General features: G+C 34.3%; 107 protein-coding genes, 10 tRNA genes and 1 other RNA gene (2 of these 118 only partly in view). 71 read left to right on the top strand and 47 right to left on the bottom strand.

All coding sequences use genetic code 11. The features are described 5' to 3' along the window. The 9 genes from NZ698_RS14170 to pdxA all read right to left on the bottom strand — a co-directional run. Positions 1–145: the beginning of a hypothetical protein gene (locus NZ698_RS14170; protein WP_263003854.1), read on the bottom strand. Its footprint begins 842 nt before the window's first position; 145 of the gene's 987 nt are visible here — the first part of the coding sequence; the start codon lies at positions 143–145; the stop codon falls past the left edge of the window. A gap of 84 nt (positions 146–229) precedes the next feature. Continuing rightward, positions 230–1,186, bottom strand: a complete 957-nt coding sequence (locus NZ698_RS14165) for a WaaS/CpsH family glycosyltransferase (RefSeq protein WP_263003853.1) — start codon at positions 1,184–1,186, stop codon at positions 230–232. Positions 1,187–1,202: 16 nt separating this feature from the next. After that, positions 1,203–2,207 carry a glycosyltransferase family 9 protein gene (locus tag NZ698_RS14160; protein WP_263003852.1) on the bottom strand — a complete coding sequence of 335 codons (1,005 nt, stop codon included), beginning with the start codon at positions 2,205–2,207 and terminating at the stop codon, positions 1,203–1,205. 1 nt (position 2,208) lies between these two features. Further along, positions 2,209–3,459, bottom strand: coding sequence for an ornithine--oxo-acid transaminase (gene rocD / locus NZ698_RS14155; protein ID WP_263003851.1), 1,251 nt, complete (start codon positions 3,457–3,459; stop codon positions 2,209–2,211). Between the two features lie 105 nt (positions 3,460–3,564). Next, on the bottom strand, positions 3,565–4,920 hold the full coding sequence (gene accC, locus NZ698_RS14150) for an acetyl-CoA carboxylase biotin carboxylase subunit (RefSeq protein WP_263003850.1): 1,356 nt from the start codon (positions 4,918–4,920) through the stop codon (positions 3,565–3,567). Between the two features lie 94 nt (positions 4,921–5,014). Then, the gene (accB, locus tag NZ698_RS14145; protein WP_263003849.1) at positions 5,015–5,497 is read right to left on the bottom strand and encodes an acetyl-CoA carboxylase biotin carboxyl carrier protein; all 483 of its coding nucleotides are present in this window, start codon (positions 5,495–5,497) and stop codon (positions 5,015–5,017) included. Positions 5,498–5,621: 124 nt separating this feature from the next. Then, the gene (gene rpmF, locus NZ698_RS14140) at positions 5,622–5,828 is read right to left on the bottom strand and encodes a 50S ribosomal protein L32 (protein WP_263003848.1); all 207 of its coding nucleotides are present in this window, start codon (positions 5,826–5,828) and stop codon (positions 5,622–5,624) included. A gap of 69 nt (positions 5,829–5,897) precedes the next feature. Next, positions 5,898–6,419, bottom strand: coding sequence for a YceD family protein (locus tag NZ698_RS14135; protein ID WP_263003847.1), 522 nt, complete (start codon positions 6,417–6,419; stop codon positions 5,898–5,900). Between the two features lie 83 nt (positions 6,420–6,502). Next, entirely contained in the window at positions 6,503–7,594 is a 1,092-nt protein-coding gene (pdxA, locus tag NZ698_RS14130) for a 4-hydroxythreonine-4-phosphate dehydrogenase PdxA (protein WP_263003846.1), read from the bottom strand. Between the two features lie 49 nt (positions 7,595–7,643). Here pdxA and NZ698_RS14125 point away from each other — a divergent pair, with 49 nt between their 5' ends. The 3 genes from NZ698_RS14125 to NZ698_RS14115 are packed head-to-tail and all read left to right on the top strand — an operon-like array spanning position 7,644 to position 10,379. Continuing rightward, positions 7,644–8,243, top strand: a complete 600-nt coding sequence (locus tag NZ698_RS14125; RefSeq protein ID WP_263003845.1) for a riboflavin synthase — start codon at positions 7,644–7,646, stop codon at positions 8,241–8,243. Then, positions 8,230–9,684, top strand: coding sequence for a sensor histidine kinase (locus NZ698_RS14120; RefSeq protein ID WP_263003844.1), 1,455 nt, complete (start codon positions 8,230–8,232; stop codon positions 9,682–9,684). Before NZ698_RS14125 ends, NZ698_RS14120 begins: the two co-directional genes overlap by 14 nt. Next, positions 9,684–10,379, top strand: a complete 696-nt coding sequence (locus NZ698_RS14115) for a tRNA1(Val) (adenine(37)-N6)-methyltransferase (protein ID WP_263003843.1) — start codon at positions 9,684–9,686, stop codon at positions 10,377–10,379. The genes NZ698_RS14120 and NZ698_RS14115 overlap by 1 nt, the downstream gene beginning before the upstream one ends. A gap of 108 nt (positions 10,380–10,487) precedes the next feature. Here NZ698_RS14115 and NZ698_RS14110 read toward each other — a convergent pair whose 3' ends face one another. Next, entirely contained in the window at positions 10,488–11,198 is a 711-nt protein-coding gene (locus NZ698_RS14110; protein ID WP_263003842.1) for a cell division ATP-binding protein FtsE, read from the bottom strand. Positions 11,199–11,355: 157 nt separating this feature from the next. Further along, a complete protein-coding gene (rpmH, locus tag NZ698_RS14105; protein ID WP_034679005.1) occupies positions 11,356–11,514 on the bottom strand; it encodes a 50S ribosomal protein L34 in 159 nt (52 codons plus the stop codon). Positions 11,515–11,712: 198 nt separating this feature from the next. Here rpmH and NZ698_RS14100 point away from each other — a divergent pair, with 198 nt between their 5' ends. Beyond that, complete coding sequence (locus NZ698_RS14100; RefSeq protein WP_263003841.1) at positions 11,713–12,717, top strand: DHH family phosphoesterase; 1,005 nt, start codon at positions 11,713–11,715, stop codon at positions 12,715–12,717. A 58-nt stretch (positions 12,718–12,775) separates the two neighbouring features. Here NZ698_RS14100 and NZ698_RS14095 read toward each other — a convergent pair whose 3' ends face one another. The 7 genes from NZ698_RS14095 to tilS form a co-directional block, all read right to left on the bottom strand. Continuing rightward, positions 12,776–13,567 (bottom strand): patatin-like phospholipase family protein, encoded by a 792-nt coding sequence (locus NZ698_RS14095; RefSeq protein ID WP_263003840.1) that lies wholly within the window; start codon positions 13,565–13,567, stop codon positions 12,776–12,778. A gap of 48 nt (positions 13,568–13,615) precedes the next feature. Continuing rightward, complete coding sequence (locus tag NZ698_RS14090) at positions 13,616–14,437, bottom strand: hypothetical protein (protein ID WP_263003839.1); 822 nt, start codon at positions 14,435–14,437, stop codon at positions 13,616–13,618. A 7-nt stretch (positions 14,438–14,444) separates the two neighbouring features. After that, entirely contained in the window at positions 14,445–15,227 is a 783-nt protein-coding gene (locus NZ698_RS14085; RefSeq protein ID WP_263003838.1) for an alpha/beta fold hydrolase, read from the bottom strand. A gap of 9 nt (positions 15,228–15,236) precedes the next feature. After that, positions 15,237–15,764 carry a hypothetical protein gene (locus tag NZ698_RS14080; RefSeq protein WP_263003837.1) on the bottom strand — a complete coding sequence of 176 codons (528 nt, stop codon included), beginning with the start codon at positions 15,762–15,764 and terminating at the stop codon, positions 15,237–15,239. Positions 15,765–15,827: 63 nt separating this feature from the next. Beyond that, entirely contained in the window at positions 15,828–16,343 is a 516-nt protein-coding gene (locus NZ698_RS14075; protein ID WP_263003836.1) for a biopolymer transporter ExbD, read from the bottom strand. A gap of 209 nt (positions 16,344–16,552) precedes the next feature. Continuing rightward, on the bottom strand, positions 16,553–18,616 hold the full coding sequence (locus tag NZ698_RS14070; RefSeq protein ID WP_263003835.1) for a protein-disulfide reductase DsbD family protein: 2,064 nt from the start codon (positions 18,614–18,616) through the stop codon (positions 16,553–16,555). Between the two features lies 1 nt (position 18,617). Then, positions 18,618–19,934 (bottom strand): tRNA lysidine(34) synthetase TilS, encoded by a 1,317-nt coding sequence (gene tilS, locus NZ698_RS14065; protein ID WP_263003834.1) that lies wholly within the window; start codon positions 19,932–19,934, stop codon positions 18,618–18,620. An 86-nt stretch (positions 19,935–20,020) separates the two neighbouring features. Between tilS and NZ698_RS14060 the strand changes: the two genes are divergently transcribed. Next, the gene (locus NZ698_RS14060) at positions 20,021–20,854 is read left to right on the top strand and encodes an OmpA family protein (protein WP_263003833.1); all 834 of its coding nucleotides are present in this window, start codon (positions 20,021–20,023) and stop codon (positions 20,852–20,854) included. A 53-nt stretch (positions 20,855–20,907) separates the two neighbouring features. On the opposite strand, the gene NZ698_RS14055 is transcribed toward NZ698_RS14060, so the two are convergent. After that, positions 20,908–21,078 carry a hypothetical protein gene (locus NZ698_RS14055; RefSeq protein WP_263003832.1) on the bottom strand — a complete coding sequence of 57 codons (171 nt, stop codon included), beginning with the start codon at positions 21,076–21,078 and terminating at the stop codon, positions 20,908–20,910. Positions 21,079–21,209: 131 nt separating this feature from the next. Between NZ698_RS14055 and NZ698_RS14050 the strand changes: the two genes are divergently transcribed. The 4 genes from NZ698_RS14050 (at position 21,210) to NZ698_RS14035 (ending at position 24,356) form a co-directional block, all read left to right on the top strand. After that, positions 21,210–21,857 (top strand): O-methyltransferase, encoded by a 648-nt coding sequence (locus NZ698_RS14050; RefSeq protein ID WP_263003831.1) that lies wholly within the window; start codon positions 21,210–21,212, stop codon positions 21,855–21,857. Positions 21,858–21,926: 69 nt separating this feature from the next. Then, positions 21,927–22,643 (top strand): C40 family peptidase, encoded by a 717-nt coding sequence (locus NZ698_RS14045; protein WP_263003830.1) that lies wholly within the window; start codon positions 21,927–21,929, stop codon positions 22,641–22,643. 1 nt (position 22,644) lies between these two features. Further along, positions 22,645–23,115: a DUF1648 domain-containing protein gene (locus tag NZ698_RS14040; RefSeq protein WP_263003829.1), complete on the top strand. Its 471-nt coding sequence runs from the start codon at positions 22,645–22,647 to the stop codon at positions 23,113–23,115. Between the two features lie 2 nt (positions 23,116–23,117). After that, positions 23,118–24,356: a 3-deoxy-D-manno-octulosonic acid transferase gene (locus NZ698_RS14035; RefSeq protein WP_263003828.1), complete on the top strand. Its 1,239-nt coding sequence runs from the start codon at positions 23,118–23,120 to the stop codon at positions 24,354–24,356. Here the strand turns inward: NZ698_RS14035 and NZ698_RS14030 are convergent. Further along, positions 24,348–24,974 carry a deoxyuridine 5'-triphosphate nucleotidohydrolase gene (locus tag NZ698_RS14030; RefSeq protein WP_263003827.1) on the bottom strand — a complete coding sequence of 209 codons (627 nt, stop codon included), beginning with the start codon at positions 24,972–24,974 and terminating at the stop codon, positions 24,348–24,350. The two genes, NZ698_RS14035 and NZ698_RS14030, sit on opposite strands and share 9 nt — an antisense overlap. Then, positions 24,974–25,726, bottom strand: coding sequence for a glycosyltransferase family 2 protein (locus NZ698_RS14025; RefSeq protein WP_263003826.1), 753 nt, complete (start codon positions 25,724–25,726; stop codon positions 24,974–24,976). Before NZ698_RS14025 ends, NZ698_RS14030 begins: the two co-directional genes overlap by 1 nt. Before the next feature lie 146 nt (positions 25,727–25,872). Here NZ698_RS14025 and NZ698_RS14020 point away from each other — a divergent pair, with 146 nt between their 5' ends. From NZ698_RS14020 to NZ698_RS13965, 12 genes are all read left to right on the top strand, one after another. Next, entirely contained in the window at positions 25,873–26,346 is a 474-nt protein-coding gene (locus NZ698_RS14020; protein ID WP_263003825.1) for a lipocalin family protein, read from the top strand. A gap of 224 nt (positions 26,347–26,570) precedes the next feature. Beyond that, on the top strand, positions 26,571–28,202 hold the full coding sequence (locus NZ698_RS14015; protein ID WP_263003824.1) for a DUF1800 family protein: 1,632 nt from the start codon (positions 26,571–26,573) through the stop codon (positions 28,200–28,202). Between the two features lie 2 nt (positions 28,203–28,204). Continuing rightward, on the top strand, positions 28,205–29,818 hold the full coding sequence (locus NZ698_RS14010) for a DUF1501 domain-containing protein (RefSeq protein WP_263003823.1): 1,614 nt from the start codon (positions 28,205–28,207) through the stop codon (positions 29,816–29,818). A 156-nt stretch (positions 29,819–29,974) separates the two neighbouring features. Then, the gene (locus tag NZ698_RS14005; RefSeq protein ID WP_263003822.1) at positions 29,975–33,013 is read left to right on the top strand and encodes a leucine--tRNA ligase; all 3,039 of its coding nucleotides are present in this window, start codon (positions 29,975–29,977) and stop codon (positions 33,011–33,013) included. 239 nt (positions 33,014–33,252) lie between these two features. Next, positions 33,253–34,116: a MotA/TolQ/ExbB proton channel family protein gene (locus tag NZ698_RS14000; RefSeq protein ID WP_263003821.1), complete on the top strand. Its 864-nt coding sequence runs from the start codon at positions 33,253–33,255 to the stop codon at positions 34,114–34,116. A gap of 60 nt (positions 34,117–34,176) precedes the next feature. Then, entirely contained in the window at positions 34,177–34,785 is a 609-nt protein-coding gene (locus NZ698_RS13995) for an ExbD/TolR family protein (protein WP_263003820.1), read from the top strand. Positions 34,786–34,797: 12 nt separating this feature from the next. After that, complete coding sequence (locus NZ698_RS13990) at positions 34,798–35,367, top strand: ExbD/TolR family protein (protein WP_263003819.1); 570 nt, start codon at positions 34,798–34,800, stop codon at positions 35,365–35,367. Between the two features lie 24 nt (positions 35,368–35,391). After that, positions 35,392–36,234, top strand: coding sequence for an energy transducer TonB (locus tag NZ698_RS13985; protein ID WP_263003818.1), 843 nt, complete (start codon positions 35,392–35,394; stop codon positions 36,232–36,234). A 262-nt stretch (positions 36,235–36,496) separates the two neighbouring features. Then, positions 36,497–37,366: a PstS family phosphate ABC transporter substrate-binding protein gene (locus NZ698_RS13980; RefSeq protein WP_263003817.1), complete on the top strand. Its 870-nt coding sequence runs from the start codon at positions 36,497–36,499 to the stop codon at positions 37,364–37,366. Between the two features lie 91 nt (positions 37,367–37,457). Further along, positions 37,458–39,107 (top strand): tetratricopeptide repeat protein, encoded by a 1,650-nt coding sequence (locus tag NZ698_RS13975; protein ID WP_263003816.1) that lies wholly within the window; start codon positions 37,458–37,460, stop codon positions 39,105–39,107. A gap of 161 nt (positions 39,108–39,268) precedes the next feature. Continuing rightward, positions 39,269–39,988 (top strand): bacillithiol biosynthesis deacetylase BshB1, encoded by a 720-nt coding sequence (bshB1, locus tag NZ698_RS13970; protein ID WP_263003815.1) that lies wholly within the window; start codon positions 39,269–39,271, stop codon positions 39,986–39,988. Between the two features lie 37 nt (positions 39,989–40,025). Continuing rightward, positions 40,026–40,102: transfer RNA gene (locus NZ698_RS13965), tRNA-His, on the top strand. A gap of 101 nt (positions 40,103–40,203) precedes the next feature. Here the strand turns inward: NZ698_RS13965 and NZ698_RS13960 are convergent. Both NZ698_RS13960 and NZ698_RS13955 read right to left on the bottom strand, forming a co-directional pair. Then, positions 40,204–40,539 carry a DUF3276 family protein gene (locus NZ698_RS13960; RefSeq protein ID WP_219970319.1) on the bottom strand — a complete coding sequence of 112 codons (336 nt, stop codon included), beginning with the start codon at positions 40,537–40,539 and terminating at the stop codon, positions 40,204–40,206. Between the two features lie 99 nt (positions 40,540–40,638). Then, on the bottom strand, positions 40,639–42,300 hold the full coding sequence (locus NZ698_RS13955; protein WP_263003814.1) for an ABC transporter ATP-binding protein: 1,662 nt from the start codon (positions 42,298–42,300) through the stop codon (positions 40,639–40,641). Positions 42,301–42,390: 90 nt separating this feature from the next. Here NZ698_RS13955 and NZ698_RS13950 point away from each other — a divergent pair, with 90 nt between their 5' ends. The 4 genes from NZ698_RS13950 (at position 42,391) to NZ698_RS13935 (ending at position 45,089) form a co-directional block, all read left to right on the top strand. Beyond that, the gene (locus NZ698_RS13950; RefSeq protein WP_263003813.1) at positions 42,391–43,296 is read left to right on the top strand and encodes a transcription antitermination protein NusB; all 906 of its coding nucleotides are present in this window, start codon (positions 42,391–42,393) and stop codon (positions 43,294–43,296) included. A 10-nt stretch (positions 43,297–43,306) separates the two neighbouring features. Further along, the gene (locus NZ698_RS13945; RefSeq protein ID WP_263003812.1) at positions 43,307–43,825 is read left to right on the top strand and encodes a DUF1573 domain-containing protein; all 519 of its coding nucleotides are present in this window, start codon (positions 43,307–43,309) and stop codon (positions 43,823–43,825) included. Between the two features lie 2 nt (positions 43,826–43,827). Then, on the top strand, positions 43,828–44,187 hold the full coding sequence (yajC, locus tag NZ698_RS13940; protein WP_263003811.1) for a preprotein translocase subunit YajC: 360 nt from the start codon (positions 43,828–43,830) through the stop codon (positions 44,185–44,187). 167 nt (positions 44,188–44,354) lie between these two features. Further along, the gene (locus NZ698_RS13935) at positions 44,355–45,089 is read left to right on the top strand and encodes an SDR family NAD(P)-dependent oxidoreductase (protein ID WP_263003810.1); all 735 of its coding nucleotides are present in this window, start codon (positions 44,355–44,357) and stop codon (positions 45,087–45,089) included. A 154-nt stretch (positions 45,090–45,243) separates the two neighbouring features. Here NZ698_RS13935 and ligD read toward each other — a convergent pair whose 3' ends face one another. The 9 genes from ligD to NZ698_RS13890 all read right to left on the bottom strand — a co-directional run bounded on the left by ligD (position 45,244) and on the right by NZ698_RS13890 (position 55,155). Then, positions 45,244–47,802 carry a DNA ligase D gene (gene ligD / locus NZ698_RS13930; protein WP_263003809.1) on the bottom strand — a complete coding sequence of 853 codons (2,559 nt, stop codon included), beginning with the start codon at positions 47,800–47,802 and terminating at the stop codon, positions 45,244–45,246. A 2-nt stretch (positions 47,803–47,804) separates the two neighbouring features. Further along, complete coding sequence (gene ku, locus NZ698_RS13925; RefSeq protein WP_263003808.1) at positions 47,805–48,590, bottom strand: non-homologous end joining protein Ku; 786 nt, start codon at positions 48,588–48,590, stop codon at positions 47,805–47,807. A gap of 51 nt (positions 48,591–48,641) precedes the next feature. Then, positions 48,642–50,807: a hypothetical protein gene (locus tag NZ698_RS13920; protein ID WP_263003807.1), complete on the bottom strand. Its 2,166-nt coding sequence runs from the start codon at positions 50,805–50,807 to the stop codon at positions 48,642–48,644. Between the two features lie 41 nt (positions 50,808–50,848). Beyond that, positions 50,849–52,603 carry an aspartate--tRNA ligase gene (gene aspS, locus NZ698_RS13915; RefSeq protein ID WP_263003806.1) on the bottom strand — a complete coding sequence of 585 codons (1,755 nt, stop codon included), beginning with the start codon at positions 52,601–52,603 and terminating at the stop codon, positions 50,849–50,851. A gap of 150 nt (positions 52,604–52,753) precedes the next feature. After that, positions 52,754–53,191: an ankyrin repeat domain-containing protein gene (locus tag NZ698_RS13910; RefSeq protein WP_263003805.1), complete on the bottom strand. Its 438-nt coding sequence runs from the start codon at positions 53,189–53,191 to the stop codon at positions 52,754–52,756. 131 nt (positions 53,192–53,322) lie between these two features. Further along, positions 53,323–53,748, bottom strand: a complete 426-nt coding sequence (locus NZ698_RS13905) for an ankyrin repeat domain-containing protein (RefSeq protein ID WP_263003804.1) — start codon at positions 53,746–53,748, stop codon at positions 53,323–53,325. Positions 53,749–53,763: 15 nt separating this feature from the next. Beyond that, the gene (locus NZ698_RS13900; RefSeq protein WP_056035798.1) at positions 53,764–53,967 is read right to left on the bottom strand and encodes a helix-turn-helix domain-containing protein; all 204 of its coding nucleotides are present in this window, start codon (positions 53,965–53,967) and stop codon (positions 53,764–53,766) included. A 3-nt stretch (positions 53,968–53,970) separates the two neighbouring features. Beyond that, a complete protein-coding gene (locus tag NZ698_RS13895; RefSeq protein WP_263003803.1) occupies positions 53,971–54,561 on the bottom strand; it encodes a DUF2975 domain-containing protein in 591 nt (196 codons plus the stop codon). A gap of 30 nt (positions 54,562–54,591) precedes the next feature. Then, a complete protein-coding gene (locus NZ698_RS13890) occupies positions 54,592–55,155 on the bottom strand; it encodes a DUF2975 domain-containing protein (protein WP_263003802.1) in 564 nt (187 codons plus the stop codon). 124 nt (positions 55,156–55,279) lie between these two features. Here NZ698_RS13890 and NZ698_RS13885 point away from each other — a divergent pair, with 124 nt between their 5' ends. Then, entirely contained in the window at positions 55,280–56,674 is a 1,395-nt protein-coding gene (locus tag NZ698_RS13885; RefSeq protein WP_263003801.1) for an MATE family efflux transporter, read from the top strand. A gap of 86 nt (positions 56,675–56,760) precedes the next feature. Beyond that, the gene (locus tag NZ698_RS13880; protein WP_263003800.1) at positions 56,761–56,874 is read left to right on the top strand and encodes a 30S ribosomal protein THX; all 114 of its coding nucleotides are present in this window, start codon (positions 56,761–56,763) and stop codon (positions 56,872–56,874) included. Positions 56,875–56,937: 63 nt separating this feature from the next. Here NZ698_RS13880 and NZ698_RS13875 read toward each other — a convergent pair whose 3' ends face one another. From NZ698_RS13875 to NZ698_RS13865, 3 genes are all read right to left on the bottom strand, one after another. After that, entirely contained in the window at positions 56,938–57,594 is a 657-nt protein-coding gene (locus tag NZ698_RS13875) for a DUF937 domain-containing protein (RefSeq protein WP_263003799.1), read from the bottom strand. A gap of 78 nt (positions 57,595–57,672) precedes the next feature. Next, on the bottom strand, positions 57,673–58,926 hold the full coding sequence (locus tag NZ698_RS13870) for a protein O-mannosyl-transferase family (protein WP_263003798.1): 1,254 nt from the start codon (positions 58,924–58,926) through the stop codon (positions 57,673–57,675). After that, a complete protein-coding gene (locus tag NZ698_RS13865; RefSeq protein ID WP_263003797.1) occupies positions 58,926–59,435 on the bottom strand; it encodes a DUF2480 family protein in 510 nt (169 codons plus the stop codon). Before NZ698_RS13865 ends, NZ698_RS13870 begins: the two co-directional genes overlap by 1 nt. A 149-nt stretch (positions 59,436–59,584) precedes the next feature. On the opposite strand from NZ698_RS13865, the gene lpxB reads away from it, so the two are divergent. From lpxB to NZ698_RS13810, 11 genes are all read left to right on the top strand, one after another. Continuing rightward, complete coding sequence (gene lpxB / locus NZ698_RS13860) at positions 59,585–60,691, top strand: lipid-A-disaccharide synthase (protein WP_263003796.1); 1,107 nt, start codon at positions 59,585–59,587, stop codon at positions 60,689–60,691. A gap of 57 nt (positions 60,692–60,748) precedes the next feature. Then, positions 60,749–62,518, top strand: a complete 1,770-nt coding sequence (locus NZ698_RS13855; RefSeq protein ID WP_263003795.1) for a ComEC/Rec2 family competence protein — start codon at positions 60,749–60,751, stop codon at positions 62,516–62,518. 145 nt (positions 62,519–62,663) lie between these two features. Further along, positions 62,664–63,326, top strand: coding sequence for a succinate dehydrogenase cytochrome b subunit (locus NZ698_RS13850; protein ID WP_263003794.1), 663 nt, complete (start codon positions 62,664–62,666; stop codon positions 63,324–63,326). A gap of 15 nt (positions 63,327–63,341) precedes the next feature. Continuing rightward, positions 63,342–65,354 (top strand): fumarate reductase/succinate dehydrogenase flavoprotein subunit, encoded by a 2,013-nt coding sequence (locus tag NZ698_RS13845; RefSeq protein ID WP_263003793.1) that lies wholly within the window; start codon positions 63,342–63,344, stop codon positions 65,352–65,354. Position 65,355: 1 nt separating this feature from the next. Continuing rightward, a complete protein-coding gene (locus NZ698_RS13840; RefSeq protein WP_263003792.1) occupies positions 65,356–65,931 on the top strand; it encodes a hypothetical protein in 576 nt (191 codons plus the stop codon). Positions 65,932–65,955: 24 nt separating this feature from the next. Next, positions 65,956–66,723 carry a succinate dehydrogenase/fumarate reductase iron-sulfur subunit gene (locus NZ698_RS13835; protein ID WP_263003791.1) on the top strand — a complete coding sequence of 256 codons (768 nt, stop codon included), beginning with the start codon at positions 65,956–65,958 and terminating at the stop codon, positions 66,721–66,723. Positions 66,724–66,871: 148 nt separating this feature from the next. Next, positions 66,872–68,443, top strand: a complete 1,572-nt coding sequence (locus NZ698_RS13830; protein ID WP_263003790.1) for a TlpA family protein disulfide reductase — start codon at positions 66,872–66,874, stop codon at positions 68,441–68,443. A gap of 155 nt (positions 68,444–68,598) precedes the next feature. Next, positions 68,599–70,005, top strand: a complete 1,407-nt coding sequence (gene rlmD / locus NZ698_RS13825) for a 23S rRNA (uracil(1939)-C(5))-methyltransferase RlmD (protein WP_263003789.1) — start codon at positions 68,599–68,601, stop codon at positions 70,003–70,005. A 41-nt stretch (positions 70,006–70,046) separates the two neighbouring features. Continuing rightward, positions 70,047–72,521 (top strand): zinc-dependent metalloprotease, encoded by a 2,475-nt coding sequence (locus tag NZ698_RS13820; RefSeq protein WP_263003788.1) that lies wholly within the window; start codon positions 70,047–70,049, stop codon positions 72,519–72,521. 7 nt (positions 72,522–72,528) lie between these two features. Further along, positions 72,529–72,993, top strand: a complete 465-nt coding sequence (locus tag NZ698_RS13815; RefSeq protein ID WP_263003787.1) for a DUF6452 family protein — start codon at positions 72,529–72,531, stop codon at positions 72,991–72,993. Continuing rightward, a complete protein-coding gene (locus NZ698_RS13810) occupies positions 72,959–73,618 on the top strand; it encodes a DUF6048 family protein (protein ID WP_263003786.1) in 660 nt (219 codons plus the stop codon). Before NZ698_RS13815 ends, NZ698_RS13810 begins: the two co-directional genes overlap by 35 nt. Before the next feature lie 13 nt (positions 73,619–73,631). Here NZ698_RS13810 and NZ698_RS13805 read toward each other — a convergent pair whose 3' ends face one another. Beyond that, positions 73,632–74,096, bottom strand: coding sequence for a hypothetical protein (locus tag NZ698_RS13805; protein WP_263003784.1), 465 nt, complete (start codon positions 74,094–74,096; stop codon positions 73,632–73,634). Positions 74,097–74,186: 90 nt separating this feature from the next. Here NZ698_RS13805 and NZ698_RS13800 point away from each other — a divergent pair, with 90 nt between their 5' ends. Both NZ698_RS13800 and NZ698_RS13795 read left to right on the top strand, forming a co-directional pair. Then, positions 74,187–76,205, top strand: a complete 2,019-nt coding sequence (locus NZ698_RS13800) for a M43 family zinc metalloprotease (protein WP_263003782.1) — start codon at positions 74,187–74,189, stop codon at positions 76,203–76,205. A gap of 319 nt (positions 76,206–76,524) precedes the next feature. Continuing rightward, a complete protein-coding gene (locus NZ698_RS13795) occupies positions 76,525–81,198 on the top strand; it encodes a fibronectin type III domain-containing protein (protein ID WP_263003780.1) in 4,674 nt (1,557 codons plus the stop codon). 122 nt (positions 81,199–81,320) lie between these two features. Here the strand turns inward: NZ698_RS13795 and coaE are convergent, their stop codons facing one another. The 3 genes from coaE to ruvB are packed head-to-tail and all read right to left on the bottom strand — an operon-like array spanning position 81,321 to position 83,900. After that, entirely contained in the window at positions 81,321–81,950 is a 630-nt protein-coding gene (gene coaE, locus NZ698_RS13790; protein WP_263003778.1) for a dephospho-CoA kinase, read from the bottom strand. A 3-nt stretch (positions 81,951–81,953) separates the two neighbouring features. Next, positions 81,954–82,820 carry an MBL fold metallo-hydrolase gene (locus tag NZ698_RS13785; protein WP_263003776.1) on the bottom strand — a complete coding sequence of 289 codons (867 nt, stop codon included), beginning with the start codon at positions 82,818–82,820 and terminating at the stop codon, positions 81,954–81,956. 57 nt (positions 82,821–82,877) lie between these two features. Beyond that, positions 82,878–83,900, bottom strand: a complete 1,023-nt coding sequence (gene ruvB / locus NZ698_RS13780; RefSeq protein WP_263003774.1) for a Holliday junction branch migration DNA helicase RuvB — start codon at positions 83,898–83,900, stop codon at positions 82,878–82,880. Between the two features lie 195 nt (positions 83,901–84,095). On the opposite strand from ruvB, the gene hutI reads away from it, so the two are divergent. From hutI to NZ698_RS13760, 4 genes are all read left to right on the top strand, one after another. After that, positions 84,096–85,337, top strand: a complete 1,242-nt coding sequence (hutI, locus tag NZ698_RS13775) for an imidazolonepropionase (RefSeq protein ID WP_263003771.1) — start codon at positions 84,096–84,098, stop codon at positions 85,335–85,337. Next, positions 85,324–86,433: a DUF695 domain-containing protein gene (locus tag NZ698_RS13770; RefSeq protein WP_263003769.1), complete on the top strand. Its 1,110-nt coding sequence runs from the start codon at positions 85,324–85,326 to the stop codon at positions 86,431–86,433. Before hutI ends, NZ698_RS13770 begins: the two co-directional genes overlap by 14 nt. A 5-nt stretch (positions 86,434–86,438) precedes the next feature. Further along, positions 86,439–87,353: a formimidoylglutamase gene (gene hutG / locus NZ698_RS13765; protein ID WP_263003768.1), complete on the top strand. Its 915-nt coding sequence runs from the start codon at positions 86,439–86,441 to the stop codon at positions 87,351–87,353. A 131-nt stretch (positions 87,354–87,484) separates the two neighbouring features. Then, positions 87,485–88,777, top strand: a complete 1,293-nt coding sequence (locus tag NZ698_RS13760) for an aldehyde dehydrogenase family protein (RefSeq protein ID WP_263003766.1) — start codon at positions 87,485–87,487, stop codon at positions 88,775–88,777. 59 nt (positions 88,778–88,836) lie between these two features. Here the strand turns inward: NZ698_RS13760 and pyk are convergent, their stop codons facing one another. The 7 genes from pyk to ssrA form a co-directional block, all read right to left on the bottom strand. Then, positions 88,837–90,282 (bottom strand): pyruvate kinase, encoded by a 1,446-nt coding sequence (gene pyk / locus NZ698_RS13755; protein WP_263003764.1) that lies wholly within the window; start codon positions 90,280–90,282, stop codon positions 88,837–88,839. Further along, on the bottom strand, positions 90,275–90,748 hold the full coding sequence (locus NZ698_RS13750) for an IPExxxVDY family protein (protein ID WP_263003762.1): 474 nt from the start codon (positions 90,746–90,748) through the stop codon (positions 90,275–90,277). Before NZ698_RS13750 ends, pyk begins: the two co-directional genes overlap by 8 nt. Beyond that, positions 90,726–91,490: a ribonuclease III gene (gene rnc / locus NZ698_RS13745; RefSeq protein ID WP_263003760.1), complete on the bottom strand. Its 765-nt coding sequence runs from the start codon at positions 91,488–91,490 to the stop codon at positions 90,726–90,728. The genes NZ698_RS13750 and rnc overlap by 23 nt, the downstream gene beginning before the upstream one ends. Positions 91,491–91,500: 10 nt before the next feature. Next, positions 91,501–92,745, bottom strand: coding sequence for a beta-ketoacyl-ACP synthase II (gene fabF, locus NZ698_RS13740; RefSeq protein WP_263003758.1), 1,245 nt, complete (start codon positions 92,743–92,745; stop codon positions 91,501–91,503). A gap of 32 nt (positions 92,746–92,777) precedes the next feature. Then, positions 92,778–93,017, bottom strand: coding sequence for an acyl carrier protein (locus tag NZ698_RS13735; RefSeq protein ID WP_002976354.1), 240 nt, complete (start codon positions 93,015–93,017; stop codon positions 92,778–92,780). 899 nt (positions 93,018–93,916) lie between these two features. Continuing rightward, the gene (locus tag NZ698_RS13730) at positions 93,917–94,087 is read right to left on the bottom strand and encodes a lmo0937 family membrane protein (RefSeq protein WP_117584646.1); all 171 of its coding nucleotides are present in this window, start codon (positions 94,085–94,087) and stop codon (positions 93,917–93,919) included. Between the two features lie 127 nt (positions 94,088–94,214). Continuing rightward, positions 94,215–94,614: a transfer-messenger RNA gene (ssrA, locus tag NZ698_RS13725) on the bottom strand. Between the two features lie 157 nt (positions 94,615–94,771). On the opposite strand from ssrA, the gene rpsU reads away from it, so the two are divergent. From rpsU to NZ698_RS13645, 16 genes are all read left to right on the top strand, one after another. Further along, positions 94,772–94,969, top strand: a complete 198-nt coding sequence (rpsU, locus tag NZ698_RS13720) for a 30S ribosomal protein S21 (protein WP_034723363.1) — start codon at positions 94,772–94,774, stop codon at positions 94,967–94,969. A gap of 81 nt (positions 94,970–95,050) precedes the next feature. Next, on the top strand, positions 95,051–95,935 hold the full coding sequence (locus tag NZ698_RS13715) for a tyrosine-type recombinase/integrase (RefSeq protein ID WP_263003756.1): 885 nt from the start codon (positions 95,051–95,053) through the stop codon (positions 95,933–95,935). Continuing rightward, positions 95,932–96,222: an HPF/RaiA family ribosome-associated protein gene (locus NZ698_RS13710; RefSeq protein WP_263003755.1), complete on the top strand. Its 291-nt coding sequence runs from the start codon at positions 95,932–95,934 to the stop codon at positions 96,220–96,222. Before NZ698_RS13715 ends, NZ698_RS13710 begins: the two co-directional genes overlap by 4 nt. Positions 96,223–96,329: 107 nt before the next feature. Further along, positions 96,330–96,403: transfer RNA gene (locus NZ698_RS13705), tRNA-Thr, on the top strand. A gap of 19 nt (positions 96,404–96,422) precedes the next feature. Next, a tRNA-Tyr gene (locus NZ698_RS13700) sits at positions 96,423–96,503 on the top strand. Between the two features lie 85 nt (positions 96,504–96,588). After that, a tRNA-Gly gene (locus NZ698_RS13695) sits at positions 96,589–96,661 on the top strand. Between the two features lie 90 nt (positions 96,662–96,751). Continuing rightward, a tRNA-Thr gene (locus tag NZ698_RS13690) sits at positions 96,752–96,825 on the top strand. A 20-nt stretch (positions 96,826–96,845) separates the two neighbouring features. After that, positions 96,846–96,926: transfer RNA gene (locus NZ698_RS13685), tRNA-Tyr, on the top strand. A gap of 86 nt (positions 96,927–97,012) precedes the next feature. Beyond that, a tRNA-Gly gene (locus NZ698_RS13680) sits at positions 97,013–97,085 on the top strand. A gap of 42 nt (positions 97,086–97,127) precedes the next feature. Continuing rightward, positions 97,128–97,199 (top strand) — tRNA-Thr (locus NZ698_RS13675). Positions 97,200–97,373: 174 nt separating this feature from the next. Then, a tRNA-Ser gene (locus NZ698_RS13670) sits at positions 97,374–97,458 on the top strand. A gap of 354 nt (positions 97,459–97,812) precedes the next feature. Then, on the top strand, positions 97,813–98,493 hold the full coding sequence (locus tag NZ698_RS13665) for a response regulator transcription factor (RefSeq protein WP_263003753.1): 681 nt from the start codon (positions 97,813–97,815) through the stop codon (positions 98,491–98,493). Beyond that, positions 98,494–99,858 (top strand): ATP-binding protein, encoded by a 1,365-nt coding sequence (locus NZ698_RS13660; protein ID WP_263003751.1) that lies wholly within the window; start codon positions 98,494–98,496, stop codon positions 99,856–99,858. 253 nt (positions 99,859–100,111) lie between these two features. Then, a complete protein-coding gene (locus NZ698_RS13655) occupies positions 100,112–101,353 on the top strand; it encodes a TolC family protein (RefSeq protein ID WP_263003749.1) in 1,242 nt (413 codons plus the stop codon). A gap of 2 nt (positions 101,354–101,355) precedes the next feature. After that, positions 101,356–102,438, top strand: coding sequence for an efflux RND transporter periplasmic adaptor subunit (locus NZ698_RS13650; protein WP_263003748.1), 1,083 nt, complete (start codon positions 101,356–101,358; stop codon positions 102,436–102,438). 233 nt (positions 102,439–102,671) lie between these two features. Beyond that, positions 102,672–105,770 carry an efflux RND transporter permease subunit gene (locus tag NZ698_RS13645; protein ID WP_263003746.1) on the top strand — a complete coding sequence of 1,033 codons (3,099 nt, stop codon included), beginning with the start codon at positions 102,672–102,674 and terminating at the stop codon, positions 105,768–105,770. Between the two features lie 91 nt (positions 105,771–105,861). Here NZ698_RS13645 and NZ698_RS13640 read toward each other — a convergent pair whose 3' ends face one another. Next, the gene (locus NZ698_RS13640) at positions 105,862–107,370 is read right to left on the bottom strand and encodes a DUF4394 domain-containing protein (RefSeq protein ID WP_263003744.1); all 1,509 of its coding nucleotides are present in this window, start codon (positions 107,368–107,370) and stop codon (positions 105,862–105,864) included. Positions 107,371–107,617: 247 nt separating this feature from the next. On the opposite strand from NZ698_RS13640, the gene tuf reads away from it, so the two are divergent. The 11 genes from tuf to NZ698_RS13585 form a co-directional block, all read left to right on the top strand. Beyond that, positions 107,618–108,832, top strand: coding sequence for an elongation factor Tu (gene tuf, locus NZ698_RS13635; RefSeq protein WP_263003742.1), 1,215 nt, complete (start codon positions 107,618–107,620; stop codon positions 108,830–108,832). A 53-nt stretch (positions 108,833–108,885) separates the two neighbouring features. Then, positions 108,886–108,956: transfer RNA gene (locus NZ698_RS13630), tRNA-Trp, on the top strand. Between the two features lie 13 nt (positions 108,957–108,969). Beyond that, on the top strand, positions 108,970–109,173 hold the full coding sequence (secE, locus tag NZ698_RS13625) for a preprotein translocase subunit SecE (protein WP_052187936.1): 204 nt from the start codon (positions 108,970–108,972) through the stop codon (positions 109,171–109,173). 17 nt (positions 109,174–109,190) lie between these two features. Then, the gene (nusG, locus tag NZ698_RS13620) at positions 109,191–109,733 is read left to right on the top strand and encodes a transcription termination/antitermination protein NusG (RefSeq protein WP_162088340.1); all 543 of its coding nucleotides are present in this window, start codon (positions 109,191–109,193) and stop codon (positions 109,731–109,733) included. A gap of 150 nt (positions 109,734–109,883) precedes the next feature. Continuing rightward, positions 109,884–110,756: a hypothetical protein gene (locus NZ698_RS13615; protein ID WP_263003740.1), complete on the top strand. Its 873-nt coding sequence runs from the start codon at positions 109,884–109,886 to the stop codon at positions 110,754–110,756. 196 nt (positions 110,757–110,952) lie between these two features. Next, positions 110,953–111,396, top strand: coding sequence for a 50S ribosomal protein L11 (gene rplK, locus NZ698_RS13610; RefSeq protein WP_047444876.1), 444 nt, complete (start codon positions 110,953–110,955; stop codon positions 111,394–111,396). 11 nt (positions 111,397–111,407) lie between these two features. Next, entirely contained in the window at positions 111,408–112,100 is a 693-nt protein-coding gene (gene rplA, locus NZ698_RS13605) for a 50S ribosomal protein L1 (protein WP_047444874.1), read from the top strand. 17 nt (positions 112,101–112,117) lie between these two features. Next, the gene (rplJ, locus tag NZ698_RS13600) at positions 112,118–112,711 is read left to right on the top strand and encodes a 50S ribosomal protein L10 (protein WP_263003739.1); all 594 of its coding nucleotides are present in this window, start codon (positions 112,118–112,120) and stop codon (positions 112,709–112,711) included. Between the two features lie 46 nt (positions 112,712–112,757). Further along, positions 112,758–113,126, top strand: coding sequence for a 50S ribosomal protein L7/L12 (gene rplL / locus NZ698_RS13595; protein ID WP_263003737.1), 369 nt, complete (start codon positions 112,758–112,760; stop codon positions 113,124–113,126). A 268-nt stretch (positions 113,127–113,394) separates the two neighbouring features. Next, on the top strand, positions 113,395–114,006 hold the full coding sequence (locus tag NZ698_RS13590; RefSeq protein WP_263003735.1) for a hypothetical protein: 612 nt from the start codon (positions 113,395–113,397) through the stop codon (positions 114,004–114,006). An 82-nt stretch (positions 114,007–114,088) separates the two neighbouring features. Further along, a protein-coding gene (locus tag NZ698_RS13585; RefSeq protein ID WP_263003734.1) for a hypothetical protein crosses the window boundary here: on the top strand, positions 114,089–115,343 show its 5' portion. Its footprint extends 263 nt past the window's final position; the window shows 1,255 of its 1,518 coding nt (coding positions 1–1,255); it begins with the start codon at positions 114,089–114,091; the stop codon falls past the right edge of the window.

The raw sequence follows: 115,343 nt of genomic DNA, 5'->3' as shown, positions 1-115,343 counted from the left end.
TTTGAGGAACATAATGCATAAAAACGTTGTCATAATGTAGTTCATACAACTTGTTGGAAAGCTGATGCAATGCTTCCGGACCACCAGTAACTTTTCTCGGAGGACAGAATATAATGATTTTGGAAGTGCTTTTATAAGAAATCATAAAGAAAATCAGTTAATAATTTTGAGGTATTGTAGCGCATTTATGATAGCTTGAATACTCTTGATTTTGTAAAATTACAACATATTACTCAACCAGTTCGTCAACCCAGTTTTGGATGAAATATTTATTTAAAATATTTTCCGGAATATCAACATAAGATGTTTCAAAAAAGGCTATTGGAATTGTTATATCGTCTACATTTTCAATCACAAATATATTTTCGGGGTTGTAAAAATCATAGTTGACAATATCTTTATTCGTAGTGATCAGTTTTTTCTTTAAACCCAAACTTTCGAAAACTCTGAAACTCAATCCTTCCTGTCCGTTTCTGCTTACGTCGAGCATGATTTCAGATTCTTCCAAAAATTGATTGTTTTCTTCAATGGAAAGGGTATTTTTGGAAAATTCTAAATAAGGTTCTTCATTTTCTTTTGATGTGAAAATAATAATTTTACTTTTTATTTTCATATCATATATAGATTTTGCAATTTTTTTAATTACAGGGAATCTATTGTCAAATGAACTGATATTGAAAACTTTATACTTGTAATTTTCAGGTAAGTTATCAATCGTTTTATAAATGAAATTGGTCTTAAATCTGAGATTGTATTTTTTACAGTCCTTTTTTTCGAAAGAAAAAACTTTATCAAAAAGAGAAAGAATATTTTTTGTTTTTGGATATCTGTTAATAGAATCACTGATAACCAATACCGATTGACGAGATTTTTTGTTAATGGCTTTTATCGTTTTTTTAGATAAAAAATCAGCCTTTATATAAATGCTCGTATCGATCGATTTGATGTTTTTAATCTGACCTAATATAACTTTATTATAATGAATGTGTTTTAGATTTGATATTCCTAAATTTTTCGTGAAAAAATTAAGAGCTTTATGATAAAAACTTGGGTATTTATACCTGAAACTGTGGAAATTAATATGCTTTACGTCATAATTTTTTCCTTCTAAAGCATCGGCAATATATTGGTTGAATCCCCAATTGTCGTAAGTGATCAGTAATATAATTTTTTTTTCTTCTTGCATTCTATCATTTAAGTTGTTACACAATGGTATGATCCAGAAACTCTTCCAGATCGGTCTTTAAAAAAGAAGGTTTAAAATCCGAATAACTTTTAGAATCTTTTACGAAATCATTGATATGCAAAAATTTATCCACTTCCGGTTTGCTTGTCCAAGCCCAGTCTGATTTTCGGATATGTGGTGAAAAAATTGTAAAAGTAGGGATGCTCGAAGATTTACTGACATTGGTTGCTCCTCCTTCATTACCAATCAGACATTTACATAAGCTTGTAACCGCAGCAAATTCACGAAGGTTTTTAGTGTCAAAATTCTTTATAATTGAAGTTTTTGTTCCTTCAGAAAGTTGGGAATATAAGTTTTCAAAAAGTTCTTTCTGAGAAGGGAGATAATTGCATAATATTTTTGCGTTGGGTTTGTAACCAGAAATATATTCGAGCAATTCTGCCATATATTCAATAGGATAAGTCTTCTCTTCAGAGCTTCCAAAAGTGCTTATCATAATCAGATTATCAGTTGTAGATAATCTATTTTCGCTTAAAATTTGATGTGCATTTTTCAGCTCATCATCTTGTATATAAACTTTTGGGAAAACTTCTTGAAAAGGAATTCCTAACGGTTCCAACATCTGCAAACGATGCTCAATTCCGAAAGTAGTATTTTTCGATTTTACTTTCGTTGATCTTTTTACCGGGTGATTGTAGAAAAACTGAGTGTATTTTTTGAAAAAACCAATTCTTGTTTTAGCTCCCGAAAAAAAAGTGATAATTGCAGTTTCTATTTTTGAATAAAGGTCGATTACTAAATCAAATTTGTATTGCTTTATCTCAGACAGAGTTTTTGTACCATCATTACTAAAAAACAAAAAATGATCGATATATGGATTACCGATCAGGATTTGAGAATGTTTTTCTTCCAAAAGAAAACTGATTTCAGATTTTGGATATTTTTTTTTCAGTAAAGGCAGTATTGTACTCGTCACGAGTACATCACCCATGAATTTTTTCTGAATGATTAAAATCTTCATATTATCCGCCAAATTCCAAAACTGTTTTTTCGATGATTTTTACACAATCTAATAATTGCTCTTCTGTGATTACCAAAGGTGGTGCCAATCTGATGATGTTTCCGTGGGTTGGTTTTGCGAGAAGTCCGTTTTCTTTTAATTGTAGACAAAGATTCCATGCAGTTGAACTTTCCGGAGTATCGTTGATCAGAATTGCATTCAACAAACCTTTTCCTCTTACTTTTGTAATCAGATCAGATTTCTGTATCAGTTTTTGAATTTCAGATCTGAAAAGCTGACCTAATTCTTCTGCTCTTTCTGATAATTTTTCGTTTTCTACAACATCTAATGCCGCAATAGCAACTGCACAAGCAATGGGATTTCCACCGAAAGTAGAACCGTGCTGTCCAGGTTTGATCACATTCATTATCTCATCATTTGCCAAAACTGCCGATACAGGATACATTCCGCCGGAAATAGCTTTTCCTAAAATTAAAATATCAGGTTGCACATTTTCGTGATGACATGCGATCAATTTTCCTGTTCTTGCAATTCCTGTCTGCACTTCGTCAGCAATAAAAAGAACGTTGTGTTTTTTACATAATTCGGAAGCATTTTGAAGGAAATTGTCGTCCGGAACATAAACTCCGGCTTCACCTTGAATAGGCTCCACTAAAAATGCCGCAATATTTTGAGCGTCATTTTTTAAAACTTCTTCTAAAGCTGTAAGATCATTATATGGAATTTTCACAAATCCTGGAGTGAAAGGTCCGTAATTTTTATTCGCATCAGGATCGTTTGAGAAAGAAACAATCGTTGTCGTTCTTCCATGGAAGTTATTTTCACAAACTACTATTTTTGCTGCGTTTTCTGAAATTCCTTTTACTTCATAACTCCATTTTCTGGCTAATTTTACAGCAGTTTCCACAGCTTCAGCACCTGAATTCATGGGTAAAACTTTATCAAAACCAAAAAGTGTAGTAATTTTTTTCTCGTACTCTCCTAAGCTTGAATTGTAAAATGCTCTTGAAGTTAAAGCTAATTTTTTAGCCTGATTAACTAATGCTTCCACAATTTTTGGATGAGAATGGCCTTGATTTACAGCAGAATAAGCTGAAAGAAAATCGTAATATTTTTTACCTTCAACATCCCAAACGAAAACACCTTCACCTTTATCTAAAACCACAGGAAGCGGGTGATAATTGTGAGCACCGTATTTTTCTTCGAGTTCAATAAAATATTGTGAATGTTTTGTTTGTTCTACTGTTGACATATTCTTTTTGCTTTTTTACAAAGTTAATAATTTAAAATTAGAAAGTAGAATCCATAAAAAAAACCGCTCCAAATGAAGCGGTTTAAAATTTATCTAAAAATAATCTTAGTGATTATCATATTTCTTATCCATTACAAAACTCTCCATGAATTTTGTAGTGTAATTTCCTGAAAGATAAGCTTCATCTTCCATCAACTGTCTGTGAAAAGGAATAGTTGTTTTTACACCTTCAACATAGAATTCTTCTAAAGCGCGTTTCATTTTTGCAATTGCTTCTTCACGGGTTTGTGCCGTTGTGATCAATTTAGCGATCATTGAATCATAGTTAGAAGGAATGGTATATCCCGAATAAACGTGAGTGTCAACTCTTATTCCATGTCCACCAGGAATGTTTAATCCCGTAATTTTTCCCGGAGAAGGTCTGAAATCAGCATAAGGATCTTCAGCGTTGATTCTGCATTCGATGGAGTGTAATTTTGGATAGTGGTTGATTCCCGAAATTGGAGTTCCTGCAGCCAAAAGAATTTGTTCTCTGATTAAGTCATAATCAATAACCTGTTCTGTAATCGGGTGCTCCACCTGAATTCTTGTATTCATTTCCATGAAATAGAAATTTCTGTGCTTATCAACTAAGAATTCAATCGTTCCTACCCCTTCATAGCCGATAAATTCTGCTGCTTTTACTGCTGCTTCACCCATTTTCTCACGAAGTTCGTCAGTCATGAATGGGGAAGGCGTTTCTTCAGTTAATTTCTGGTTTCTTCTCTGTACAGAACAGTCTCTTTCAGAAAGGTGACAAGCTTTACCAAATTGGTCACCTGCAACCTGAATCTCGATATGTCTTGGCTCTTCAATCAGTTTTTCCATATACATTCCTCCGTTTCCGAAGGCTGCAACTGCTTCCTGAATGGCAGATTCCCAGTGTTCTTTTAAATCTTCAGCTTTCCATACCGCTCTCATTCCTTTTCCACCACCACCGGCAGTAGCTTTAATCATTACGGGATATCCTGTTTCTTCTGCTGTTTTTACTGCGTGTTCGTAAGATTCAATCAAACCTTCAGAACCCGGTACACAAGGTACGTTTGCAGCTTTCATGGTCGCTTTAGCATTCGCTTTGTCTCCCATTCTTTCAATTTGCTCAGGACTAGCACCAATAAATTTGATGCCGTTTTTCTGACAGATTCTTGAGAAGTTGGCGTTTTCAGATAAGAAACCGTAACCCGGATGAATTGCATCTGCATTAGTGATTTCTGCTGCTGCAATAATATTTGAAATCTTTAGGTATGAGTCTTTACTCATTGCAGGACCAATACAAACAGCCTCATCAGCAAATCTTACATGAAGACTGTCTTTGTCGGCAGTAGAATATACCGCAACAGTTTTGATTCCCATTTCTTTACAAGTACGTAAGATACGCATTGCAATTTCGCCACGATTGGCAATTAATATTTTTTTGAACATCTCTCTGAAATTTTAAATTTTAAATTTTGAATTTTAAATTATTTTAAATGAAACAATTTTCATCTAAAATTTATAATCTTTCATCTAAAATTCCTTAAGATGGATCTACTAAGAATAATGGTTGATCATATTCTACAGGTGTTGAGTCGTCAACTAAGATTTTAACGATTTTACCGCTTACTTCAGACTCGATTTGGTTAAATAACTTCATTGCTTCGATTACACAAACTACTTTTCCGTTTGATACTTCATCTCCTACATTTACAAAAACGTCTTTATCCGGAGATGGTTTTCTGTAGAAAGTTCCGATCATTGGAGATTTAATAGTTATATATTTACTATCGTCAGAAGCTGCTTCAGTTTTTTCCGCAGATGGAGAAATCGCTGCAGGAGCATGACCAGGAGCTGATTGCTGAGGAGCCTGCTGATACATTGCCGGTTGAGCAACATAGCTTGCTTCATTGCCTCCAAGTGGTGTTTTAATAGTAATTTCGAAATCTTTAGTCTTATATTTTACTTCTGAAACTTCAGCTTTAGATACAAACTTGATAAGATTCTGTATGTCTTTAATGTCCATAAAATTGATATTTGATTTGCCGTCAAAGATACCAAAAAAAGACAAAAAGCAACAAAAAACCACTCATTTTTATTAAAATTGAGTGGTTTTTGTATTAAATAGAGATTTTTAAGATAAAAAGCTCTTAATTTTCTTCTGAAGTAGTTTCTACTGTTTTTTCCAATACTACTTTTCCTCTGTAGTATAATTTTCCTTCATGCCAATGTGCTCTGTGGTATAAGTGCATTTCTCCGGTAGTTGCATCTTTTGCCAATTGAGGAACTACTGCTTTGTAATGAGTTCTTCTCTTATCTCTTCTTGTAGACGACTGTCTTCTCTTTGGATGTGCCATTTTGTAATAACTTTTTTAATTTGATGAGCGATGAGATCTTTGCATCATCTCATCATATTATTATTATTTTTAATTTTTATCTTTTAATTTCTTCAAAGCTTCCCATCTTGGGTCAACTTCATGTTCTTCCTCCTCAATTTCTTTCGGACTGAATTTTTCAAGAATTGCCAAATCTTCATCACTTATATTGGGTGATATCTTCTTCATGGGTATTGATAACGCTACATTTTCATAAATCAAATGTGCTACATTGAAGGCATGATCATTGGTGAGAATTGTTACTACATCTTCCTCACTGTCATCATATTCTTCTCCGAATTTTACTAAAATACCGATTTGGTTTTCAATAGGGTAGTCGAAGTTGTCGTTTGTAATATCACAAACTAATTCTACTGTACCATTGACTTTTACTTCAAATTCTAAAAACGTAGTGTGTTTATTTAAAAATACTTCTACATCGATCTTAGGATTTGTAAATTCCTGTTCAGTTTCGAATAATTGAAAGAACTCTTTATCTATCTCAAACCTGAACTCGTGCTTACCGATTTTCAGTCCGGAAAAGCTTATATCGTAGTTTCTTAACTTGTCCATAAAATGAGTGTGCAAAAATATGCATTTATTTTAATATTACAAATAAAATAGGTAACAAAATTAATTTTAATTGATTCAGCGATTTACATTTCGCTTTCTACAGGAAGATCTTCGTCTATTCCGTTGTCTGAAGGTATTCTCCGCAGCTGAAGTCTATTGGCCATCATTTCTTTATAATCGCTTCTGTTTTTAAAAATCTTAATCGCCATGAAAATTGCTTCCATAAAACTCTGTTCATCTGCAATATTTTTCCCTGCAATATCGTAGGCAACACCATGATCCGGTGAAGTTCTGATAAAAGGTAGTCCGGCTGTATAATTGACGCCTTCTTCATACGCCAAAGTTTTAAACGGAGCCAAACCTTGATCGTGATACATCGCTAAAACTGCATCAAAACTCTGGTATTTGCTCGGCTGGAAAAAACTGTCTGCAGGAAATGGACCGAAAGCCAGGATTCCCTGATCTGAAAGTTCTTTTATAGCTGGTGAAATGATTTCGATTTCTTCATTTCCGATCACACCGCCGTCTCCTGAATGTGGATTTAAACCTAAAACCGCAATCTTTGGTTTAGAAATAGAAAGATCTTCAATCAAAGTCTGGTTTAAAGCTTTGATCTGTTTTTTGATTTTTTCCTTAGAAATACTTTCAGCAACCTGAGAAATTGGAATGTGATGGGTAGAAACAGCAACCTTTAATCCATCTGTTACCAAAAACATCAATCCTTTTTTATTGAATTTTTCTTCAAAATAACCCGTGTGTCCTGCGTGCTTGAAACCCATCTTCATCATTTCGTCTTTGTTGATTGGTGCAGTCACCAAAACGTCAATTTCTCCTTTCATTAAAGCTTCGGTTGCTGCTTCCAAGGAGTCAATTGCCATTTTGGTAGATTCTTCTGTTGGTTTTCCTAACTCTACATTAGAATTATCTTTCACCAAATTAAGCATATTCAGCTTTCCGTTTTGAGCCTGTGAAGTTTCTGTAATGTAGTTGAAATTCAGATTTAGCTTAAAAATATTCTTCTGGTACGTGAATAATTTTCCTGAGCCGAAAATAATGGGAGTAAAAAAGTCGGTAATAGTTTTGTCTTTCAGAGATTTCATGATGATTTCCGGACCGATGCCGTTGAAGTCGCCAATTGAAATTCCTACTCGTACTTTATGGTTTTTTGGGCTCATTTTGATTATCTTTGAAGATTATAATTTTACAAATTTAGCAAAAAATAATATGTTCACAGGAATTATTGAAGCGGTAGGAGTTATTGAAAAAATTGAAGAAAAAGGCAGTAATATTAATTTTACTTTAAGCTGTCCATTTACTCACGAATTAAAGATCGATCAAAGTCTTGCTCATAACGGTTGTTGTCTTACTGTGGTTGAAATTACAGGGAGTCAATACGTTGTTACTGCGATCAATGAGACTTTAATTAAAACCAATTTAGGAAAATGGGAAGTGGGAAGTGTTGTCAATCTTGAGCGTTGCATGATGATGAATGGAAGACTTGATGGTCATATTGTTCAGGGGCATGTAGATCATACCGGTGAAATAATTGACGTTGAGAACAAAGATGGCAGCTATTTTGTTACTGTACAGTATAATTCAGAGGGAGGTTTCGTAACGGTTCCGCAAGGTTCAATTACTGTAAACGGAATTAGTCTTACCGTAGCCAAAAGTGGCAATTTTCAGTTTTCTGTTGCTATAATCCCTTATACTTGGGAATTTACCAATATGAAAAATGTTAAAATAGGAGATAAAGTCAACCTTGAATTTGATATCGTTGGTAAATACATTGCTAAATTAATTAACAGGCAGAATGGCGTTGAATAAATATAAAGGATATAGTTTAAGAAACCGGGTTTTTTTCGGTTTCTTATTTATATGTCTTTTAAGTGTTGCTGCATCTTCTCTGGTACCTTATTTTGTTTTGCGCAATAAAGCGCTTGAGCAGAGTAAGATTGATATGCAGGAAAAGACCAATGCAGTGATGAGATTTTTGGATTATGCAGTCAGTCAGTCGACGGTACGCACCGAAGATCTTCCGTCAGTTTTGAAAAATAAAATTTTTGAAATTGCGGATGTCAACCAACACGATATTATTATTTATGACCTTAAAGGAAACTATTTACTTTCCAATAAAGACAAGACCTTAGTAAAACAGAAGAAAATTCCTCTGAAAATCGTCAATAAACTTCTTTCTACTGAAGCCAGATATGATTTTAGAGAAGTTGATGATTCGAAAGATGCTGTTTTTACCTCATCTTATTTGTTGTTGAAAAACAATATGCTGGAACCTGTCGGAATTATCTATATTCCTTTGTATCATGATGAATCTGCTTATCTTGATGTCCTTCATAAATACGTGATGTACATTTTAATCGTAGATATTTTATTGATTGTTTTTAGTGTCTGGTTGAGTTGGGTCACTTCTAATAACCTTGCAAAAAATATTACGAAGTTTTCTGAGATGATTACAAGGATTACGCTTTTCGAGAATGAAATGCGTCCTATCAAATATTATAAAAATGACGAGCTGAATGCTTTGGCAAGAGCTTACAACAGGATGATTTTACAGATTCAGGACCAGAGAGAGAGGCTTCGTTTCAAAGCATCTGAAGAAGCATGGCGCGAAATGGCAAAACAGGTTGCTCACGAAGTGAAAAATCCTTTGACACCGATGAAATTGACCATTCAGAATTTTGAAAGAAAATTTGATCCTCAAGATCCGAATGTCAACGAAAAAGTGAAGCAATTAAGCAAAACAATGGTCGATCAGATCGATTTGATTGCAACCGTAGCTTCAGCATTCTCTGAGTTTGCAAAACTGCCCGAAAAAAATAACGAGATTATCAATCTAAATACTGAAATTGATGATATTCTTAGAGTTTTTAATGATGATCTGATATTTGTGCACTCTAATAAGGGTAATATTATGATCAATATGGACAGAATTTATCTTTCCAGAATCATCACCAATCTTGTTACGAATGCACAACAGGCGCAAAGCGATGATCGGAAGCTCTTGGTAAATGTCGATATTGAACAACACCAAAGAAAAGTGATTATTTCAGTTCAGGACAATGGAATAGGTATTGCCGAGAATATGTTTGAAAGAATTTTTGAACCTAATTTCACCTCAAAAAATAGCGGAATGGGCTTAGGTTTATCCATGGTTAGAAAAATGGTGGAAGATTACAAAGGTCAAATCACAGTAAAATCTGAAATAGGAAAAGGCTCTACATTTATCATTACACTCCCTACGAATCTTTAGTGAAATCTTTTAAGTTTAAACAGTTTGAAATTCAGCAGTCAGCCGATGTTTTCCGTGTGGGAACTGACGGTGTTTTGTTGGGTGCATTAGCCAATATTGATGCTGCTGAAAATGTTTTGGAAGTCGGAACTGGAACAGGTTTAATTTCTTTAATGCTTTCTCAAAGGAATTTAAATGCAAATTTTTTAGGTATTGATATTAATGAAGAAGCTGTAAATCTCACCAAACTCAATTTTGAAAACTCTCCTTTTGATTTAAGATTAAAAAATATTCTTCATGATTTTAAAACTTTTAAATCTGAAGAAAAGTTTGATTTAATTGTATCAAATCCGCCTTATTTCGAAGAAAATCCTTCAGTAAAAGATATTCTAGCAAGACAAACTGTGGAATTGAATTTCAAACAATTGATCTCAAAATCTTCACAATTACTCTCTGAAAAAGGAATTTTTTCTGTAATTATTCCGTTAGAAGTAGGAGAGGGTTTTATAGAAATGTCAAAAGAAAATCAATTGTTTCTACACCGAAAAGTCAATATTTACGGAATCGAAAATTCAAAAATAAAAAGACTGATTTTAGAATTTTCTTTAAATGAAATGGTTCTAAATGAATCTGATTTTATCATAGAAAAAAGTCCGAGAAAATACTCGGACCAATATCTTGAACTCACCAAAGAGTTTCATGTTTTCGAAAAATAGATTTTAGCAAAACAATATATTTTTTGAACCATTAAGAGCATTTAAGGAGTTAAGTAATTAAGAAATCAATGTTCATAACTCCTTAAATATTTCCTTAATGGTTTAATTTTATTCGAATAATTCCGCAGTATCAAGCACGGAAACTTTACCGTCTTCACATCTGATCGCTTCTCCCGGGAAATTTTGGATCATATGATAATCATGGGTCGCCATTACCACGGCAGCTCCATTATCGGCAGCGACCTGCTTTAGTAAAGTCATAATTTCGTTAGAAGTTTCAGGGTCTAAATTTCCTGTCGGCTCATCGGCTAAGATCAAATCTGGATGATTCAGTAATGCTCTTGCAATTGCGATACGTTGTTGTTCGCCTCCTGAAAGTTCGTGCGGCATTTTGTGCTTTTTACCTTTCATATTTACGCTGGAAAGAACTTCGTTGATGCGTTCATCCATTTTTGCCTTGTCTTTCCATCCTGTAGCTTCCAAAACGAATTTCAGGTTCTTCTCAACAGTTCTGTCAGAAAGCAATTGGAAGTCCTGAAATACAATTCCCAGTTTTCTTCTCAAATTTGGAACATCTGAAGCTTTTAATTTAGCTAAATCAAATCCTACCACTTCGCCAACTCCGGCAACTAAAGGAATGTGTCCGTATAAAGTTTTCAAGAGTGAGCTTTTTCCGGAACCGGTTTTCCCGATAAGGTAGCAGAATCTGCCTTTCTTAATGTTTAAATTAACATCGGTAAGCACAGTGAAATTTTTCTGAGTAATTTTCGCATGCTGCAGATTGATGATGTTATCTCCGGATATATGTGTGTGTGGCATAAATTCAATTTTTAGAGGCTTTTCCCAAAATATTATTTCAGATTTTAAAAATAGAAAAAAGAAGCTTTATAAACCTAAAATTTAGGAAAATTTAACAACAAAAAATGCTTGAAAAAACTTATTTTCAAGCATAATCTGTATATTGTAAAGTTAAGAATTATCTCTTAGCTCTTGCAGAACTAACAGTAAGGCTTTTTCTACCTTTAGCTCTTCTCGCTGCCAAAACTCTTCTTCCGTTTGGCGTAGACATTCTTTCTCTGAAACCGTGTTTGTTTCTTTTCTTTCTTTCTGATGGCTGGAACGTTCTTTTACTCATTACTATATATTTTAGTCGTAATTATCTATTAATTTTCAGGTTGCAAATATATGTATATTTTTATTAAGTGCAAATATAATCTTAAATTATTTTATTGAAATATGTACCGTTTAAATATTACATGAGGATAGGTATTTATACTTTTTAAAGATTCATCTGCATAAAAACTTTATCTTTGGAGATTCAAAATTTAAAAAGATGTTTACACCTGCCGAACTTTTAGAAATCAATCAGCTTCTTATTCCGGAAAATAAAATCGTAATTCTTACCCATTACAATCCGGATGGTGATGCTATTGGTTCAAGTTTAGGGCTTAAACATTATTTGCGTGCGAAAGGAATTGAAGCCGAAATCGTTACTCCAAATGATTTCCCAAAGTTCCTGAAATGGATGCCCGAAGCAAAGAAAAACATCATCGGAGAATACAAAAGAAAGGTAGCTTTTGATCTCATCGACAATGCAGATGTGATTTTCTGTTTAGATTTTAATTCTCCTGCAAGAATCGGACTTTTGGGTGATTGGTTAATGAGAGCAAAGGCGAAAAAAATCCTTATCGATCACCACCAGCAACCGGAAGATTTTGATTATGTATATTCAGATACCATTATTCCTGCAACGTGTCAGATGATTTACCATTTCATTGAAGCAATGAATGATGAAGATTTGGTGAATAAAGAAATTGCAGAATGTCTATATACAGGAATTATGACGGATACAGGCGGTTTCCGTTTCCGTTCTACAAGTGCAGCTACGCATAGAATTGTTGCTAATTTAATTGAAAAAGGAGCAGATCCGTCGGTGATTACTTCAAATACGTGGGACACGAATACAGTTTCACGTCTACATTTATTGGCTTTAGTTTTAGGGAGAATTGAAGTGGTAAATGATGGTACGGTAGCTGTTTTATCCTTAACAAGAAAAGAACTTCAGGAATACGGTTTCCAGAAAGGAGATACTGAAGGTTTTGTAAACTACGGATTGAGTATCGTCGGCGTAAAAATGTCTGCGTTTTTCATGGAAGATTTGTATGAAGATTTCATTAAAATTTCTTTCAGAAGTAAAGATGATGTAGATGTAAATCAGTTCTCCAGAAAATATTTCAGCGGTGGAGGTCACATCAATGCAGCCGGAGGAAAATCTATGGAATCTTTGCCTGATACGATTGAGACATTCAAGGCGAGAGTTGCTGAGGAGAATTTATAGTTAGTTAGTTAGTTAGTTAGTTAGTTAGTTAGTTAACTTATCACTTATAGCTAAAAACTCATAGCTTACGATACCCTTTTTCTTCAAGTTCTTTACAAGTGTAATCATAAACTTCTGAAAACATATCATCAAAAAATCTTTTATTAAAAAGACTGAACTTGGTCATTTTCGGTGGATCTAAAAATATATCGCACGATTGAGCTTTAGAATAAACAGATTTTGCAATGGCTAAATGTAAAATACGGTCAAATTCTTTCATTAAACTCATGTTTTCAAGGCTGTCGTAGCTTATTGAATTAACGTGTGAGCCAATCAAAAAATCACATTTATCAATAATCGGTTCAATTGGCAAATTATCTAAAACTCCACCATCTACATAAATTTTTTCACCCATTCTTACCGGAGGCAACACAAAAGGAACGCTTGACGAAGCCAAAAGCGGTCTAAATAATTCACCTTCTGAAAAGAAATCCACAATTCCGTGCGTCATTTCTGTAGCGGCAACGTAAACAGGAATTTTTAAAACCTTGAAATCATCTTCAGGAAAGTAATCCATCAATAATTTCAGAATAAATTTTGAACTGAAAATTCCGTTTTTTGAAAGTTTTAAATATGAGCGTGAGAAAAAAGTTGTTTTTTTGACGATTTCCATCATTTCATCGGGAGAAGTTCCGATAGAATAGAATGCAGCAACAATAGAACCTGCGCTGGTTCCAGAAATAATCTGAGGCTTCAGATCATATTCTTCCAAAGCTTTAAGAACGGCAATATGTGCAATTCCGCGCATTCCGCCGCCGGATAAAGTCAGACCAATTACTGGTTTCTTTTTATTGAAAGAGAATAATCCCATTGAGAATTTTAAACGTTACTAAAGTACAGATTTTTTGATAAAAGAAAATTAAGGTTCATCACATTCAGAATCAATTTTAATAAACAAAGCATTAAACTCATTATACATTTTTTCGTCATGTAAAGGTCTTTCAATTTCATCATTCGCACAGTTTCCCCATCCGAAAGTAATTAAATCAATCAATGCGTAATCCTTCCAGTTTGAGGAACTGAGATGACTTTCGAATTCTGTGAGAATTCTCTGCGGATTACCATTTCTTTTACTCATTTCCTTACGAAGTTTTCGCCATTCAGCAATTATTTCGTCTTCATTTGCATTGACAGCCTTCGCAAAGTTTGCGCATTTTCCGGTGAATTTGTTATTAATCAAAACTGATGGATCAGAGTAACTTGTAATCTGAAGTTTTTCAAATTCGTATTCCTGGTGTAAGGATTTGTATTGTATTTTTTTGATATTTTGCCAATAAGGAACATTGACAACTCGTAGATTTTCGATTACTTTTTTCTTTTCTGCAAAATCTTTGTCGAGTTTCGCTAAAATCAAATCTTTATCACGTCGGATTTCTTCCAGATCATTTAGTTTGAAAACAGAAGGTGTGCTTAATGTTGTTCCGCCCATCTGAAACCATAATTTGTAAGTTCCTTCTATTTCATCACGGGAATATTTTGCAGGATCAAAATATCCTTTATTATCACAAAGTTCTGTAACAAAAGCAAAGATTTGCGGTTGAGTCGGTTTTTGGACTACAGAATCTTCAGTTGTATTTTGTGTAACTGAAACCGTATCTCTTTTATGAGTAGTGGAAGATTTTGCTTCTTTTTTGCAACCCAATAACGAAACCAACAGCAATGAAAATATCCAAATTCTCATAATTGATTTATAAAATAAATTTTTTCGGAAGATGGTGAAGAAGTTCGGTGTTGATGATTTCTGCACAAATGCTCGGTTTTTCCCAATGTCCGTTGTGCCCGCAATCGAGAACATAAGATTTTATGTTTGTTCTGTCCGGAAGATTTTTAATGGTATATTCAGTTTTTACAGCATTATCGTGTTTTCCGGAAAGGACTAAAATTTTTGCTTCTAAATTCTCTAGTATATGCTTTTTATCAGTTCTTGCAACCATACCTTTCACGCAGGCTAAAGCGCCAAGATTATTGGTCGAAAGTGCAGTTTCCAAGGCAATTTCTATTTTTCCTTCCAAAACATCTCTTTCGTTCTGATTAAATAAATTCGGAACTCCCGCTCTTGCATAGTGAGCAAATGCATCTTTGATGATTCTGTAGCTTTTTATTCTTTGCTCTTTTTTCTCTTCATCATCTGCAAAATAAGTTGAAAAAAATAAGGTTAAACTTTTCAGATTTTGAGGATATTTTTCTGCGAAAGCTAAAGATGTGTAACCTCCCATAGAATGACCGAGAAGGTGAATTTTGTCTAAATTTTCATGATCAACTACTTTTTTCACTTCTTCAGCCATCAATTCCATCGTGTGAACTTCAGCTAAAATATCAGATTTACCATGACCGGGAAGATCGATTTTTAATAAGGTGAAATCTTTGGAAAGATGATTTTCCATATCATTCCAGATGCTGAGATTTTCCATAAAGCCGTGAAGCAGAACTAGAGTTTCTTTTCCGTTTCCTTTTTTATCGAAGTTGAGCATAGTTTAGATTTAAAAATGAATATCAATGTAATCTACAAAACCTGAACCGTTTACCATATCCTGAAGTCTGTATGTTTTTCCACCATCTTTTGACATGAACGTCTTTGTTCCTTTTCTTGTGTAAGATTTTCCGTTGTCGTTTTCAGAAATACTTTGAGTAATTTCCCCGGTGAAATTCATGCTTTTAGGTGAAAGCACCTGTACAAATCCTTTTAAAATAACAGAATTTTTACCAGATTTAATATCTCCTGAAAGTGTGTAATTATCTCTTTCACCCTCAATTTTAGTGAAATTAATCGATCCTGAATATTTAGGCGAACTGTCATTCTGATAAACAAATTTGTGACTGCCACTGAAATCTCTGAAACGGTTCTTGCTGTTTAGAGCTTTTATGCTGTCGTTGATTTTCGTTCTGGCTTCGTTGATAGAATCTACTGTTTTTGTACTATCAGAATTATTATCTGTTTTTTGAGATTCTTTTTTAGAACATGAGAATGTGAGAATTCCTGCAATAGCTATGATTAAAGTTTTTTTCATCAATGAATAAATAATATTCTCAAATTTAAATAAAAAAAGAGCATTATAAAAATGCTCTTCAGTTTATTTTGTTACGTTTTCGTAAACTTTCTTCTCCCAAGGTTTGATGTCTGTGATTCCGTATCGTTCTTTTTTGGAGATGGCAATGTTATCTAAAACATCAACAAAATTTTTATAGTTTGCATCATCAGTTGGTTTTACGATAATTGTGAAATTTTCAGGAATCGGTGCTTTTTTATAAGCTTCAGAAATAATGTTTGAAATTTTCACACCGCTGAAATCTGTTTCTTTCAAATTGTTTTCAGTCAGTTCTTTCGCATTGCTTTGATGATAAAAAACTCTGTTGTCTTTTCCAAGAATGAATGTCACCTGATTTTTGTCGTCTACAACATTTTTCGTTGGAATGTCACTTTTTGCAGGTAAACCAAGATCCATCACATTGGGTTTTGTAAAATTGGTGGTAAACATGAAAAAGGTAATTAATAAAAATCCCAAATCCACCATTGGAGTCATATCAACTCTTAATGGGGTTTTCTTTTGTTTTCCTCCTTTTTTTTCTTGTACGATCACTTCAGCCATGGTAGTATTTTTTTTGTTAAACAAAATTTGATAAAGATTAGTGTATTGTTTCTTAATTATGAAAATCAATGCAAAGTTTATACCTAAATTTAAGAATTGTTAACTATTATTTATTTTAATGAAATGTTTCGCATAATTGTGAGTTGAAAAATTCAGGCACCAAAAAACTCACACCTTTCGATGTGAGTTCTGTTATTTTAAATATGAAATTATTTATTCTTTTTATAAAAATTTACTCCGCATTCTAAGAATTTTTTGAAATCTTCTTTCGGCATATATCCTGAAACCGGAGTGTTGATCACTTTTCCGTCAGGAGTTATCAAAACATAATGCGGTTGAGAATTATTATTAAAATTGACCTGTTGGAACAAACTCCATCTATCCCCGATTGTTTTTACTCTTTTTACCTGACCTTCACCCAAATCAATTTTAGTTTTTTGATCTTCAGGAAGTTCTTCTTTGTCGTCAACATAAAGAGAAGCAAGAACAATGTCGTTCTGCAAAATCGGTAAAATGTCCGGTTCGCTCCAGACAAATTCTTCCATCTTTCTACAGTTTTCACAACCATAACCTGTAAAGTCAATTAAAATCGGTTTATTTTCTTTTTTGGCTAATTCAATGGCGTTAAAGAAATCATGTTCGGGTTTCATTCCAAGAATTCCGTCTTTTTCATCATGGAAATAACTTACATTCAATGGAGGCAAAATTCCACTTAATAATTGCATTTTTGGTCTGTCTGCCGGAATTAACCCCTGAATTAAATAAATCACAAAACCAATTCCTAAAACTCCCAAAATTTTTCTTGTTAAAGAAATTTTCGGTTTTTTATCATCGTGCGGAAATCTGATTAATCCGAATAAATATAAAGCCAAACCAATCCCGACAACGATCCAGATCCCAATGAAAAGTTCTCTTTTGATTAAGAAAGTTTTCGAAACTAAATCTGCTTTTGAAAGGAATTTTAAAGCCAACGCCAATTCTATGAAACCTAAAACAACCTTCACCGTATTCATCCATCCTCCTGATTTCGGAAGACTTTGTAAAGCCTGTGGAAATAATGCTAAAAGTCCGAAAATGATTGCCCAAGCCAAACCAAAACCTGTTAAAGCCAAAGTCAAAAGCGTTGGAATATGAGAAGAACCAGATAAAGATCCGCCCAACAAACTTCCCAAAATAGGACCTGTACAAGAGAAAGATACAATTACTAAAGTCAAAGCCATAAAGAAAATGCCAATAATTCCTCCTGCTTCTTCTGCTTTTGAAGATTTGTTGGCAATCGAACTTGGTAATGAAATATCATAATATCCGAAGAAACTTCCTGCAAAGAAAATAAAGATGATGAAGAAAACGACATTCAGCCAAACACTGGTAGAAATTTCGTTGAAAATATTTCCTGCAATTCCGTCAATCAAATGGAAAGGAACACTTAATAAAACAAAAATCACCAAGATGAAAAATCCGTAGATCAATGCATCTCTTTTTCCTTTTGCTTTGTTCTGACTTCCTTTTGTAAAGAACGAAACCGTCAAAGGAATCATCGGAAAAACGCATGGAGTCAGCAAAGCGATCAATCCGCCAATGAATCCTAAGAATAAATACATCCAGTAATTTTCAGATGCTACAACCGCCTCATTTCCGCAATCTGTCAAAGGTTTTTTGAAATCTATAGATGCGATTTTTAATTGTTTAGGATCAAGTTTTGACGTTTCCGTTGCAGTGACATCACTTTTTGCCGGATTTTCAACGACAGTTTCTGTAGTTTTCACAGAATCTTTTATCGCGTCAATTGGCGCAACGGCATCTTCCGCAACTCCTTTTGGCGTAATTTTCTGAGTAAATTCTAAAGTATTCGGAGCAAGACAAACTCTGTCATCACAAGTTTGGTAAGTAATTTCAGCAACAACTTCTCCCGGTTTTGTTCCGTCTTTTAATTTAAATTTCTGTTTGAAACCTGCAGCGTTAGAATAATAAATAATCGTTCCGCCGAAAGCTTCAGAAAATTCTTCATGCTTTTTTCCAACTTCCTGAAATTTCCCAATCAGTTCGATATTTTTTCCCGAAACGATGTATTCGGTTGGAATTCCCGTATCTTCTGGAATATCTCTTGAGTAAATATGCCAACCACTTTCCAAAGTCGCATTCAGAACGGCTTCGTATTGATTATTACCAAGTTCGTTGACGGTGAATTTAAATTTTACAGGATTTTTTATTTGTGCATTAATTCCCGTGAATAAGAACAGGAGAATGAGTAAAAACCAGTTTTTGAATTTCATTTTACTTTTCATTAAAAATTGTGAGAATGTTTTTCGTTCTCTCATCTTTTGCGTAGCGCCGATCTTGTCTGAAAGGAAGAATGCCTAAAACACTGTTGTTTCCGTCTGTCAGAAGCCAGATTTTTTGCTTGGCTAAAATAGACAATTTTTCGTCCTTAAAAAACTTCGAAACTTTCTTTTTTCCCGAAAAACCAATGGGATAAAAAACGTCACCTTGCTGTTTTCTGCGCAGTTGTAAGGGAAACGTAAGTTTTTCAGCATCAAAATCCCAACTTACCGTTTTATTGATTCCTTCAATCTTTTCAATTGTATCTTCGAGATTAATGGTTGTTTGGTTTTTGAAAAGGTCTATTTTTTCAATTAAAATGATCTCTTCCTGATTTTCTTTTTTTTGATTTAATTTGTTTAAAATCAATTCGTTTCTGTTGATCATCAATTGAAAGTCTTTAGAGAAAAACGAACTTCCGGTTTCGGCTTTGAAGATTTTTTTAATTTCTTCTTCCTTTTCAAAACCGTATTTTTTTAAAATTTCAAATTTCACAAAATTGCTTTCCAAATTGAGTTTTTCTTTATCTAAAATTTTATTTTCCCTATTTGAAATTGTAATTCTGTTTTCAATCTCTTCAATTTGCTGCTGGACAAAATCTTTTGTTTGATTTAAATAAGACAAAGATTTCTTAAAATTATCCAGAAAATGATCATTCGTTTCCAAAAGTTTAGGAACAATTTGGTTTCGGATTTTATTCCTTAAATAATCATTTTTTTTATTGGAAAGATCTTCGCGGTAAGTAATGTTGTTTTCGTCGGCGAAATCATAAATTTCATCTTTAGAAAAATATAAAAGCGGACGCAAAATTTTATTGTCGCTTGCAGGAATTCCACTTAAACCTTTTATTCCTGAAGCTTTAGATAAATTAATGATAAAAGTTTCGAGTTGGTCATTCAAATGATGTGCGGTAACCAAAAACTCTAAATTTTCTTTTTCCTGAATTTGTTTAAAAAAAGCATATCGCAGTTCTCTCGCCCAAAGCTGAATAGAATTTTCAGGCTTATTGTCTTTTTCTGAAACTTTATATAAATGAAATTTAATGTTATGGTAAATACAGAAATCTTCAACCACTTTTTTATCTAAATCAGAATCTTTTCCCCGGAGTTGGTAATTCACATGAGCAACCTGGAAATTTAAACCTAAAGCCTTAAAAATGAAAGCCAAAACCATAGAATCTGCACCTCCGCTTACTGCTAAAAGATACGACTGGTTTTCAGGGAATTCAATAAGATTCGTAAGTTGTTTTTTGACGGTTGATCTTTCAAGCATAAGGCTCAGAATTTCTTTTGCACAAAGATAAACGATATAATTAAAATGAATTTTCCTAAATTTGGCTCGTCTAAAAAAGATTATTTATGAAGATTTTTAAAATTTTAGCAGTTTCTGCAATGGTGTTGGGCGTAACATCTTGCGTAAGTAAAAAGCAGTATGACGCATTGAGCGGCAACTACAAACAGTGTATCGAAAATATCGGCGAAAGACAAAGAGAAATTCAGGATCTGAAAGGTCAGAATTCTACATTGACCGCTGAAAATAATTTATTGAAAAGCCAACATGACGCTTTGAAATCCTCTTTGGACGCCTGTCTTTCTAATACAGGAAAAAGCTCTGCAAACATTGATAAATTGGTAGGAGAGATCAATTCTTCAAACATGTATATCAAGCAGCTTATTTCTTCTAATGCGAAAAATGACAGCTTAAATTTAGCATTGTCAAACAAATTGAAGAGATCTTTGGATAATATGACTGATCAGGATGTACAGATCAAAGTATTGAAAGGTGTGGTAATGATTTCACTTTCCGATAAAATGTTATATAAAGTAGGAGATTACAATGTGCTTCCTGCAGCTCAGGAAGTTCTTGGGAAAGTAGCTAAAGTGATCAACGATTACGACAAATATTCTGTATTGATCGAAGGAAACACAGATAACTCTCCTTTAAGTTCTGCAAATCTACCGAGAGATAACTGGGATCTTTCTGCATTAAGAGGAACTTCAGTAGCGAAAGTATTGCAAAGTCAGTTTGGTGTTGATCCGGCTAGAATTACAGCAGGTGGACGTTCAGAATACAATCCAAAGGCAACCAACATGAGTGTTACCGGAAGAAGTGAAAACAGAAGAACGGAAATCATCATTATGCCTAAGCTTGATGAATTTATGAAATTGATGGATATTACTCCTAAGAAATAACTGTTACATAAAGAACAAAATAAATCCCGATAAATTTTTATCGGGATTTTTCTTTAGATAACGTCTTCTCTTTTAATTTTTAAGAAGATTGCTTTTAAAAGCGAATGACGTTCTCTTTTGAGGGGGATTTTTTTTTCTGAAGGATCAGGTTGTTTCATCAACTTATCTTTAGACTCCATTTGTTGTAAATTTTTTCTCATCATCATGTCAATTGACTTCTTCATAAGGCAAATCTACCACTAAAAACCATTACAAAACATCCGTATTTTTACGGTATTTTCGAGTAATATTCGTTTTTGCAATTTCTCACAATTATTTATATTTGAGTAAATTTGAATCTTAAAAAATTATCATAATGAGCTTTTTTGAAGAAAAGAATGCTGAGATGGACAGGTATTTGGAAAATCATGCTTCTGCAGAACCGGAAATTCTCAGAAAACTGAGAAGAGAAACGTTTCAGAAGACAACGCAGCCCCACATGATTTCGGGTTATCAGCAAGGAAGATTGCTAACGATTATTTCAAAAATTTTGCAGCCGAAAAATATTTTAGAAATCGGAACTTTTACAGGTTATGCAGCGCTTTGTATGGCTGAAGGTTTGTCTCAAGAAGGAAAACTGACTACTTTGGATGTGAACGAAGATTTAGCTTATTTGCCGAAAAAATATTTTGCTGAAAGTGAATTTTCGGGTCAGATTCAGTTTAAAATTCAGGATGCGAAAGAATTTTTGAAAGAAACAGATGAAATCTTTGATCTTGTTTTCATTGATGCAGACAAAGAAAATTATGCCGAATATTTCAGATTAATTAAACCTAAAACAAAATCGGGATCAGTCGTAATGTTTGATAATGTGCTTTGGTACGGAAAAGTTTTAGACGAAAATCCAAAACAGAAACAAACACAGGTTATTAAAGAACTTAATGATTTGGTAGCGAAAGATGACGATTTTGAAAATCTTATTTTACCTTTGCGTGACGGAGTAAATCTGCTTCGCAGGAAATAAACACGGAAGAGGTTCAGATTGAGGATGATCAGGTTCTCAACCTAAACCTCAACCTAAAATTTAAAACTAATGGATAAAGGAATTTGTGTTGTGACAGTAGCACCGGTGCGTGCAGAAAATTCTGACAAAGCAGAAATCGTTACAGAAATATTGTTTGGCGAAAGTGCAGATATTTTGGAAGTGAATAAAAACTGGACCAAAATAAAAATGCATTACGACGGCTATGAAGGCTGGATGGATACCAAACAAATCAAGCACGTCACGGATGAACATTTGACAAATAGAAAAGTAACTTTGATTACAGAGGATTTTGCTTCAATAATGACTAATGATGGTCGTACTTTGCTTTCTATGGGTTCTGAAGTAGAATATCCTGCCGTTGCTTCCCGAAGAAGTCATGATGTGCGAGAAAGTATTGCTTTAACCGCCAAAGAATTTCGTAATGTTCCTTATTTGTGGGGTGGAAAAAGTTTTTTTGCAGTTGACTGTTCAGGTTTTGTACAGTTGGTTTTTAAAATTCATAACATTAAACTTCCGAGAGATACATATCAACAGGCTGAAGTAGGTGAGGTTTTGAGTTTCGTAGAAGAAAGCCAGCCGGGAGATCTTGCTTTTTTCGAAAATTCTGAAGGGAAAATTATTCATGTCGGAATCATGCTTGAGAACCAAAAGATCATTCATGCATCAGGAAAAGTAAGAATTGATACCTTGGATTCTACAGGGATTTTCAACAAAGAATTGAATAAACATACGCACAAATTAAGAGTGATTAAAAATGTAATTTAATATGAGGACTTCAAGTTTACTTTTAGCGATAAATATAATTCTGCTTTTTTTTATTTGGGTTTTCATAGGAGTGAATTATGCAGGTTTACCGGAAACGGTTCCTTCTCACTTTGCAGTTAATGGAGCTATAGACGGAGAAAGCGAAAAACGCGTAATCTGGTTATTACCGGGTATTGCGACATTTTTCTTTTTACTACTTGTTGGTATTCCAAGAAATCCTGATTCACCAATGCTGAATGTTCCCAGTTCTTACCGGAATAAAGAAAGTTTAAAGCTTTTCGCATACAGCATTTTGCTTCCTTTACTGCTTTTATTGGCAGATACAGTTGTGGAAAATATTCTTATTGCACAAGGCAAACTACAGGAAATGAGCAATGCAGTTTTCATTTTATTAGCTCTCATATTTATTGTAATGGGAATACATATTTTCAGAATGATTAAAGAAAGCAAAGCTGAAACATCTAAAATCTAAATTTGAATTTTCTATACAATATATTCATTCATCTTCTCATCTTCGGAATGAAGGTTTTTTCGTTGTTTAATGATAAAACTAAAAAAGGTGTTGATGGAAGAAAGAAGTCTGTAGATCGCATAAAATCTGCTTTTTCAGCTTCGGATAAAGTTATCTGGATGCATGCGGCAAGTTTGGGAGAGTACGAACAAGGTCTACCTGTTTTAGAAAAGCTTAAAGATGAATTTCCGGATCATAAAATTTTGGTGACATTCTTTTCGCCTTCGGGTTATGAGAATGTCGTTAAAAAGAAAAATATTGCAGATGTGATCTGTTATTTACCTTTTGATACGAAGAGAAATGTAAGTGAATTTATTTCACATTTAGATGTTGAACTATTTTTTACGGTGAAATATGATTATTGGTATAATCTTCTTGCTGAACTGAGAAAGGATAACGTAAAAACATTCGTAATTTCAGCGTTATTTTATGAAAGTCAATCATTCTTCACTTCATATGGAAGATGGTTTGTAAAGCAGTTACAAAAAGATGTTGACTGGTTTTTTCATCAGACACAACATTCTTATCTTTTGGCTAAAAGTATTGGCTTAACAAACGCTTCGGTTACTGGTGATACAAGATTTGACAGGGTAAAACATTTAAAATCCCGTGATAATCATGTTGAGTTCATCAAAGAATTTGTTAGCAATGAAAAAGCTGTTGTTTTTGGAAGTTCCTGGCAAGCCGAAGAGAAATTAGCAAAATTGATTTTTGAAAAAGATCAGGATGTGAAATTAATCATTGCGCCACACGATCTAAAAAGGGTTGAACATTTAAAAAAAATCTTTCCAAATGCCATTCTTTACAGCGAATTAAAAAACTCTGAAACCCTAAATCTCTCCAACTCTCCAACTTTAATAATCGACAGTATCGGTTTGCTTTCAAAATTATATTCTTATGCAGATATTGCTGTTGTTGGTGGTGGATTTCACGATTCCGGACTGCATAATATTCTTGAGGCAGCGACTTTTGGTGTTCCTGTGATTTTTGGTAATCATTATGAGAAAAATCCCGAAGCAGATGATTTAATCAAATCTGATGGCGGAAGATCTTTTGAACATGAAAATGAAGCCGCAGAATTTGCTCTGTTCCTTTTAAATAATGATGAAGAGCTCAAAAGTATGTCAGAAAAGGCCGGAAAATTTGTGGCTCAACAACCCAATTCTTCAGAACTTATTTTGCGGAAAATTCTATCACTTTAGAAATCCCTGACTTTTAATATCTTTTACAATTAAATCTAAATGGTCGGGAATTTTATCGATCGTCAACCAATTAAAATCAAAGCTATTATTGATGCAGAGTTTTTCCAAGTATCTGTTTTCATGAATTTTTGATTCTATACTTTCTAATATTTCGTTAAGTTCCATCCAGTAATCTTCATCAAGTTTTTTGATTGAAATAATCGCTTTTAAAAGTTTGTTAATCAAATAAATATAAAGCTTATAAATATTGTCAAACCTCTGATGATTGAGTTTATCGTTACTTTCTAAAATTTGATTAACTAAAAAAAGTTGAAGATAAATATCACCAAATTTGTCGGTCGTTATTTTTACATGCTCGGTAATTTCGGCACTTATTTTTCTGATTAAAACTAAAAAATATTTAGGATTTCCAATGTATTTTGAAGCTAATAGAACTCTTTCCTCAATCTGTTCTTCTATTTGAGTTCTTTTCTGATCTGTCGTTTCAGTATCAATCAGTTCAAAATAAAGTTTTTTAGATAAAAGTTTATCCTTTTTCAACAAACGGAAAATCAATCGGTCTTTTTCAATAGCCGAAAAATTGCTCAGGGCAGCTTTAAATTCTTTTGAGTATTCCATTAATTAAATATTTTTGAGTATTTCAAAAATCCGTTAAATGCCCAATTGGCGGTATAACACAAAGATTTTACTGTAGAAAATTTCATAAAATCTTTATATACCAAATATTGATCCTTTATGATATTTTGTTTTTTTCTCGAAACACTTGTGGGATGCATTCTATATTTTGCCATCGTTTTTGGAAGCGGTTTTCCTTCAGGAATTTTTTTAAGTAAATTCAGCCACATGACATGATCTTCGCGTTTACTTCCTTCCGGAAAAAATTCTATACCAACTCTTTTAGAATCATAAATGGATGAAAGTAGAGAAAGACGGCAGGTTTTTAATAAATTATTAAAAGTTACTACTTTATCAGCCTTGAAATCTCCAATTTTCGGTTCTAAATTCTCATCACATCTCGCATAAGTGGAGTAGGCGATTTCAGCATTTTCTTTTTTCATAAAAGCAACCATTTCATCAAGAAATTCCCGTTCCCAAAAATCGTCGGCATCCAGAAAAGTGATAAATCTTCCGGTTGCGTTTTTTAATGAAATATTTCTTGCGTGTCCTGCTCCTCCATTTTTTTCTGCGATCGTCAGTTTTATTCTTGGATCATTGATTTTCTGAATAATTTCCACGGAATTGTCAGTTGATCTGTCATCCGTAATCAGCCATTCCCAATCTGTGAAAGTCTGATTTTGCACAGATCGGATTGTCTCTTCCAAAAATTTTGAAGAATTATAACAGGGCGTGATGATGGAAACTTCAGGCATTCAGTATTTTTTGCAAATATAAGGCTTTGGAAATAGTCTTTAAAAGCGCTATTTTTAAGAAAATGTAAATTATGATTCCAAAATTCAAAAAAAATGATGGAGTTTTAATAAAAAATCATAATTTTATGCCTTGAAAAATTTGATCTATGAAGAAATTAGCATTATTGTTTGCAGGTTTATCATTAATGGTAGCTACTACCGCTTGTAACGATGACGAAGAAACTGTGCAGGAGTTTCCAATCGTGGGAACCTGGAAACCTGTAGCAGAAGTAAGAACTGAAGTTGACCTTGACGGTGTCGGGTTTTCTGATCAGATTACTTACACTGCTTGTCAACAGCAATCTACATGGGTTTTTAGTGAAAATTCTTCAGGTAAAAGAACTGATAAAGATGAAGTAGGTAGTCCTTTGGCTTGTACAACAATTAATCAGCGTAATTTTTCTTATGTTTATACAAAATCTGATAAAAATTTCGAAATAAAATATCAGGGAACTGTAGTTTCTGAAAAAGGTCAGGTTGTTGATCTTAATGCTGAAACGATGAATATAAAGTTTGTGGATAATACTGATCCTACCGTATATAAAACGACAACGCGTACTTTTAAAAGAATAGCTCAATAGTAATTATTTTTTATTACAATTATATTAATCTCATCTCCGGATGAGATTTTTTTATTTTTATGTACGAGAACTAATTTTTTATTTTGGTGAAATTTTAACTTTCTGTAAACTGAATGAAATTCGTTGTTTTAAGCTTTGTTTTAAATTAATTGATATTTTATTAAATTAAATCGGTATATGTTGTTGATTATTCATTAATTTTACTAAAGAATAATATAATTCATATGTCTAGTTTAACACCAAAAACAACAGTTTTAGGTACTCTCAATGCCTATCATCTTCTGCGTAGAACAACGTATAACATTACGAAGACAAGAATTAATGAATATGCTTTAAAAACTCCGGATCAGGCACTTACAGAATTGTTTGTTTTTGATACTCCGACTCCTGCAAGTCCGCTTAATGATAATGCTGAAACCATTGTTCCTACATTTGCAGTTCCAACGATCACCGATACTTTGAATACCGCTAATTCTGTATTGTATGATAATTATTGGTGGATGTATCAGGCTTTGAAAAGCCCGTCTGCACAATATAAAATCGTTTATTGGCTGCATCTGCTTTTTGTTACAGATAATGATGCAAGTTTTTTTACAAATTTTGATTACAAAGAGCTTTTAAGGTTTCACGCTAATGGAAGCTTAAAAGATTTGGCGATCAGAATGACTCTCAACCCGAGAATGCTTACTTACCTGAACAATAATGTAAATCAAAAAAATAGTCCGAATCAAAACTATGCACGAGAATTTTTAGAACTGTTTACCATTCTTAAAGGTCCGCAAATCGCAACCGGAAACTATACAAATTATACAGAAACCGACGTGCAGATGGCGGCGAAAGTTCTGACGGGTTTTACGCTCACTTCTTCTGTTCAGCTCAATAAAACTGCAAGAATCAATACCGTAGATCCTGTTACAAAGATTCCGCAAGGTTTTATCAATGTGAGTACACATGATTTGACGAATAAAACTTTCAGTTCTGCTTTCAATACGACAATTAATGGTGGGACAACTGTAGATACAATTCAGACGGAGTTTCAGAATTTCATCAATATGATTTTCAATCAAAATGAAACGGCTAAAGCCTATTGCAGAAGAATGTACAGATATTTTGTTGGGAGAACAATCACGACAGATATTGAGGATAATATTATTGTTCCTTTAGCAACTCAATTAAAGAATAATAATTATCAGATTTTACCGGTCATAAAAACTTTATTATCAAGTAAACATTTTTATGATGAAGAAGATTCAATTTATGCAGATCAGACCATTGGAGCACTCGTCAGAAATCCTTTAGAATTATATTTTCATATGTTTTCATTGTTAAATCTTTCAATGCCTACATATTCAGCGAATCCAAAAGCGCTGCACGGTTATCTATCTCTTTTTGCAAGCTATTCTCAAAATACGGGAATGCCAGTTTTCAGACCTCAAACGGTGAATGGTTATGCCGCGTATTCCAGCAGCCCGAATTACGATAAAAACTGGATCACCACATCGTCGCTTAGAATCAGATACAATAATTCTATTGATATTTTAATTAATGGAAATACTCAAAATGGTTTTTTATTTAAATTAAATCTTCCGGCTTTTGTGAAAGACAGCGGGTACTTTCAAAATCCTGGTAATGCAGATATTTTAGTTTCAAATTTTTGTGAACTCTTATTTGTAGATATTCCTCCGACTGACAGGTTGAATTATTTTAAAACAGTATTCTTAAACGGACTGAGTCTTACAAACTGGCTTAATGAGTGGAATAATTTCGTTAATACAGGTACAGCAACCAATGTGAAAATTCCAATTGATCGATTGGTTAAAGCGCTTATTAAATCTCCAGAATTTCAAGTAATGTAATCATGAACAGAAGAAAATTTTTACAGATGGCTTCTATGGCGGGAGTGGGAACGCCTTTTCTGCTCAATGGGATGCCAACAAGATTTTTAAATCAGTTTCTGGATTTCAATGTAAGTTGTGATGCAGTAAACGATAGGGTTTTGGTCATTTTACGAATGGCTGGAGCCAACGATGGATTGAATACTGTAATTCCGGTGAGTCAGTATGATACTTATGCGAATCTTCGTCCTAATATAAAAATAGCAAACACGGGAACCGGATCGTACATTAATTTGGATAATACCGTTGCTTCTGCTAAGCAAGTGGGGCTACATCCTTCGATGACGGGTTTTAAATCGCTTTATGATTCCGGAAAGTTAACCTTAATGAATGGAGTGGGATATCCGAATCCTAATTATTCGCATTTCAGATCCGAAAATCTGATGTTTGCAGGGAAAGACGGTTCGAATAATCAGGATCTTCTGGATGGTATTTTTGGAAGATATTTGGGTGGGCTTTATCCCGGACTTGCAGGAAATCCAACAACTCAAAGTCCGGATCCTCTCGCAATTCAGCTGGGAAATCTGAATCCGTGTCTTTTCTATGAACATACAGTAGAAAGAAATATTGAATACAACCTGACAGGTTTTCAGACAACACTTTTCAATACGCTTACGATCCCTGTAAATTCCGAATACAATGATCTTTTAGATTATATAAAAGGTGTTGCAACAAGTATGGACAGTTATTATAATCGTGTGATGCAGGTTTTTAATGCAGGAAACAATTCTACAGTCACTTACCCGAATTCAAGTTTGGGAAAACAGCTGAAAGTGGTTGCCAGATTGATCAAAGGTGGAAGCAAAACTAAAATTTTTCAGGTAAATTTAGGAGGTTTTGATACGCATGTCAATCAAATTCAGTCGGGAAGTACACAGTTGGGAAATCATGCTAATTTATTGGGTGATATTTCCAATTCGATAGCGGCTTTCCAGACAGATATCGAAGCTTTGGGAATCGGAAATAAAATCTTGACGGTCTCTTTCAGTGAATTTGGAAGACAAGTAAGAGAAAATGCCAGTTTAGGAACAGATCATGGAGATTTGGCTCCTTTCTTTATTGTTGGAAGTAATATATCTGGTGGTATTATGGGAGATCATCCTGTGTTTACCAATGCTACAAGTTACTACTACAATCAAAACCAGAGAAGATACGATTACAGACAGATTTTTGCTTCTTTAATGCAAGACTGGCTTGGTGCAGATTCCGGGTTAATTGCTTCTGCCGAACTTCAAACTTTTGTAGCTCCGGGAACGAAGGTTAATTTAGTGAAAACAGCCAGTGTTGCATCTACAGTTTGTAGCACTTTGGGCACTTCTGAGACTAAAGCTGTACAGGATGTTAAAATTTATCCTAATCCTGCAAAAGATTATATCAATATTGAAATCCCAGGTTTTAATAAAAATGCTGAGATTATTTTATTCGATGTTTCCGGAAGGAAAGTTCATTCTGAATTTAAATCATTTTTAAATGGGAAAACAAATATTTTTATAGGAAACCTTGCAGACGGAAATTACATTTTAAATATAAATCACGACGGACAAATATCATCTGCGAAAGTAATTGTTTCAAAATAATTAAGAATTAAAATTATTAATAGGCATTTAATTTTTTATATGATCTTAAAATTAATATTTTAAAGTTAAATTTACCTCTGGACTGATATTTTAGTCCAGATTTTTTTTATAAAAAACACTAAATTTGTGAAATCAATATAATATACAACTAACAGAATGTTTTACGATCATCAGCAGATAGAAAAAAAGTGGCAGAAATACTGGGAAGACAATCAAACTTACAAAACTTCCGATAAAACAGACAAACCGAAATTTTATGTTCTCGATATGTTTCCGTATCCTTCGGGAGCAGGACTTCACGTAGGTCATCCTCTCGGATATATTGCATCAGATATTTATGCAAGATATAAAAGACATCAAGGTTTCAACGTTCTTCATCCTGTTGGTTACGATAGTTTCGGACTTCCTGCTGAGCAATATGCAATTCAGACCGGGCAACATCCTGCAATTACAACTGAGCAAAACATTACGAGATACGAAGAGCAATTAAGAAAAATTGGTTTTTCATTTGACTGGAGCAGAGAAGTAAGAACTTCTGACGCTTCTTATTATAAATGGACACAATGGATTTTTATTGAATTATTCCATTCTTGGTATAATAAAGATACAGACAGGGCAGAATCTATCGAAACTTTAATTAAACATTTTGAAGAAAAAGGAACAGAAGGTTTAAATGCCAATCAAAACGATGAATTAAATTTTACTGCAGAAGAATGGAAAGATGCTTCTGAAATTGATAAAGAAGATATTTTATTAAATTACCGTTTGTCTTACAGAGCGGAAACAACTGTAAACTGGTGTCCAGCTTTAGGAACAGTTTTAGCAAATGATGAGGTGAAAGACGGAAAATCTGAAAGAGGAGGTTTCCCTGTTTTTCAAAAGAAAATGATGCAGTGGAGCATGAGAATTTCTGCTTACTCTGAAAGACTATTACAAGGATTAAAAACTCTTGACTGGCCACAACCTTTGAAAGATTCCCAAGAATACTGGATCGGAAAATCTCAGGGAGCGCAGGTGAAATTTCAGGTAGAAAATCATGAAGAAATAATCGAAGTTTTCACAACAAGACCTGATACTATTTTTGGAGCAACTTTTATGGTTTTGGCTCCTGAAAATCCTTTAGTAGAAAATATTACGACAGCCGAACAAAAAGTTGAGGTTGATTCTTATATTGAAGAAACTTCAAAGAAAACTGAGCGTGATAGAATGGCAGACGTGAAAAACGTTTCAGGTGCTTTCACGGGAAGTTATGCAATCAATCCATTTAGTGGAGAAAAAATGCCGATCTATATTTCAGATTACGTATTGATGGGTTACGGAACGGGAGCTGTAATGGCTGTTCCTGCACATGATGAGCGTGATCACAGATTTGCAAAGAAATTTAATTTAGAAATTAAAAAAGTCGTAGAAACAGAAGAAGATATTCAGGAAAAATCTTTTGATTCTAAAGATTCTGTTTGTGTAAATTCAGATTTCTTAAACGGTTTAAATTATAATGACGCCAAATCAAAAATAATTTCTGAAATCGAAAACAAAGGAATCGGTCACGGAACAACGAATTACAGACAGCGTGATGCGATTTTCTCAAGACAGCGTTATTGGGGTGAGCCGGTTCCTATATATTATAAGGACGGAATGCCTTACACATTGCCGACTTCTGCTTTGCCGTTGGAACTTCCTGAAGTTGAAAAATATTTGCCAACTGAAGACGGAGATCCGCCGTTAGGAAATTCAAAAACGTTTGCCTGGGATGAGGTGAACCAAAAGGTTGTCACTACAGATTTAATTGATGATCAAACTGTATTTCCATTAGAATTATCTACAATGCCTGGTTGGGCGGGAAGTTCATGGTATTTTCTGAGATATATGGATCCTAATAATGATGAGGTTTTTGCTAACAAAGAATTGTCAGATTATTGGGGACAGGTAGATTTATACATCGGAGGCAGCGAACATGCAACCGGTCACTTATTATATTCTCGTTTCTGGAATATGTTCTTAAAAGACAGAGGATATATTAATAATGATGAGCCTTTTCAGAAATTGATTAATCAGGGGATGATTTTGGGGATGAGTGCGTTTGTGTATCGATTAAGTGGGGAGTATACACAAAGTCGAGGTAATGGAAGTTTGGATTATGAAAATATTAATGAACCACAAAATATATTTATTACATATAAATTAAAAAAAATATATGATGATTATAAGTCTAAATATCACGAATCTCAAATAAAAGGAAAATCTAATTTTGATATTGAAAAGCCTAAAGAAGTAGAACTTTTAGAAGAAATGTATTTCTTTAAATTAAAAGAACTGAATCCAAATTCTAAACAATTAGAGTTGGGTCCAATCTCTTTAGAGATAGGAATTCAATCTATTCATATTGATGTGTCTTTATTAAAAGGAACTTCTGACGAATTAGACACTGAAGCTTTTAGATCTTGGAGACCAGATTACGCAGACGCTGAATTTATTTTGGAAGATGGAAAATACATCACAGGTCGTGAAGTAGAAAAAATGTCCAAGTCAAAATACAATGTTGTCAACCCCGATGATATCTGTGAAGAATATGGTGCAGACGGTCTGAGATTGTATGAAATGTTCTTAGGTCCGTTAGAACAATCAAAGCCTTGGAACACGCAAGGTCTGAGTGGAGTATATGGTTTCCTGAAAAAATTCTGGAATTTATATTTTAATGAAGATACTTTTGAAGTTTCAGAAGAAGAGCCTACAAAAACGGAATATAAAATTTTGCATACTTTAATAAAGAAAGTGGTTTACGATATTGAAAATTTTTCTTTCAATACGTCAGTTTCCTCATTTATGATCGCTGTCAATGAGTTACAGAAATTAAAGTGCAATAAGCGCAATATATTAGAACCTTTAGCCGTTATAATTTCCCCATATGCTCCACATATCTGTGAAGAGGTATGGAATTTGCTTGGTCACAGCGAGTCAATTGAATTTGAAAAGTTCCCGGAACTCAACGAAGAATATTTAATTGAAGACGAAATTAATTATCCGGTAAGTGTAAATGGTAAGATGAAATTCAAAATTTCACTTTCGGCTCAACTTTCGGCGAAGGAAGTTGAAGATTTAGTGCTTCAAAATGAAAAAATGAAAGAGATTTTGGAAGGTAATACGCCTAAAAAGATTATTGTAGTACCTAAAAAGATTGTAAATATTGTAATTTAAAACAAATTTAACATTGGTAATTTCAAAAAAATTAGCCGTTAAATTTTTTGATTTTTTAATGTAATTTCAATTAATGATAAAAATCAGTAAAATTTTTAGATATAATTACAATATCGGAATCGTATTAAATTTTCGTTATCAAAAAAAGACAAAATGTTTATTTAAGACTATTGCATTTTAAGTAATTTTGCCTTTATTTTACAACTTTAAAATTTTTAAACAATATAATTTAGTTAAATATGGAAATGAATGTTTCAAAAAATGATGAGCAAGTAGTTGCTAAAAAAGCAGGGGGTCTTAATCCGGCTGTAATTATTCCTATTCTATTAGTTATAGGAATTTGTATTTATTTATTTGTTCTTGGTAGCCCAGGAAACTTTAAAGATGCAGACAAACTAGGAAGTGGTTCTGTTGCTTTTTCAAGTGTTGAAGGAAAAGACATTCACCCAGAGTCGTTTTTGGGAATTATCTACAAAGGAGGGATCATCGTACCGATCTTGATTACTTTCATGATCACGGTAATCGTTTTCTCTTTCGAAAGATATTTTATTCTTAGCAAAGCTGCTGGAAAAGGTAACTTGGATAATTTCGTAGTAAAAGTAAGAAGCTTACTAAACCAAAACAGAGTTGACGAAGCTTTAGAAGAGTGTGACAGACAAGAAGGTTCTGTTGGTAACGTAGTAAAAGAAGGTCTTACAACTTACAAGGCTCTTTCTAATGACACTACATTAAACAAAGAGCAAAAAATGGTTGCTTTGAACAAAGCTATCGAAGAGGCTACTACTCTTGAAATGCCAATGCTTGAGAAAAACATGATGATTCTTTCTACTCTAGGTACAGTTGCAACATTGATCGCACTACTTGGTACAGTAATCGGGATGATCAAGGCGTTCTTCGCATTAGGTTCTGGAGGTGGTACTCCTGATGCTGCTGCACTTTCTACAGGTATCTCTGAAGCATTGATCAACACAGCTTTAGGTATTGGTACTTCTGCAATTGCGATTATGCTTTACAACTTCTTTACATCTAAAATTGACGGATTGACTTACAAGATCGATGAGATCGCTATGAGCATCCAACAATCTTTTGCGGAATTCAACTAAGAATTTTGTAGCAAGATATTTGCATTGTAAAAAGAAGTTTAATTAAAAATAAATAAAATAATGGCGAGAGTCAAACCAAAAAGACATGGGGTAGTTACGGATATGACGGCAATGTGTGACGTTGCATTCCTACTACTTACATTCTTTATATTGACCACTCAGTTTAAGAAACCTGACGTGGAGCAGATTAAGCCGCCATCTTCGATCTCAGAAAAATTACTTCCTGATGCTAGTTTAATGACTATCAACGCTACACCAGACGGAAAATTTTATTTCCAGCCTGTTGATAACGGTTCAGAAAGAGTACAACTTTTAGATAAAATGGGACAAAAGTACGGTGTTACTTTTGACAACAAACAAAAAGTTGCATTTCAAAGAGTTCAGGCAATCGGGGTTCCTATGAACCAGCTGAAAAGCTATCTTGATTTGCCGGAAGATGCGCAGAAAAATTTCAAGAGTCCTACTGGGATTCCTATGGATAGTACTAATAAACAATTAGTTGACTGGGTAGAGCAAAGTTTAAGCGTTAATCCTGATTACAAATTAGCAATCAAGGGAGATGTTACAACTGGATATCCTAAAGTTAAAAGTTTATTTGAGGGTTTAAGAGATATTGATTTTCTTAAATTTTGGTTGATAACGTCACAAGAAGGTAAACCTAATCAATAACATCATTTAGAAATGGCAGAAGTACAAGTACAGGAAAAAGGCGCCAAAGGCGGCAAAGTACGTTCCAAGAAACAGAGTACCAGAGTCGATATGACTCCGATGGTGGACTTGGGTTTTCTATTGATTACCTTCTTTATGTTCACAACCACATTCTCTAAACCGAATGTTATGGATTTGGGTCTTCCGGCAAAACCGAAAGAAAATACTCCAAAACCACCTCCGACCGAGATTAAACTTTCAAATTCAATTTCTTTATTATTAGGTAAAGACAATAAGATATTTTGGCATCAGCAGGATAATACTTCTTTGACTGATCAAAATCTTAACGAAACTACTTTTGACAGAGAAGGAATCAGAAAGATTATAGAGCAAGCAAAGAATGGTGCGGCTGATAAAACTAAATTTACAGTGATTATCAAACCGACTGACGATGCAGTATATAAGAACTTTGTAGATATTCTTGACGAAATGGCAATTACCAAGAGTGAGCAGTACGGTGTGACTGATCTTAAGCCTTGGGAGAAAGCTATTTATGATAGAAAAGTGGGTAATCCAGCTGGTGCTGCACCTGCAACAAAGTAATTTAACCATTAAATTTGAATTACAATGGCAGATGAAAATGTATACAGTCAGAATCTTTCATTAGATGAGATTGTATTCGAAAACAGAAATAAAAGTTATGGTGCATATGATATCAGAACTCAGTATCCTAGATTACTGACTAAGTCTTTTATCATTGGTACATCATTATTCTTAGTGGCTGCTTTATCTCCTTTTATTTATCTTACTATTCAAAATATGAATAAAGCTGACGAAGTTCAGGTGAAAGCAGATTTGGTAGATATTTTACAAGAAGATAAAATTATAGAGGAGCCGAAAGAAGAAGAACCACCTCCACCACCTCCACCAAAAGAGGAAGAAAAAATCGAGGTTATCCAAAACGTAGTTCCGGAACCGGTGAAAGCTCCTAAGATCGAGACTCCGCCGCCGCCAATTTCTAAGCAGTTAGAAACTCAGACTGGTTTGGTAGCTCAGGAAGGTGTAAAAGCTCCTGCATATACTCCTCCGCCACCACCACCATCTACAGGGACTAAAGCTTCAACAGCTGAAGTTAAACCTCAGGTAAGTGACACTCAGGTGTATAGTGAGGTTGAGCAAACTGCAGAATTTCCTGGAGGAATAAATGCGTTCAGAAATAAAGTTTCTGGTAACTTCGATGGTTCAGCGATGAACGGTGATGAAGGTACTGTTAAAGCTGAAGTTACTTTCGTAGTAGAAAGAGACGGATCTATTACAGACGTAAAAGCTAATGGTAAAAACTCAGATTTCAATTCTGAAGCTGTTAGAACGATTAAGTCAATTAAAAATAAATGGACTCCTGCAAAAATCAATGGTCAATCTGTTCGTTACAGATTCAGATTACCGTTAACGATGAATTTTGAAGGATAATATTTATCTTAAATACTATTAAAAAAGAGAAGCAATCGCTTCTCTTTTTATTTTTTTTAATACTTTTGTTATATGATGTTCAATTGGTTATCCTTAGTCACAGGATTGTTTTATATAGTCCTCGGGATTGTAATTATTATCTACAAATTCTTCTTTACACTCTTGGAGCCCGCAGTGGCGTATCCGCTCGGTGGATTGGTAATGCTGTATGGCTTTTTCAGAATTTGGAGAGCAGTTTCAAAAATTAAAAATACCGGGGATCATGAATAGTTTAAAGTTATTGATCCTTTTGATTCTTGCTTTTACAGTAAGTTGTTCAAAAAAAGAAGACAAATCTCCATCTTATCATAAAGGAGATATGACAATCTTAACGGATGAGTCTTTTAAAAGTGTTACTGAAGCTTTAGCCGATGGATATATGATTAATTATCCTGAAACTAAAATAAAAGTTGTCACAAAAAAAGAAGATTTAGGTTTCTTAGATCTTTTGCATGATAAAGCGAGAATTGCTGTAATGTCAAAAGAGTTATCTGCTGAAGAGATTAAAGCTTACGAGGAGCAGGCAGATTTGAAATTTTTACCGGCAAAATTTGCAGCTGATGCTGTTGTTTTTGTTGTTCCTAAAAACTCTGAGAGAACAACTATCACCATGGACGAAATTGCTCAGGGAATGCAATCTGATGATAAAAACTTTATCTATGATGGTGCAAACTCAAGTAATTTAAATTTTGTAGCTCAAAAACTTAAAAAACTTCCGAAGGATTTGAAGTATTCGATTATTCCGGGAAGTACAAATGTTATCGAAGAATTAAATAAATACCCAAATAAAATAGGAGTTGTTGGCTTGAATACAATTAGCAGACCTTACGATAAAAATGCTGAAAAGTTAAGAGATCTAATCAAAATTTTACCTGTGGAATCAAATGGAAAATCATATTCACCGGATTTTGAAGGTTTGCGTGAAATGAAATATCCTTTTACAAGAGTTTTATATTTCTTAACAAATGAAGGAAATTTTAACATTGCGAGTGGTTTCATAAGATATTCATGCACACAGTTAGGACAAATAATTGTGCAAAAAGAAGGTTTGCAGCCATATAATATTTACAGCCGAGAAGTTCAGATGCGTTAAATAATATTAAATTCATCTGATTACCAATTTAATTCATTTATTTTGGTCTGAAAATTGTGTGTAAATTATAGTTCAATTTAGAAAATATATAATGAAAGATATAATGATTATGAATGTAAAGAAGATTGCTTTTGGAGCAGCGGTTGTGTTTTTTAGCAATTTTACAATTGCACAAACGTTACAAGATGGTATCAACAGTATTGACAGTGATAAATTTGCTCAGGCAAAAAACAATTTCACTCAGATGATTGCCAAAGAACCAAAAGCAGAAAATTATTTCTATTTAGGAAATACTTATTTAAGACAATCAGAACCTGATTTTGCTCAGGCAACTGAAAGCTTTAATAAAGGTCTTGCTGCAGACAGCAAAAGTTATTTAAATAAACTTGGTTTAGCTACGGTTAAATTGGGTAAAGGTGATAAAAGTGCTATTGCTGAAATTCAGAAAATAGTTACAGATTCAAGAGAGAAAGATGCTGAAGTTCTTTTCAGAGCTGCGGAAGCTTTGACTTTATTTGAAAAAAATAACTCTCCGGATTTGGCAATTCAGTTTTTGAATAAAGCAATTGAAAGAGCGGCTAAGAAAGAAGTTCCTGCAAACTATTACTATACTTTAGGTGATGCTTATAGATTAAAAAGAATTCCTGGTGATGCAATGTCAGCTTATGACAAAGCTTTGCCTTTAGCCAAAAATAAGGCCTCAGTTTATACAAGAATCGGAACTCTTTGGATGGCTGCTCAACAGTGGCAGCAGGCTAAAACAAGTATTGAGAAAGCAATTGCAACAGATGCAACTTATGCACCTGCATACAAAGCTTTAGCTGCTTATAATATCAAATATCAAGAGAATGCAAAAGCAACTCAGGATTTGATCAACTATACAAAATATGCTGATGAAGATCCATATACTCAGTTGGAGATTGCTAAATTGTATTTTACCAATGAAGACTACGCCAATTCTAAAATGATTTTAGATAAGATTTTTGATAAAGTAAATGATCCTATCAAATTCAAATTGAGAGCGTATGTAAATTATGCAGACGGACAATATGCTGAAGCAAAACAAAACATGGATACCTTCGTTTCTCAAGCTGAAAAATCAAGAGTACAGCCTGCAGATCAAGGTTTGCAAGGTCTTATCGCTGCTGGATTAGCTAAAACTGAAACAGATGCTGCTAAAAAAGCTGCTCTTACAGCTGAATCTCAGCAAAAAGTTGCAATTGCTAAAGCTGCAAAAGATGAAACAATGAAGTGGGATATGGAATTGGTTAAGATAAGTGGAGGAGGAGCTTCTCAGTCTTCTGTTGATGCAGGACCAACGAATCCTCAAATCGAAGCATTAAAGAAACAAGTGGCAGCAAATGCTCAGGATTCTGATGCATTATACAAATTAGCTACAGCTTATCAGGACGTTAAGAACTGGAATGGGGCGATCCTAACTTGGCAGAAAATGAGTGCAATTTTACCAGATTGGGCTCCTGCTTACTACAGTTTAGGGTATGCTTACCAGCAAGCAACTAATAATGATGCTGCAAAAATTGCTTATGAAAAATATATCGCTACTGTAAAACCGGCAGAGGTTGATGCAAACAAGCAGACTTTAGCATATGCATACTTCGCTGTAGCATATTTATCTAAAGATTCTGATGCCGCAAAAGCGAAAGATTATGTTGCTAAATCTTTACAGTTAGATCCTACTTATCAGGATGCTGTAAAATTAAATACAGAGATCAATAAGTAATTTAATTTTTAAATTATACATATTAAAACTTCCCATTCATCAAGTTTGGGAAGTTTTTATTTTAAATCTTATATTTGAAAATATGAAATATCAGAGATTACAAATTCTAAAATAGGATTATACTTGACATTTTATTTCAAAGATTAAAATTAAAAGAATAAATGAAAACAGATATACTTGCTTTTGGTGCACATCCAGATGATGTAGAATTGGGTTGTGGCGGAACCATTGCTAAATTAATTTCTGAAGGAAAAACCTGTGTTATAATTGACCTGACAAAAGGTGAGTTAGGAACTCGTGGAAGTGATGAAATAAGACATGAAGAAGCAACTGAATCCGCAAAGATTTTAGGAGTTGCTACGAGAGAAAATTTAGGATTAAAAGATGGTTTTCTTGTAAATTCTGAAGAATATCAATTAGAGATTGTAAAAATGATCCGCAAATACCGGCCAGAAATCGTCTTGGCTAATGCAATTGACGATAGACATCCGGATCATGCAAAAGCGGCGAAATTAGTATCTGATGCGTGCTTTTTAGCTGGATTAAGAAAGATAGAAACAATTGTTGGTGGAGATAATCAGGAAGTGTGGAGACCAAAGCAAATTTTTCACTATATTCAATGGAAAGATATTAAGCCGGAATTCGTCATCGACATATCAGAACATCTTGAAAAGAAGTTAGAAGCTTGTATGGCTTTTAAAACACAGTTTTATGATCCGAAATCTACAGAGCCGGAAACTCCGATCACCTCAAAAGACTTTTATGAAAGTCTTACTTATCGTGCACAAGATCTTGGAAGATTATCGGGAGTTACTTACGCTGAGGGATTTACGACTGAGAAGCTCATAGCAATGAAAAATTTTGACGGAATTGTTTTGTAGTTAAAAAATCTTTCCTATATTTGCACCACCAAAAACGGTGATTGTAGCTCAGTTGGTTAGAGCGCCGGATTGTGGTTCCGGAGGTCGGGGGTTCGAGACCCCTCATTCACCCCACAGTAAAACACATTTTCTCTTGAAAATGTGTTTTTTTATGCCAAAAAAAGCATCTGAAAAAGATGCTTGTGTTTTTTATATAATAGGTTTAGTTTTTCGATTTAAACTTCGTCGTCAGAATCGATTGTAAAAGTTCTGCTTTTGAAATCTTTATCATGTTTTTCAGATATCACATCTTCACCTTTTTCGTTAATGATAAAATCTGTAGATTCATTAAACATCTCTTGGAAGCTTTTAAAATCTTCCTTATAAAGGTAAATTTTATGCTTTTCGAATGTTGCCTCTCCATTCTCCCCGAAATTCTTTTTGCTTTCGGTAATTGTAAGATAATAATCTCCTGCTTTCGTCTCGCGCACATCAAAGAAATACGTTCTTCTTCCTGCTTTTAACACCTTCGTGAAAATTTCATTCTCATGGCGTTCCTTGTATTCACTCATTATTAGATATTTTTTAATCTTGTTAAGAACAAATATAAAATATTTCTTTTAATCACAAAATTTTTTTTATGATTTATTTAACATTTGTGAACAAATAGGCTAAGCAGTTACAGAATTGGTAATTTCGGTAAGATTAATGATTTTATCTGCACGTTGAGCGCTAGATTCTCTATGTGTGATGATTATAGAAGTTGCGTTATGGATTTTAGTATCAATATTTTCCAGAATATTCTGTTCGGTTTCTGTATCTAAAGCCGATAGTGAATCATCGAAAATGATGATATTTGGGTCTTTAATAAGGGCTCGTGCAATACAAATTCGTTGTTTCTGACCTCCGGAAAGCATGACTCCTCGTTCTCCGACCATTGTTTTGTAACCTTCTTTAAAGTCTACGATGTTTTTGTGAACGTCTGCAATTTTAGAATATTCAACCACTTTTTCGTGTGAAGGATTAGCAATTGAAAAGCCAATATTATGTTCAATAGAATCTGAAAACAGATAACTTTCCTGAGGAATATACCCAATGAAATCTCTGTAATTATCAAGATTATGATCTTTCAAATTTTTACCATCAATAAGAATTTCACCTTCTGTAGGATCAATTAATCGACATAAAAGTAATGCAATGGTTGATTTTCCGCTTCCGGTTTTGCCCATGATAGCTAAAGACTGTCCTGCATTTATTTTAAAACTTAAATTTTCTAAAGCTTTAATTCCGGTATTTGGATAAACATAAGATACATTTCTGAACTCGATATCTCCTTTGATAGGATAATTTTCAAAGTTTTTGTTAATGACTTCAGATTTTTTATCCATGAATTCATTAATTCTCTGCATAGAAGCTTCTGCTCTCTGATTAACCGAAGTTACCCAACCCACCATAGAAAAAGGCCAGATCAGAATATTGATATACATAAAGAAATCAGCAATTTTCCCAACCGTTAATTCTCCAGCAATATATTTTTGTCCACCAATTAAAATAATGGCAACATTCAATAATCCGATTACAAATAAAATAATGGTAAAGAAATAAGCTTCTGTTTTTGCTAAATCTAAAGCTTTGTCCTGATAATCGGTAACTTTTGAGCTATAATTTTTCTTGATGTAATTTTCTTTTGCAAAAAATTTGACGACCCTAATTCCGGAAAAGCTGTCCTGTACAAAAGTTGAAATTGCAGACTGACTTTTCTGCATGATTTTCGATTTTTTGTTGATAATCGAACTTACTTTAAAAATGATGTAAGAAAGAATCGGTAGCGGAAATAAAGTCCAGACTGTCATTGACACATCTGTTTTCAACATATAAATACAGGTGATAGTCAATAAAATCAATAAGTTAACGACATACATTACACCTGGACCAAGATACATTCTTACGGCAACAACGTCTTCACTCAATCGATTCATTAAATCTCCTGTTGTTGTGGTTTTAAAATCTGTTAAAGATAATTCCTGATAATGTCTGTAGATTTTATTTTTTAGTTCGTATTCAATTCTTCTTGATGCTACGATGATAGTCTGTCTCATCATAAAGGTGAAAAACCCGGTTAGAAGAGAGCAACCTACGATAATTGCAACATAAATAAGCACCTGTTTGTTGAAGCCCAGACTTCCCGTTTTTGTAAGTTCATCCACAGATTTTCCTACAAACTGTACTTTATATATATTGAAAAAATTGCTGGCAATGATAAAGAGTAACCCCCAAAACAATAATATTTTGTGCTTCCAAAAGTAAGGGTTCAGAGTTTTTAAAGCTTTCATAAACTTTTGCAAATTTACAAAAATAGAGTCAGACTACGAATTTGATAAATTTTAAATTTTGTATCTTTGCACCCATAAAAAGCTCTTTGAATGTTAGGAAGAAGACAAATCCGTGAAAAAGTAGTAGAAAGTGTGTATTCTTACTACCAAAATCCAATAAAATTTGATGTTTTAGAGAAAAACATGTTCTATGGAATAGAGAAAATCTATAATCTCTATATTCTTGAAATCAACTTTTTGGTAGCGCTAAAAAACTTGGCAGAAAACCAGATGGAAATTGGTAAGAACAAGTACATTAAAACTGATTCTGAGATTAACCCAAACCAGAAATTTATTAATAATCAAGTATTAATCAAATTAGAAGAAAACCCTGAAAGACTTTTCTTTTCGGGACAACATGCTGATTTGAAGTGGGATCTTCATGATGATTTTCTGGTAAGAACATTCCAAAGAATGACTTCAGGAAAGCGTTATCAGGATTTTATGAAAGAAGAGGGCTATTCTTTTGATGATGATCAGAAATTTATCGGTAAATTATTTTTGAGATATGTTGCCGAGAATGAAGATTTTCATGATTATGTAGGTGACAGAGAGCTGACTTGGACGGATGATATTCATATTGCTAACTCAATGGTTCAGAAGACGATTGGTTATATCAAAGAGAATGACGAGAGCAGAACTTTAATCAAAATGATTAAAGATGAAGAAGATAAAAGCTTTGCCAGTAAATTATTGAGAGATACTCTAAATAATTGGGAATTGAATGAGAAAAAATTGTCTGAAAGATTAGAAAACTGGGATTTGGAAAGAGTAGCATTAATGGATAAAGTAATTCTTACAACAGCTATTTCTGAGTTAGACAATTTTCCTTTTACGCCTTCAAGAGTTATTATCAATGAATATATTGAGATCGCTAAAGTATTTGCTACAGACCGTTCAAATATATTCATCAACGGAATTTTAGATAAATATTGTAAAGATTTAAACAGAATATAAATATAAAAAAATGAAAAAGTCGTTATCAATTATCGCTTTGTCTATTATCGGGTTTGGTTTGGTTTCTTGTAAAAAAGAAGAGCACAAAGATCTTCAGAACTCAGAAACTATTGCGCCAGATTCTACAAATACATTGTCAGGTGATTCTTTACCTCACAAAACACAAACTTCTGTTGCAGGAGAAACTGCTGCACCTGTAGCATCTAATCAGCCTTTAACAACCGTTGCTTTGTCTGAAAGCAGCTTTGATTTTGGAAATATCAAAAAAGGAGATAAAGTAAATCACGTTTACGAAATTACCAACACTGGAACAAACCCTTTAGTAATTTCTGAAGTGAAGCCAGGATGTGGATGTACCGCTCCGGAATTTACAAAAGACCCAATTTTACCAGGTAAAAAAGGAAAAATCACTTTAAGTTTTGATTCTTCAAGCTTTGACGGTGCTGTTCAGAAATATGCTGATGTTTTTGCAAATGTTGAAAAATCTCCTATTAAGTTAACGTTCAATGCGAACATTCAAGCTAAATAAATATGTTAACAATATTTTTACAAGCCGCACCAGCTGGAGGTTCTTCTCCGATGATGCTTATCATGATGGGTGTAATGTTTGTCGGGTTTTATTTCCTGATGATCAGACCTCAGATGAAAAAACAGAAGCAGGAGAAAAAATTTCAGGAAGAGCTTAAAGTTGGAAGTAGAGTAGTGCTTACTTCTGGTCTTCACGGAAGAATCTCTCAGATTCAGGAAGATGGAATTGTTATCGAAACACTTTCAGGAAAATTGAAATTTGAAAAAGCTGCGATCTCAAGAGAATTTACAGCGGCAAGATTCGGAGATAAAGCTACGGCAACTACCGATAAAAAAGAAGTTATCGAAACTGAAAAGAAATAATTTTTAGTTTTAAATAATATTGCGACTCGGTGCGGTGACCTTTGGTCACCGCACCGAGTTTTTTTATAATAATATGATTATCCAACGTTCAATTTTAAGTGTAACAATTAATTGTGTTATTCGTGAAAACATTTGTAAAATTTGTGTTTAAAAAATATCTTTACGCAATGAATCAAAACACAAACAAAACTGTTCTCATTTTAGGTGCAAATTCAGATGTCGCAAAACAATGTATTAAACAATATTTGGTAAAGGGATTTTTTGTTATTGCCGCTTCACGAAATACAGAATCTTTAGAAAATTTTATTCATGAAAATAATTTAGATAGATCAAAAATTACGGTTCTAAGTTTTGATTCAGAAAATTTTGATTCTCACAAAAAATTTTACAATGAACTTCCAACAAAACCTCATATCGTGGTTTATGCAGCCGGATTTTTAGTTGATAATGAAAGAGCAGTGAGAGATTTCAAAAGTGCTCAACAAATGATGATGGTCAATTATATGGGAGCGGTTTCTATTCTGAATATTATTACGATGGACGAAAGCAATAAAAATTTAGAAAGAATCATCGGAATTTCTTCACTTTCTGGAGTAAGAGGAAGAAAAAGTAATTTCGTTTATGGAAGTACAAAAGCTGCTTTTACAACTTATTTAGCAGGTTTGAGGCAGGAGTTAGCCCAAGGAAATATTAAAGTTAATGTTTTAATAAGCGGATACATCAATACGAAAATCAATGCAGGTTTAGAACTCAATAAAAATCTTTTGATGGAACCGGATTATGTAGCAAAACATATTGTTGATGCCGGAAATTCTTTCACCATCGTTCCTAATTTTAAGTGGAAACTGATTTATATCATTTTAAAAATTTTGCCGGAAAATTTGGTGGCGAAGTTGCCTTGATTACCTATTTTAGTTCACCAGCACTCAGTTTGTCATCCCGTAGAGATCTTAATATAGCAATAGCTTCAATATATTACAATTGATGCTTAGATTCTTTCAGAATGACAAATCTACTGTAAAAAAAGACTGTTATTATCTTCAGGCATCAATTTATCTATTCCAACAATTCCAAAACCTTCATCATATCAATTCCTTTACCCAGAACAGGTTTAAACAAATCACCTTTTTCTTTAATTCTCTCCAATGCATTATGAATATTAAAATCAGTCGGTTTTAAACCTGACTTCAATTCTTCCCATTCCAAAGGCATCGAAACAGAAGCCCCTTCTTTTGGTCTCAAACTGTAAACACTCGCTAAAGTTTGTCCGGTTCTGTTTTGAAGATAGTCGAGATAGATTTTTTTATCGTCTCTTTTCTGTAAGCTTCTTTCCAAAGTAGTGATTTTAGGAAGTTTTTCATTTACTTGTTTCATCAAAATATGCGCGAAATCTTTCACTTGCTCAAAATCGTACTTTCCACCCATCGGAATATAGACGTGAATTCCTGTACTTCCAGAAGTCTTGCAATATCCTTTAATTTTAACTGAATTTAAAACCTCATTCACCTTCAAAGCGGTCTCAATCACATGATCAAAGCTATTTTTCTTTGAAGGATCGAGATCTAAAACCATAAAATCAGGATGATCCAGATCAGGGAGCGAACTGTTCCAGGGATTCAGATCAATACAACCCAGATTGTTTAGATAAGCCAATGTAGCTTTATCATTACAGTAGATATAATCAATGTATTTATCGTTGGATTCTGAGTAAACCTGCGTAGTTTTTATCCAATCCGGGATATTGTCACTCGCATCTTTCTGATAAAAACTTTGCTCATTGATTCCATTTGGATAACGGTTTAAAGACAACGGGCGGTTTTTCAAATGTGGCAAAATATAATCCGCAACAGATTGATAGTATTCAATCACATCACCTTTGGTCACCTTATCTTTCGGGAAATAAACTTTATCTTGATTGGTAAGTTTTACTTTATGTTTATTCAAAGTAATTTCCGAGTCTTTATCAGAAATTTCGGTTTTCTTTGATGGAGTTTTAGCTTTCATTTTTTTAGATTTTTCATTTATTTGACTCCCTTTTTTTGTCGAATCTGCGATTTCTTCAGGATTTTTATCTTCACGGATCGCTACGAAAACAGGATGACGAAAAATTCCGTCTTTGGTAATTTCCGAATATTTAATTTCGCAAACCAATTCTGGTTTTACCCAAGTTACAGGCATATTCGTTTTGGGAATTGTTTCAAAAGGAGAAGTTTTTGTAACTATTTTTTTGAGCTTTTCATGAAGCGAATTCAAAGATTCATTATTAAAACCTGTTCCGGTATGTCCTGAATAAGTTAATTTTTCGTCAATATATTTACCCAAAATCAGTGCTCCAAAACCTTCTCTGGAACCTCTTGGCTCAGTAAAACCGCAGATGATCACTTCTTCTGTGTTGGTGAATTTTATTTTCAGCCAATCAGAATTTCTGCTGTTTTCAATATATAAACTATCGGCTTTTTTGGCAATCATTCCTTCAAGCTCCATTTTTTTCATTTGATTAAAAAAATCGATACCTTTTTCGGGAATATGATCGCAATATTTAATGATATCAGTTTCAATTAAAGCTTCTTTTAAAAGTTCTTTACGTTGAATTAAGGGGAGTTCTTCGGTAGAATGACCATTTAGCCAAAGTAAATCAAAAACCTGATAGGTTAAAGCTAAATCCGGATTATCACCTATTTGCTGAAGCATTTGGAAACTCGGTTTTCCGTTTTCGTCAAAGGCTACAATTTCTCCGTCGAGAATCATTTTGTGTTTTTGTTTGCTGAAATCTTCAGACACTTTATCAAATTTCGATAAGAACGAAATCCCATTTCTTGAGTAAAAAAGTGATTCTTTTTTGCTTAGATCGGCTACAGCACGATAACCGTCCCATTTTATTTCAAAAACCCAATCTTCATCATCGAATGCTTTTTCAAAAGGTTTCGCAAGCATCGGTTTGATGAAAGTTTTCAGTTTTTTTTCGTCAACTAAAGAATTGAATCGTTGAAATTTAGGCTTTATTTCAGAAGTTATGACTTCTTTTTGCTGCTTTTTAGGCTTTTTTTTTTCCTCTAAAAATTTGGTGACCTGAGAATTTTTGGCTGTATTTTCCTCCGCGTCATATTTGTCTTCAGCAAATTTATCCTTATGCTTAATTAATAACCATGAATTGTTTTCTGCATTTTTCATTTTCACTAAAGCAAATTCACCTTTTAGCTTTTTACCGTGCAAAATGAATTTCAATGAACCAGCTTTTAGTTCTTTCAGCAGTTCTTTTTCATCCGAAAGTTTGCTTTCCTGATCTAGAGGTTCGTAAGTTCCGCTGTCCCAAACTTCCACTTGTCCGGCTCCGTAGTTTCCTTCGGGAATATTTCCTTCAAAATCTTTGTAATCATACGGATGATCTTCTACCATCATTGCCAAACGTTTGTCGTCAGGATTTAAAGACGGACCTTTCGGAACTGCCCAGCTTTTCAGAACGCCTTCCATTTCCAATCTGAAATCATAATGAAGACGTGATGCGGCATGTCGTTGAATCACAAAGATGAGTTTATTTTCGCTTTTTTTTGTTTTTCCTTTTGGTTCGGTGGTTTCATCGAACTTACGTTTGTCATTGTAATCTTTAAGTGCCATGATCAGGAAGCGTTTTTAGTTTTCGGAGTCTGCAAACTGGCTTTTAACTGTGCCATCAAATCAATCACTTTACCCTGTTTTGCAGGTTCGGATTTTTTAAGTTTCACATTTTTGCCTTTTGCTTTTTTCTTAATGATCTTCAGTAATTCCTCAGAATATGTATTTTTATAAAAAGCAGGATCAAATGTTTCAGACAATTGCTCAATCAGGTTTTTTGCCATCTTCAGCTCTGCAGGTTTTGGTGCTTTTTTAGCAGGAATTTTCAACTGTTTATAATCGCGGATTTCCTGATCAAATCTCAACCGGTTTAAAACCAAAACATCATCATTATAAGGACGGATCATCCCAATCGCCTCAGTATCGCGGAGAACAAACGTTCCGATACCGACCATTTTAGTTTGCTGCAAAGCTTTGATTAAAAGTCTGTAGGCATTTTCACCGTTTTTATGTGGCTCCAGAAAATAGGGCGTTTCAAAATAAACAGAATCAACCTCCGCTTCTTTCACAAAGTGTTCGATGCCCAGAATTTTCGTCTTTTCAGGACTTGCAGCTTCGTAATCTTCATCTTCCAGAACAACGTATTTGTCGTCTATCAGAAAACCTTTTACGATGTTTGCCCACTTGACTTCCTTGCCCGTTTTTTCGTTTACTCTCTTAAATTTAATATTAGAAAAATCAGATTTATCCAGCATATCGAGATCAAGTTTGCTGGTTTCTGTAGCAGAATAAATCTTAACAGGAATATTGACTAAGCCAAAACCAATGGCACCGTTCCAAATTGCTTTCATTGTCTTTATTTTCTGTAAAACTTACAATGATTGTGCCGTGGGAATTATATATTACTTCGAGTTTAATTTTCTATACATTAGGACTTTGTCTATATAATATCCATAATTGAATGAAACAATAGGAGAGTGTTGCTCTTTTAATAATTTGTTTTCTTTCAGGTATCTTCTCCATTCCCAAGCTCTATCAGAAGGCGGACAAATATACATGCCCGAAGAATTACAAAGTTTATCAGGATAGCCTAATGTTGTATTTAAATTTATTTCTAAAAGTTTTATAATCGCTCCCACCTCATTTTCAAGTTCCGAACTTCCTGTAAATGGAGTTACAATATTAAATTTCAGAATTTCATAAATTTTATCATAGCTTATGTTACCATTTTTGTTTTTATAATCAACTCCACTTTGATCAAGGTAATATTCGTAAAGTTGCTTTTCATTATGAGTGTTATAAACGGATAGAAACTCTTTTCTCGCATCTTCAAGTTTCCAATTATCAATACTGAAGAAACCAAAATCTCTATCTAAAAATGAATACTTGTCTCTGTAATTTTCTTTTCTAAATTTAATATTATCTGCAACTTTGATTGCTTCTGGAATTTGTGCATAACCAATTTTTGAAAATAATTTTAGGACACCATACTCAAAATCATCAGCATCTTTTGCTGTGATTCTTAACTTATCAACCTCTTCCTGGATTTTTATATTTTGGCTATTAAAGTTTCCATCGAAATTTTTTTTATTAGCTACAGGGTACTCGAAGTTTTCTAAACATATTTTTTGAGCGCGCTGGATTTGAGTTTTCAAATCAGGATCATCTGTTTTTATCTCGTTTAGGTTTTTTACAGTTTCAAACCCATTCCCTGTAAATTTATAGACATAATAATTAAGATTTCCATTAATACCAATTCGGCTGTAGAGAAGAGATTTTTTTAAATACATACTTAACTGTCTGTTGTCGCTGATGATTTTTGACCAGTTTTTTGTGTAGTAAATATCAAGAATTCTTGAGACTGATTTTGAAAGATTTGGTTTTTTTTCATAGATCAATGACCAATATTCTATCGGCGCAAGATCTTCCAATGTCAGTTGACTTATTATTTGATTTTCTAAATTTCTTCTTTCCCTAAACGATAAGTCTGATTCTAATTTATCAATCGTTGATTTTAATTGAGTAGAACCGATAAAATCAACATTATTTTGTCTGTAATATTCTGTAAGTAATGATAGTTGTATCAAAAATTTAAAAGGAAAAATCGGTACAATAGAATTGGTTCTGTCCAGGAAATTTTTATCCTTTTCAGTAGCCAATTCTCCAACTCTTTTTGAATTGCTTTGAGATAGTTTGATATATGAATTCAAAGCAATCGTGTCATTTTCATTGTACAAATCTTCAAATAAATCTACAATGTCATCTATCTTTTCTGACTGTAAATCTTTATTAATAAAATGCTTTTCAGAGCCATCCCAAACGAAATTTTTATAATTTTTCGAAAAATAAACCAGCAAGTTCAGAATAGAGTTATTATCGAAATTATAATCATTGGTATTCCAAGCTAAATCTTTATTTCTGCCAATCGAACCAATATCTTTCCGAATTAAAAATGATAGCAAGTCGTAAAAATTTTCTTTGTTACGATTATAAACATTGAATTTGTCTCTTTTACGATAAAATTGTTCACAAATTTTCAAGAGACTTTCTGGTTTATTTTGTTGAAGTAAAAAATCTATTCCAGCATTTTTAACCCAATTTTGTTGAAGGATTTCGGGAATTTTTTTGGTCAATTTTTCTAATTTGGCTTTTGGAAGTTCTCTGAATTCAACTGATTCATTTCTTTGGTCAATTTGCGTAATGTAGAATGCTTGTATCTCAGTAGAATATTTTATTCTACCATCATTTTTCTTCAAAAAATCTAAAAATTGTTCCGAGCCTGAAATACTATCGACAATTATTTCTTGATTTGTGAAAATTGAATTCTCTTCGATTGCTCTTTTTGCTAACGAAATTTCCTCAGTTTCAAAATAGTGATAACCTAAAAATTCAGCTAATTTTTTATGACTGTCAAGATAAGAAGCTAATTCATAGAAAGCATTTTTTTGACCTGATTCAAGGTTTTGTTTGAGCTTGTAAATTTTACTCTTTGAATATTGCTCCTCTAAAAATTGACAATTGTAGAAATTGTAAATCAGTAAAAGAAAAATAGGTATTAGTTTCTTCATAATCATAACAAAAAAGCGGAGAAAAAATCTCCGCTTCTAATTTATGCTTTTAAATTTAATTTCAGTTCCAGTTCATCAAGTTGTTCATTAGCAATCGCAGCCGGAGCGTCAATCATTACATCTCGTCCTGAATTATTTTTCGGGAAAGCGATATAATCTCTGATCACTTCATTTCCGTCAAGAATTGCCACCAAACGGTCAAATCCGAAAGCCAAACCACCGTGAGGCGGAGCTCCATATTTGAAAGCATTCATTAAGAACCCAAACTGAGCTTCTGCGTCTTCTTTGGAGAATCCTAATAAGTCAAACATTTTAGATTGAAGATCTCTGTCGAAAATTCTGATAGAACCTCCACCGATTTCGTTTCCGTTCAAGACCATGTCGTAAGCGTTGGCTCTTGCTTTTCCCGGATCTGTTTCCAATAAATGAATGTCTTCAGGTTTAGGAGAGGTGAATGGGTGGTGCATTGCATGGTAACGTCCGCTTTCTTCGTCAAATTCAAGTAACGGGAAGTCAACAACCCAAAGTGGTGCGAAAACATCTCCTTTTCTTAATCCCAAACGGTTTCCAAGTTCCATTCTTAACGCTGAAAGCTGAGTTCTTACTTTGTGCTCGTTTCCTGAAAGAATTAGCATTAAATCTCCTTCTTTCGCTCCGAATTTTTCGATGATTTTTGCTAAATCTTCCTCGTTGTAGAATTTATTCACAGAAGAAGTTTTCACCCCATCGTTCTGGAATTTAGCCCAAATCAATCCTGAAGCTCCGATTTGAGGTCTTTTAACCCATTCAACCAGCTCATCGATTTGCTTTCTTGTATAATCTGCACAACCTTCAACATTGATTCCGACAACCAATTCAGCGTCATCGAATATTTTAAAGTCTTTTCCTTTGACTAAATCGTTCAGTTCAACGAATTCCATTCCGAAACGGATATCCGGTTTGTCATTTCCGTATTTCTGCATCGCATCTGCGAACGTCATTCTTGGAAAGGCTCCGAATTCCTGACCAGTGATGTCTTTAATTAAAGTTTTCGTCATTCCTTCAAAAACATTCATCACGTCTTCCTGCTCTACGAAAGCCATTTCACAATCGATTTGTGTAAATTCCGGCTGTCTGTCGGCTCTCAAATCCTCGTCACGGAAACATTTTACGATCTGGAAATATTTATCCATGCCTCCAACCATCAATAATTGTTTGAAAGTTTGTGGAGATTGTGGTAATGCGTAAAACTGTCCCGGATTCATTCTGCTTGGTACAACGAAATCTCTTGCTCCTTCCGGAGTAGATTTGATTAAAACCGGAGTTTCAACCTCAATAAATCCTTCGTCTGAAAGATAATTTCTCACTTTCTGCGCCATTTTGTGACGGAAGATCAATTTATCTCTTACCGGAGCTCTTCTGATATCCAGATAACGGTATTTCATTCTTAATTCTTCACCACCGTCCGTTTCATCTTCAATGGTAAAAGGCGGAAGCTGAGATTCATTAAGCACTTCTAATTTTTCAACTAAAATTTCAATTTCTCCTGTTGGAATATTGGGGTTTTTGCTGACTCTTTCAATAACTTTTCCTGTAACCTGAATCACAAATTCACGTCCTAATTTTTTGGCATTTTCCATCAATTCCGCTGAAGAACGATCCTGATCAAAAACTAACTGAGTAATTCCGTAACGATCCCGAAGATCTATCCAAATCATAAATCCTTTATCACGAATGGTTTGTACCCATCCTGAAAGTGTAACTTCTTCATTAAGATTCTTTAGAGATAATTCTCCGTTTGTGTGCGATCGAAACATTTTTTTTGATGTTAGATATTATACTTTAGATATCAGACGTTCAAGCGCCTGATTTTTCGTTGGCAAAGATAAGATTTTTGAAGGGTTTATAAATAAAAAACTTCCTTAGCGATTGCCAAAGAAGTTTTAATTATTTAAAGTTGATAACTTTTATTTTAGAATACTTGCAAGATTTGCTTTTTCATATTTTACAGCAAAGTCTTTAGCAGTTTCTCCGTTTGCGTTTTTCAGAGTTTTGTTTGCTCCTTTTTTCAATAGAGATTGAGCCATATCTGCTTTTCCATATCTTGCTGCAACCATCAATGGTGACTGGTTGTTACAAAGTCTGTTGACATCGGTAGTGTTGCTCAATAAAAAATTAAAAATATTTTTTCTTTCATGCTTTACACTTAAAGCAAGAAGATCATAAGAGTTTTCTTTGATGGCAAAACACTTATTGAAATCATCTTTCTTAAAAACTTTTTTAAAATCCTGAAGATTATCAGTCTGGAAGATTTTCATTTGATCTTTAGAAATCTCCTGTGCAAATAATCCGTTTGCAAAAATTGAGATCGCCAGAAGTAAAGTAGCCGATATAATCTTTTTCATAAAATTTATTTTTTCAATTATTATACAAATCTAATATTTTTTTTGATATATTTCATTAGGAGTAAACCATTTTTGCATAATTATACTCACATAAAATGAAATTCTAATAATTGATAAAATTCAAATTGTTTTTATTCTAACAATGTAATGATTTCTGCTTTTTCATATTTTTTAGCATAGTCCAACGTAGTGTAACCTTTGTCGGTTTTCGTTTCTTTTTTGGCACCATTCTCAAGAAGCTTTTTTGCAAATTCAGTATTCCCATATTTGGCTGCAAACATTAATGGTGTTTTCCCATCACAAACTTTTTCCAAATTGGCTTTTTCGTCAATAAGTTTTTGAAAAACCTTCTTGCTATTCAATTTTATTGACAGAGCAAGAAGTGAATACGAATTATTCTCAATCTGGAAACATTGGTCAATATTTTCTTTTTTTACTAATGTAGAAAAGCTTTCTGCATCATCATAAGTCAGCATTTGTTTGTGTTGACTGGTAAATTCCTGAGCTGAGAAAATGCCAAAGGTGATGATTGAAGCTGATAAAAATAATTTTTTCATTTTGATAATATATAATTAAGGTTTAAATTCTAAAATATCTCCGGGTTGACAATCCAGTGCTTTGCAGATTGCCTCAAGAGTAGAGAGTTTAACAGCCTTTGCTTTTCCAGTTTTTAAAATGGAGAGATTTGCTTGTGTGATTCCTATTTTTTCTGCAAGTTCCTGAGACTGCATTTTTCTTTTTGCCAACATGACGTCTACATTGATTATTATTGGCATAATTTATATTGTTAAATCGTTTTCTGATTGCAGTTGAAAGCCTCTTTTGAAAAATACGGTGATGAAATGTAAAATAATTCCCAAGAATAAAAATGTAAACGATGTCATAAGCATACCTCCTTCAAGGCCAGTTCGGAATATGAAGATCCAAATCAGAAAATAAAGTGGTGCATAGAGTACATTAATAATAGTGAAGGTTTTCAGATGCTTTATAATTGTTTCATTAAATAATTCTTTCTGACTCAAATCTCCAAAAGTTTTGTATCCGTAAAAGAAAAACAGGCAGAAAAAAATACTTTGAAATGTGTGAAATATAAATCTGTTTAATGTAAAAAAACCTGTCAACATCTGTTGATCTGAAAACGGATATTTAAATCTGAAAAATACATATTTTCCTTTTTCGTATGATGCATAATCTATTTCATCATTGACATAAAAAGTTTCTGAAAAAAGATGATGTGAAGTCGTCCAGTTATAATATCCTATTCCAAATCCAAGCGATTGGTAAATGAAATGGAAAAGAAAAATGATAAATAACACCAGAAATAAATAACTGAGAATTGTTGACACTGATTTTTGTCCTAATAGTTTCATTTTTATATTTTTTAAAATTTGTTTAATAATTTATATCGTTAAATCGTTCTCTTCCTGCATTTTTCTGCCTTTTACAAAAATTTCCTTCAGGAAAATAAATATAAGGCCAGTGATAATAAAAATAAGAGGAGGCGTAGTATCAAAACTTTGTGGCGAGGTGAAAATATCAACAGCAAGATGAACGCTTCCTAAGAAGAGCATACCAAAACCTAAAATTTTGAAATTCTGAACTGCTTTATGGGTGAAAAAATCGTCTTTTGAAAGTTCGATAATGATTTTCAAAACGATAATTAATATAAAACACAGAGAAACCAGCCCCAGGAAAGCTAACATAATACCTTCTGCAGAATTTTCAGTCGCTAAAACCATTTTTGAAAATGGATAATGAAATTGAACTATTTCTGAATTTTTTTGACCATTATTATTCTCACTTTTCCAATGATCAATTGACACAAATGAATTTGTCGTATTCGTTATCAAATAAATTCCCATTAAAATTAATATCCAAATTGAGATCAGTGTAAATCCGACGGCATATATTCCGAATGGATATTTTAGCCAAAAAAGTAGAGAGTTTTTTCCTAATAATTTCATTGTTTTAATATTTTATTATTGCAAATATATAATTAATTATTGTTTTACGATAATTAATTATTAAAATTATTTTATTTAAAATTAAATTTCATGAAATCGTATTTTTAACCCGATTAATTTTAAAATGAAAAAATATTTAAATTTTCTGAAAAAAGCATTCAGCGAGGAAGAAACTGATTACACAAAAATCAGTATCCGAAGTGCTGTTCTTCTTTTAGCAATTCCGATGATGCTGGAAATGGCAATGGAATCAGTTTTTGCTTTAGTTGATCTTTATTTTGTGGGTCATCTCAAAGAAAGTGGCTTCGCTATTCAAACGGTTGGTCTTACAGAATCTGTTCTTACAATTATTTACTCGATAGCAATTGGGATGAGTATGGCTGCAACTGCCGTTGTAGCAAGAAGAATTGGGGAGAAAAATCCTGAACAGGCCTCGAGAAGTGCAGCGCAGGTAATTTCAGTATCTTTTGTCATTACATCTGTTTTAAGTTTGCTGGGAGTAATCTATGCAGAAGATACTTTGATTTTGATGGGCTCAAAACCCGATGCAGCAGCCTACGGAAAAGATTTTACGAGAATTATGATGGGAAGCAGCGTGATTATTATGCTTTTGTTTTTAATCAACGGAATTTTCAGAGGTGCAGGAAATGCGGCAATCGCAATGAAAAGTTTATGGATTGCCAATATTGCCAACATTATTCTCTGTCCGATTCTGATCAGAGGATTAGGCCCGATTCCCGCAATGGGTTTGACGGGAGCTGCAGTTGCAACAACCATCGGAAGGAGCACAGGAGTTCTTTATCAACTGTATCATATTTTTATTGCTGATTCTTTGGTGCGGATAAAAACGATTTATTTTAAACCTGATTTCAAATTAATCACATCCATCGTGAAAATTGCAATGCCCGGAATATTCCAATTTGTCATTGCTTCGTGCAGCTGGATCTTTCTTGCACAATTAGTGGCAACAACCGGTGGTGAAGATGCTTCAGCAGGGTATCAAACGGCACTCCGATTAATGATGTTCTTTATGCTTCCAGCTTGGGGACTGAGTAATGCGGCTTCAACTTTAGTGGGGCAAAATATGGGTGCTGGAGAAATGTTGCGTGCAGAACAATCTGTAATGAAAACGGTAAAATACAACGTAATTTTTATGCTTTCTGTAAGTCTTATATTTTTTCTTTTGGGAGATTTTCTTGTTGGATTTTTCACAGAACAAATTGAAATTAAGAATTATGCTAAAAATGCATTGCACATTATGAGTGTCGGTTTTGTTTTTTACGGAATAGGAATGGTAACTATCAACGCTTTCAACGGAGCAGGCGATACTTGGACACCGACCTGGCTGAACTTTTTTGGATTCTGGATGTTTCAAATTCCTTTGGCTTATGTGCTTTCAAAACATTTTGATTTGGGTCCGAAAGGTGTTTTTATTTCAATTCCGGTTGCAGAAATGTTCATAACGGCTGTTGCTTTTATTTTATTTAAAAGAGGAAAATGGAAAAATGTGAAAGTCTAACTTATTTATTATAAAATATTTAACGGCTGAAACTTTTGACTTCTTATTATAAATCTCTAACTTCGTAGTCAATCAAAATTTTAATTATGGGAAAAGGAGACAGAAAGTCTAGAAAAGGAAAGATTATCTTAGGAAGCTACGGAAAGAAAAGACCGAGAAAAGCTTCAAAACCTTATCCTGCTGAAAAAGCAAAAGACTAAAAACGAAAATAAAAAGACCGAAGATCAAATCTCCGGTCTTTTTTTTATGATTTAAAAACAAAATTATTTTCCTCCGAAAAGTCCGCCAAGAAGATCTCCCAATCCACCTTGTTGTTGTTTTTGCTGCTGTCCGCCGCCAAGTACACTTCCTAAAATGTCATTCAAGGGATTTCCGGAAGATTGCGATTGTCCGCCACCTAAAACACTCCCCAGAATATCATTCAAAGGACTTGATTGCTGTTGTTGAGCCTGGTTTTGAGCACCACCCAAAATTCCTCCTAAAAGATCACCAAGACCTCCTGCTCCAACATTGTTCTGTTGCTTTTCTTTACCGATATAACCCATGATTACAGGAGCAAGCATCGCCAAGATAGGACCGATTTTATCAATAGAAATTCCGGTATTCTGTGATAATTGGTTTTCTACTGTATTTTTCTGATTTCCGAAAACGTGCGAAAGAATAGAGCCGCCTTCGTCTTGTCTGTTGTCAAGCTGAGAAGTGTCATCCAGAATGCTTCCATCGTGATCTTTATCTAATGCATTGTTTAAAGCTTCAGCTTCTTTTGCATCCTGAGATTTGTTTCGAAGGTAAGAAATGACGAGTGGAGTAGCCACTGCCAAGAGCGCAATAATTTGATTTTTGCTAATTCCGAACTTGCTTTCTGCCTGTTCAGCTACCTGATTTCCTGTGTTTCCTGTCAAAAGGTCAATTAGACTCATTGTTTGTGTTTATTTTATTTGTTAGAATATCAAAGTTATCAAAAAAACAAATACTTCGAAAATAAAATAATACTAAAGTTATAGTTGTCTGATCTCCTCTTCAGTGTAACCTTTATTTTTTAGTAAATCTATATATTCTTCCGCACCTTTTTGCATCCAATCAATAGTCTCTGGAGAAGGCTTTTTGTCAATAATGAATTCCAGAATACCAACATTGTCATTCATCCAGGGAAGCAGATAATATTTTAGACCTCCTTTATAAGATTTAGATTGAGCAAACTTTTCAATTTGTGGTATATGGCTTAGTGTTTTATAAGTGAAAAAATATAGTGCAGGAATTATTATTGAGGAAGCAGCCATCCATTTTCTTATTCGAAGAGAAAAAAGATAACACATACCAATACTCATGAATAGACCAATAATGTAATTAAAAGGAATAAAATAGACATAGTTGTCTGAAACTCCGAAAATAATTGAAAAAACAAATATAGGTATCGCACTCGCAATGAGAAAAAAGAAAATCTGTCTGTTTGTTTTATAAAGAATGAACATCCCAGAAATTGAAAAAATCAGGAAATGCCAAAAATTGTAAAAAAGATATCCCATTGCAAGTATCAGGCTTTTTACAATATTTGTCTCTGAGATTTTTTCGGAAACAATTCCAGAAGAATATACGCTTGATAAAGCATCATTATTTTTTATAGGAAAAATGAATAGTGATAAAAAAAGTATTCCCAATATTGATAGTGATATAAATCTGATTTTTTTTGAAGATCTGAACAATATCAGCATTATAAATGCAGGATACATCAGTATATTCTGGATATGACTGAATAAGCTTATACCTAAAATTATGGAACAAGCAATATATAGACGATTCTTTTTTTCAATTATGGCTGCAATAGTACAGTAAACAAAAATGGCAACGATCAGAAGATTAAAAGTGTATATTTCTATAATCGAAGCATTTTTCCAAAATGAAAAGCTTAGCCCAAAAACTACGCTTGTTGTTATAGATGCAAAGTTGTTTTTTGTAAGTATAAGACACGTTTTGTAAAGTATGGGAATACATAATGCTGCGGAAAGAATTGTAAACCCACGTGCAATTTCGCTGCTTTCTATAAATGGTAATATTTTTGAAAATAAAACCAAACTATTGCTGTAAAGAAAATGAGCATAGGTAGAGGTAGAATCTATAAACTCAGCTCGCTCTGTATACAAAGCAAAACCAATACAATCACCAAACGGTATTTTCGAAAAACTTCCTGACGCATAAATCAATAAGAAAACGAAAAAAAGAATAACCGTAAATTGTTTTTCTGAAAAATGCATTAATTTTTAAAAATAGGAACATTCGAACAAGCCTCACCAAACATCAATGACTTTACAATCGGCTTCAATTGCTCTACCAATTCAATATAAGCATTTTCAGGGATTTCTTTATCAGAACAACCTTTTACCAAGACTCTTTTATCTTTCAATTCATCAAAATTATACGTCTGAATTGCATTGTGCATTAGCATCACTTCTAAATCTTCTTTGTTTCCGAAAATTATTTTTTTGGTGACATCGGTTAATTTTGCAGTTATCAGAAAATATGCCCAAAGTGGGACAATTGCGTCCGCCGAATTGTAAATGTAAACATATTGATCTCGATATTCTTCTGGATTAATAGCTGCTACTTTTTCGCGAAAATCTTTTTCTTTTAAAATCATTTCCATGAAAAGAAAGTCTTTCAGATCAATTCCTTTTCTGATCCCTTTCGGAACCAAATCGGTAAGATCAAAATTTACCAATCCGCTTGACGCAACTTTATTTTTTATTTCGAATTCTTCTGACATTTTTTTATGATTATCTTTGAACAAATTTACAAATTAACCTTCAATAAGATTTAATTTGTTCTCTATTCTTATCATAGAAACCTCCCATCATGAAAATTGCTGATGCGAAGAGAAGGATCAATGATAACAAATAATAAATTTCAGCAAAAATGAAATACTATATCATCGCAGGTGAAGCTTCCGGAGATTTGCACGGGAGTAATTTAATGAAATCTTTAAAACAGAAAGATCCCAACGCAGAATTCAGATTTTGGGGTGGTGATTTGATGGAAAAACAAGGTGGGACTTTGGTGAAACATTATCGTGATCTCGCTTTTATGGGATTTCTGGAAGTTGCTTTGAACCTCAAAACAATTTTAAATAATATTAAATTCTGCAAAACTGATATCAAAAACAACAGACCCGATGTTTTAATCTTGGTAGATTATCCGGGATTTAATTTAAGAATTGCAAAATTTGCAAAAGAGCTCGGAATCAGAGTGGTTTATTATATTTCTCCACAACTTTGGGCATGGAAAGAAGGTAGAGTTGAGATCATTAAAAAGTATGTTGACGAAATGATGGTAATTCTACCTTTTGAGGAAGATTTCTATCATAAGCATAATGTGAAATCTCACTTTGTCGGACATCCTTTGCTTGATGCGATTTCATCCTTACAAAATATTGAGGTTGAGGTTTTTAAGAAAGAAAATAACTTAAACGAAAAAGAAATCATTGCGCTTCTTCCTGGTTCAAGAAAACAGGAAGTTGAAAAGATGTTGGAAATTATGCTATCTGTAAGACCTTTTTTTACAGATTATCAGTTTGTTATAGCGGGAGCTCCAAGTCTTGAAAAGGATTTCTATCAGAAGTATGTGGATGAAAATGTGCACTTTGTGTCCAATAAAACTTACGATTTATTGAGGTGTTCAAAAGCTGCTTTGGTAACTTCAGGAACGGCAACTCTTGAAACAGCTTTATTAAATGTTCCTGAAGTAGTTTGCTATCGTGGAAGCAAAGTCTCTTATGCCATTGCCAAAAGATTGGTGAAGCATATTAAATACATTTCGCTTGTCAATTTGATTATGGATAAAGAAGTGGTTAAGGAGTTGATTCAAAGTGAATTAAATACGACTAATCTTGCTGAGCAATTAAAATTTATTCTTGATGGTGAAAAGAGAAATCTAATGCTTGAAGAATACGAAATTTTGAGAAGTAAACTTGGTGGAAAAGGTGCAAGCGACAATGCTGCAGATATTATTTTAAAAAATAAATAGATTTTTAGGAATAATTTTCAATTTTTTATTACTTTAGTAGTACAAATTGATGGAAAATTGAATCGACAGCCACTTCTGATATTAGTTTGCTGCTTTATCCTTGGAATTTTATTTCAGGATTATTTTTCTTTGGAGCAGAATTTTATTTTTACTATTGCAATTGGTTGTATTCTGATTACCATATCAACTTTTTTCAAATCATTTTTTATCTCGAAGATCAATTCTATATTAATTGCATTTCTATTTTTTGGAATGGGAATTTGTTTGCATTATTTTAATTTACCACAGGAACCAAGAGTTTCAGTTAATCCAAATGAAACTGTAATTTTCAAAATTTCTAAAAAACTAAATTCTACAGAGAAGAATAAAAAATACGAGGCGGTTGTTGAAGTTAGAAAACAAAAAATTAATTCAGTTTTATTAATTCCAAAAGATAGTAAAGAGCTTGATTTTGAGCATTATTACAAAGCCAAAGCATTCGTAAACAAACCACAATCTCCGAAGTATCATTTTCAATTTGATTATGCCAAATATCTTCATCGGAAAAATATTTTTTATCAATGTTATATCAATGATGAGATAACTTCTGCCGTTAGAAACGACTTGTCATTCAGTGAAGGAATTCGTCAAAAAAGACTGGAAGTTTTACAGCAAATCAACAATTCTGAAATGTCGTCGAAAAGTCAGGAGTTCTTAAAAGGAATTATTTTGGCAGACCGCACAGAAATTGATGCAGAGACTCTGCAGGACTTCAATAAATCCGGATTGGTGCATTTTCTTGCGATTTCGGGAACTCACATTGTGGTCATTTTCGGGATCCTCTATTTTGTTTTAATGAAAATTTTGCCGTTAAGATTCAGGAAATCTGTAATCATTTTAAGCTTAATATTTATTTGGATTTTTGCCTTGTTTATAGGTTTTGGAAGTTCGGTAGTTCGATCCTGCATTATGCTTTCGGTTTATTTTATCTACGTTTTACTTCAGCGAAAACCAGACTTACTGCATTCTATGGCTTTGTCTGCTTTTATTATTTTGATTATTGATACCCAACAGTTGTTCGATGTAGGATTTCAATTGAGTTTTCTTGCAGTCTTAGGAATTTTTTGGCTCAACCAACCAATTTTGAAACGTTTGCCGAAGCAGGATAATTATATTAAGAAGATAATTTTTAATACAATTTCTATCTCGGTTTCCGCTCAATTGGCAACATTGCCTTTGGTATTATTTTATTTCCATCAGTTTTCATTTATTTCAATTTTTGCTAATTTTTTCATTGTTCCTTTTTCGGAAGTGATCATTATTTTTTCGTTTTTAATGACAGGTTTGATGGCTGTTAGGATTGATTTTGGCATTCTAAATACGGTTTATAATTTCGTAATTGAGATTTTATTGAAAGTAATTCATTGGTTTGCAGATTTTGATTCTCTATTTTTTGATAATATTCCAATGAATTGGTTTGAAGTAGCTCTGTTATTTCTAGCTGTGTATTTTTTAAAATTTGCGATTATAAAATATAATTTTAAAACTATTTCTCAGTTTTGTTTAGCTGTTATCCTGTTTTTTATTCTAAGAATTTCATTTTCAATTTATGAAAACAATCATGAAGAAATTCTTGTTCATCAATATAAAAAAGGAAAGGTGTTTTCTGCAAAAAAAGGAAATGATGTTTGTTTTTGGATTGAAAATTTGGATGATCAAAAGAAAATTCAGCAGTATATTATTAATCCTTATGTCTCATCTCGCAGAGTGGAAAATATTTCAGTTAAAAAACTTCCGCCGTCATCAGAAAAGATTGTTTACAATAATAAAATTTATAATTTAAAATAATTATAGATTTTTTAAACTTTCCCCGCATTATCAATGTTTTTCATTGTTATTTAGAAAGATTACAAACTGTCTAATAGTGAGATTTCTCACTTTTTAGTTTTCTTAACATTCCTTAATTTTGTGGGAAATCAAATTTGAACTCAATATGGCAGGTTTAACAAGTTCTACAATTGGTAGAAAATATGCTATGGCACTTTCAGCAATGTTCTTGCTGATTTTCTTAGTAATGCATCTTTCCGTGAATCTATTGTCGGTTTTCGGGGCAACGGCTTATAACAATGCATCGCAGTTTATGGGGTACAATCCTCTTATTCAGTTTGTAATGCAACCTGTGTTGATGTTTGCTGTAATTTTCCATTTTGTGATGGGATTCGTTTTGGAGATCAAAAATCAAAGAGCAAGACCAATCGGTTACGATAAGAACAATGGTTCCGCCAATTCTACATGGTCATCTCGTAATATGATTATTTCGGGTGGTGTAATTTTAGCGTTCATATTTTTACATATGTACGATTTCTGGTTTCATGAGATGAACTATAAATACGTAAATGGTCTTCCTATCGAGGAAAGTCGTTTTTGGGGAGATTTACATAGCAAGTTTGCTGATCTTTGGAGAGTTGTTCTTTACGTTGTAGCATTCGGATTACTTGGTGTGCATTTGGCGCATGGTTTTCAATCTTCATTTCAGTCTGTGGGGGCAAGACATCCAAAATATACCCCGATCATTAAGGCTTTCGGAAATTGGTATTCAATCCTTATTCCGCTAGGTTTTATTTTTATCGCAGTTTTTCATTACGTAACTCAATAATTTCAATATACTAATATGAGTAAATTAGATTCAAGAATTCCAGAAGGCCCACTAAAGGATAAATGGAAAAATCATAAAGACCATATGAACCTTGTTGCGCCTAACAACCGTGATAAAATTGATATTATTGTTGTAGGTACAGGTTTGGCAGGAGGTTCTGCAGCAGCTACTTTGGCTGAGCAGGGCTATAATGTAAAAGCATTTTGCTATCAGGATTCACCAAGAAGAGCACACTCGATTGCGGCTCAAGGTGGTATCAACGCTGCTAAAAATTATCAGGGTGATGGTGATTCAACTTACAGATTGTTCTACGACACCATCAAAGGTGGTGATTACAGAGCTAGAGAAGCAAACGTTTACAGATTAGCTGAAGTTTCTGCAAATATTATCGACCAATGTGTTTCTCAGGGAGTTCCATTTGGTAGAGATTACGGCGGACAATTAGATAACCGTTCATTTGGTGGAGTTCAGGTTAAAAGAACTTTTTATGCAAAAGGACAAACTGGTCAACAATTATTATTAGGTGCATATTCTTCATTAAGCCGTCAAATCGGGAAAGGAAGAGTAAAGATGTACAACCGTCACGAAATGCTTGAATTGGTAATCGTTGACGGAAAAGCTAGAGGAATTATTGCTAGAAATTTAGTAACAGGTGAAATCGAAAGACATTCAGCTCACGCAGTTGTTATTGCTTCAGGAGGTTACGGAAACGTATATTTCCTTTCGACAAACGCAATGGGATCAAACGTTTCTGCAGCTTGGAAAATTCATAAAAAAGGAGCTTATTTCGCAAATCCTTGTTATGTTCAGATTCACCCGACTTGTATTCCTGTACACGGAACACAGCAGTCTAAGCTTACTTTGATGTCTGAATCGTTGAGAAACTCCGGAAGAATCTGGGTTCCAAAGAAAATTGAAGATTCAGTTGCCATCAGAGAAGGTAAATTGAGACCTGAAAATATTAAAGAAGAAGATAGAGATTACTATTTAGAAAGAAGATATCCTGCATTTGGAAACCTGGTTCCTCGTGACGTTGCCTCAAGAGCGGGTAAAGAAAGATGTGATGCCGGTTTCGGAATCGAAAATAATGATACTAAAGAAGGTGTTTACTTAGATTTCTCAACAGAGATTATCAAAAAAGGTAAAGAAACCGCTATCGAAAAAAACATTCATAATCCTACCGATCAGCAAATATATGATCTTGGAAAAGCTTGGATTGAAGAAAAGTATGGTAACTTATTCGTGATGTATGAAAAAATCACTGCGGATGATCCTTACAAAACTCCAATGAAGATTTACCCGGCTGTTCACTACACAATGGGTGGTGTTTGGGTTGATTATAACTTACAATCTACAATTCCTGGATGTTTCGTAATTGGTGAAGCAAACTTCTCAGATCACGGAGCAAACAGATTGGGAGCTTCTGCGTTGATGCAAGGTTTGGCAGACGGATATTTCGTTCTTCCTTACACCATTGCAGATTATCTTTCAGCAGATATCAGAACAGGAGCGATTCCTACGAATTCTGCTGAATTTGACGAAGCTGAAAAAGAAATCAAAGACAAAGTAAATTTCTTTGTTAACAATAAAGGAACACATTCAGTAGATCATTTCCACAAGCAATTAGGACACATTATGTGGAATAAAGTTGGAATGGGAAGAACTCCTGAAGGTTTGAGAGAGGCGATTGCAGAAATTGATCAGGTGAAAAAAGATTTCTGGCAAAACGTAAAAGTAATGGGTGAAGCTGAAGGGATGAACACAGAGCTTGAAAAAGCGTTCAGAGTTGCAGATTTTATCGAATTAGGACAGTTAATGGCTATCGATGCATTGCACAGAAACGAATCTTGTGGAGGACATTTCAGAGAAGATCATGCTACTCCGGAAGGTGAAGCAGAAAGAGATGATGTTAATTTCAAATATGTAGGAGCTTGGGAATATCAAGGAGATGATATCAAAAATGAGGTTCTGCACAAAGAAGATCTTATCTACGAAAACATAGAAGTTAAAGCGAGAAGTTACAAGTAGTATGAAGAATTTAAAAAAAGTAGTAGTGCTTTTTGTAGTTCTTTTTGCAATCACTACGGTTTTTGCGCAGAAAGTAACTACTCAGGCTATTGATAAGCCATCTGAAGGAAAATCTTTGGTTTACATTTTAAAAACCGGAGCAGGTGTTTTGATTAACTTTAGAATTTATGACAAAGATATATTCTTAGGATCAGTTGCAAGTGGGAAGTATTTAGTCTATGAATGCGAACCAGGACAGCATTTGTTTTGGGCAGGTGCAGAAAATAGAGATTATGTAGAAGCTAATCTTGAACCCAATGCAGTTTATGTCATTAACGCTGAAGGACAAATGGGAGCTTTTGTTGCCGGAGTAAATCTTAAGCCTCTTAATCCTAATGAATTTAGAGATAAAAAAGTTTTCTATCAAGTTATTAAAAATGATAAAAAGCAAATTTATTCTAAATCAGAAGATGATAAATCTGAAAATATTGCTAAAGCAATGCAGAAATATCAAGACCTAAAAAATAGTAAATCAAATAAAATTGCTTTTTTGACTTCAAACATGAAGTTTGAAAATGCAGACAAACCAACTAAATAATCTCCAACCAATAAATATAACATTATGAGTGCAAAAAAAGGCTTACATCTTACTCTGAAAATTTGGAGACAAAAAAATACAAAAACTAAAGGTCAGTTTGAGACCTATAAAATATCAGATGTTTCTACAGATTCTTCATTCTTAGAAATGTTAGACATTCTGAACGAAAACTTGATCAACGAAGGAAAAGAACCAATCGCTTTCGACCACGACTGTCGTGAAGGAATCTGCGGAATGTGTTCTCTTTACATCAACGGTAGAGCTCACGGTCCGGATACGGGAATTACAACTTGTCAGCTTCACATGAGAATGTTCAAAGACGGTGAAACGATCGTTATTGAGCCTTGGAGAAGCGCTGCTTTCCCTGTCATTAAAGATTTAATGGTAGATAGAAGCGCATTTGACAGAGTAATGGCTGCAGGTGGATTTATCTCGGTAAATACTTCAGGAAATACTTTAGATGCAAACGCAATTCTGGTTCCTAAAGAAGATGCAGACAAAGCAATGGATGCTGCGGCTTGTATCGGTTGTGGAGCTTGTGTAGCTACTTGTAAGAACGGATCTGCAATGTTGTTCGTAGGAGCTAAAGTTTCTCAATACGCACTTTTACCTCAAGGTAGAGTAGAAGCGAAGAGAAGAGTTCTAAGCATGGTGAAAGCAATGGATGAAGAAGGATTTGGTAACTGTTCAAATACAGGAGCTTGTGAAGTAGAATGTCCGAAAGGAATTTCTCTTGAGAATATCGCAAGAATGAACAGAGAGTACATGGCTGCAATGGCAGACAGAGGATAATCTGGTTGAAAAATATATTTAAAATTTCGTCTTCTTCAATGAAGGCGAAATTTTTAGTTAAATCTTTCATAAAATCAAATATTAAATAGCAGTAAGTTTATCGAAAAACTTATTTTTGCTTCATTATTAAAATTTAAAATGAAATCGAATGATTCAATCATTCAAAAAAAATAATATTATACTAATGATTAAAAAATATCTTTTGTTATTTGTCATTGCAATATTTGCAATGTCTTGTTCAAAAAAAGTTGAAGTAAAAGGAAAAATTGCAGGAAGTGCTCCTTTAGAAAGGGTAGAATTTGTAGAAGCTTCCGGTGTTGCTACATTACCATTGATCAACATGGGCTTAGATAAGGACGGAAATTTCGCGGGAACTTTTGAAGCTCCTAAAAACGGAATGTACGTTATCAACTATGCAGGAAAGCAAAATTTAATCTTCCTTAAAGGTGGTCAAACTGTAAACATCTCAGGAAGTGCAGCTACTTTCCCTGCTGAATATGTAGTTACAGGTGATGCCAAAAATGATAACGATTTCTTCCAGGCGAGTCAGAAATTTCTTTCTACTTATGGTCAAGGATTGAATATTCAACAATTGATGGCAGGTGATGAATCTTCTTATGTAAAAGGAATGCAGAAGATTGAAGCTGATATCAACAAAAATATCGACGAGAATGTAAAAAAATATAATCCTGGTAAAGAAGTGGTAGAGTGGAAGAGAACAGATGCTAAAACGGCAATTCTTAACCTTATGGTTAATTATGAAATGACCAAAAAGCAAATGTCTGGAAACCCTTCTTTCAAATTAGGAAAAGTATTTACAGATTACGAAAATAAATTAAAAGAAAACAATGACGAAATGGTGAAAACAAGCCCTTTCTACAGACAGTATCTTTTAACTAAAATGAGTCCTGAATTCCAAAAATTTGCTGAAGCAAAAAGCAAAGGAAAGACAGATATCACAACTTCAGAATTATTTAATGATTTCTTGAAGTCTCAGAAAGAGGTTTCTCAGGTGACTAAAGATTATTTATTGGCATTTGTAATGGCACAGTCGGATATTCATCCACAGACTCCGGCTAAAACAACTGATAAAATCAAGAAGATCATCGAAGAAGACATTAAAGATGCAGGAATTAAAGCTGATATCAAAAAAATGCAATTTACGATCAACGGATTCAAAATCGGTGATGACGCTCCTGAAGCTTCTTTAGTGAAAGCAGACGGATCAGCTTACAAATTGAGCGATAATAAAGGAAAGCCTTATGTGTTGGTTTTCTATGCATCTTGGAACCCTTACATCGCAGAAGGTACAGTTCCTGTATTGAAAGAAGTGGTGAATTTCTATAAGTCTAAAATGAATTTCGTATTTGTAAATTTAGATGATACTAAAGATCAGTTTACGAAAACCAGTAATGCAATGATGAAAGGAATTCAAGGAACGAATGTTTATGCAGAAGGAGGTCTTAACTCTGATATTGCTAAAAAATACGGAGTTTACGGATTCAAATTACCAAACTTCATCGTAGTAGATAAAAACGGTAAAGTTGCAAGCAGATCATTCGTTAATTTAGGTGATGCAGACTTGATTACAGTTCTAGACAAACAGACAGGTCTTTCTGCTCCTAAAGTTGCTCCACAACAACAGATGATGCCACAAATGAATATGCAGCAAGCTCCTCCTGTGGAAGCTGCTCCTCAGCAACCGGCTCAGACAAAATAATAAAACTTATATAATAGAAAAAACCTTGTCTTCGGATAAGGTTTTTTTTATTGTATTTTTGCAAAGTGAAACCGAAAGGTGAATCAGTTTATAGAAAAATAGAAAATTTACGGAGCTGAAAATAGAAAGTTACCTCCGTAGCGATAGAAATTGATATGAGAAAGAAGAAAGACGTCATTCTTGAGAATATAAAATTATTTGCTGCTGGTGCAAAAGGTGTTGCCATCGGAAAAACCGAAGAAGGAAAAACCGTTTTGGTTTCAGGAGCCATTCCGGGAGATGTGGTGAATGCTAGAGTGAAAAAGTCAAAGTCAAAATATTTTGAGGCTGATGTAAAAGAAATTGTTGAAAAATCTCCATTCAGAGTAGAGCCAAAGTGTATTCATTTTGGGACTTGCGGAGGTTGTAAGTGGCAGAATATGAGCTACGAAAAACAGCTTGACTTTAAACAGGAAGAGGTTTACAATAATATTAAAAGAATTGGCGGAATCGATGATTTCGAAACCGTTCCGATTTTAGGTGCAGAAGAGCAGTATTTCTATAGAAATAAGATGGAATTTTCTTTCTCCAATGCAAGATGGCTGACTCAGTACGAGATCAGTTCTGAGGAAAACTACGGAAGCAGAGATGCCCTTGGTTTTCACATTCCCGGAATGTGGAGCAAAATTCTTGACTTAAAAGAATGCTGGTTACAGGAAGATCCGTCGAATGCAATTCGTTTGGCCGTAAGAAATTTCGGAATTGAAAATGGTTTAGACTTTTTCGATGTTAGAGAACAGAAAGGTTTTCTAAGAACTTTAATGATGAGACAAAATTCTGCAGGAGAATGGATGGTTTTGTTTCAATTGTACAGAGAAGAAAAAGCGAACAGAATAAAGCTTTTCGATTATTTATTAGAGCAATTCCCACAGATCAAAACTTTGGTTTATGCGATCAATCCAAAACAGAATGATTCTATCTACGATCTGAATGTAGAAACTTATTTCGGTGAAGGATTTTTAATGGAAGAAATGGATGGTCTGAAATTTAAAATAGGTCCAAAATCATTCTTTCAGACAAATTACAAACAGGCTTTAGAATTATATAGAAAAACACTTGAATTCGCTGATTTAAAAGGTGATGAAGTGGTTTACGATCTATATACAGGAACCGGAACAATCGCTCAATATGTTGCAAGAAATGCAAAACATGTGATCGGAATTGAATCTGTACAGGAAGCTATTGACGCAGCAATTGAACACGCTGAATTAAACGGTTTGACCAATACTACATTCTATTGTGGAGATATGAAAAATGTCTTCAATGATGAATTTATGGAAAATCATCCGAAAGCAGATGTATTGATTACCGACCCGCCAAGAGACGGAATGCACCAAAAAGTGGTAGAGCAAATTTTAAAATTAGCTCCTAAAAAAGTAGTGTATGTAAGCTGTAATTCGGCAACTCAGGCAAGAGATTTAGCATTGATGAAAGATCATTATACTTTGGTGAAAATTTTACCGGTAGATATGTTCCCGCAAACGCATCATGTAGAAAACATTGCACTATTGGTGAAAAAATAATTATTTAAATTTGAATTAATAAAATCCAAATAATATTGAATATGATAAAGAACTGTAAAGCATTCTTCTTATTGGCAGCTTTAGTTTTCTGTCAGCAGAATTTATTTTCTCAGGAAAAATCTAAAGATTCTGCTGCTGTAAAAAAAGATACTGCCGTTGTAAAAAAAGATGATAAAAAGAAAAGCCTGATCAAGCCTTATAAAGAAATCATTACCGATAAAGCGGTTTCTGATCAAGGGGTTTTTACAGTTCATAAGGTTGATGACAAATATTATTTTGAAATTCCGGATTCTATGCTGAAAAAGGAATTTCTTTTGGTGACAAGATTAACGAAAGCCGCTGCAGGAATGCGTTCCGGGACTTCAGGTTATGCAGGAGATCAAATCGGGCAGCAAGTGATTGCTTTTGAAAAAGGTCAGAAAGATAAAATTCTTTTAAGAGCAATTTCACACGTTGATTATGCAAAAGATTCTACTTCTGATATGTATAATTCGGTGACGAGAAACAATGTACAGTCTATTATTAAATCTTTTGATGTAAAGGCATACGGAATCAAGAAAAACTCATCTGTTATTGAAGTGACCGATGTTTTAAATTCTGATAATGAACTGACTTCTTTTTCTGTCTGGTCTAAAGATTCTTACAGAGTCGGAACTTTCCAGAAAGATATGTCATTTGTAAATTTTGTGAAATCGTTCCCGACAAATATTGAAATTAACACTACAAAAACTTTCGCAAGAACATTAGGAACACCTGCAGCTCCGGCAATTCCGGGAAGACCAACTCCGAAAATCAGCGGAAATTATACGGTAGAAATCAATTCTTCATTTGTACTTCTTCCGGAAAATAAAATGCAGTCGAGATATTTTGATCCGAGAGTTGGATATTTTACCGTCGGATACACAGATTTCGATCTTGATCCACAAGGAGTAAAAAAGATTTCTTTGGTTAAAAGATGGCGACTTGAGCCAAAACCTCAGGATTTGGAAAAATACAATAGAGGAGAACTGGTTGAACCAGCAAAACCGATTGTATTTTACATCGATCCGGCAACACCAAAAAAATGGGTTCCTTATTTAATACAGGGAGTAAATGATTGGCAGAAAGCTTTTGAAAAAGCGGGTTTCAAAAATGCGATTGTCGCAAAAGTTCCTGATCCGAAAGTTGATACAGAATGGAGTTTGGAAGATGCAAGATTTTCAGCGATTGTTTACAAACCTTCAGATGTTCCGAATGCTTCAGGTCCTTCAATTGCCGATCCGCGAACAGGTGAAATTCTTGAAAGTCATATCAACTGGTATCACAATGTAATGATGTTGTTGAGAAACTGGTATTTTGTACAGGCTTCTCCAAATGATCCGCGAGCGAGAAAAATTGAATTTGAAGATAAATTAATGGGCGAGTTGATTCGTTTTGTATCTTCTCACGAAGTTGGGCACACTCTAGGTTTAAGACACAATTATGGTTCAAGCTCAACCGTTCCTGTAGAAAAGTTGAGAGATAAAAAATGGCTGGAAAAGAATGGTCACACTCCTTCAATTATGGATTATGCAAGATTTAATTATGTTGCACAACCGGAAGATAATATCGGTGATGCCGGAATTTTCCCAAGAATCGGAGACTACGACGATTGGGCAATCGAGTGGGGTTACAAAAGATTTAATCAATATAAAACTCCCGAATCAGAAAAGAAATATCTGAATGATTGGGTAATCAAAAATCTTAAAAATGAAAGACTTTGGTTCGGTACAGAATCGAATCCTTTAGATCCAAGATCACAAAGTGAACAAGTGGGTGACAATGCAATGATTGCAAGCACTTACGGAATCAAAAATCTTCAGAGAATTGTTGATAATTTAGAAAAATGGACGGAAACTCCAAATGAAGATTATGCAAATCTTGATATGATGTATGATCAGGTAACATCACAGTTCAGAAGATATTTGGGACACGTTTCAAAATACATTGGCGGACAAATGGAAACCTCGAAAACCGCAGAGCAATCCGGAGCAGTTTATGAAGTTGTTGCTAAAAAAGATCAGAAAGAAGCCATGAAATTTTTAAGTGAAAATATTTTCACTACTCCTCAATGGCTGATCAAAAAAGATGTTTTTGAGAAAACAGGCAAAACTCCCGTAAAAACAGTTGAAGAAATTCAGAATGGAGTTTTGGGAAGAATTTTGAGTCCGATGGTTTTGCAGAATATGTATCAGATGGAAGCTGTTGAACAAAACACCTATTCTGTGATTGAATTGCTTTCAGATTTAAATACTTCGATTCTTAAAAATGAAAAAACAGATATTTACGGAAGAAATCTTCAGAGAAATTATATCGATTCTTTAATAAAACTCGTTGATAATAAATCGTCAGACACATCTGATGTTTCAGCTTTGGTAAGAGGAAATTTAAATACAATCAAAAAAGAACTTTCAGCGAAAACAGCTTCAGATTTGGTGAATAAATATCATTATGAAGACTTGGTTTTCCGTATTGAAAAGGCTTTAGATCCAAAATAATTTAAAAATGAAAAGATTACTGTCATTCTTAATATTATCTCTCATGATAATTTCATGCGGTGGAGACGATGACATCTGCGAAAGCGGAGAAGGTACGCCGAGAATGAAAATCATGTTTAAAAAAGCAGATAAAGTCACAAAGTTAGATTCAATAAAAGTCTACGTAAATTATGGAGTGAGAACTGTTGATTTGGGTTGGAGCAGAAATGCAGACTCTATCTTGATTCCGCTTCGTGTTGACGATTCTCCCTTCACCGATTTGTTTGTGAAAATCCAAAGAAAAGGAGATTCATCAAAAGTACGTGTAAATTATACTACAAAATCAATTTATGTTTCTCCAGGTTGCGGTGCAAAGTTGAATTATGAAAATGTAAGCGGACAATTATTAAAAGCAACTCCTATTGTAAAACTGGAACCCGGACAAAATTTTATTGAAAATGAAGAAAAAACTAATCTTTACCTCGTTTTTTAGTCTATTAGGACTCTTGTTTTCTGCACAGGAAAAGAAAGAAGCCGTAAAAGAAAAATGGAAATATGAGCCCAACTTTATGGTTGGTGTTGATGTTTTGAATACCGGTATTTCTTTTTTTTCGGACAGACAACTATTTCAGGGATTTATCTCGTCAAAAATAAAAGACAACATCCACGGAATTGTTGAGGCAGGATTTGAGAAAAATATTTATCAGAAAAATGGCTACGATGCTACAGCAAATGGTCCTTTTTTTAAAGTTGGAGCATTTTATATGTTGGCAAAAGATCGTGAAAATGAGTTTAACGGTTTCTACGGAGGTGCAAAATTAGCCGGCTCATTCTATAATCAGGAATATTTTGCAATTCCGATTCGTGGTTTTGGTGGAAGCAGCTCGTCTATTTCTTTGCCGGCATCGTCTCAATCTTCTTTCTGGCTTGAAGGTACAATTGGCGGAAGAGTACAGCTTTTTGAATCCAATTTTTTCATTGACGTAAATATGCAACCTAGATATTTGGTAACAACGTCAAAACAGGATGAAGTTGTTCCAATGATTGTTCCGGGATTTGGAAGAAGTTCTTCTAAATTTACAATGGGCTTTGCGTGGAATATTGCGTATAAGTTTTAAAAAAAGAGCAGATTTACTTGCTCTTTTTTGTTTCTATAATTCTCTGAATTTCTGTATAAAGGTCTTTAAGTTCTGCAGGAGGATTGCCAGAATCAAAATCTGAAGATTGATATTCTTTTCCGTTTTTATGAATGATGAGAGTGGATGCTAATGCAGCATCACTATATCTGTGACTTGATGGAGCGATTAGTTTGGAAATATTTTCAGTATCAATTTTTTCAGCTAGTTTTGAAATTTTCATCCATTTATTTTCTGGTAATTCCTGAAAAATAATATTCCCATTGGTGGAATTTTCTAGTTGACCATTTTTTATTGTGAAAATTCTGTTGGTTCCTCTTGTCTGTTCTTTAAGTTCTATTTTTTCAATATTTTCAATTGACTTCATTTCTTTGGTATTATTAATTTGAGCATTCGATTTATTCTGCATGTTACATGCTGTTATTGATGTGATTAAAAATAATAATATAATAGTTTTCATTTAATCTTGTTTAAGAATCGTTGATTAAATTACAAATAAATTTTTGAATTACACGCATAATGAATATCTTTGTGAAATATTAATAAAAAAATGAAAAAATTTTATAGATCTTTTTTATCGTTTTCATTTGCTACAATTGGGGTGTTTTCTATTTATGCTCAACAAATACAAAAAACGAATATAAATGATGATTTTAAAAAGAAATCATCAGAAGAATTAGCAAAAAGCAATGGTTTTGACCGATGTTCTTTTGTAGAATATGAAGAGTATTTACAAAGAAACGATCCGAGTAGAATGACAAATGCTCAATTTGAAGCTTGGATTTCTCCGTTGATTGAAAAAGCTAAACAGGAAAGACTGGCAAATAAATCTACAAGTGGAGGTATTGTTACAATTCCTGTAGTAGTGCATGTGATTCACTCAGGTGAAGCTTATGGTACTGGTGCAAATATTACTGATGAGCAGGTTCAATCTCAGATTACAGTAATGAATCAGGATTTCCGTAGAATGGCAGGAACGCCAGGGTTTAATTCAAATGCAGTGGGTGCAGATACCATGATTCAATTTGCATTGGCTAAAGTTGATGCGAATGGTAATCCTACAAATGGTATAGACAGAGTGAATCTGTGCTATCCAGAATGGTCAACGGGTAATATTAATAGTTATGTAAAACCAACAACTATTTGGGATCCTACTCAATACATGAACATGTGGAGTGTGAATTTTTCTGATAGTTCATTATTGGGATATGCTCAATTTCCATCTAACTCTACAATACCGATGCCTGCAGGAGGTGCTGCTAGTACAGATGGTGTAGTAGCAAATTATACAACTTTCGGAAGTACAGATTATGGAAGTTTTCCTATGAATGCGCCATATGATAAAGGGAGAACAATGACTCATGAAGTTGGACACTTTTTGGGATTACGACATATCTGGGGTGATGGTGCTTGTGCTACTGATTATTGTGCAGATACACCTACTGCGCATACTGCAAATTATGCATGTAATAAATTCATTGCAAGCTGCGATAATCCATCCGTTTTTGAAATGGTAGAAAACTATATGGATTATACCAATGATACCTGCATGAATATTTTTACGCAGAATCAGAAAGATAGAATTACAACAGTGATGAATAACTCTCCTAGAAGAGTTGAATTAAAAACTTCTACAAAAGATTTAGCAATTCCTTTATTTCCTAATGATGCAGAGATAAAGTTCGAAAGTGTATGTTCGCTTGATAATCTTTGTTCAGGATCTACAATTAAGATTATTCTTACTAACAGAGGAACTTCAGCTCTTACCTCTGCAGTTATTCCTTACGTTATAAACGGAACATCTTATTCATTTAACTGGTCTGGTAATTTAGCACAAAATAAATATGCGGTTGTAGCATTACCTGTTCCGCCAACAGTAACAAGTGGAGCCATGACAATTAATCTTACTTCTGTAAATGGAGTAGCAGATCAGAGAACATCTAATAATGCATTGACAGGTACTTTTAGTAATCCTGGTGTAGTTACAAATACAGGAACCAATTTTGTATTTAATTTACAATTAGATTATTGGGGTTCTGAGGTAAACTGGAATCTTAAGAATAGTGCTGGTGTTACTGTTTATAGCAGTAGCACATATACAGATGTGCCTAATCCTACATCTGCAACGCCGCTTCCTTCATTGATTACTCAAAACTGGGTGCTAAATACGAATGATTGCTATACATTCACAATCAATGATACATATGGCGATGGTATTTATGGTAATGGAGGGTTCTATAATATTAAAACTCCTGCAGGAGCTGATGTTATTGTTGGTTCTTCATATACAAAAAAACAGACAAGAGCATTGAACTTGGGAGCATTGGGAACTAATGATATCATTAAAGAAACATTTGCAATTTATCCAAATCCTGCAACTGATGTTTTAAATATTACAAAAGTATCTAATAAAGCTAAATATGAAATACACAATGCTGTAGGACAAATTGTAAAAGCGGGTGAGATTAACAATAATCAAGTGAGAGTTGCTGAATTAGTAAAAGGAACTTATATTATTACGATTAAAGATAAAAATATCTCTGAAAGTATTAAATTCATCAAGAAATAATAAATCGCTTTGAAAGCTAATGAATCCTCAGGTTTTTCCTGAGGATTTTTTTTATAATGTAATCATATGTAGCTTTTTGATGAGGTTATTATAAAAAAAACACTTAATTATATTACCAAATAATAAAAAATGTTTAGATTTGTAGTTAATCTAAAATAATTAACGCCTATGACGAAATCGTTTACTTTTTTAATCCCTTTTCTGGTAACAGATTTTGAATTTCTTAATGAGAGAAGGTGTCTCAAACAATCACATTAATACACTAATTTATTAACTATGTATAAATCTTGTATTCTAATCTATTTAAATTATTAATAAGATGAAGAAAATTTTACTAATTTTTGCCCTTATAACGGCATTTATAACGAATGCGCAGGTAAGTTCTTACAGTTTTGCACAGTCCTCTGGAACCTATACTCCCTTAGGATCTTCTGCTACTGTTTTGGCAACTGCAGCGGGAACCAATTCGCTGGATGATGCTATTTATCCTGTGACTCTTCCATTCAATGTTTCGTTTAACAATATCAACTATTCTGCGTTAAATGTTTCAACCAATGGTTTTATAACATTTGGAGCAACAGCTCCCGGCACTACAAGTTATTCTCCTATATCTGGTACTGAAGCTTATACAGGCGCAGTTGCTGCATGGGGTAGAGACCTTAATGCTGTACTGAATATTGCAAGTATCAATGGAACAATCAGTTGGGGGGTTGAAGGTACCGCTCCTAACAGAGAAATTGTAATCCAATGGGCTGATTTTAGACCTGCTTACAGTACCGTAACAAGTGCTTATGCTTTTTCTTTTCAAATAAGATTAAGAGAAACTACTAAAACAATAGCAGTAGTATATAAGACTGGATCTTATGTATCTGGAACTACAGTAGTCAATAACACTGCACAAATCGGTTTGAGAGGTAATTCAAATGCTGATTTTAATAATCGTAATAATGCTACTACCGCACTTTTTACAGCTTCTACAGCTGGAACAGCGAATACTAGTACACAAGCATTTAATACTACTGCAGCGACTCCGGGAATGCCAACTGACGGACTTACTTATACGTGGACTCCTCCAAGTTGTTTTGCTCCATCAGGATTAGTTTCTGGTGCGACATCTCCTGTAACAGGATCGATTGGTTGGACTGCACCTACAACCCCACCTGCAAATGGATATGAATATATTGTATCAACTACAAATACAACACCACCAGCTACAACATCTGGTACAGCTACAACAGCTCTTACTGTGCCATTAAACAGTCTTGTTACCGGCACAACATATTATTTCTGGGTAAGATCTATTTGTTCTGCTACTGATAAAAGTGCATGGGTAGCGGGTCCTTCGTTCACTCCTGGTCAAATTGGTTCAGGTACAGCTTTTACAGGTAACTTACCAATATATTCTTGCTACGGTTATAATTATTCTCAGCAAATATATACTGCTGCTGAAGTTGGAGGAGCAATTGGTACAAATAATTATATTACTAAAATAAAATTCTTTGTTCAGGCTACCGCATCAACTCAGGCAAACTATAACCAATGGGTAGTTTACATGGGTAATACTACACAGGCAAATTTTGCAACAACAACTAGCTGGGTTCCTTTATCTGGAATGCAGCAGGTTTACGCAGGAACTTTACCTACTATGACAAGTGGTGCTTGGGTTGAACTTACATTAACGAGCCCGTTTGTTTGGAACGGTACTTCAAACATAGTTATTGCAGTTGATGAAAATGCAAGTGGTTATTCTTGTACGCAAAACTGGGGTAGTTATCCAGCAGGGACGAATAGAGGTATTCTTCATTATGATGATACTGTAAATGCAAGTCCTGGTGCACCACCTACTGCGACTTCTAGATATTCTGATATTCCAAGAATACAACTAGTTGCAGAACAATTGCAACCTTGTACAACGGCACCTCCTTCAAATATTACAATGGGACAGTTAACGCCAACAACGGCAACTGTTTCTTGGACTCCGTCTCTTGGAGCTACTTATGTTGTTAGATATAGAGCTGTCGGAAGTACTACTTGGACTACAGTTACATTGACAGCTCCGCTTTCAAGTAACTATACAATGACTGGACTTTTAGAATTAACAAATTACGAAGTTCAGATAGCTACAATTTGTGGTGGTACAACTGGAGCATTTTCTCCAAGTACAAACTTTACAACTCCAGCTGTTACTTATTGTACTTCTGGTCCTACAAGTACAACATTATATGAGTACATATCTAATGTAACAGTTGCTCCTACAGGATTTGCGCCAATGGTAAGTAACTCACTAAATCCGGCACCTGTTGCTCCTTTTTATTCAGATTATACCAATGATCCTGCAAGATTGATTACTTTAATCAGAGGAACATCAAATAATAGTATTTCTGCAACAAAGACTTGGCCTGGAACGCAGTATTCTGCTGGTACAAGAGCGTGGATAGATTTTAATAGAAATGGTATTTTTGGAGATAACGCTAATGAGTTAGTTCTTGATTCTCCTTCAAATACAACATCGGTAGTAAGTAATACAAATTTTACAGTTCCTACTGTAGCACAGGGTGCTTACGCAGGAAATCTAAATTTAAGGATGAGAGTAATCATTCAGGAAGGAGGTGTTCCTAGTCCGTGTGGTGGATTTACTTGGGGGGAAGTAGAAGATTATTCTGTTAAATTAATTGATTTGCAGCCATGTACAACAGCACCGCCATCAAACATCACTGTGACCAATATGACGTCTACAACAGCTTATGTTTCTTGGATGCCAACTGCAAATGCTACTTATAGAGTAAGATGGAGACAAATTGGTACAACTGCTTGGCAACCGCTAACACCTACACCAGGATATATTCAACTTCCTGCTGGACAAAGTTATTATACCATTACTGGTCTTACAGAACAGACGAATTATGAAGTTCAGGTCTTAACAATCTGTAATGGTACAAATGGTGCTTTTGGACCATCTGTTAACTTTACAACTCCACCGTTGACATATTGTCCAATGGTAGGAACAGGTACCAATGATTACATTTCAAATGTAAAAGTTACACCTGTGAACTTCCCGATTGTAAACAATACTTCTTTACAGACAAATTATATCAGTTATGCTACACCAGTAATCAATCTAGAAATTGGATCAACTGGAAATCAATTGTCTGTTTCTAAAGCTTGGCAAACGACAACTTATGCTGACGCAGTAGATGTATGGATTGATTGGAACAGAGATGGAACTTTTGCAGCTACTGAGAAAATCATGACCTCTGCATCAAGCACAACAACTCCGGTTACCACTACATTTGCAGTTCCTGCTACAGGTGTTTATACAGGACCTTACACTACAACAATGAGAGTTGCTCTTAAAAGAGGTAGTGCTTCAGTAATATGTGTTGATCCTGCGAATGGTGAAGTTGAAGATTATGCAGTAAAATTAAGACCTTGTAGTAATGTTGCTCCAACGAACGTAACAGTTACTCCTATTACTCATAACTCTGCAACAGTTAACTGGACTCCAGGATTAAATAATAATTCCTTCTTATTAGAATACAGAGCTGTTACGACTCCTGCTTCTGCATGGATTCCTATTAATGCTTCTGTTTTAGCAGGAAACCCTCCGGTACAATTGACAGGATTAACACCTGCTACGACTTATGAGGTAAGAATTGCAGCAGTTTGTGGTAGTGGTGGTGCAGGTGCTTATACACCTATCAAATTATTCACTACAAGATGTGATCCTACTCCTCCGAATGTAACTATCACAAACGTTACTTCAACTTCAGCAGTAGTTACCTGGAACCCTATTGTTCCTAGTGCAACATATTTAGTAAGATATAGAGTAGTTGGTACAACGACATGGATTAATGTTACAGCTCCGGCTCCTCCAGCAAACTCAGTAACACTTACAGGATTAAGTTCATATGTAACTTATGAAGTTCAGGTTGCTAATCAGTGTGTGGGTGAAACTACACCAAACCCATGGTCAAATCCTCAAGTATTTACTACTGTAAGAATTTGTGAAATTGCACCTCCGGGATTAACAATCACTACATTGACACCTACAAGTGCAGAAGTAGTTTGGGATGCCTTTACGGGTGCAGGAGCAACAGGAAGCTATGTTTTAAGATACAGAAAAGTAGGTATTCCAAGCTGGACGACTGTTACAGTTAATACAAATACTTACACAATCACAGGATTGTTAGAATTGACGAAATATGAAATGCAGGTTGCAAATGTTTGTTCGGGAACTCCGGGTAACTTTACACCTCCTTATTATTTCACAACACCAACAGTTGTTTACTGTCAAATGTCTGCCACTACTTCTGCAACTGAGTATATTTCAAAAGTAACGGCTACGCCAACTGGTAAACCTCAAATGACTAATATTACTCCAGCTTCAAATTACTCTGACTTTACAGGAGTTCCTGCTAAGTTTATTGAAATGATTCAGGGATCAAATGGTAACCAGATTACAATTGACAAAACACTGAGCAATGGTGATAAAGCGGGAGTAGCAGTTTGGATCGACTTCAACAGAAATGGTTATTTCGATATCAACGAAAGAATCATGGCTGACGGACCAAATACAAATCCTACAGCAAGCGCAACATTCAGTGTTCCTGCCGATGCATTTGTAAGCATGACAGATTACAAATATGTTGTAATGAGAGTGGCAATGCAGAAAGACGGAATTCCTGTAAATTGTACAAGCTTCCCGAATGGTGAAGTGGAAGATTATACAGTAAGAATTTCTAAACAAGCAGTTCCAAACGCAGTAAACCAAACGGAGATTTTAATATATCCGAATCCGGTAAGCACAGTTTTAAATGTAAAAAATATCAGCAAAAAAGCGAATTATAAAATTTACAGTGCAGCAGGACAAGTGATTTCAAGCGGCTTAATCTTAAACAACAAGATTGACGTAAGCAGACTAATTAATGGATTATATGTTATCGACATAGAAGACGTTATGGGTACTGTTCAGAAGAAATTTATTAAAGAATAATTAATAACTTCTAAATATAATAGAATAAGCTCTCAGAAATGAGAGCTTATTTTTTTCTATGTTAAGAAGTATCAACAAAAAAACTCGCAGATTAATCTGCGAGTTTTTTGTTTAATTAAGAACTATTCAATTTCAAAAATTACTTTTTCGGTTTGCTCCCGTAAATCATCAATATTGGTATTGTTGTAAATGACACAATCTGCTAATTTTATTTTATCCTTTTCGGGCATTTGATTACTCATGACAGATTCGACTTCCCGATATGTTTTTCCGTCTCTGTCCATTACTCTTTTAATTCTGATATTATCTTCAGCGGTCACAAGAAGAGATTTGTAACACTGTAGATGAAGTTTTAATTCAAATAATAAAGCAGTTTCTTTGAAAACAAGATATTTCGTTTGTTGAGACACCCATTCTTCAAAATCAAGGCGAACTGCAGGATGAATGATTTCGTTGAGTTGATTTAATAATTCATCATTATTAAAGACTTTTTCACCAACAAATTTTCTGTTATATAACCCATTTTGATCATAAGAATCACTGCCTAAAAGATTTTTAATTCTCTGCTTAAGATCTTCATTATCATTCACGATGGTTTTAGCTCTCACATCCGAATAATAAACCGGAAAACCGCAATCTTCTATAAACTTTGCAACAGTGGTTTTTCCAGAGCCAATTCCGCCGGTAAGACCTATGATCTTTGGGGCAGGATCGGGTTCCGCTTTTTTTGTTTCTATATTTAATTCTTCCATAATTTAATAACCAAAAACTTCATTAAAGCTAAATGTTTCATCCAATCTTACACCTTTTTCGGTCATTTTAAGGCTTGCCAATTCATTATGGGCATCATGTTCAAAAAATAGGAGATAATCATTATCTACACACTGTTTTAGAAATTTAGCTTTCTCTTCAACCGTTAATAAAGGTCTTGTATCATATCCCATTACATACACTTGCGGAATATGTCCTGCAGTCGGAATCAAGTCTGCTGCAAAAACAATCGTCTTTTCCTGATACTGTATCACGGGAAGCATTTGCTTTTCGGTGTGACCATCAACAAAGATAACATCCATTTTAAGTTCCGGCGTAAAACCATAGTTTCCGTTAGCTGGAAGTGGTAAGAACCCTAATTGACCACTTTCCTGAATAGGCAGTATATTTTCCTTTAAAAAACTTGCTTTCTCTCTTGCATTTGGTTCAGTTGCCCATTTCCAGTGATTTTCGTTGGTCCAGAACTGAGCATTTTTAAAGGCAGGTCTATAGCCAGATTTATCATCATTCCATTCGATAGCTCCTCCACAATGGTCAAAATGTAAGTGAGTCAGGAAAACATCGGTGATATCTTCTTTTACAAAGCCATATTTTTTTAAATTTTTATCTAAATTATCATCGCCCCAAAGCGAATAATGACCAAAGAATTTATCATCTTGCTTATTTCCGAGACCGCAGTCCACAAGAATCAATTTTTTTCCGTCTTCAATTAATAAAGATCGGGTTCCTAATTCAATTAAGTTTCTTTCGTCTGCAGGATTGGTTTTTTCCCACAGACTTTTCGGGACGACTCCAAACATCGCTCCACCGTCGAGCTTAAATTTTCCGCATTGGATAGGATATAGCTTCATATAATATTTGTTTTTTTTAATGTATAGTTTCTTTAAATGATTCCAATTTAAACTTATTTAAAAAAGCTCTCCCGGATTTCTAGGTATTGCAATATTCAGATGACGATACGCTTTTTCAGTAACTTCACGTCCTCTTGGAGTTCTGATAATAAACCCTTCCTGAATTAAAAACGGCTCGTAAACTTCTTCTAAAGTTTCAGGGTTCTCGGCAATGGATGTTGCCAGAGCAGAAATTCCTACAGGTTTTCCTTTGAAATTTTCAATCATTACGCGCATGATTTTGTTGTCCATTTCATCTAAACCAAATTCGTCTACATTTAAAGAATTCAAAGCGTACGTTGTAATGTTGATTTCAATTTCTCCATTTCCTTTAATCTCTGCAAAATCACGAACTCTTCTCAATAATGCATTGGCAATTCTTGGCGTACCGCGACTTCTTCTTGCAATTTCAATTGCGGCATCTTCATAAATCGTCACACCCAAAACTCTTGCACTTCGGATAATAATGGTGGAGAGAAGTTCTATCGAATAATATTCTAATCTGCTCTGGATCCCAAATCTTGCCAACATTGGTTTTGTCAGCATTCCGCTTCTGGTAGTTGCACCAACTAAGGTAAAAGGATTTAAACTGATCTGAACACTTCTCGCATTGGGACCAGTTTCGAGCATAATATCGATTTTATAATCTTCCATTGCAGAATAAAGATATTCTTCGACAATGGGAGAAAGTCGGTGGATTTCATCAATAAAAAGAACATCGTTTTCTTCCAAATTGGTAAGAAGTCCGGCTAAACTTCCTGGTTTATCCAATACAGGACCGGAAGTAATTTTACAGTTTACTCCCAATTCATTTGCTATAATATTGGATAAAGTTGTTTTTCCTAAACCTGGAGGACCGTGCAAAAGAACATGGTCAAGTGCGCCACCACGATTCTTTGCGGCAGCGACAAAAACTTCAAGATTTTCTAGCGTTTTTCTCTGTCCTGCAAAATCTTTAAAACTTTGCGGACGAATTTTCTCTTCCTGTACGAGTTCGTGATCGGAATAATTTTCCTTATCAGGATGTAAAAAATCTGGCATTAATTCATTTCATTTACCTCAAAGATAACAAATTTAGGTTTAGCTGAGACTGAGATTGAGGAAATTTCTCCCTGATTTTACGGTTACAAGTCTGAAGACACATGATTTAGCAAATTGATATATTTTAAGTAATTTTGAGAAAGAAAAATTCAGCGTTGCGGATTTGGCCTCAACCTCAATCTTAACCTTAATTTAATGAAATTAATTGGACCTTTCAAGCAGGTGGTAACACTTGCCAATCTTCCTTTAAGAGGAGTACTTTCTGACGAACAACTCGAAATTATTATTGATGGAGGAATTTTAGTCATCGACAATAAAATTGAAAAAGTCGGAAACTTTGAAACTTTAAAGTCTGAACATCAAAATGTAGAAATTGAAACAATTGAAGGCGAACAAATCGTTCTTCCTGCATTTGTAGATTCTCATACCCATATTTGTTTCGGAGGAAATCGTGCTAATGATTTTGCGATGAGAAATGCCGGCAAAACTTATCTGGAGATTGCCGAAAGCGGCGGAGGAATCTGGAGCTCCGTTCAACATACCAGAAATGCTTCCGAAGAAGAATTATTAAAAACATTACTCGAAAGAATCAATATTTTAATTGATTTAGGAATTACAACTATTGAAGTAAAAAGCGGATACGGATTAGACGTTGAAAATGAATTGAAAATGCTTCGAATCATCAAAGAAGCTCAGTCTCAAACTCAGGCAACATTAGTTCCGACCTGTCTTTCTGCACATTTGAAACCAAGAGATTTTGAAGGCGACAATAAAGCATATTTAGATTATATTTTAAATGAAATTTTACCCAAAGTAAAAGAAGAGAACTTATCAAATCGCGTTGATATTTTCATTGAAAAATCTGCGTTTCAGCCGGAAGAAAGTAAAGAATTTTTATTGAAAACTAAAGATTTAGGTTTCGAAATTACTGTTCACGCTGATCAGTTTACACCCGGAAGTTCAAGAATTGCCGTTGAAGTTGGAGCGCAATCTGCTGATCATTTGGAAGCTACAGTTGATGACGATATTGAGTTTTTAGCTCAGTCAAATACCGTTGCAACTGCACTTCCGGGTGCAAGTTTAGGATTGGGTGAAAAATTCACTCCGGCAAGGAAATTATTGGATGCAGGTGCAATTTTAGCAATTGCAAGTGACTGGAATCCGGGTTCTGCTCCCATGGGAAATTTGATTACGCAAGCTTCAATTTTAGCAACATATGAAAAACTGACAACGGCAGAAGTTTTAGCTGGAATGACTTTCCGTTCGGCTTTTGCACTTGGTCTGGAAGATAGAGGAAGATTGGAAAATGGATTAAAAGCAGATTTTGTTTCTTTTAAAACTGATAATTTCCAAAATGTATTATATAATCAGGGAAGTTTGAAAGCTGAAAATGTTTTTATAAATGGCGTAAAAGTAAAGAAAGATGGGAATATTTGATCGAGTGTTCGGAAAAAAAGAAGACAATTCTAATCTTGAAATTCTAACTTATCAGGATTTTTGGGATTGGTTTTTAACTAAAGAAAAAGAATTTGAGGCAGTTGTAAAAAACCGCATAAACATTGAGAAAGATTTTTTTGAAATCATCTCTCCAAACCTTCACCAAATTAACGAAGGATTTTATTTTCTTGCAGGAATAAGTGACGATGATAAAGTAGATTTTATCGTTACTGCAGAAGGTGAAATTAAAAATATTGTTTTCGTTGAAGAACTTATTGATGCTGCTCCAACATTAGAAAATTGGAAATTTACCGCTTTAAAACCAGAAATGAATTTAGATAGCGGAATTAGAATGGAAGATCACGAATTTACAACTGGAAACATATTTTTCTACGCCAACGAAATAGAAAATTATCCCGACGAGATTGATATCACCTTTGTTTATGAAAATTTGAATAACGAAAATAAAGATTCTGTTGTAAACGGAGTTTGCATCTTTTTAGATAATTTTTTAGGTGAACTCAATTTTGCCACTCAGATCGATACATTTAATGTCATCGGGAAAGATGAAGCAACACAAGAACTTATTCCTGTAAGTAAATTGAAAGATTATTTGCAGTGGAGAGAACGTGAATTTACAGAAAAGTATAAAAACATAAAAAATTTCGACGAAGAGGAAAAGTTTTCCATTTTTGAAGCGAGTTTACACAACGGTCTTCCGCTTATTGCAGCAATTAATACATCACTTTTAGAGTATGACTCAAAAGCTTCTTATTCGTGGATTTCGGTTTTGAAAACTCACTACAACGGTGAAAACAATAATGGACTTCCGGAGAAAAATGACTATGAAAGATTAAGTGATATCGAAGAAAAATTAATCGAAGAACTTAAAAATGAAAACGGACATTTGTACATTGGCAGGGAAAGTGCAGATAATGTAAAGGAAACTTATTTTGCAAGCAAAGATTTCAGAGAGCCATCCAAAATTTTCAGAAAGATAATGAAAGATTATCCTGAATATAAAATGTCTCTCGAAATTTACAAAGACAAATACTGGCAAAGTTTCGAACGCTATAATATCAATCAAAATATATAAAAAATATGATCTGGCAAGGAAGATTAGACGGAGAAGAACTACTATTTCACAGACTTTTTCAGCGGGTGCGGGAAGCAGAAAACCATGATCTTGTTATAACTAATGATTTCGTTTTACACGGTTTTGCAGTGGATGAGGGTGTAAGAAGAAATAAAGGCAGAGTAGGAGCGAAAGATGCTCCGGATATTATCAGAAAAAATATGGCTAATTTTCCTGTCATCATGCCGGATTTTTCCATGCTTGATTTTGGAAATATTACTTGTGAAGATGGTGATTTAGAAAAAGCTCAAACTACACTTGCAGAAAATGTTTCTCAGGTTTTGGCTAAAGGAGCAAAATCTATGGTTTTGGGAGGCGGTCACGAAGTGACTTTTGCCCACTATTCCGGGATTAGAAATGCTTTTCCTGATAAGAAAATAGGAATCATTAATATCGATGCTCATTTTGACAACCGAAGACCGGAAGATGGAGTAGGAGCTAGTTCAGGAACGGGATTCTGGCAAATTGCACAGGAAGAAAATAACCATACTTTGCATATTGGGATCCAAAGAAATTCAAATACTTTAAAATTATTTGATACAGCTCATCAATTAGGGATGAAATATATATTAGCAGACGAAATATTTTTTGAAAATCTTCCTTCAGTCTATGAGCGTATTACTGAACTTATTGAATCAGTTGATGTTTTATATCTGACTATTTGTATGGATGTTTTTAATGCTTCAATCGCTCCAGGAGTTTCTGCTGCTGCTTACAACGGACTGTTCACAGATGCTGCTTTTATGCACTTTTATAAACATATTTTGAAAAGTGAAAAGCTTGTTGGTTTGGATGTTGCGGAAGTAAATCCTCAATTTGATATTCAGGAAAGAACAGCGAGATTAGCTGCTAGTTTGGTGAATGAGTGGTTTATGATTTAAATGGCAAATTTACTCAATAGAAATTATCATTTTTTTAAATATAACTAAGGAACATATTTTGTTGCTTTTACTCATGCTTTATCTAAAAGCAGAAAATTCATTTTTTTGAATTTTTTAAATGAAATTATTACATGGAACACTCAATAGAAACCAAACTTATAAAAGCTGATAAAGCTTTTAAACAGTGGAAAAATGTATCTTTTGCAGACAGACAAAAATTAATTGCAAAGGCTGCCGAATTATTTAAATCTAAATCTGAAGAATTCGGAGAAATCATTACCAAAGAAATGAATAAGCCCATTTCACAATCTATTTCAGAAGTAGAAAAATGTGCTTTAATGATGAATTATTATGCAGAAGCTGATAACGTTTTACAACCAGAAAAAATAGAATCTGAATATGCGATTTCAGAAATTCATTATGTACCGAAAGGTGTCATTCTAGGGGTAATGCCCTGGAATTTTCCTTTCTGGCAGGTTCTACGATTTGCAACCCCGGCAATTTTAGCAGGAAATACTGTCGTCTTAAAACATGCATCAATCTGTTTCGGAAGCGGAAATGCAATTGAAAAGATATTTGTGGAAGCGGGTTTTCCTGAAGGTGTTTTTCAGAATTTAGAAGTTGGACATAAAGAAGTGAAAGAAATTCTTGAACATCCAATTATTAAGGGTGTAAGTCTTACCGGAAGCGAAAAAGCAGGAGCCGAAGTGGCATCAATTGCCGGACAGAAAATTAAAAAATCTTTGCTTGAACTAGGAGGAAGCGATGCTTTTATAGTGTTAGATGATGCAGATTTAGATGAAGCAGCAAAAGTTGGTGCTTTGGCAAGACTTCAAAATTGCGGACAAACCTGTGTAGCTGCAAAAAGATTTATTATTCAGAAAGATATAGAATTTGATTTCTTACCTAAATTTATCGAAGAGTATAAAAAATATATTCCCGCTGATCCGATGAATAAGGAAACGAAATTAGCAGGAATGGCAAGAGCTGATTTGGCGGATGATTTAGAAAAACAATATCAAAAAGCTTTGGATAATGGAGCAGAAGCTATCATTCCTTTGGAAAGAATTTCTGATACTGAATTTAATCCCGGACTAGTTAGTGTGAAAGAAGGAAATCCTATTCTACAGGAAGAATTATTTGGTCCGCTCGGAATGGTCATGATTGCTGATAATGATGACAAAGCTTTAGAAATGGCAAACAATATTTCTTTCGGGCTTTCAAACTCAGTCTGGACAAAGAATAAAGATCGTCAACAATTTTTCATCAACGGTTTAGAGTCAGGAACGGTGAATATTAACAGAATGACGAGTTCTGATCCAAGATTTCCGTTCGGAGGTACAAAGTCTTCAGGATATGGAACAGAGCTATCTCTATTAGCTTTAAAGGAGTTTGTCACCGCAAAGACTATTTTAGGAAAATAAGAAAGAAGACAAAAAAAACTCTCGAGAACATCGAGAGTTTTTGCTTTATGAGTGAGAGATTAAACAGTTGTTAATCTTAAAGTATTCGTTTTTCCTCCTTCGTAAGATGGAGTAGCGTTGATGTTGATTACAAAATCTCCGGTCTCAATATAACCATGATTATGAGTCAGCATATTCACCTGAATAATCGTTTCGTCAGTAGATTTATTCATATCATAATAATAAGCACGAACTCCCCAAAGTAAATTCAGCATCGTGATCACTCTTCGGTTTGAACTGTAAACAATGATGTGAGAATTGGGTCTGTGAGCAGAAATCTGGAATGCTGTATATCCTGAATTCGTTAAAGTAACAATCGCAGAAACATTTGTACTCTTAGCAATTCTTACCGCTGCAAGACATACTCTATTCGTGATAAATCTTTCGTCAATACAGTTGAAATCTTTTTCGATCGGTTCATTTTTATGTTGGTAAAAATTAGTCTGCTCAATATTCTGAACGATTTTCGCCATATTTTCAACCACCTGAATTGGATATCTACCTACAGAAGTCTCACCTGAAAGCATTACTGCATCAGCACCATCAAGTACAGAGTTAGCAACATCATTTACTTCTGCTCTTGTCGGGGTTAAACTATTAATCATCGTTTCCATCATCTGTGTAGCGATAATTACAGGCTTAGAATAGAATCTTGCCTTCTCAACCAAAGTTTTCTGAATAGCAGGAACTTCTTCCATCGGAACTTCTACACCAAGGTCTCCACGGGCAACCATAATTGCATCACATTCCAAAAGAATCTGGTCAATATTTTTTACACCTTCCGGCTTTTCAATTTTTGCGATGATCGGAGTTTTCAATTTTCCGTTCGGGTGCTTAGACATCAATTCTTTCAAATCGATAATATCCTGTGCATGACGTACGAATGAAAGAGCGATCCAGTCAACTTCCATGTCGAGCATAAAGTTGGCATCCAGAATATCTTTTTCCGTCAAAGCAGGAAGTGATACGTTCGTATTAGGAAGATTAACTCCTTTTTTAGAACTCAATGGTCCACCCTGAATTGTTTTTGCCTTTACAGTGTCAATATTATTAGTTTCAAGAACTTCCAAAACCAATTTACCGTCATCGATCAAAATTCTTTCCCCTACTCTTACATCCTGAGGAAATTGCTGATAAGTCATAAAAACTTTCGTAGAATCTCCCTCAATCTTTTCATTTGTGAATGTTAAAACATCACCTGGATTTAAGTATGATCCTTCTTTTACAACACCCACTCTTAGTTTTGGACCTTGTAAATCGGCAAGAATTCCAACAGAATATCCGTATTCTTTATTAAGATCTCTAATGGTTTGAATATTTGTACGAACCAAGTCGTAATCAGCGTGTGAAAAATTTATTCTAAATACGTCAACACCAGCTTTCATCAATCCTAACATAACTTCCTTTGAAGAGGAAGCGGGTCCAAGCGTTGCGATAATTTTTGTTTTCTTTAAATACTTATTCATAATACTGTATTATTTGATAAAGTTCTTCTTCAGAACTCAAATTGTAATCTTGAATCGGAAACACAAGATTTTCAGGCAGCAAAATTACGGAAAAATCAGTGAATTGTTCCGGACTATGCAGAATATATTCTACTTCTGTCTGATTAATTAATAAAAATTTAATGTTTTCTTCTTCTGAGAAGAGTTCAGTTTGTAACTTTTTTTGTTTACTTTCTGATGATTTGTTTGAAATAAAAGTGAAGCAAGTCTTTGTAAACTTGTGGTATGCTTCAAATCTTGGAAAATAATAATCATAATATACGCCGTGAAAAACGAGATCTTTAATTCTCGAAAATGTAAGATCGTTACTTTGATTAATTTTAAAAAAAAACTCGTGATCGGGTATATTTTTGGCTAATCTTACCAAACCTATGGTAATATCTTCAAATTCTATATCGTCAAGATCATACAGTTTTTGGATTTCCAAGAATATTTTCTTTTTTATTTAAAATATAAAATGCTCTCTGCGCCGCTTTTTCTTCAGCTTTCTTTTTGGAAGTTTCTGTTGCATTGGCAATTTTTTCTTCACCCAACCAAACATGACAGCGGAAAACAATGCTTTTGTTCACCTGAATTTCTTCACAGGTTTCATATTTGATGTTGAGTTTTTTCTTTTGACTCCATTCAAGCAGAAGACCTTTATAGCTTACAATTTTATTTTCAAGCTTATTGATTTCTGAGGGAGTCAAGAGTCTTTCCAATACGATTCTTTTGCATGTATCATATTGAAAATCAAGATAAACGGCACCAACTAATGCTTCAAAGAGATTACCTGAAATGTTTTCTCCTAAAGCAGCAGAATTGTTGTTTTTTTGTAAAAGATCGGTAAGTTTTAAATCTTCTCCTAATTTATTCAGATTCTTCCTATTTACAATTTTAGACTTCATCTGCGTCATATATCCTTCGTTACCTTTAGGATAAGTGCTGAACAAATGACATGAAACAATTGTACCCAAAACAGAATCTCCCAAAAACTCAAGTCTTTCGTAGTTGCTGTCCTGATTTTTAGAAGAACTTTTAATAGAAAAAGCTTCACGGTAAAAGTTGATATTCTGAACAGGGATGCCTAAAATTTTATTAAGCTCAATGCTCAGGAAATAATCTCTTTCCGTTAATACTTTTTTTCTTTGTTTGAGAAGGAATTTAGAAAAGTATTTCTGTAACTCCATTCAGTAATAATTAGATTTTCTTGAATAGAACGCAAGCGTTGTGTCCACCAAACCCGAAAGTGTTACTCATAGCTACTTTCACATCTTTCTTTACAGCTTTATTGAATGTAAAATCCAATCGGCTGTCGATTTTTTCATCATCAGTAAAGTGATTGATCGTTGGAGGAACAATACCGTGGATAATAGATCCCAAAGCAGCAATAGCCTCAATAACTCCGGCTGCACCCAAAAGGTGACCTGTCATTGATTTTGTAGAATTAATCTGAATGTCATAAGCATGCTCACCAAATAATTTTGAAATTGCGCTAGATTCTGCGAGATCTCCTAATGGAGTAGAGGTACCATGCATATTGATGTGGTCTACTTCATCAGCAGTTAATTCTGCATCTTCCAAGCAATTTTTCATTACTAAATAAGCTCCTAAACCTTCAGGATGTGGTGCCGTCATGTGGTGTGCATCTGCACTCATACCGCCACCTAATAATTCTGCATATATTGTTGCACCGCGCTTTACAGCGTGTTCATATTCTTCAAGAATGATTGCTCCTGCACCTTCACCCAGTACAAAACCATCTCTGTCTTTGTCAAAGGGTCTTGAAGCAGTAAGAGGATCTTCATTTCTTGTCGAAAGTGCCATCATTGCATTGAAACCGCCAACGCCACTTGCTGTAACGGCAGCTTCTGAGCCTCCGCAAACAATAACGTCTGCCTTTCCTAGCTGGATCAGCATTTTAGAATCAATCAATGCATTTGCAGATGAAGCACAAGCAGAAACCGTAGTATAATTGGGACCGTGGAAACCATATTCTATTGAAATATGTCCCGGAGTGATGTCCGCAATCATTTTAGGAATAAAAAATGGGTTGAATCTCGGGATATCTGTATTTGCCCACCCTAAAACCTCAGTTTCAAAAGTTTCTAAACCACCAATTCCGGAACCCCAGATTACTCCGACTCTGTTTTTATCTACATTGTCTTCCATAATCCTTGAATGCGCAACTGCTTCTCTTGCAGCTACCATACCAAGTTGGGTGTTACGATCCATTTTTTTAGCATCTTTTTTGTCAAAATGATCTAATGGATCGAAGTTTTTCACCTCGCAAGCAAACCTTGTTTTAAAGTTTGTGGCATCAAAAAGAGTAATCGGAGCGGCTCCGCTCTCGCCTTTTACAAGACTTTCCCAGTATTCATTCGCATTATTACCGATGGGTGTTAAGGCGCCAAAACCGGTTACAACTACTCTTTTTAATTCCATAAACTTTGTAAATTTTCCTTTGTTGAAGAATATTATTTATTTACTACTTCTTCAATGTAAGCAATAGCGTGCCCTACAGTAGTAATTTTTTCAGCTTGGTCATCAGGGATCTGAATGTTAAATTCTTTTTCAAATTCCATGATTAACTCAACGGTATCAAGTGAGTCAGCTCCTAAATCATTTGTGAAGCTAGCCTCTGGAGTTACCTCTGTTTCTTCAACGTCAAGCTTATCAGCGATGATAGCTTTTACTCTTGATGCAATGTCTGACATAGTAAATTATTTTTTTAATTGTTAGATTGTGCAAATATATAAAATTCTTTACGATAAAACATTTTTTTAGTCTTTTTTGTCGATCAATACCGCTTATTTTATTGTCTCAGACTTTAGTATTTTAGTTTTCAGGTGTTTATCATTTAATTTAAATCTATTCGATGGAAATGATATTTTAGTTTTTTAAATATCAAAACATTTTAGTTTAAATTTTTATTAAAATTTGATCCAAAAACAAATTTTCTAGACGTATTAATGTATCTGAATTGATATTTTGCATTGAAATATTGTGAAAAACTTTACTTTTAAATTTAATTTAGCGAGTCTTCTATTTAATTCTAAAGCATTTAAGATTTTATGAAAAATGTCTTTAATCATCAAACTGCCGAGATGTAATTTTCGACTTTTGAAAAATATGATAAGCTATGTTTATTATATGTATAGAGAAGGTTGGGAAGAGTTTTAATTAGTCTAATATTATTAAGCTGAATTATATCATTATCATTGATTGGGTAACCAATATTAAGTTTATCAAATTCTGTATGTGACAATCCTTGATTTTAAAACGTAATGTCTATTTTCACAAAGGAGTATAGAGTATAAACCTTCTAAAATAATTATTTTCTAAAGTTTTTTTAATTTAAATATATTTCTGGAAGAACAAGTATGATCAGATTTGAGTATTATGAGATGCTTATAATACCAAACTGATTGCGATTCTGGACAAAGGTTATTCTCGATTACCCAGTATGCGATGGATGGAGAATTACGTGTTCTGGTTTACCTGATGCAGAACAGAGGATACTAAAGTAAATTTTAATTTTTACTTATTCTTCCAAAAAAAAATACCAACAGAAACTGCTGGTATTTTTTTCTTTAAATAGTTTTAGTTTGATTTATTAATCAAGCGGTTTTCTGCCGCTAATAATATTGTAAAGTACTACAATAATAGCGATTACCAACAATACATGTACTAAAGAACTTGTACCAATTCCCGGAACAACATTTAGCATTCCTAGAAGCCAAACGATGATACAAATAACTGCGACTAACCATAGTAAACTTCTCATAATAATAATTTTTTAGGTGTTATACTTTAGTATTAGCATATACTGTGCCTTTTTTAAATTGAGATTAAAATCATGGTATGTTAAAATAAAAAAAAAGAACTCAAATATTGAGTTCTTTTTAAACTTAAAGTGGAGTTGGAGGGATTCGAACCCTCGTCCAAACAAGCAATACATAAGATTTCTACATGCTTATTTTACTATTGATTTTTGTGCTTAAGCAGAGAGCAAACACCCAACTTAAACCTTAGCTTCTGAAATTTTCGAGTTTCGGTCAAAGCATCCGAAACCTTATTTCTGCATTACTATATCTCAGAATCAAACGCCGCAGAACAGAGCATTTGTGAGACATCTTGCTTCCTTACTATCTTCGGGAAAGCGCTTGAAATCTTACTTTATTCGGATTAAGCTGCAAGAGCGAACTCTTCGTTGCCAGTTAAAAGTTTGTAGCAAGGGATTAAAGAGATCGCGCTACGGTTCTCTGCATGCTTACTTACCCATTGGTCTTGCTGTCGAAACCAGTCAACCCCATGAATTAGTAACGGCAAAGGTACGATATTTTGTTTAAATTTAATTCATAGTAAAAATAGGATTGTAATAATTTGAAATTAATGTCAATTTTAATGGAAATAATTTGCTGTTTAGGAAAAAAGTTATATTTTTGCAATCCAAAATGAGATGTAAATTATGTTAATAATACCTGTAAAGGATGGTGAATCCATCGATAGAGCACTAAAAAAATACAAGAGAAAATTTGATAAAACTGGTACAGTTCGTCAATTAAGATCTAGACAAGCTTTTATTAAGCCTTCTGTAACTCTTAGACAATCTAGGCTGAAAGCAGCTTATAAGCAAAGAGGATTAAGCAAGGAAGAACAAGCTTAAGAAATTTTCTTAAACACATACTAAATCACTTCTTAAATAGTTATATTTGAGAAGTGATTTTTTTGTTTTTAAACATATACTATGCGGGAGAAATTTTTAGATTATTTACAACTCGAAAAGAGGTATTCAACTCACACCATCACAGGTTATCGCAGAGATCTCGACGATTTTTATGCTTTCTGCCTCAAAACGGAATCTTCTGAAAATATTGTGAAAGCCGATAAAAAAGTGATCAGAAACTTTATCGTCGAGCTGAGTGAAAACAATATTTCAAAAAGAACGATCAATCGAAAGCTTTCATCCCTTCGGAGTTTTTACCTTTTTCTTTTAAGATTGGGCGAGATTGAAATTTCACCTTTAGAAACAGTCACTTCCTTGAAATTTTATGCAGAAAAGCAGGTTCCCATGTCTCAGGAAGAAATGGAAGTGCTTCAGAACGACATAATGGATAAAGCTGATATTTTGGATCGTTGCATTGTTGAGGTTTTATACCAGACAGGAATTCGTAAGGCGGAACTTTGTGGCTTAATATTTGAAAGTGTAAACTTAGAAGTTCAACAACTAAAGATCTTAGGGAAGGGAAATAAAGAAAGATATATTCCTATATCGGAAGATTTGGCTAATCTACTTTCAAATTATCTGCAGATCCGAAAACCTAAGGAAGAATTTAAATCCTATTTTTTTGTCAACAGACAAGGAAAAAAACTGACGGAAAAATTTGTTTATGTAGTAGTTAATAAGTACCTTGGTCTTGTAACTTCGAAGAAAAAAACAAGTCCTCACATTCTGAGACATAGCTTTGCTACACATGTTTTAGACAATGGGGCAGAGATTTCGAAAGTAAAAAAAATATTAGGTCATTCCAGTCTTGCAAGCACACAGGTGTACACGAATGCCAATATAGAACAGTTAAAAAAAGTGTTTAACCAGGCTCATCCAAGAGCTGTCAAAAAAGAAGAATTATGAAGATTTCAGTACAGGCAATCGGCTTAACTCCGCACGAACCGTTAGAGTCACATGTTGACAAAAAAGTAAGTAAGCTTAATACGTTTTATGACAAACTTCAGGAATGCAAAGTATTTTTGAAAGTTGAAAACAATTCTGAAAAAGCAAACAAAACAACCGAGCTTATTTTGGTAGTTCCGGGAGACGATATCGTAGTAAAAAAGACAAGTACGAGTTTTGAAGAGAGTTTGGATCTATGCGTGGATGCTGCTAAGAAACTGTTAATCAAGAAAAAAGAATTAGCATAAAAAATAAAGTAAAAAAAGTTTACTAAAAAGTTTGAGATTTCAAAAAATCTGTTCTATATTTGCACTCGCAAAAAGGAACATTGATCTTTTGAAATCTTTTTAATTTTGCCTCCATAGCTCAGTTGGCTAGAGCAGCTGATTTGTAATCAGCAGGTCGTGGGTTCGAGTCCCTCTGGAGGCTCATTTAATATAAAATATCTGGGGAGATTCCAGAGTGGCTAAATGGGACTGACTGTAACTCAGTTGCTTCGGCTTCGCAGGTTCGAATCCTGCTCTCCCCACATTTTATATTAAAAAAAGTCTTGCAGGTTTAAAAGAATTTTTCTAGATTTGCAGACCGTTACCAATGATTTTGGAAACAAAATTGCGGAAGTAGCTCAGTTGGTAGAGCGTCAGCCTTCCAAGCTGAATGTCGCGAGTTCGACCCTCGTCTTCCGCTCAATTTCACACCGCATCTGGCGTGATTTTTTTTAACTGCTGATGCAGCACAGAGTAGATTTCTCTGATAGCTTTCAGTTTTTATTAAATTGCCTCCATAGCTCAGTTGGCTAGAGCAGCTGATTTGTAATCAGCAGGTCGTGGGTTCGAGTCCCTCTGGAGGCTCAATTTAATATAAAATATCTGGGGAGATTCCAGAGTGGCTAAATGGGACTGACTGTAACTCAGTTGCTTCGGCTTCGCAGGTTCGAATCCTGCTCTCCCCACATTTTATATTAAAAAAAGTCTTGCAGATTTTAAGGGTTTTTCCTAAGTTTGCACAGCGTTTACCAATAATTTTGGAAACAAAATTGCGGAAGTAGCTCAGTTGGTAGAGCGTCAGCCTTCCAAGCTGAATGTCGCGAGTTCGACCCTCGTCTTCCGCTCAAAAAAATCACCCTTGTACAGCGTGATTTTTTTCTTTTAATGCCGACTTAGCTCAGCGGTAGAGTGCTTCCTTGGTAAGGAAGAGGTCACGGGTTCAAGTCCCGTAGTTGGCTCACTTTTCATCCCGATTTCTTCGGGATATTTTTTTTCAAAATTTTTTAGTCTTATATTAAAACTATATAAACAATCACACATCTTCTTTTTAAAATTTGAAAATATATTTTGAAGATTAAAAAAAACGTATTATATTTGCACCACCAAAAAACAACGATATATTCGGTGTTTATGGAGAGATGGCAGAGTGGTCGATTGCGATAGTCTTGAAAACTATTGACTGTAACAGGTCCGGGGGTTCGAATCCCTCTCTCTCCGCAAAACGGGAAACCGATCAGCCAAAATCCTCAGATAGAAATATCTGAGGATTTTTTGTTTCTATTGATAAAATTATCTAGACTATTACATGAAATTTTCCACATTTTAGAGTTGGGGAAAGGAAATTTCATTTCAAAATTGAGGGACAGGGAAAGGAAATTTCATTTTTAAAATAATAGAATTATAAAGTTTAATATTATTTTAATGAATCATAATTGAAAAACTAAAACCATTTAAACCAATAGCTTTGAACAGAATGTCATTTTAACATCTTAATGTTTAAACCCATTCTAAACTGTCTCAAGGCCAAAACATCATTATTTTTTCATTAAATTCGTATCAAATAATTTTTTGATGAATATTCTTCTTTTGGAAGACGATCTCATTCTCTCGGCAGAACTGAGTAAGTTTTTAGAGTCAAACCGTTTTACTACCGACAGAATTTACGACGGAGAAACTTTTCTCCGCCAGATAAAAAACAATTCCTATGATTTGTATCTTTTAGATATCAACGTTCCAAAGATCAACGGACTTGATGTTTGCCAGACCATACGCTCTTTCGATAAAAACACACCCATCATTATTATTTCTGCTTACGGCGATATTTCGGATAAAAAAGATGCCTTCACAAGATTGGCAGATGATTATTTGGTGAAACCTTTTCAGTTTGAAGAGTTACTGTTAAGAATGAATTCTCTATTAAGAAGAAAAATTCCTGAAGATAATGCAGATCAGGATATGATCAGAATAGACGATTTAATTATTAATAAAACCGAACAGAAAGTTTTTCGCGCAGGAAACGAAATTGCATTGACGCTTAAAGAATTTCAGCTGTTGACTTATTTGGCAGAAGCGCAGGGAAGAACGGTTTCTAAACAACAGATTACCGAAAATGTTTGGGAACATAATTTTAATACCAATACCAACACAGTTGAGGTATACATCAATTTTTTAAGAAAGAAAATTGATAAAGATTTTAAAGTGAAGCTTATTCATACAAGATCTGGTTTCGGATATTATTTAAATCCTTTATAGATGTCTTTAAAAAGGAAAATTGCACTGACGCTCAGTATTTCGTTCTCATTACTTTTTGGTATTGTTCTGATCATCGTGTATGCTTCCTTTAATGATTTCCGGAAAGAAGAATTTAAAGAAAGATTTGAACGAAGGCTGGATTTTACCACCAACTTTATATCAAAATCTAAAAATTTTGAACAGGAAGCTCCGATCTTTTTTAATGAAAATTCTGATAACATTTTGCTAAATGAGACCATTTTGATTTTTAATTCAAACAAAGAGCTCATTTACAGCACGATAAAAGACAGAGAAGTTACCTGGGACAAAAATCTGTTGAAAGATCTTGATCAGAAAAAATCCATTCATAGAGAAAAGGCATTTCCGGAAGTGTATGCGGCTTTGAGAAAGATCAATGGCGAAAATTACTACATTCTAACAAGTGCTTTTGACACCAATGGACAATCAAAACTGGATTATTTAAAATATCTTCTGATCACGGCTTATATTACAAGTACGCTTCTCATCGGGTTTTTCAGTTATTATTTTATGGGTAAATTTCTGCGCCCGCTGGAAGATCTCAATAATGAAATTTCTGAAGTTACGGCACATAAACTCACCACACAGATTCCTGTAGAACATTCCAATGATGAAATAAGTATTCTTGCAAAATCTTTCAATACGATGATCGTAAGATTAAATGATGTTTTCCAGTCACAGAAAGATTTTACTGCAAGTGCTTCTCATGAGATCCGTACTCCGATTACGAGAATGGCTTTTCAACTTGAAAATTTAATTAAACTTACCCAACATTCTCCCGAAACTCTTTCCGCACTAAAACAGATGCAGAAAGATGTTTATCAGTTATCGGATCTTACAAACTCGCTTCTTTTACTTACGAAATTCGACAAAGAAAATATCCAGAGTATTTATGAGGAAGTAAGAATTGATGAAGTTATTTTTGAGTCTTTCGAAAGTGTGCAAAAAAGCTATCCAAACCTCAAAATGGATTTTCTGATCTCTGAAAATGAATCTGAGTATGATTTTTTGACCATTCAGGGTGTACAGTCTTTGCTTGATATTGTTTTTATTAATTTACTGAAAAATGCCGCCGTTTATTCTGAAGATTCTGATGCACAAGTTTTAATTACAGAAGACGAAAAAAATCTTGTTGTTGATATAGTATCTGTTGGAAACACAATTTCAGAAGAAGAGCAGTCAAAATTATTTGATGCTTTTATGAGAGGAAACAACTCCCAACATATTGCAGGTTCAGGTTTAGGACTTCGTATTGTCAAAAGAATTCTTGAATATCACGGCGCAGAAATACGCTATTCTTCTCCTGAGAAAAATCTCAATAAATTTAGCGTGATTTTTAATAAGTAAACTCACCTGATCAAGAAAATAGTTTCACTTGGCTAAGTGAAACGGCTTTGTTTACCCTTAAAATTTTCACATAGAGTTTAAAAAAAACTTTGTTTTACTTTGCGCTTAAATAATTTGAGTTACAAATAAAAATAAAATTTTCTTTACTTTTCTAAGCTTCAAAATTCCCCAAAACCAAATTTAATTTTATTTTAAGTCTCCTTTAAGTTCATTTTAATCGAGCAACTGCATTTTTGCCATCAAACTTGAGAGAATGAACAAAATTGCACGGCTGTTTGTTATTATTTCGTCTGTAATAACAGCGCAACAGCAAATGTCACTTCTGGATTGCGAAAACGCTTTTCAGAAAAACAATCTTCAGCTTCTTGCCGAACAGTACAATATCAACATTGCCGATGCAGATATTTTGCAGGCAAAAATCTGGGAACTGCCGCAACTGAGCGGTTACGTTAATGCTTATAATCCCGAAGACAGAAGAGCTTTTGATGTAGGAAGAGCAAAAGGTGCAGAAGTTTCCCAATTGATTTACATGGGCGGAAAAAAGAAAAACGAAATCGCTTTTGCAAAATCTAATAAAGAGTTGGCCCAACTACAGTTTTCTCAGCTTCTGGTAGAGCTCAAAACTCAGCTTCACACCAATTACTACAATCTTTATTACGAAAAACTGAAGCTTGAAAACACAAATAAGCAATTAGGGTACATGAATGACCTTCTGAAAGCTTATAAAGTACAGTCGGCAAAAGGAAATGTTTCTTTGAAAGATGAGGTAAGATTACAAAGTATCGTTATTCAGTTAAATAATGACAAGCTTGGAATCAACAAAAGCATTTTGGAGTTTGATCAGAATTTAAAGGTTCTGACCGGAATTACAGAAAATATAGAACCACAGATTTCAGACTTGGAAGTCAAAGAAATTCTTGCATCACAACCTTTCGGAAACGACGATGACTTGAAAAGAAAAGCACTGGAAAATAATGCAGATTATTTATTTAATTTAAAACTGATTGACAATAGCAAGCTTTATGCACAATGGCAAAAATCTCTTAATGTTCCCGACTTAAATCTTGGAGCAGGATATGATCAGAACTCCGGAACTTTTAAAAATGAAGTCAATCTGATGGTCGGAATTCCTTTACCGTTATGGAAAAGCAACAGAGGAAATGTAGAAAAGGCCAATTATGCCATTCAGCAGAATCAGAAAAACGCAGAATTTCAGAAACTAAATCTCGAAACAAAAGTAGAATCGGCTTTTCAGATCTGGAAAAATCAATATGATCAGTTGCTCGAAATAAAATCTACAGATCTTGATAACCTCGATCTCGTTTACAACGGAATCCTGAAAAACTTCAGAAACGGAAACGTAAGTCTCATAGAATTCACCGACTTCATGGAAAGCTATCGTCAAACGGCACTTCAGATTTATGATATGAAAAATGATCTCATTCAGTCTGCGGAACAACTCAATCAATTAGTACAAACAAAAATCTTCTATTAAAAATGAAAAATTTAATAATCCCAGTTTTGGTCATAATTTCTTTATGGTCTTGTTCCAAAAAAGAAGAACCTAAAGCACCGCAATCCAAAGGTTATGAAATGAGTAATACCATGCTTCAATCGATCACTACAGCAAAAGTAGAGCAGAAAAATATAGAAGATGTGTATAGTTTTTACGGAAAAATATCGGCAGACAGAAATTCATACATTGATGTTTATCCATTGGTTGGAGGAAATGTTTTGAGTGTGAATGTCGAGTTGGGAGATTATGTGAAAAAAGGACAGATTCTCGCGACAATTCGAAGTACAGAATTGGCGGAAGTACAGAAAGATGTGAGTGACGCGAAGACAGATTTGGTCGTAGCACAAAATAATCTGCGTGTAGCAAGAGAAATGTATGAAGGGAAATTAAATACGGAAAGGGATGTTTCGGAAGCAAAAAGTCAGTTACAAAAAGCGCAGGATCAGATGCAGAGAGCTTCAGCAGTAAGTACGGTGTACAATGTGAAAAAAGGAAATTTATACAGTGTTGTAGCACCGATCAGCGGATATATTGTTCAGAAAAACATCAACAAAGATATGCAGCTGCGAAGTGACCGAAGCGAAAACATCTTTGATGTTGCCAATACCACCAATCTTTGGGCAATCATGAATGTCAATGAATCGGATATTGATAAAATAAGCCTCGGAATGTCTGCACAGGTTTCCACATTGTCATATCCCGACAAAGTTTTTTACGGAAAAATTGATAAAATATTTAAAATCATCGATCCCGAAACCAATGCGATGCAGGCAAGAGTTGTTTTGGATAACGCAAACGGATTATTGATTCCCGAAAGTAAAGCTACGATCAAAGTTTCAAGTTCTGAAAATAAAACGGCTCTTACCGTTCCTTCAAAAGCGGTGATTTTTGATGACAACAGAAGTTTTGTAGTGGTTTTCAAATCAAGAACAGATGTAAAAGTAAAAGAAGTAAAAGTTTTAAAACAATTAGGTGATGTCATATATATTTCAGAAGGTTTGAATGATGGAGAATTGGTTATCACCAATAATCAATTGTTGATTTACCGCTCTTTGAATAATTAAATTTTATTTAAACTATCGGAAAATCTTGATTTTCTTCTAATGTGTTCTTTTCTGCAAATTACTTTCAAAGTCCCATATGACTCATGTGTTTTAAATTTTAAAGTATTCTGCATTCCTCAATTCGCTTGCGAATCCTTAATAACCTAAACTCCTTAATCAAAACTTAATGGTTCAAAAACTTTAAGTTTTAAAAATTTCTTTCAACGACTTTTTTAGGTCACCAAAAATTGATCATGAATAAATTCATTAAAAATATAATTTCGTTCTCACTCAAAAATAAAGCCTTCACATTTATTTGGGTGGCAATCTTAGCGGTTGCAGGTTTTATCAGTTTCAAAAATATGCCTATTGAAGCTTTTCCCGATGTTACCAATACCCAAATTGTCATCATCACCCAATGGAACGGAAGGAGTGCTGAAGAAGTTGAGCGTTTTGTTACGACTCCGATTGAATTGGCAATGAGTCCGGTTCAGAAAAAAACGAGTGTGAGAAGTACGACCATGTTCGGACTTTCAATTGTGAAAATTCTCTTTGACGATGGAGTAGATGATATGTTTGCCCGAAATCAGGTCAACAATCAATTGAGAAACGTAAGTCTTCCTGATGAAGTTGATCCCGAAGTACAGCCACCTTACGGACCGACCGGAGAAATTTTCAGATATACTTTAGAAAGTAAAAAGAAAGATTCCAGAGAATTATTAACGTTACAAAATTGGGTCATTGACCGTGCTTTAAGAGGTGTTCCGGGAGTTGCAGACATCAATGTTTTCGGAGGTCAGGATAAAATTTACGAATTGAGCATTGATCCGAGAGCTTTAGATAAATACAATTTGACTCCGTTACAGGTTTATGAAGCGGTTACCAAAAGCAATCTGAACGTCGGTGGAGATGTTATCGAGAAAAACGGACAAGCCTATGTTGTAAGAGGAATTGGTTTGGTGCAATCGAATGAAGATATTGGAAACATTACCATTCAGAATGACAGCGGAAATCCGGTTTTGGTAAAAAATGTTGCCGAAGTTCATGAAAGTTCGATGCCGAGAGTAGGACAGGCCGGATTAAACAATCACGAAGATACCGTTGAAGGAATTGTGGTGATGCGGAAAGGTGAAAATCCGCGTGAAGTTTTGGTCGGTGTAAAAGCTAAAATTAAAGAACTCAACGAAAAAATACTTCCCAAAGATGTCAAAATGGTCACTTTCTACGACCGCGATAATCTGATGGATTTTACTACAGAAACGGTAATGCACAATTTGCTGGAAGGAATTATTTTGGTAACGGTCATCGTTTTGATTTTCATGGCAGATTGGCGAACGACTTTGATTGTTTCCATCATTATTCCATTATCATTATTGTTTGCATTTTTATGTTTAAAAATGGCAGGAATGAGTGCCAATTTGCTTTCGCTCGGAGCTGTCGATTTTGGAATCATCATAGATGGAGCCGTCGTCATGGTCGAAGGAATTTTCGTAATGCTTGATCATAAAGCTAAGAAATACGGTCCGGAAAGATTTAACAAAATGGCAAAAGCAGGTTGGATCAAACAAACAGGAACCGGTCTTGGAAAAGCGATTTTCTTTTCAAAATTAATTATCATCACTTCTTTAATTCCGATTTTCTCATTTCAGAAAGTAGAAGGGAAAATGTTTTCACCTTTGGCATTTACTTTGGGTTTTGCATTGATCGGAGCTTTGATTTTTACATTGACTCTCGTTCCTGTTCTTTCGCATCTTCTTTTAAATAAAAATGTGAGAGAAAAGAATAATCCATTCGTAAATTTTTGGGACAGAATTGTTTTACAAGGCTTTAATTTTACTTTTAAACATAAAAAATTAGGTTTAATTATTTCAATTTCGTTTGTAGCAATCACTCTGTTTTCAGGTAAATTTTTAGGAACAGAATTTTTGCCGCAACTGAATGAAGGTTCACTTTGGATCACCGCCGAAATGCCGATGAGCTCTTCATTAAAAGAATCTTTGAAAACCGCCCATATTTTGAAGAAAGATATCATGAGTGTTCCCGAAGTCACCGATGTTTTGGCACAAACGGGACGAAGCAACGACGGAACAGATCCAAACGGATTCGGATTTGTGCAGTTTGCCGTGAATCTAAAACCAAAAGACGAATGGAAACGCAGGATTAATTACGAGCAGTTGGTAGAAGAAATCGATAAAAAACTTAGAAATTATCAGGGAATTACCTTTAATTATTCTCAGCCGATTTCAGATAATGTGGCAGAAGCTGTTGCAGGTTTTAAGGCAGAAAACGGAATTAAAATTTACGGTGATAACTTGCAGACTTTAGACAAATTAGCCGATGAGGTTTTAAAATCCATAAAAAATGTTGAAGGGGTAAAAGATGCAGGAATTATTAAAAACATTGGTCAGCCGGAGGTAAGTGTAGTTCTCGACAGAGATAAAATGGCTGCTTACGGAGTGATGCCCGATGATGCGCAATCTGTTTTGGAAATGGCTTTCGGTGGAAAAACAGCTTCAGAAATGTTTGATGGTGAAAGAAAATTCCCGATTCGTTTGAGATATTCTGAACAGTACAGAAAAGACGAAAAAGATATTGCTTCTCTGATGGTTCCTACGCAAGATGGGGCAAAAATTCCTTTAAAGGAAATCAGTACAATTGTGAAAGATAATGGGGCAGCTTTTATTTATCGAGATGATATTAAAAGATATATCGGAATTAAATTCTCAATTCGTGACCGTGATTTGGGCGGTACGATCGGTGATGCGCAGAAAGAGGTTGCGAAAATTGATATTCCGGACGGATATTCTGTGGGCTGGACGGGACAATTTGAAAATCAGCAGCGTGCTTCCGGAAGATTGGCGCAGGTAGTTCCGATCAGTATTTTAGGGATTTTCTTTCTTCTATTTATTCTTTTTGGAAATATGAAAGATTCGCTTTTGGTTTTAGCGAATGTACCTTTTGCTCTAATCGGCGGAATTATCGCTCTTCATCTGACCGGAATGAATTTTGGAATTTCGGCAGGAGTCGGGATGATTGCTCTTTTAGGAATATGTATCCAAAATGGAGTTATTCTCATTACAGAATTTCATCAGAACGTCAAAAACGGATTGCAATTGGACGAGGCTATTTTAAATGGAGTCAAATCCAGAACGCGACCAGTAATCATGACAGCTTTGATGGCATCGATCGGACTTTTACCCGCAGCGCTTTCCACAGGAATCGGTTCGGAATCTCAGAAACCTCTAGCGATTGTAATCATTGGCGGTTTAATTACGGCAACTTTTCTGACTTTATTAATCTTCCCGATTATATTCTGGATATTTAATAAATCTAAAAAAGCAGAAATCAATTAAGTTTTTCCTTCATTCATCTATATTAAAAGTGAAGCGCGGAATAGATTTTTCTATTCCGCGCTTCTTTATAATGAATATCAAGATTGTATTTTTAGAATCCTAAGCCAACTGTAAATCCTTTTACAGGATTTGGGTAAGTAGCGAGGGAAGCTGTAGACCCATTGGTAGTGTTTACGGTATAAATTCTTGTAGTTCCACCAACAGAAGCTACTAAATAAGCTTTCTGACTTGTACTTCCGATATCAAAACCATTGGCTCCATCAATATTGATTCCCAGAGAACCTCTTTCAACCAAGGTACCATTGTTTGGTGGATTTTGTAAATATAATTTATCTGTATTGGTATCAATGACAAATAATGAAGTTGTAGTAGCACCTGCAAAATTATCAGAATATGCTGCTGCACCTACTGAAACTGGTGTAGGATTTAATGGGGTATCAGTTGCAGTGATTCCTCCTGTAACAGGATCTAATCTTAAATTTTGTCCAGTATTGCTTACTACTCTTATTTTATCAACGGTAGGATTGAAATCAAATCCAAATTCAGTTCCTGCAAGTGGGGTAGGAAGTGTACCGGTACCAACTTGTGTTGCAGCCCATGTTCCTAAATTGATCGTATAGATTCTGCTTGAGCTTCCTAAAGCGTAAAGTTGTCCGTTCAATGGTCTGAAATCAATTCCTAAAATATTTTCACCAGTCTGTAATCCTGTAATTGCTTTGGTAACAGGAGTTGCAGGATTGTTTGGGTCAAAAATCTGCAATGCATTTGCGTTATCAATTGCATAAGCAACAGGATTTGTTGGAATCGCTAAATCAACAACCTTTTGACTTAATGTACCGATGCTTGATGCTTTTCCGGAATTTAGATCTACAGTATACAAAGCATTTTGACCTCCGCTTGTCACAGCCATCAATGCAACTGTATTTTCAGGATTGATATCAAATGCAGCCTGACCTGTAAATGTTAAGCCTAAACTTCCTACTTCAACCAAAGTTCCGTTGTTGGGAGGATCCTGCTTGAATAATTTACCTGAAGTTAAATCCAGATCGTACAAAATTGTTGATGCAGCACCAGATTTACTGTTCGTATACGCAATACCCGAAATAGAAGCTGTAGTAGCAATACTTGTATCAGTAGCTGCTACTGCGCCGTTTTCCGGATTAAGACGAAGGTTCTGTCCTGTACTCGTAACCAATCTTATACGGTCAACCGTAGGATTAAAGTCTATTGAAGCAATTGCTCCTGAAATCACAGGAGAGAAAGCTGTTGTGCTTACTGCTCTTGAAGTGGCAGTTGTTGTATTGATGATATAAAATTTGCTTGCACTCGATACAGCGTAAAGCTCACCTGTAGCAGGTCTGAAATCAATACTTAGTAGTTTTTCTCCTGAGCCAAGTCCTGTGATAGGCTTCGTAGATGTGAAAACATTGGGATTTTTAGCATTAAAAGCTAAGAGCTCATTATTGGCACTCAATCCGTAAACCATAACGTCGGGACCTACGGTTGGGATTTCGGGCATACTAGTGTTGTCATCGTCATCACATGAGAAAATCGTGACAAATGCAAAAGTAGCCAGACAAAAGTTGAATAGTTTTTTCATAAAAATTTATTTTAATTAGTAGTTCGTTTAAATATACGATAGAAAAATGATCCTGGATTTGTAAACTGTTTTTTTTAATTCATTTTTTTGTTATAAATTTGCAACTCCAATATACAAAAAATAAAGGTTTGCAGATTTTGGATTTGAATATTAAACTTTTTTTCTACAAAAAGATTTTAGTATTTAAAAATTCATTATATTTGCACACCGAAAATTTGAATAAACAATAAAATAAATAATTTAAATCATGGCAAAGGAAACGTTTAATCGTAACAAACCACACTTGAACATTGGTACTATTGGTCACGTTGACCATGGTAAAACTACACTTACTGCAGCAATTTCTGCTGTATTGGCTAGCAAAGGTCTTGCTGAGAAAAAAGATTTCTCTTCTATTGACTCTGCTCCAGAAGAAAAAGAAAGAGGGATTACTATCAATACTGCTCACATCGAATACGAAACTGAAAAAAGACATTACGCTCACGTTGACTGTCCAGGTCACGCAGATTACGTAAAGAACATGGTAACTGGTGCTGCTCAGATGGACGGTGCTATCGTTGTATGTGCTGCTACAGACGGACCAATGCCTCAAACTAGAGAGCACATCCTTCTATGTCGTCAGGTAAACGTACCTAGAATCGTTGTTTTCATGAACAAAGTTGACATGGTAGATGATGCTGAGTTATTAGAGCTAGTTGAAATGGAATTGAGAGACTTATTGTCTACTTACGAATTTGACGGAGATAACTCTCCAGTAATTCAAGGTTCAGCTTTAGGTGCTCTTACAGCTGCTACTGCTGAAGGAGGTGCTAAGACTGATGACCAATGGTTCAAATCTGTTGAAGCATTAATGGATGCTGTTGACGAGTGGATCCAACAACCACCAAGAGATACTGATAAGCCATTCTTGATGCCAATCGAAGACGTATTCTCTATTACAGGTAGAGGTACTGTTGCAACTGGTAGAATCGAAGCTGGTATTATCAATACAGGAGATCCTGTAGATATCATCGGTATGGGTGAAGAAAAATTGACTTCTACTATTACAGGAGTTGAAATGTTCAGAAAAATCCTAGATAGAGGAGAAGCTGGAGATAACGTAGGTCTATTGTTGAGAGGTATTGAAAAAACTGACATCAAGAGAGGTATGGTTATCGCTAAGAAAGATTCTGTGAAGCCTCACAAGAAATTCAAAGCTTCAGTTTATATCCTTTCTAAAGAAGAAGGTGGACGTCACACTCCATTCCACAACAAATACCGTCCTCAGTTCTATGTAAGAACTACTGACGTTACAGGTGAAATCTTCTTACCAGAAGGTGTAGAAATGGTAATGCCTGGTGATAACTTAGAGATCACTGTAGAATTGTTACAACCAATCGCTCTTAACGTAGGTCTTAGATTTGCGATCAGAGAAGGAGGTAGAACAGTTGGTTCAGGTCAGGTTACTGAAATCTTAGACTAATCATCTTAAAATAAATTAAAGTTCCGTAAGGAAACTTACGGAACTTTTAATCTACGGGCATCGTCCAATGGTAGGATACCGGTCTCCAACACCGTTGATCAGGGTTCGAATCCTTGTGCCCGTGCAAAAAGAAAATAATGAGCTTAGTAGAATTTTTAAAAGGTTCTTATCACGAATTTAGACACAAAGTAGAGTGGCCAAAGTGGTCTGACTTACAGTCTTCTACTATTGTAGTAACTGTAGCAACCGTTATTTTGGCATTATTTACCTTCGGCGTTGATGAATTGTTCTCAAAATCAATCAGCAACATCATCGGAATTCTAATTAATACCTTCAACTAATAAAGTATTTTCCCATAATGAGCGAATTGAAATGGTATGTGCTGAAAGCAATCAGCGGACAGGAAAATAAAGTGAAAAACTATATTGAGACAGAAATCAAACGTTTAGGGTTTGAGCAGTATGTTACTCAGGTAGTGATTCCTATGGAAAAGGTTATTCAGCTTAGAAATGGGAAGAAAGTTCCAAAAGAAAGACCATATTATCCTGGTTATCTGATGGTAGAAGCTGAGTTGATGGGAGAAATTCCTCACGTTATCAAGAATATTCCTGGTGTTATTTCTTTCTTAAGTTTAACCAAAGGAGGAGATCCTGTTCCAATGAGAAAATCTGAGGTTAACAGAATGCTTGGCAGAATGGATGAACTTTCAGAATTTGCTTCTGATGCTGAGATTCCTTTCATCGTTGGTGAAAATGTGAAAGTAATTGATGGTCCGTTTAACGGATTCAACGGTACAGTAGAAAAAATTCTTGAGGATAAAAAGAAAGTTGAAGTATCAGTTTTGATCTTCGGAAGAAAAACTCCAATGGAATTAAGTTTTGGACAAGTAGAAAAAGTATAAAACTTTTTTTTAAAAATAATAGAGAACCAATCTGAATCTTCAGGTTGGTTTTTTCTTTTTTAATATTTCAGGTCAATGATGTTTAAGATTACTTACTTAAAATAATTAAGCTTTTTATTTTATTTTTGTCTAAAATTAATAACAGTGAAAATGAAAGGTCTTTATCTTCTAATTACGGTTTTCTTTATTCAGGTATTATATTCGCAAACACTGATCCATCACACCACAAATTATTTTGGACCAAATGCCAATCCTGTCCCTGAATTTACTGATGCATTGATTCCTGAAAACACAACTCTAACTGTAACTGGTGATTATTACTTTGGGCATGGAGACCAAACCTTGTCTAACAATTTGAAGGTTGAGATTCCGCTTATTCCTGAGAAAGTTTCAGTAAAAATCTGGAAAACTTTGGTTGAGCATTATTCTGTAACGGATGAAATTGTTTCACGAAGAGCAATGCAGAAGAACAGTGGTTTTGCTACGGGTGATTTTTATATACAAACCAGGATAAAGATTTTATCTGAAAAAAGAAGCAGACCTGCATTGGTTTTAAATTCAACATTGAAGACGGCTTCGGGAAGTGATTTCAGAAACAGACGATTTTTTAATACTGCAGGATATTACTTTGATTTTGAATTGGGCAAATCTTTTCTGTTTGATAATTCTTTTATAGAAGAAGTCCGACTGGTATCTGATGTCGGTTTTTTTTCATGGGATGTGCAAACTCCAAATTTAAATGTGCAGGATGACGCTATAATGTATGGCTTTAAATTAATCTTAAAACATAAAAATTTAAGCTTGGAAAATACTTTTTCAGGATATAACGGCTGGATTAAGAGAGTCGAAGATTACGGAGACAGACCGATGATATTTTCTTCCAGATTGAATTTTAGTGTGAGAAAGACGTTATGGTTTGCTCAGTTTCAACACGGAATAAAGTATTTTCCTTACGAGCAAATTAGATTAGGCGTGCAGATTCCGTTAGAAAAGTTGACTCCTGATTTCTTCGGGGAAAATTAAATCTATTATTATGGCTTATAGAAATCTTATTTAATTTGGTTATTTCTGAAATTTAATGAGTTAAGTATTTGCTAATTAAAAATAATTTCATAATTTTGCAGTCCGAAAAGTAGGTTTACTTTATGTGAGTGCGGTAACCTGCTGAATAATAAATGCTTCCAAACTCATTAATTATTCAATTTTTAAAAAACAAACAATGGCTAAAAAAGTCTTTAAAATGGTTAAGCTCCAAGTAAAAGGAGGAGCAGCAAACCCATCTCCACCAGTAGGTCCTGCATTAGGTTCTGCGGGTGTGAACATCATGGAGTTTTGTAAACAATTTAACGGAAGAACTCAGGATAAGCCAGGTCAAGTTTTACCTGTAGTAATTACAGTGTACGAAGACAAATCTTTTGAATTCGTTATTAAAACTCCACCTGCAGCAATTCAGTTAATGGATGCAGCTAAAATCAAAGGAGGATCCGGTGAACCAAACAGAAACAAAGTAGGTGCTGTATCTTGGGCTCAGGTTCAAAAGATCGCTGAAGATAAGATGACAGATCTTAACTGTTTTACTTTGGACTCTGCTCTTTCTATGGTTGCAGGTACTGCTAGATCTATGGGATTAAGAGTAACAGGAACTAAACCAACTAACGCTTAAAACTAAGAGAAATGGCAAAATTAACTAAAAAGCAAAAGGAAGCTTTAAGCAAAGTAGAAAAAGGAAGAATTTATAACCTTGAAGAAGGTGCTGCTCTTGTAAAAGAAGTAAACACTGCAAAGTTTGATGCTTCTGTAGATATCGCTGTAAGATTGGGTGTAGATCCAAGAAAAGCAAACCAAATGGTAAGAGGTGTAGTATCTCTTCCTCACGGTACCGGTAAAGATGTTAAAGTTTTGGCTTTAGTAACTCCGGATAAAGAAGCTGAAGCTAAAGCAGCTGGTGCTGATTATGTAGGTCTTGACGAATATTTACAAAAAATAAAAGATGGTTGGACGGATGTTGACGTTATCGTTACTATGCCAGCTGTTATGGGTAAATTAGGACCTTTGGGTAGAGTATTAGGACCAAGAGGTTTGATGCCTAACCCTAAATCAGGTACTGTAACGATGGAAATTGGTAAAGCAGTAACTGAAGTAAAAGCTGGTAAAATTGACTTTAAAGTAGATAAATACGGTATTATCCACGCTGGTATTGGTAAAGTATCTTTCGATGCTGCTAAAATCAAGGAGAATGCTCAGGAATTAATCTCTACTTTGATCAAAATGAAACCAACTGCTGCTAAAGGTACTTATGTGAAGAGCATTTATTTGTCTTCTACAATGAGCCCGGGTATTGCAATTGATAGTAAATCTGTTAACTAATTATAATCCTTAAGACAATGACAAAAGACCAAAAAGTTGTAGCAATACAAGAGATCAAAGATTTGCTTCAGGATGCTAAAGTAGTTTATGTAGCAGATCTAGACGGTTTGAACGCTGCTAAATCTTCTGACTTCAGAAGACAGGCTTTCAAGCAAAATATTAAAGTAAAAGTGGTAAAAAATACACTTTTGCAAAAAGCAATGGAACAAATTGACGGGATTGATTTCTCTGAAATGTTCGAAACTTTCAAAGGTAACTCTGCATTAATGATTGCTGAAACGGCTAACGCTCCGGCAAAATTAATCAAAGATTTTAGAAAAAAAGAAGAGAAGCCGGCTTTAAAATCAGCTTTCGTACAAGAAACTTTCTATGTTGGTGACAACAACCTTGATGCATTAGTAAGCATTAAGTCTAGAGAAGAAATGATCGGTGAAATCATCGGATTACTTCAGTCTCCAATTCAAAGAGTTGTTTCTGCTCTTCAAAACAAATCTGAAACTACAGAAGCTACAGCTGAAGAAGCTGCTCCTGCAGTAGAAGAAACTCCTGCTGAGGCGGCTCCAGAAGCTCCAACTGCAGAAAGCACTGAGGAAACTCCAGCTGCTGAATAATTACTCTCAAAAAATTAAATAAATAATCAACAAAAACATTACAACAATGTCAGATTTAAAAAATTTAGCTGAAACGCTAGTAAACTTAACAGTAAAAGACGTAAATGAATTAGCTACTATCCTTAAGGATGAGTACGGAATCGAGCCAGCTGCTGCTGCTGTAGTAGTTGCTGCAGGTGGTGCAGGTGAAGCTGCTGAAGAAAAAACAGAATTCGACGTAATTCTTAAGTCTGCAGGTGCATCTAAATTAGCTATCGTTAAATTGGTAAAAGATTTAACTGGTGCTGGTCTTAAAGAAGCTAAAGATATCGTAGATGGAGCTCCTGCTGCTATCAAAACTGGTATCTCTAAAGACGAAGCTGAAGCTCTTAAGAAGCAATTAGAAGAAGCTGGTGCTGAAGTAGAATTGAAATAATTCATTTCACTCTTAAAAATAGGAAGCCTGAGCATTTGCTCAGGCTTTTTTTGTTTAAAAAAATTGTATGTTTTGAATAGCTTATATTATTTTTAAAGATTTTAATTTATCGTTGATACTTTTTTATTAGTAATCAGAATTTAAATTTTATTTTTCAACTAAAAGTAATTATGATAAATTGCTCATTTATTAAGTTGCTGATTATTAAATGATTGTGTTTATTTTGTTTTTAAATAAGTAGTATATTTGCAGCAGAAAACACAATCAATTGAAAAGAAACTATTTTCTTTTCCACAGTTATAATACCAATTTTTTTCTTTTTTGGTTTATTCTATTAACTGGAGGAAATATAACCGCACAGTCAACTACCATAGAGAATATCTCTGTTGCTGATTCGGTTGTGTACCAATCACAGAAAATAGTCAATAAAGAAATCCCCAAATTTTACGTTACAGGAGGTGCTTTTATCGTTAATAATGAAATAGCCAATGCGGACATTATAAAAATTCCAGAAGTTGTAAGCAAGAAAGAAGTCAAATCAATTAGATCAAAACTAAAAAAGATTGATAGAGACAAGCTTATTTTAAAAAAAAAACAAGTCATCTATAGAGAACCAATTGTTGAAAATCAAATTGTATTCGATTTAGATAATCCAGGTTCAGATAATTTTTCAAATAATACAATTTTTTCGAGAAGTCTACTTCTGCCACAAAATAGTAATGGTAAACTGAAGGCTGTTCTTGAAAAAAATATCTTTAGTCTTAGTACTGTAAGTATTTCGCATTCTTTTATCAAATCACTATTAGAAACGGCATTTTCATACAGTGCTTTTTTTAAAAATTTCCAAACCCGACCCCCTCCGACATTAGCTCTTTTATAATATCATTTACATTTTTTAATAATTCTCACGTACGAATAAGTGAGAATATCTACTCTACTCAAAAACAACAAACAATAATTTAATGAAAAAAAAATTTTTAGCCATAGGATTTATATGTGCATTTACTGCGTTATCTAATGCTCAAGTTGGGATTAATACGGATACGCCAAGTGCGACACTTGATATAGTTTCAAAGGGAAATACAGCATCTACAAAAGCTCTGGAGCTTAACAACTCTTCTGCTACAGAAATACTTACTGTTCTTGATAATGGTAATACTGGATTTAATATTTCTAATCCAGCTGCTAAAGTTGATATTTTCACATCTGCAGCTTCTACGGGGTTTCGTTTAAGAGATGGAAATCAGGCTGCCGGTAAAGTTTTGGTATCTGATAATGATGGTTTTGCGACATGGCAAACTGTTGCTTCAGGTGGTGGTTCGGGTACAGTAACTAACTTTTCTTCAGGAAATCTTTCTCCCTTATTTACAACTTCTGTCGCAACATCAAGTACTACACCAGCTTTATCTTTTACACTATCAAATGCTCCAGCTAATACAGTTTTTGGAAACAGTACAGCAACTGCCGGAGCGCCGTCTTATTTTGCTGCATCTTCTTTACCAATTGCTGGAGACGTTACAGGGACTTTGGGATCTACAGTGGTAAGTCAAATTAATGGTTCTCCATTAGGAATTACAATAGGAGCTGCAACAGGATCAGTGTTGACATTTAATGGAACAAATTGGTCTCCGCAGACAGTTCCAAGTGATGTAACTGATTGGAAAATTGTTGGTAACCCGGCAAGTATTATTTCTTCTTCAGATGCTTTGGGAGCATCGTACACAGGAGGCAATGTTTTAGGTACGCTAGACAATTCTGACAATTTGGTGATAGTGAGTAACGGAAAGATAGGAGCTATAATTGACGCCAATGGAACATTAAAAGGTGGTAGCGCAAATAGTGTAAGTCCATTTGCATCTCTCACATGGGGTAATAATAATACAATTAGCAATACATTGTCATCAAATATTGCATTAGGAAGAAGTAATACGGTAGGTGCACAAGGTACAAATTTCCCGGGTGCTGCTATAGGTAACAGTAATACAGTTTCGAATGGTGCAAAAGCTATGGGAAATGGAAATATAATGACTAATTCTGCGAGTATTGCAATTGGAAATAATAATGGTCAAACACTTACTGCAGGTGTTCCATCTACTGCAGGAACAGGAATAGCAATAGGAGTTAGTAATAATATGCAGGGAGGCTATGCTTTCGGGACTGGTAATAAAGTCGATTCAAATAGCGTAGCAATTGGTATCAGCGGATCAACTGTTGGAG

The sequence above is a fragment of the Chryseobacterium edaphi genome (assembly GCF_025628985.1).
GTDB lineage: Bacteria > Bacteroidota > Bacteroidia > Flavobacteriales > Weeksellaceae > Chryseobacterium > Chryseobacterium edaphi.
Note: the sequence above shows the minus strand (reverse complement) of the source record. Positions and strands in the feature narration are given on the sequence as shown.

What these genes read in the sequence shown, in the direction of transcription:
- NZ698_RS14165 (WP_263003853.1), bottom strand. Translation starts at nt 1,186, where the DNA reads ATGCAAGAAGAAAAAAAAATTATATTACTGATCACTTACGACAATTGG.
- NZ698_RS14160 (WP_263003852.1), bottom strand. Translation starts at nt 2,207, where the DNA reads ATGAAGATTTTAATCATTCAGAAAAAATTCATGGGTGATGTACTCGTG.
- rocD (WP_263003851.1), bottom strand. Translation starts at nt 3,459, where the DNA reads ATGTCAACAGTAGAACAAACAAAACATTCACAATATTTTATTGAACTC.
- accC (WP_263003850.1), bottom strand. Translation starts at nt 4,920, where the DNA reads ATGTTCAAAAAAATATTAATTGCCAATCGTGGCGAAATTGCAATGCGT.
- accB (WP_263003849.1), bottom strand. Translation starts at nt 5,497, where the DNA reads ATGGACATTAAAGACATACAGAATCTTATCAAGTTTGTATCTAAAGCT.
- rpmF (WP_263003848.1), bottom strand. Translation starts at nt 5,828, where the DNA reads ATGGCACATCCAAAGAGAAGACAGTCGTCTACAAGAAGAGATAAGAGA.
- NZ698_RS14135 (WP_263003847.1), bottom strand. Translation starts at nt 6,419, where the DNA reads ATGGACAAGTTAAGAAACTACGATATAAGCTTTTCCGGACTGAAAATC.
- pdxA (WP_263003846.1), bottom strand. Translation starts at nt 7,594, where the DNA reads ATGAGCCCAAAAAACCATAAAGTACGAGTAGGAATTTCAATTGGCGAC.
- NZ698_RS14125 (WP_263003845.1), top strand. Translation starts at nt 7,644, where the DNA reads ATGTTCACAGGAATTATTGAAGCGGTAGGAGTTATTGAAAAAATTGAA.
- NZ698_RS14120 (WP_263003844.1), top strand. Translation starts at nt 8,230, where the DNA reads ATGGCGTTGAATAAATATAAAGGATATAGTTTAAGAAACCGGGTTTTT.
- NZ698_RS14110 (WP_263003842.1), bottom strand. Translation starts at nt 11,198, where the DNA reads ATGCCACACACACATATATCCGGAGATAACATCATCAATCTGCAGCAT.
- rpmH (WP_034679005.1), bottom strand. Translation starts at nt 11,514, where the DNA reads ATGAGTAAAAGAACGTTCCAGCCATCAGAAAGAAAGAAAAGAAACAAA.
- NZ698_RS14100 (WP_263003841.1), top strand. Translation starts at nt 11,713, where the DNA reads ATGTTTACACCTGCCGAACTTTTAGAAATCAATCAGCTTCTTATTCCG.
- NZ698_RS14095 (WP_263003840.1), bottom strand. Translation starts at nt 13,567, where the DNA reads ATGGGATTATTCTCTTTCAATAAAAAGAAACCAGTAATTGGTCTGACT.
- NZ698_RS14090 (WP_263003839.1), bottom strand. Translation starts at nt 14,437, where the DNA reads ATGAGAATTTGGATATTTTCATTGCTGTTGGTTTCGTTATTGGGTTGC.
- NZ698_RS14085 (WP_263003838.1), bottom strand. Translation starts at nt 15,227, where the DNA reads ATGCTCAACTTCGATAAAAAAGGAAACGGAAAAGAAACTCTAGTTCTG.
- NZ698_RS14080 (WP_263003837.1), bottom strand. Translation starts at nt 15,764, where the DNA reads ATGAAAAAAACTTTAATCATAGCTATTGCAGGAATTCTCACATTCTCA.
- NZ698_RS14075 (WP_263003836.1), bottom strand. Translation starts at nt 16,343, where the DNA reads ATGGCTGAAGTGATCGTACAAGAAAAAAAAGGAGGAAAACAAAAGAAA.
- NZ698_RS14070 (WP_263003835.1), bottom strand. Translation starts at nt 18,616, where the DNA reads ATGAAATTCAAAAACTGGTTTTTACTCATTCTCCTGTTCTTATTCACG.
- tilS (WP_263003834.1), bottom strand. Translation starts at nt 19,934, where the DNA reads ATGCTTGAAAGATCAACCGTCAAAAAACAACTTACGAATCTTATTGAA.
- NZ698_RS14060 (WP_263003833.1), top strand. Translation starts at nt 20,021, where the DNA reads ATGAAGATTTTTAAAATTTTAGCAGTTTCTGCAATGGTGTTGGGCGTA.
- NZ698_RS14055 (WP_263003832.1), bottom strand. Translation starts at nt 21,078, where the DNA reads ATGAAGAAGTCAATTGACATGATGATGAGAAAAAATTTACAACAAATG.
- NZ698_RS14050 (WP_263003831.1), top strand. Translation starts at nt 21,210, where the DNA reads ATGAGCTTTTTTGAAGAAAAGAATGCTGAGATGGACAGGTATTTGGAA.
- NZ698_RS14045 (WP_263003830.1), top strand. Translation starts at nt 21,927, where the DNA reads ATGGATAAAGGAATTTGTGTTGTGACAGTAGCACCGGTGCGTGCAGAA.
- NZ698_RS14040 (WP_263003829.1), top strand. Translation starts at nt 22,645, where the DNA reads ATGAGGACTTCAAGTTTACTTTTAGCGATAAATATAATTCTGCTTTTT.
- NZ698_RS14030 (WP_263003827.1), bottom strand. Translation starts at nt 24,974, where the DNA reads ATGGAATACTCAAAAGAATTTAAAGCTGCCCTGAGCAATTTTTCGGCT.
- NZ698_RS14025 (WP_263003826.1), bottom strand. Translation starts at nt 25,726, where the DNA reads ATGCCTGAAGTTTCCATCATCACGCCCTGTTATAATTCTTCAAAATTT.
- NZ698_RS14020 (WP_263003825.1), top strand. Translation starts at nt 25,873, where the DNA reads ATGAAGAAATTAGCATTATTGTTTGCAGGTTTATCATTAATGGTAGCT.
- NZ698_RS14015 (WP_263003824.1), top strand. Translation starts at nt 26,571, where the DNA reads ATGTCTAGTTTAACACCAAAAACAACAGTTTTAGGTACTCTCAATGCC.
- NZ698_RS14010 (WP_263003823.1), top strand. Translation starts at nt 28,205, where the DNA reads ATGAACAGAAGAAAATTTTTACAGATGGCTTCTATGGCGGGAGTGGGA.
- NZ698_RS14005 (WP_263003822.1), top strand. Translation starts at nt 29,975, where the DNA reads ATGTTTTACGATCATCAGCAGATAGAAAAAAAGTGGCAGAAATACTGG.
- NZ698_RS14000 (WP_263003821.1), top strand. Translation starts at nt 33,253, where the DNA reads ATGGAAATGAATGTTTCAAAAAATGATGAGCAAGTAGTTGCTAAAAAA.
- NZ698_RS13995 (WP_263003820.1), top strand. Translation starts at nt 34,177, where the DNA reads ATGGCGAGAGTCAAACCAAAAAGACATGGGGTAGTTACGGATATGACG.
- NZ698_RS13990 (WP_263003819.1), top strand. Translation starts at nt 34,798, where the DNA reads ATGGCAGAAGTACAAGTACAGGAAAAAGGCGCCAAAGGCGGCAAAGTA.
- NZ698_RS13985 (WP_263003818.1), top strand. Translation starts at nt 35,392, where the DNA reads ATGGCAGATGAAAATGTATACAGTCAGAATCTTTCATTAGATGAGATT.
- NZ698_RS13980 (WP_263003817.1), top strand. Translation starts at nt 36,497, where the DNA reads ATGAATAGTTTAAAGTTATTGATCCTTTTGATTCTTGCTTTTACAGTA.
- NZ698_RS13975 (WP_263003816.1), top strand. Translation starts at nt 37,458, where the DNA reads ATGAAAGATATAATGATTATGAATGTAAAGAAGATTGCTTTTGGAGCA.
- bshB1 (WP_263003815.1), top strand. Translation starts at nt 39,269, where the DNA reads ATGAAAACAGATATACTTGCTTTTGGTGCACATCCAGATGATGTAGAA.
- NZ698_RS13960 (WP_219970319.1), bottom strand. Translation starts at nt 40,539, where the DNA reads ATGAGTGAATACAAGGAACGCCATGAGAATGAAATTTTCACGAAGGTG.
- NZ698_RS13955 (WP_263003814.1), bottom strand. Translation starts at nt 42,300, where the DNA reads ATGAAAGCTTTAAAAACTCTGAACCCTTACTTTTGGAAGCACAAAATA.
- NZ698_RS13950 (WP_263003813.1), top strand. Translation starts at nt 42,391, where the DNA reads ATGTTAGGAAGAAGACAAATCCGTGAAAAAGTAGTAGAAAGTGTGTAT.
- NZ698_RS13945 (WP_263003812.1), top strand. Translation starts at nt 43,307, where the DNA reads ATGAAAAAGTCGTTATCAATTATCGCTTTGTCTATTATCGGGTTTGGT.
- yajC (WP_263003811.1), top strand. Translation starts at nt 43,828, where the DNA reads ATGTTAACAATATTTTTACAAGCCGCACCAGCTGGAGGTTCTTCTCCG.
- NZ698_RS13935 (WP_263003810.1), top strand. Translation starts at nt 44,355, where the DNA reads ATGAATCAAAACACAAACAAAACTGTTCTCATTTTAGGTGCAAATTCA.
- ligD (WP_263003809.1), bottom strand. Translation starts at nt 47,802, where the DNA reads ATGGCACTTAAAGATTACAATGACAAACGTAAGTTCGATGAAACCACC.
- ku (WP_263003808.1), bottom strand. Translation starts at nt 48,590, where the DNA reads ATGAAAGCAATTTGGAACGGTGCCATTGGTTTTGGCTTAGTCAATATT.
- NZ698_RS13920 (WP_263003807.1), bottom strand. Translation starts at nt 50,807, where the DNA reads ATGAAGAAACTAATACCTATTTTTCTTTTACTGATTTACAATTTCTAC.
- aspS (WP_263003806.1), bottom strand. Translation starts at nt 52,603, where the DNA reads ATGTTTCGATCGCACACAAACGGAGAATTATCTCTAAAGAATCTTAAT.
- NZ698_RS13910 (WP_263003805.1), bottom strand. Translation starts at nt 53,191, where the DNA reads ATGAAAAAGATTATATCGGCTACTTTACTTCTGGCGATCTCAATTTTT.
- NZ698_RS13905 (WP_263003804.1), bottom strand. Translation starts at nt 53,748, where the DNA reads ATGAAAAAATTATTTTTATCAGCTTCAATCATCACCTTTGGCATTTTC.
- NZ698_RS13900 (WP_056035798.1), bottom strand. Translation starts at nt 53,967, where the DNA reads ATGCCAATAATAATCAATGTAGACGTCATGTTGGCAAAAAGAAAAATG.
- NZ698_RS13895 (WP_263003803.1), bottom strand. Translation starts at nt 54,561, where the DNA reads ATGAAACTATTAGGACAAAAATCAGTGTCAACAATTCTCAGTTATTTA.
- NZ698_RS13890 (WP_263003802.1), bottom strand. Translation starts at nt 55,155, where the DNA reads ATGAAATTATTAGGAAAAAACTCTCTACTTTTTTGGCTAAAATATCCA.
- NZ698_RS13885 (WP_263003801.1), top strand. Translation starts at nt 55,280, where the DNA reads ATGAAAAAATATTTAAATTTTCTGAAAAAAGCATTCAGCGAGGAAGAA.
- NZ698_RS13880 (WP_263003800.1), top strand. Translation starts at nt 56,761, where the DNA reads ATGGGAAAAGGAGACAGAAAGTCTAGAAAAGGAAAGATTATCTTAGGA.
- NZ698_RS13875 (WP_263003799.1), bottom strand. Translation starts at nt 57,594, where the DNA reads ATGAGTCTAATTGACCTTTTGACAGGAAACACAGGAAATCAGGTAGCT.
- NZ698_RS13870 (WP_263003798.1), bottom strand. Translation starts at nt 58,926, where the DNA reads ATGCATTTTTCAGAAAAACAATTTACGGTTATTCTTTTTTTCGTTTTC.
- NZ698_RS13865 (WP_263003797.1), bottom strand. Translation starts at nt 59,435, where the DNA reads ATGTCAGAAGAATTCGAAATAAAAAATAAAGTTGCGTCAAGCGGATTG.
- lpxB (WP_263003796.1), top strand. Translation starts at nt 59,585, where the DNA reads ATGAAATACTATATCATCGCAGGTGAAGCTTCCGGAGATTTGCACGGG.
- NZ698_RS13850 (WP_263003794.1), top strand. Translation starts at nt 62,664, where the DNA reads ATGGCAGGTTTAACAAGTTCTACAATTGGTAGAAAATATGCTATGGCA.
- NZ698_RS13845 (WP_263003793.1), top strand. Translation starts at nt 63,342, where the DNA reads ATGAGTAAATTAGATTCAAGAATTCCAGAAGGCCCACTAAAGGATAAA.
- NZ698_RS13840 (WP_263003792.1), top strand. Translation starts at nt 65,356, where the DNA reads ATGAAGAATTTAAAAAAAGTAGTAGTGCTTTTTGTAGTTCTTTTTGCA.
- NZ698_RS13835 (WP_263003791.1), top strand. Translation starts at nt 65,956, where the DNA reads ATGAGTGCAAAAAAAGGCTTACATCTTACTCTGAAAATTTGGAGACAA.
- NZ698_RS13830 (WP_263003790.1), top strand. Translation starts at nt 66,872, where the DNA reads ATGATTCAATCATTCAAAAAAAATAATATTATACTAATGATTAAAAAA.
- rlmD (WP_263003789.1), top strand. Translation starts at nt 68,599, where the DNA reads ATGAGAAAGAAGAAAGACGTCATTCTTGAGAATATAAAATTATTTGCT.
- NZ698_RS13820 (WP_263003788.1), top strand. Translation starts at nt 70,047, where the DNA reads ATGATAAAGAACTGTAAAGCATTCTTCTTATTGGCAGCTTTAGTTTTC.
- NZ698_RS13815 (WP_263003787.1), top strand. Translation starts at nt 72,529, where the DNA reads ATGAAAAGATTACTGTCATTCTTAATATTATCTCTCATGATAATTTCA.
- NZ698_RS13810 (WP_263003786.1), top strand. Translation starts at nt 72,959, where the DNA reads ATGAAGAAAAAACTAATCTTTACCTCGTTTTTTAGTCTATTAGGACTC.
- NZ698_RS13805 (WP_263003784.1), bottom strand. Translation starts at nt 74,096, where the DNA reads ATGAAAACTATTATATTATTATTTTTAATCACATCAATAACAGCATGT.
- NZ698_RS13800 (WP_263003782.1), top strand. Translation starts at nt 74,187, where the DNA reads ATGAAAAAATTTTATAGATCTTTTTTATCGTTTTCATTTGCTACAATT.
- NZ698_RS13795 (WP_263003780.1), top strand. Translation starts at nt 76,525, where the DNA reads ATGAAGAAAATTTTACTAATTTTTGCCCTTATAACGGCATTTATAACG.
- coaE (WP_263003778.1), bottom strand. Translation starts at nt 81,950, where the DNA reads ATGGAAGAATTAAATATAGAAACAAAAAAAGCGGAACCCGATCCTGCC.
- NZ698_RS13785 (WP_263003776.1), bottom strand. Translation starts at nt 82,820, where the DNA reads ATGAAGCTATATCCTATCCAATGCGGAAAATTTAAGCTCGACGGTGGA.
- ruvB (WP_263003774.1), bottom strand. Translation starts at nt 83,900, where the DNA reads ATGCCAGATTTTTTACATCCTGATAAGGAAAATTATTCCGATCACGAA.
- hutI (WP_263003771.1), top strand. Translation starts at nt 84,096, where the DNA reads ATGAAATTAATTGGACCTTTCAAGCAGGTGGTAACACTTGCCAATCTT.
- NZ698_RS13770 (WP_263003769.1), top strand. Translation starts at nt 85,324, where the DNA reads ATGGGAATATTTGATCGAGTGTTCGGAAAAAAAGAAGACAATTCTAAT.
- hutG (WP_263003768.1), top strand. Translation starts at nt 86,439, where the DNA reads ATGATCTGGCAAGGAAGATTAGACGGAGAAGAACTACTATTTCACAGA.
- NZ698_RS13760 (WP_263003766.1), top strand. Translation starts at nt 87,485, where the DNA reads ATGGAACACTCAATAGAAACCAAACTTATAAAAGCTGATAAAGCTTTT.
- pyk (WP_263003764.1), bottom strand. Translation starts at nt 90,282, where the DNA reads ATGAATAAGTATTTAAAGAAAACAAAAATTATCGCAACGCTTGGACCC.
- rnc (WP_263003760.1), bottom strand. Translation starts at nt 91,490, where the DNA reads ATGGAGTTACAGAAATACTTTTCTAAATTCCTTCTCAAACAAAGAAAA.
- fabF (WP_263003758.1), bottom strand. Translation starts at nt 92,745, where the DNA reads ATGGAATTAAAAAGAGTAGTTGTAACCGGTTTTGGCGCCTTAACACCC.
- NZ698_RS13735 (WP_002976354.1), bottom strand. Translation starts at nt 93,017, where the DNA reads ATGTCAGACATTGCATCAAGAGTAAAAGCTATCATCGCTGATAAGCTT.
- NZ698_RS13730 (WP_117584646.1), bottom strand. Translation starts at nt 94,087, where the DNA reads ATGAGAAGTTTACTATGGTTAGTCGCAGTTATTTGTATCATCGTTTGG.
- rpsU (WP_034723363.1), top strand. Translation starts at nt 94,772, where the DNA reads ATGTTAATAATACCTGTAAAGGATGGTGAATCCATCGATAGAGCACTA.
- NZ698_RS13715 (WP_263003756.1), top strand. Translation starts at nt 95,051, where the DNA reads ATGCGGGAGAAATTTTTAGATTATTTACAACTCGAAAAGAGGTATTCA.
- NZ698_RS13710 (WP_263003755.1), top strand. Translation starts at nt 95,932, where the DNA reads ATGAAGATTTCAGTACAGGCAATCGGCTTAACTCCGCACGAACCGTTA.
- NZ698_RS13665 (WP_263003753.1), top strand. Translation starts at nt 97,813, where the DNA reads ATGAATATTCTTCTTTTGGAAGACGATCTCATTCTCTCGGCAGAACTG.
- NZ698_RS13660 (WP_263003751.1), top strand. Translation starts at nt 98,494, where the DNA reads ATGTCTTTAAAAAGGAAAATTGCACTGACGCTCAGTATTTCGTTCTCA.
- NZ698_RS13655 (WP_263003749.1), top strand. Translation starts at nt 100,112, where the DNA reads ATGAACAAAATTGCACGGCTGTTTGTTATTATTTCGTCTGTAATAACA.
- NZ698_RS13650 (WP_263003748.1), top strand. Translation starts at nt 101,356, where the DNA reads ATGAAAAATTTAATAATCCCAGTTTTGGTCATAATTTCTTTATGGTCT.
- NZ698_RS13645 (WP_263003746.1), top strand. Translation starts at nt 102,672, where the DNA reads ATGAATAAATTCATTAAAAATATAATTTCGTTCTCACTCAAAAATAAA.
- NZ698_RS13640 (WP_263003744.1), bottom strand. Translation starts at nt 107,370, where the DNA reads ATGAAAAAACTATTCAACTTTTGTCTGGCTACTTTTGCATTTGTCACG.
- tuf (WP_263003742.1), top strand. Translation starts at nt 107,618, where the DNA reads ATGGCAAAGGAAACGTTTAATCGTAACAAACCACACTTGAACATTGGT.
- secE (WP_052187936.1), top strand. Translation starts at nt 108,970, where the DNA reads ATGAGCTTAGTAGAATTTTTAAAAGGTTCTTATCACGAATTTAGACAC.
- nusG (WP_162088340.1), top strand. Translation starts at nt 109,191, where the DNA reads ATGAGCGAATTGAAATGGTATGTGCTGAAAGCAATCAGCGGACAGGAA.
- NZ698_RS13615 (WP_263003740.1), top strand. Translation starts at nt 109,884, where the DNA reads ATGAAAGGTCTTTATCTTCTAATTACGGTTTTCTTTATTCAGGTATTA.
- rplK (WP_047444876.1), top strand. Translation starts at nt 110,953, where the DNA reads ATGGCTAAAAAAGTCTTTAAAATGGTTAAGCTCCAAGTAAAAGGAGGA.
- rplA (WP_047444874.1), top strand. Translation starts at nt 111,408, where the DNA reads ATGGCAAAATTAACTAAAAAGCAAAAGGAAGCTTTAAGCAAAGTAGAA.
- rplJ (WP_263003739.1), top strand. Translation starts at nt 112,118, where the DNA reads ATGACAAAAGACCAAAAAGTTGTAGCAATACAAGAGATCAAAGATTTG.
- rplL (WP_263003737.1), top strand. Translation starts at nt 112,758, where the DNA reads ATGTCAGATTTAAAAAATTTAGCTGAAACGCTAGTAAACTTAACAGTA.